108 protein-coding genes (2 of these 108 cut by a window edge) are annotated in these 111,596 nt (G+C 67.1%); 61 read left to right on the top strand and 47 right to left on the bottom strand.

The window, feature by feature from the left end:
• Both ACSC1S_RS03430 and ACSC1S_RS03425 read left to right on the top strand, forming a co-directional pair.
• Positions 1–498 carry the final stretch of a radical SAM protein gene (locus ACSC1S_RS03430; protein ID WP_435363168.1) on the top strand. Its footprint begins 1,224 nt before the window's first position, so 498 of the gene's 1,722 nt are visible here — the last part of the coding sequence; its start codon lies off the left edge, out of view; the stop codon is at positions 496–498.
• 119 nt (positions 499–617) lie between these two features.
• Entirely contained in the window at positions 618–1,019 is a 402-nt protein-coding gene (locus ACSC1S_RS03425) for a TRAM domain-containing protein (protein ID WP_435363167.1), read from the top strand.
• A 234-nt stretch (positions 1,020–1,253) separates the two neighbouring features.
• Here the strand turns inward: ACSC1S_RS03425 and ACSC1S_RS03420 are convergent, their stop codons facing one another.
• The 3 genes from ACSC1S_RS03420 to ACSC1S_RS03410 all read right to left on the bottom strand — a co-directional run bounded on the left by ACSC1S_RS03420 (position 1,254) and on the right by ACSC1S_RS03410 (position 3,331).
• Positions 1,254–1,913 (bottom strand): YkgJ family cysteine cluster protein, encoded by a 660-nt coding sequence (locus ACSC1S_RS03420; RefSeq protein ID WP_435363166.1) that lies wholly within the window; start codon positions 1,911–1,913, stop codon positions 1,254–1,256.
• A gap of 174 nt (positions 1,914–2,087) precedes the next feature.
• Positions 2,088–2,873, bottom strand: a complete 786-nt coding sequence (locus ACSC1S_RS03415; protein WP_435363165.1) for an MBL fold metallo-hydrolase — start codon at positions 2,871–2,873, stop codon at positions 2,088–2,090.
• Between the two features lie 176 nt (positions 2,874–3,049).
• Positions 3,050–3,331, bottom strand: coding sequence for a helix-turn-helix domain-containing protein (locus ACSC1S_RS03410; RefSeq protein ID WP_369684393.1), 282 nt, complete (start codon positions 3,329–3,331; stop codon positions 3,050–3,052).
• A 136-nt stretch (positions 3,332–3,467) separates the two neighbouring features.
• On the opposite strand from ACSC1S_RS03410, the gene ACSC1S_RS03405 reads away from it, so the two are divergent.
• From ACSC1S_RS03405 to ACSC1S_RS03395, 3 genes are all read left to right on the top strand, one after another.
• The gene (locus ACSC1S_RS03405) at positions 3,468–3,869 is read left to right on the top strand and encodes a PPOX class F420-dependent oxidoreductase (RefSeq protein ID WP_435363164.1); all 402 of its coding nucleotides are present in this window, start codon (positions 3,468–3,470) and stop codon (positions 3,867–3,869) included.
• A 238-nt stretch (positions 3,870–4,107) separates the two neighbouring features.
• The gene (locus ACSC1S_RS03400) at positions 4,108–4,821 is read left to right on the top strand and encodes a class I SAM-dependent methyltransferase (RefSeq protein ID WP_435363163.1); all 714 of its coding nucleotides are present in this window, start codon (positions 4,108–4,110) and stop codon (positions 4,819–4,821) included.
• A 53-nt stretch (positions 4,822–4,874) separates the two neighbouring features.
• The gene (locus tag ACSC1S_RS03395) at positions 4,875–5,786 is read left to right on the top strand and encodes a glycosyltransferase family 2 protein (RefSeq protein ID WP_435363162.1); all 912 of its coding nucleotides are present in this window, start codon (positions 4,875–4,877) and stop codon (positions 5,784–5,786) included.
• A gap of 14 nt (positions 5,787–5,800) precedes the next feature.
• On the opposite strand, the gene ACSC1S_RS03390 is transcribed toward ACSC1S_RS03395, so the two are convergent.
• Positions 5,801–6,628 (bottom strand): amidohydrolase family protein, encoded by an 828-nt coding sequence (locus ACSC1S_RS03390; protein ID WP_435363161.1) that lies wholly within the window; start codon positions 6,626–6,628, stop codon positions 5,801–5,803.
• Between the two features lie 224 nt (positions 6,629–6,852).
• Here ACSC1S_RS03390 and thsA point away from each other — a divergent pair, with 224 nt between their 5' ends.
• Complete coding sequence (thsA, locus tag ACSC1S_RS03385; protein ID WP_435364581.1) at positions 6,853–8,397, top strand: thermosome subunit alpha; 1,545 nt, start codon at positions 6,853–6,855, stop codon at positions 8,395–8,397.
• 58 nt (positions 8,398–8,455) lie between these two features.
• On the opposite strand, the gene ACSC1S_RS03380 is transcribed toward thsA, so the two are convergent.
• Together ACSC1S_RS03380 and ACSC1S_RS03375 are read right to left on the bottom strand one after the other, a co-directional pair.
• On the bottom strand, positions 8,456–9,790 hold the full coding sequence (locus tag ACSC1S_RS03380; RefSeq protein ID WP_435363160.1) for an APC family permease: 1,335 nt from the start codon (positions 9,788–9,790) through the stop codon (positions 8,456–8,458).
• Positions 9,791–9,934: 144 nt separating this feature from the next.
• Positions 9,935–10,585, bottom strand: coding sequence for a ribonuclease HI family protein (locus ACSC1S_RS03375; RefSeq protein WP_435363159.1), 651 nt, complete (start codon positions 10,583–10,585; stop codon positions 9,935–9,937).
• A gap of 330 nt (positions 10,586–10,915) precedes the next feature.
• Here ACSC1S_RS03375 and ACSC1S_RS03370 point away from each other — a divergent pair, with 330 nt between their 5' ends.
• On the top strand, positions 10,916–12,280 hold the full coding sequence (locus ACSC1S_RS03370) for a sensor histidine kinase (RefSeq protein ID WP_435363158.1): 1,365 nt from the start codon (positions 10,916–10,918) through the stop codon (positions 12,278–12,280).
• 202 nt (positions 12,281–12,482) lie between these two features.
• Here ACSC1S_RS03370 and ACSC1S_RS03365 read toward each other — a convergent pair whose 3' ends face one another.
• Genes ACSC1S_RS03365 through ACSC1S_RS03355 form a run of 3 tightly spaced genes read right to left on the bottom strand, consistent with a single transcriptional unit; the run spans position 12,483 to position 14,399 of the window.
• Positions 12,483–13,091, bottom strand: coding sequence for a trimeric intracellular cation channel family protein (locus ACSC1S_RS03365; protein WP_435317449.1), 609 nt, complete (start codon positions 13,089–13,091; stop codon positions 12,483–12,485).
• 1 nt (position 13,092) lies between these two features.
• Complete coding sequence (locus ACSC1S_RS03360) at positions 13,093–13,881, bottom strand: SAM hydrolase/SAM-dependent halogenase family protein (RefSeq protein ID WP_435363157.1); 789 nt, start codon at positions 13,879–13,881, stop codon at positions 13,093–13,095.
• Positions 13,878–14,399, bottom strand: a complete 522-nt coding sequence (locus ACSC1S_RS03355) for a nicotinamide-nucleotide adenylyltransferase (protein WP_435363156.1) — start codon at positions 14,397–14,399, stop codon at positions 13,878–13,880. Before ACSC1S_RS03355 ends, ACSC1S_RS03360 begins: the two co-directional genes overlap by 4 nt.
• Before the next feature lie 167 nt (positions 14,400–14,566).
• Between ACSC1S_RS03355 and lonB the strand changes: the two genes are divergently transcribed.
• On the top strand, positions 14,567–16,681 hold the full coding sequence (gene lonB, locus ACSC1S_RS03350) for an ATP-dependent protease LonB (RefSeq protein ID WP_435363155.1): 2,115 nt from the start codon (positions 14,567–14,569) through the stop codon (positions 16,679–16,681).
• Positions 16,682–17,536: a CPBP family intramembrane glutamic endopeptidase gene (locus ACSC1S_RS03345; protein WP_435363154.1), complete on the top strand. Its 855-nt coding sequence runs from the start codon at positions 16,682–16,684 to the stop codon at positions 17,534–17,536.
• A gap of 7 nt (positions 17,537–17,543) precedes the next feature.
• On the opposite strand, the gene ACSC1S_RS03340 is transcribed toward ACSC1S_RS03345, so the two are convergent.
• Both ACSC1S_RS03340 and ACSC1S_RS03335 read right to left on the bottom strand, forming a co-directional pair.
• Positions 17,544–18,008 carry an MGMT family protein gene (locus tag ACSC1S_RS03340; protein WP_435317446.1) on the bottom strand — a complete coding sequence of 155 codons (465 nt, stop codon included), beginning with the start codon at positions 18,006–18,008 and terminating at the stop codon, positions 17,544–17,546.
• 39 nt (positions 18,009–18,047) lie between these two features.
• Entirely contained in the window at positions 18,048–18,785 is a 738-nt protein-coding gene (locus ACSC1S_RS03335; RefSeq protein ID WP_435317445.1) for an esterase/lipase family protein, read from the bottom strand.
• A 139-nt stretch (positions 18,786–18,924) separates the two neighbouring features.
• Here ACSC1S_RS03335 and trpC point away from each other — a divergent pair, with 139 nt between their 5' ends.
• The 4 genes from trpC to ACSC1S_RS03315 are packed head-to-tail and all read left to right on the top strand — an operon-like array spanning position 18,925 to position 22,624.
• On the top strand, positions 18,925–19,677 hold the full coding sequence (gene trpC / locus ACSC1S_RS03330; RefSeq protein ID WP_435364580.1) for an indole-3-glycerol phosphate synthase: 753 nt from the start codon (positions 18,925–18,927) through the stop codon (positions 19,675–19,677).
• A complete protein-coding gene (gene trpB, locus ACSC1S_RS03325) occupies positions 19,674–20,972 on the top strand; it encodes a tryptophan synthase subunit beta (protein WP_435363153.1) in 1,299 nt (432 codons plus the stop codon). The genes trpC and trpB overlap by 4 nt, the downstream gene beginning before the upstream one ends.
• Positions 20,969–21,796, top strand: a complete 828-nt coding sequence (gene trpA / locus ACSC1S_RS03320; protein ID WP_435363152.1) for a tryptophan synthase subunit alpha — start codon at positions 20,969–20,971, stop codon at positions 21,794–21,796. Before trpB ends, trpA begins: the two co-directional genes overlap by 4 nt.
• A 27-nt stretch (positions 21,797–21,823) precedes the next feature.
• A complete protein-coding gene (locus ACSC1S_RS03315; RefSeq protein WP_435363151.1) occupies positions 21,824–22,624 on the top strand; it encodes a 2-amino-3,7-dideoxy-D-threo-hept-6-ulosonate synthase in 801 nt (266 codons plus the stop codon).
• On the opposite strand, the gene ACSC1S_RS03310 is transcribed toward ACSC1S_RS03315, so the two are convergent.
• Positions 22,621–23,079 carry a hypothetical protein gene (locus ACSC1S_RS03310; RefSeq protein WP_435363150.1) on the bottom strand — a complete coding sequence of 153 codons (459 nt, stop codon included), beginning with the start codon at positions 23,077–23,079 and terminating at the stop codon, positions 22,621–22,623. The two genes, ACSC1S_RS03315 and ACSC1S_RS03310, sit on opposite strands and share 4 nt — an antisense overlap.
• Before the next feature lie 123 nt (positions 23,080–23,202).
• Between ACSC1S_RS03310 and ACSC1S_RS03305 the strand changes: the two genes are divergently transcribed.
• Positions 23,203–23,772, top strand: coding sequence for a SprT family zinc-dependent metalloprotease (locus tag ACSC1S_RS03305; RefSeq protein WP_435363149.1), 570 nt, complete (start codon positions 23,203–23,205; stop codon positions 23,770–23,772).
• A 3-nt stretch (positions 23,773–23,775) separates the two neighbouring features.
• Here ACSC1S_RS03305 and ACSC1S_RS03300 read toward each other — a convergent pair whose 3' ends face one another.
• The gene (locus ACSC1S_RS03300; protein WP_435363148.1) at positions 23,776–24,453 is read right to left on the bottom strand and encodes an HAD family hydrolase; all 678 of its coding nucleotides are present in this window, start codon (positions 24,451–24,453) and stop codon (positions 23,776–23,778) included.
• Positions 24,454–24,543: 90 nt separating this feature from the next.
• On the opposite strand from ACSC1S_RS03300, the gene ACSC1S_RS03295 reads away from it, so the two are divergent.
• The 4 genes from ACSC1S_RS03295 to ACSC1S_RS03280 all read left to right on the top strand — a co-directional run bounded on the left by ACSC1S_RS03295 (position 24,544) and on the right by ACSC1S_RS03280 (position 27,626).
• Entirely contained in the window at positions 24,544–25,095 is a 552-nt protein-coding gene (locus tag ACSC1S_RS03295; protein WP_435363147.1) for a hypothetical protein, read from the top strand.
• 73 nt (positions 25,096–25,168) lie between these two features.
• Complete coding sequence (locus ACSC1S_RS03290) at positions 25,169–25,729, top strand: hypothetical protein (protein ID WP_435363146.1); 561 nt, start codon at positions 25,169–25,171, stop codon at positions 25,727–25,729.
• Positions 25,730–25,791: 62 nt separating this feature from the next.
• Positions 25,792–26,355: a hypothetical protein gene (locus tag ACSC1S_RS03285; RefSeq protein ID WP_435363145.1), complete on the top strand. Its 564-nt coding sequence runs from the start codon at positions 25,792–25,794 to the stop codon at positions 26,353–26,355.
• Between the two features lie 53 nt (positions 26,356–26,408).
• Positions 26,409–27,626, top strand: coding sequence for a 3-dehydroquinate synthase II (locus ACSC1S_RS03280; protein ID WP_435363144.1), 1,218 nt, complete (start codon positions 26,409–26,411; stop codon positions 27,624–27,626).
• Positions 27,627–27,651: 25 nt separating this feature from the next.
• Here ACSC1S_RS03280 and ACSC1S_RS03275 read toward each other — a convergent pair whose 3' ends face one another.
• Positions 27,652–28,053 (bottom strand): DUF6677 family protein, encoded by a 402-nt coding sequence (locus ACSC1S_RS03275; protein ID WP_435363143.1) that lies wholly within the window; start codon positions 28,051–28,053, stop codon positions 27,652–27,654.
• A 23-nt stretch (positions 28,054–28,076) separates the two neighbouring features.
• Positions 28,077–28,775 (bottom strand): type I 3-dehydroquinate dehydratase, encoded by a 699-nt coding sequence (locus ACSC1S_RS03270; protein ID WP_435363142.1) that lies wholly within the window; start codon positions 28,773–28,775, stop codon positions 28,077–28,079.
• A 99-nt stretch (positions 28,776–28,874) separates the two neighbouring features.
• Here ACSC1S_RS03270 and ACSC1S_RS03265 point away from each other — a divergent pair, with 99 nt between their 5' ends.
• Entirely contained in the window at positions 28,875–29,381 is a 507-nt protein-coding gene (locus tag ACSC1S_RS03265) for a GNAT family N-acetyltransferase (protein WP_435363141.1), read from the top strand.
• Position 29,382: 1 nt separating this feature from the next.
• Here ACSC1S_RS03265 and ACSC1S_RS03260 read toward each other — a convergent pair whose 3' ends face one another.
• On the bottom strand, positions 29,383–30,336 hold the full coding sequence (locus ACSC1S_RS03260; RefSeq protein ID WP_261650386.1) for a transcription initiation factor IIB: 954 nt from the start codon (positions 30,334–30,336) through the stop codon (positions 29,383–29,385).
• A gap of 231 nt (positions 30,337–30,567) precedes the next feature.
• On the opposite strand from ACSC1S_RS03260, the gene yjjX reads away from it, so the two are divergent.
• A complete protein-coding gene (yjjX, locus tag ACSC1S_RS03255) occupies positions 30,568–31,116 on the top strand; it encodes an inosine/xanthosine triphosphatase (RefSeq protein ID WP_435363140.1) in 549 nt (182 codons plus the stop codon).
• A gap of 11 nt (positions 31,117–31,127) precedes the next feature.
• Here the strand turns inward: yjjX and ACSC1S_RS03250 are convergent, their stop codons facing one another.
• Positions 31,128–32,966: a flippase-like domain-containing protein gene (locus ACSC1S_RS03250; RefSeq protein WP_435363139.1), complete on the bottom strand. Its 1,839-nt coding sequence runs from the start codon at positions 32,964–32,966 to the stop codon at positions 31,128–31,130.
• A 179-nt stretch (positions 32,967–33,145) separates the two neighbouring features.
• Here ACSC1S_RS03250 and ACSC1S_RS03245 point away from each other — a divergent pair, with 179 nt between their 5' ends.
• Together ACSC1S_RS03245 and ACSC1S_RS03240 are read left to right on the top strand one after the other, a co-directional pair.
• Positions 33,146–33,385 carry a DUF7123 family protein gene (locus ACSC1S_RS03245; RefSeq protein WP_261650383.1) on the top strand — a complete coding sequence of 80 codons (240 nt, stop codon included), beginning with the start codon at positions 33,146–33,148 and terminating at the stop codon, positions 33,383–33,385.
• A gap of 216 nt (positions 33,386–33,601) precedes the next feature.
• The gene (locus ACSC1S_RS03240; RefSeq protein WP_435363138.1) at positions 33,602–34,117 is read left to right on the top strand and encodes an HTH domain-containing protein; all 516 of its coding nucleotides are present in this window, start codon (positions 33,602–33,604) and stop codon (positions 34,115–34,117) included.
• A gap of 21 nt (positions 34,118–34,138) precedes the next feature.
• On the opposite strand, the gene ACSC1S_RS03235 is transcribed toward ACSC1S_RS03240, so the two are convergent.
• The 5 genes from ACSC1S_RS03235 to pyk all read right to left on the bottom strand — a co-directional run bounded on the left by ACSC1S_RS03235 (position 34,139) and on the right by pyk (position 38,725).
• Positions 34,139–34,750 (bottom strand): winged helix-turn-helix transcriptional regulator, encoded by a 612-nt coding sequence (locus ACSC1S_RS03235; RefSeq protein WP_435363137.1) that lies wholly within the window; start codon positions 34,748–34,750, stop codon positions 34,139–34,141.
• Positions 34,751–34,793: 43 nt separating this feature from the next.
• The gene (locus tag ACSC1S_RS03230; protein ID WP_435317426.1) at positions 34,794–35,999 is read right to left on the bottom strand and encodes an SPFH domain-containing protein; all 1,206 of its coding nucleotides are present in this window, start codon (positions 35,997–35,999) and stop codon (positions 34,794–34,796) included.
• 64 nt (positions 36,000–36,063) lie between these two features.
• A complete protein-coding gene (locus ACSC1S_RS03225; protein ID WP_435363136.1) occupies positions 36,064–36,615 on the bottom strand; it encodes an NfeD family protein in 552 nt (183 codons plus the stop codon).
• A gap of 80 nt (positions 36,616–36,695) precedes the next feature.
• Positions 36,696–36,932, bottom strand: coding sequence for a DUF7312 domain-containing protein (locus ACSC1S_RS03220; RefSeq protein WP_435363135.1), 237 nt, complete (start codon positions 36,930–36,932; stop codon positions 36,696–36,698).
• A 38-nt stretch (positions 36,933–36,970) separates the two neighbouring features.
• Complete coding sequence (gene pyk, locus ACSC1S_RS03215) at positions 36,971–38,725, bottom strand: pyruvate kinase (RefSeq protein WP_435363134.1); 1,755 nt, start codon at positions 38,723–38,725, stop codon at positions 36,971–36,973.
• Between the two features lie 165 nt (positions 38,726–38,890).
• Between pyk and ACSC1S_RS03210 the strand changes: the two genes are divergently transcribed.
• Entirely contained in the window at positions 38,891–39,178 is a 288-nt protein-coding gene (locus tag ACSC1S_RS03210) for a GYD domain-containing protein (protein ID WP_435317423.1), read from the top strand.
• 22 nt (positions 39,179–39,200) lie between these two features.
• Here ACSC1S_RS03210 and ACSC1S_RS03205 read toward each other — a convergent pair whose 3' ends face one another.
• From ACSC1S_RS03205 to ACSC1S_RS03180, 6 genes are all read right to left on the bottom strand, one after another.
• Entirely contained in the window at positions 39,201–40,079 is an 879-nt protein-coding gene (locus ACSC1S_RS03205; protein WP_435363133.1) for a DUF726 domain-containing protein, read from the bottom strand.
• Positions 40,080–40,171: 92 nt separating this feature from the next.
• The gene (gene metG / locus ACSC1S_RS03200; RefSeq protein ID WP_435363132.1) at positions 40,172–42,253 is read right to left on the bottom strand and encodes a methionine--tRNA ligase; all 2,082 of its coding nucleotides are present in this window, start codon (positions 42,251–42,253) and stop codon (positions 40,172–40,174) included.
• A 718-nt stretch (positions 42,254–42,971) separates the two neighbouring features.
• Positions 42,972–43,673, bottom strand: coding sequence for a LiaF transmembrane domain-containing protein (locus tag ACSC1S_RS03195; protein ID WP_435363131.1), 702 nt, complete (start codon positions 43,671–43,673; stop codon positions 42,972–42,974).
• An 81-nt stretch (positions 43,674–43,754) separates the two neighbouring features.
• Positions 43,755–44,339 (bottom strand): YqaA family protein, encoded by a 585-nt coding sequence (locus ACSC1S_RS03190; protein WP_435364579.1) that lies wholly within the window; start codon positions 44,337–44,339, stop codon positions 43,755–43,757.
• A gap of 20 nt (positions 44,340–44,359) precedes the next feature.
• Complete coding sequence (gene mfnA, locus ACSC1S_RS03185; protein WP_435363130.1) at positions 44,360–45,433, bottom strand: tyrosine decarboxylase MfnA; 1,074 nt, start codon at positions 45,431–45,433, stop codon at positions 44,360–44,362.
• A gap of 329 nt (positions 45,434–45,762) precedes the next feature.
• Positions 45,763–45,939 carry a hypothetical protein gene (locus ACSC1S_RS03180; RefSeq protein ID WP_435363129.1) on the bottom strand — a complete coding sequence of 59 codons (177 nt, stop codon included), beginning with the start codon at positions 45,937–45,939 and terminating at the stop codon, positions 45,763–45,765.
• 203 nt (positions 45,940–46,142) lie between these two features.
• On the opposite strand from ACSC1S_RS03180, the gene ACSC1S_RS03175 reads away from it, so the two are divergent.
• Positions 46,143–47,060, top strand: coding sequence for a site-2 protease family protein (locus ACSC1S_RS03175; RefSeq protein ID WP_435363128.1), 918 nt, complete (start codon positions 46,143–46,145; stop codon positions 47,058–47,060).
• An 11-nt stretch (positions 47,061–47,071) separates the two neighbouring features.
• Here ACSC1S_RS03175 and ACSC1S_RS03170 read toward each other — a convergent pair whose 3' ends face one another.
• Together ACSC1S_RS03170 and ppsA are read right to left on the bottom strand one after the other, a co-directional pair.
• On the bottom strand, positions 47,072–48,136 hold the full coding sequence (locus ACSC1S_RS03170; protein ID WP_435363127.1) for a hypothetical protein: 1,065 nt from the start codon (positions 48,134–48,136) through the stop codon (positions 47,072–47,074).
• Positions 48,137–48,205: 69 nt separating this feature from the next.
• Positions 48,206–50,524 (bottom strand): phosphoenolpyruvate synthase, encoded by a 2,319-nt coding sequence (gene ppsA, locus ACSC1S_RS03165; RefSeq protein WP_435363126.1) that lies wholly within the window; start codon positions 50,522–50,524, stop codon positions 48,206–48,208.
• Positions 50,525–50,681: 157 nt separating this feature from the next.
• On the opposite strand from ppsA, the gene ACSC1S_RS03160 reads away from it, so the two are divergent.
• Positions 50,682–51,344 (top strand): hypothetical protein, encoded by a 663-nt coding sequence (locus ACSC1S_RS03160; protein WP_435363125.1) that lies wholly within the window; start codon positions 50,682–50,684, stop codon positions 51,342–51,344.
• 3 nt (positions 51,345–51,347) lie between these two features.
• On the opposite strand, the gene ACSC1S_RS03155 is transcribed toward ACSC1S_RS03160, so the two are convergent.
• Entirely contained in the window at positions 51,348–52,247 is a 900-nt protein-coding gene (locus tag ACSC1S_RS03155; RefSeq protein WP_435363124.1) for a PhzF family phenazine biosynthesis protein, read from the bottom strand.
• Positions 52,248–52,284: 37 nt separating this feature from the next.
• Positions 52,285–53,703 (bottom strand): alpha/beta hydrolase, encoded by a 1,419-nt coding sequence (locus ACSC1S_RS03150; protein ID WP_435363123.1) that lies wholly within the window; start codon positions 53,701–53,703, stop codon positions 52,285–52,287.
• A gap of 108 nt (positions 53,704–53,811) precedes the next feature.
• On the opposite strand from ACSC1S_RS03150, the gene ACSC1S_RS03145 reads away from it, so the two are divergent.
• From ACSC1S_RS03145 to ACSC1S_RS03135, 3 genes are read left to right on the top strand one after another with little or no spacing between them, the layout of a single operon-like run.
• Positions 53,812–54,231: a GNAT family N-acetyltransferase gene (locus tag ACSC1S_RS03145; protein WP_435317410.1), complete on the top strand. Its 420-nt coding sequence runs from the start codon at positions 53,812–53,814 to the stop codon at positions 54,229–54,231.
• A gap of 56 nt (positions 54,232–54,287) precedes the next feature.
• Entirely contained in the window at positions 54,288–54,980 is a 693-nt protein-coding gene (locus ACSC1S_RS03140) for a phosphoribosyltransferase (RefSeq protein WP_435363122.1), read from the top strand.
• Between the two features lie 32 nt (positions 54,981–55,012).
• On the top strand, positions 55,013–55,615 hold the full coding sequence (locus ACSC1S_RS03135) for an HD domain-containing protein (RefSeq protein WP_435363121.1): 603 nt from the start codon (positions 55,013–55,015) through the stop codon (positions 55,613–55,615).
• On the opposite strand, the gene ACSC1S_RS03130 is transcribed toward ACSC1S_RS03135, so the two are convergent.
• Positions 55,603–57,048: an MATE family efflux transporter gene (locus tag ACSC1S_RS03130; RefSeq protein WP_435363120.1), complete on the bottom strand. Its 1,446-nt coding sequence runs from the start codon at positions 57,046–57,048 to the stop codon at positions 55,603–55,605. The two genes, ACSC1S_RS03135 and ACSC1S_RS03130, sit on opposite strands and share 13 nt — an antisense overlap.
• Before the next feature lie 146 nt (positions 57,049–57,194).
• Here ACSC1S_RS03130 and ACSC1S_RS03125 point away from each other — a divergent pair, with 146 nt between their 5' ends.
• The 6 genes from ACSC1S_RS03125 to ACSC1S_RS03100 all read left to right on the top strand — a co-directional run bounded on the left by ACSC1S_RS03125 (position 57,195) and on the right by ACSC1S_RS03100 (position 61,939).
• Positions 57,195–58,424 carry an outer membrane protein assembly factor BamB family protein gene (locus ACSC1S_RS03125; RefSeq protein ID WP_435363119.1) on the top strand — a complete coding sequence of 410 codons (1,230 nt, stop codon included), beginning with the start codon at positions 57,195–57,197 and terminating at the stop codon, positions 58,422–58,424.
• A 1-nt stretch (position 58,425) separates the two neighbouring features.
• Positions 58,426–58,860 carry a hypothetical protein gene (locus ACSC1S_RS03120; protein ID WP_435363118.1) on the top strand — a complete coding sequence of 145 codons (435 nt, stop codon included), beginning with the start codon at positions 58,426–58,428 and terminating at the stop codon, positions 58,858–58,860.
• A 67-nt stretch (positions 58,861–58,927) separates the two neighbouring features.
• Positions 58,928–60,100, top strand: a complete 1,173-nt coding sequence (locus ACSC1S_RS03115) for an outer membrane protein assembly factor BamB family protein (RefSeq protein ID WP_435363117.1) — start codon at positions 58,928–58,930, stop codon at positions 60,098–60,100.
• Complete coding sequence (locus tag ACSC1S_RS03110; protein WP_435363116.1) at positions 60,093–60,542, top strand: hypothetical protein; 450 nt, start codon at positions 60,093–60,095, stop codon at positions 60,540–60,542. The genes ACSC1S_RS03115 and ACSC1S_RS03110 overlap by 8 nt, the downstream gene beginning before the upstream one ends.
• A gap of 32 nt (positions 60,543–60,574) precedes the next feature.
• Positions 60,575–61,435, top strand: coding sequence for an S-methyl-5'-thioadenosine phosphorylase (gene mtnP, locus ACSC1S_RS03105; RefSeq protein ID WP_435363115.1), 861 nt, complete (start codon positions 60,575–60,577; stop codon positions 61,433–61,435).
• Positions 61,436–61,501: 66 nt separating this feature from the next.
• Positions 61,502–61,939 carry a hypothetical protein gene (locus ACSC1S_RS03100; protein ID WP_435363114.1) on the top strand — a complete coding sequence of 146 codons (438 nt, stop codon included), beginning with the start codon at positions 61,502–61,504 and terminating at the stop codon, positions 61,937–61,939.
• A 21-nt stretch (positions 61,940–61,960) separates the two neighbouring features.
• Here the strand turns inward: ACSC1S_RS03100 and ACSC1S_RS03095 are convergent, their stop codons facing one another.
• The 6 genes from ACSC1S_RS03095 to ACSC1S_RS03070 form a co-directional block, all read right to left on the bottom strand.
• The gene (locus ACSC1S_RS03095) at positions 61,961–62,914 is read right to left on the bottom strand and encodes a hypothetical protein (RefSeq protein WP_435363113.1); all 954 of its coding nucleotides are present in this window, start codon (positions 62,912–62,914) and stop codon (positions 61,961–61,963) included.
• Between the two features lie 402 nt (positions 62,915–63,316).
• Positions 63,317–63,985: a helix-turn-helix domain-containing protein gene (locus tag ACSC1S_RS03090; RefSeq protein ID WP_435363112.1), complete on the bottom strand. Its 669-nt coding sequence runs from the start codon at positions 63,983–63,985 to the stop codon at positions 63,317–63,319.
• A gap of 350 nt (positions 63,986–64,335) precedes the next feature.
• A complete protein-coding gene (locus tag ACSC1S_RS03085; RefSeq protein ID WP_435363111.1) occupies positions 64,336–65,484 on the bottom strand; it encodes a segregation/condensation protein A in 1,149 nt (382 codons plus the stop codon).
• A complete protein-coding gene (smc, locus tag ACSC1S_RS03080; protein ID WP_435363110.1) occupies positions 65,477–69,064 on the bottom strand; it encodes a chromosome segregation protein SMC in 3,588 nt (1,195 codons plus the stop codon). Before smc ends, ACSC1S_RS03085 begins: the two co-directional genes overlap by 8 nt.
• A 39-nt stretch (positions 69,065–69,103) precedes the next feature.
• The gene (locus ACSC1S_RS03075) at positions 69,104–69,445 is read right to left on the bottom strand and encodes a DUF7518 family protein (protein WP_435363109.1); all 342 of its coding nucleotides are present in this window, start codon (positions 69,443–69,445) and stop codon (positions 69,104–69,106) included.
• A gap of 83 nt (positions 69,446–69,528) precedes the next feature.
• Entirely contained in the window at positions 69,529–69,936 is a 408-nt protein-coding gene (locus ACSC1S_RS03070) for a hypothetical protein (RefSeq protein ID WP_435317398.1), read from the bottom strand.
• 434 nt (positions 69,937–70,370) lie between these two features.
• Here ACSC1S_RS03070 and gatB point away from each other — a divergent pair, with 434 nt between their 5' ends.
• The 5 genes from gatB to ACSC1S_RS03045 all read left to right on the top strand — a co-directional run bounded on the left by gatB (position 70,371) and on the right by ACSC1S_RS03045 (position 80,992).
• Complete coding sequence (gene gatB, locus ACSC1S_RS03065; RefSeq protein WP_435363108.1) at positions 70,371–71,855, top strand: Asp-tRNA(Asn)/Glu-tRNA(Gln) amidotransferase subunit GatB; 1,485 nt, start codon at positions 70,371–70,373, stop codon at positions 71,853–71,855.
• A gap of 75 nt (positions 71,856–71,930) precedes the next feature.
• Positions 71,931–73,157, top strand: coding sequence for a hypothetical protein (locus ACSC1S_RS03060; protein ID WP_435363107.1), 1,227 nt, complete (start codon positions 71,931–71,933; stop codon positions 73,155–73,157).
• Between the two features lie 107 nt (positions 73,158–73,264).
• Positions 73,265–74,731 carry a response regulator gene (locus ACSC1S_RS03055; protein WP_435363106.1) on the top strand — a complete coding sequence of 489 codons (1,467 nt, stop codon included), beginning with the start codon at positions 73,265–73,267 and terminating at the stop codon, positions 74,729–74,731.
• 138 nt (positions 74,732–74,869) lie between these two features.
• Positions 74,870–77,365 (top strand): DNA topoisomerase I, encoded by a 2,496-nt coding sequence (locus ACSC1S_RS03050; protein WP_435363105.1) that lies wholly within the window; start codon positions 74,870–74,872, stop codon positions 77,363–77,365.
• A gap of 105 nt (positions 77,366–77,470) precedes the next feature.
• A complete protein-coding gene (locus ACSC1S_RS03045) occupies positions 77,471–80,992 on the top strand; it encodes a S8 family serine peptidase (protein WP_435363104.1) in 3,522 nt (1,173 codons plus the stop codon).
• A 127-nt stretch (positions 80,993–81,119) separates the two neighbouring features.
• Here ACSC1S_RS03045 and ACSC1S_RS03040 read toward each other — a convergent pair whose 3' ends face one another.
• Positions 81,120–83,654 carry an Eco57I restriction-modification methylase domain-containing protein gene (locus ACSC1S_RS03040; protein ID WP_435363103.1) on the bottom strand — a complete coding sequence of 845 codons (2,535 nt, stop codon included), beginning with the start codon at positions 83,652–83,654 and terminating at the stop codon, positions 81,120–81,122.
• Positions 83,655–83,744: 90 nt separating this feature from the next.
• On the opposite strand from ACSC1S_RS03040, the gene ACSC1S_RS03035 reads away from it, so the two are divergent.
• From ACSC1S_RS03035 to aspS, 3 genes are all read left to right on the top strand, one after another.
• Positions 83,745–84,443, top strand: coding sequence for a phosphoglycerol geranylgeranyltransferase (locus ACSC1S_RS03035; protein ID WP_435317389.1), 699 nt, complete (start codon positions 83,745–83,747; stop codon positions 84,441–84,443).
• A gap of 102 nt (positions 84,444–84,545) precedes the next feature.
• Positions 84,546–85,220, top strand: coding sequence for a helix-turn-helix domain-containing protein (locus ACSC1S_RS03030; RefSeq protein WP_435363102.1), 675 nt, complete (start codon positions 84,546–84,548; stop codon positions 85,218–85,220).
• Between the two features lie 68 nt (positions 85,221–85,288).
• Positions 85,289–86,593 carry an aspartate--tRNA(Asn) ligase gene (gene aspS / locus ACSC1S_RS03025; RefSeq protein ID WP_435363101.1) on the top strand — a complete coding sequence of 435 codons (1,305 nt, stop codon included), beginning with the start codon at positions 85,289–85,291 and terminating at the stop codon, positions 86,591–86,593.
• Between the two features lie 108 nt (positions 86,594–86,701).
• On the opposite strand, the gene ACSC1S_RS03020 is transcribed toward aspS, so the two are convergent.
• Positions 86,702–87,088, bottom strand: a complete 387-nt coding sequence (locus tag ACSC1S_RS03020) for a hypothetical protein (RefSeq protein ID WP_435317386.1) — start codon at positions 87,086–87,088, stop codon at positions 86,702–86,704.
• A 100-nt stretch (positions 87,089–87,188) separates the two neighbouring features.
• Here ACSC1S_RS03020 and ACSC1S_RS03015 point away from each other — a divergent pair, with 100 nt between their 5' ends.
• From ACSC1S_RS03015 to ACSC1S_RS03000, 4 genes are all read left to right on the top strand, one after another.
• Positions 87,189–88,019: a pantoate kinase gene (locus ACSC1S_RS03015; protein ID WP_435317385.1), complete on the top strand. Its 831-nt coding sequence runs from the start codon at positions 87,189–87,191 to the stop codon at positions 88,017–88,019.
• Between the two features lie 508 nt (positions 88,020–88,527).
• A complete protein-coding gene (locus ACSC1S_RS03010; protein ID WP_435363100.1) occupies positions 88,528–91,323 on the top strand; it encodes a DUF1508 domain-containing protein in 2,796 nt (931 codons plus the stop codon).
• 42 nt (positions 91,324–91,365) lie between these two features.
• Positions 91,366–92,118 (top strand): 4-phosphopantoate--beta-alanine ligase, encoded by a 753-nt coding sequence (locus ACSC1S_RS03005; protein WP_435363099.1) that lies wholly within the window; start codon positions 91,366–91,368, stop codon positions 92,116–92,118.
• Between the two features lie 59 nt (positions 92,119–92,177).
• A complete protein-coding gene (locus tag ACSC1S_RS03000) occupies positions 92,178–93,476 on the top strand; it encodes an alpha/beta fold hydrolase (protein ID WP_435363098.1) in 1,299 nt (432 codons plus the stop codon).
• A gap of 63 nt (positions 93,477–93,539) precedes the next feature.
• On the opposite strand, the gene ACSC1S_RS02995 is transcribed toward ACSC1S_RS03000, so the two are convergent.
• Positions 93,540–93,917, bottom strand: a complete 378-nt coding sequence (locus ACSC1S_RS02995; protein WP_261650330.1) for a hypothetical protein — start codon at positions 93,915–93,917, stop codon at positions 93,540–93,542.
• A gap of 328 nt (positions 93,918–94,245) precedes the next feature.
• On the opposite strand from ACSC1S_RS02995, the gene ACSC1S_RS02990 reads away from it, so the two are divergent.
• Together ACSC1S_RS02990 and ACSC1S_RS02985 are read left to right on the top strand one after the other, a co-directional pair.
• Positions 94,246–95,022, top strand: coding sequence for a hypothetical protein (locus tag ACSC1S_RS02990; RefSeq protein ID WP_435363097.1), 777 nt, complete (start codon positions 94,246–94,248; stop codon positions 95,020–95,022).
• Positions 95,023–95,601 (top strand): DUF6517 family protein, encoded by a 579-nt coding sequence (locus ACSC1S_RS02985; protein WP_435363096.1) that lies wholly within the window; start codon positions 95,023–95,025, stop codon positions 95,599–95,601.
• Between the two features lies 1 nt (position 95,602).
• Here the strand turns inward: ACSC1S_RS02985 and ACSC1S_RS02980 are convergent, their stop codons facing one another.
• Entirely contained in the window at positions 95,603–95,836 is a 234-nt protein-coding gene (locus ACSC1S_RS02980) for a hypothetical protein (protein ID WP_435363095.1), read from the bottom strand.
• A gap of 86 nt (positions 95,837–95,922) precedes the next feature.
• Between ACSC1S_RS02980 and ACSC1S_RS02975 the strand changes: the two genes are divergently transcribed.
• A complete protein-coding gene (locus ACSC1S_RS02975; RefSeq protein WP_435363094.1) occupies positions 95,923–96,855 on the top strand; it encodes a sulfide-dependent adenosine diphosphate thiazole synthase in 933 nt (310 codons plus the stop codon).
• A gap of 82 nt (positions 96,856–96,937) precedes the next feature.
• Here the strand turns inward: ACSC1S_RS02975 and ACSC1S_RS02970 are convergent, their stop codons facing one another.
• From ACSC1S_RS02970 to dcd, 4 genes are read right to left on the bottom strand one after another with little or no spacing between them, the layout of a single operon-like run.
• Positions 96,938–98,467 carry a SagB/ThcOx family dehydrogenase gene (locus tag ACSC1S_RS02970; protein ID WP_435363093.1) on the bottom strand — a complete coding sequence of 510 codons (1,530 nt, stop codon included), beginning with the start codon at positions 98,465–98,467 and terminating at the stop codon, positions 96,938–96,940.
• Positions 98,468–98,522: 55 nt separating this feature from the next.
• Positions 98,523–99,197 carry a class I SAM-dependent methyltransferase gene (locus ACSC1S_RS02965; protein WP_435363092.1) on the bottom strand — a complete coding sequence of 225 codons (675 nt, stop codon included), beginning with the start codon at positions 99,195–99,197 and terminating at the stop codon, positions 98,523–98,525.
• Complete coding sequence (locus ACSC1S_RS02960) at positions 99,194–100,090, bottom strand: thiamine-phosphate synthase family protein (protein WP_435317369.1); 897 nt, start codon at positions 100,088–100,090, stop codon at positions 99,194–99,196. Before ACSC1S_RS02960 ends, ACSC1S_RS02965 begins: the two co-directional genes overlap by 4 nt.
• Positions 100,087–100,680 (bottom strand): dCTP deaminase, encoded by a 594-nt coding sequence (gene dcd / locus ACSC1S_RS02955; protein WP_261650322.1) that lies wholly within the window; start codon positions 100,678–100,680, stop codon positions 100,087–100,089. The genes ACSC1S_RS02960 and dcd overlap by 4 nt, the downstream gene beginning before the upstream one ends.
• Positions 100,681–100,820: 140 nt before the next feature.
• On the opposite strand from dcd, the gene ACSC1S_RS02950 reads away from it, so the two are divergent.
• From ACSC1S_RS02950 to ACSC1S_RS02895, 12 genes are all read left to right on the top strand, one after another.
• Positions 100,821–101,318: a hypothetical protein gene (locus tag ACSC1S_RS02950; RefSeq protein WP_435363091.1), complete on the top strand. Its 498-nt coding sequence runs from the start codon at positions 100,821–100,823 to the stop codon at positions 101,316–101,318.
• A gap of 35 nt (positions 101,319–101,353) precedes the next feature.
• Positions 101,354–101,692 (top strand): peptidyl-tRNA hydrolase Pth2, encoded by a 339-nt coding sequence (gene pth2, locus ACSC1S_RS02945; protein WP_435317364.1) that lies wholly within the window; start codon positions 101,354–101,356, stop codon positions 101,690–101,692.
• Positions 101,693–101,773: 81 nt separating this feature from the next.
• A complete protein-coding gene (gene truD, locus ACSC1S_RS02940; RefSeq protein ID WP_435363090.1) occupies positions 101,774–103,096 on the top strand; it encodes a tRNA pseudouridine(13) synthase TruD in 1,323 nt (440 codons plus the stop codon).
• A 189-nt stretch (positions 103,097–103,285) separates the two neighbouring features.
• A complete protein-coding gene (locus ACSC1S_RS02935; RefSeq protein ID WP_435317361.1) occupies positions 103,286–104,005 on the top strand; it encodes a DUF2103 domain-containing protein in 720 nt (239 codons plus the stop codon).
• A gap of 113 nt (positions 104,006–104,118) precedes the next feature.
• On the top strand, positions 104,119–104,853 hold the full coding sequence (locus ACSC1S_RS02930; protein WP_435363089.1) for a hypothetical protein: 735 nt from the start codon (positions 104,119–104,121) through the stop codon (positions 104,851–104,853).
• A gap of 105 nt (positions 104,854–104,958) precedes the next feature.
• Positions 104,959–107,184 carry a type II/IV secretion system ATPase subunit gene (locus ACSC1S_RS02925; RefSeq protein WP_435363088.1) on the top strand — a complete coding sequence of 742 codons (2,226 nt, stop codon included), beginning with the start codon at positions 104,959–104,961 and terminating at the stop codon, positions 107,182–107,184.
• Positions 107,185–107,279: 95 nt separating this feature from the next.
• Entirely contained in the window at positions 107,280–109,109 is a 1,830-nt protein-coding gene (locus ACSC1S_RS02920; protein ID WP_435364578.1) for a type II secretion system F family protein, read from the top strand.
• A complete protein-coding gene (locus ACSC1S_RS02915) occupies positions 109,106–109,831 on the top strand; it encodes a DUF7289 family protein (protein ID WP_435363087.1) in 726 nt (241 codons plus the stop codon). The genes ACSC1S_RS02920 and ACSC1S_RS02915 overlap by 4 nt, the downstream gene beginning before the upstream one ends.
• A complete protein-coding gene (locus tag ACSC1S_RS02910) occupies positions 109,828–110,316 on the top strand; it encodes a DUF7266 family protein (RefSeq protein WP_435363086.1) in 489 nt (162 codons plus the stop codon). Before ACSC1S_RS02915 ends, ACSC1S_RS02910 begins: the two co-directional genes overlap by 4 nt.
• Positions 110,316–111,002 carry a DUF7263 family protein gene (locus ACSC1S_RS02905; protein ID WP_435363085.1) on the top strand — a complete coding sequence of 229 codons (687 nt, stop codon included), beginning with the start codon at positions 110,316–110,318 and terminating at the stop codon, positions 111,000–111,002. Before ACSC1S_RS02910 ends, ACSC1S_RS02905 begins: the two co-directional genes overlap by 1 nt.
• Positions 110,995–111,417, top strand: a complete 423-nt coding sequence (locus ACSC1S_RS02900) for a DUF7262 family protein (protein ID WP_435363084.1) — start codon at positions 110,995–110,997, stop codon at positions 111,415–111,417. Before ACSC1S_RS02905 ends, ACSC1S_RS02900 begins: the two co-directional genes overlap by 8 nt.
• A protein-coding gene (locus tag ACSC1S_RS02895) for a DUF7261 family protein (RefSeq protein WP_435363083.1) crosses the window boundary here: on the top strand, positions 111,414–111,596 show its beginning. It continues 360 nt past the right edge of the window; the window shows 183 of its 543 coding nt (coding positions 1–183); its start codon is at positions 111,414–111,416; its stop codon lies beyond the right edge, outside the window. Before ACSC1S_RS02900 ends, ACSC1S_RS02895 begins: the two co-directional genes overlap by 4 nt.

Here is a 111,596-nt window from a genome sequence, read left to right as displayed (position 1 = left end):
AACATCCGGCAGGTGATGACGTTCGCCGGGACCGACATGAACAGCGAGGGGGCACACATCGCCCACGACCACAAGCAGCTGTTCAAGAAGTACAAAACGCAGGTGCGCGAGGAGATAGACAACCCGCTCCTGAAACGGCTCGCGCCACCGGGGACCATCCTCGAAGACGTCCACCTCGAGTACCACGAGGACGGCACGACGTTCGGCCGCCAGCTGGGGACCTATCCCCTACTCGTCGGCCTCCCGGGCGAGTACGACCTCGGCCAGACGGTCGACGTGTCCCTGGTCGGGCACGGCTATCGCTCCGTAACCGGGGTCCCGTACCCCCTCGACCTCAACAGCGCGTCGATGAAGGAACTGACCGCGATTCCGGGTATCGGCAAGGGCACCGCCGGCGACATCATCGTGGACCGCCCCTACGCCGACCCGGCCGAGGTCACGGCCGACGTGGACCTCTCGAAGTACACGACGGCACAGCGACAGTCCGGGGCTGACTGACAGACTCAACCCGGACCGCCGGCTCCATCCAGCACGGGATAGAGTGTCCTTTTCATCTCATGCTTCAGCGGAAATTTGAAGAGAGCGGCCCCTGTCTACTGGGGTGGAGGCTACTCACTGTGGAAATATCTGATAAACTACTGTGTCTGTTCAGTGCCGAGATAGAGGGCGACGAGGATTCGTTCACCGTCGAAGTACCGCGTCAGGAGATCGAGAACGGGTCCGTCGAACCGGGTTCGACGTATCGCGTGGCACTCATCGCCCGCGAGGAAAGCGAGACGACCGAGCCGACCGAAAGCACGGGCACCGCACCGTCGGAGCCCCAGCCCCCGGTGGAAGCCGGCGAAACGCGCTACGTCGAGATCGAGGACATTGGCAAGCAGGGCGACGGCATCGCGCGCGTCGAGCGCGGCTACGTCATCATCGTCCCCGGTGCCGAGGTCGGCGAGCGCGTCAAGGTCGAGATCACCGAGGTGAAGTCGAACTTCGCCGTCGGTGAGATCATCGAAGACACGTTTTGAATCGGTCTCGTCTTCTCACTCGGTTCTCGTTCCGTCCGGCCGTCTAGCGTCTTCTGAGTCGTAGACGAACCCTTCAGGGCTGGTTTTCAGCGGCTGAACGCTGTCTCTGACGCAGATACCCTCGGACAATTCGAGAGTCACGCTCTACTCGGTATCGTCACAGAGGACTGGATGAGAACAAGGATGGACAGCAAAGACGACGACGTTCGACCGGCACCACGACTGGTATCTGACTCACTCGGCACTGGACCCGTTCGGTCGCTTCGGCCCCTCTGAGTCGTGGACGACCACCGGCTCGCCCGCCGCCGCGTCCGGGTCGTAGTTATCTCGCACACCGATTGCTTCTTCCAGTTCTCGGACTGCCCGCTCCTTGAGCGCCGCCGCCAGTTCCTCGGCGTCCTCCCGGGTGATGTCTCGGCCCAGGCCCTCGCACTCGTGGGCCCGCACGATGCCAGACTCGTCTACTGCCTCGCCCATGGGCTGGCTCGTCCCCGAAAGAGCGACGCTGAAGGGGTAGGTCTGGCAGATGAGCGGGCGAGAGCCATGGACCGAACACGCGCCGACCCCGTCGTCGTCCTCGGTGTAGAAGGTGCAGTCGCCACAGGAATCGGTCTGGAGCGCCCATTCGAACGTCTCGCCTGCCATGTTCCCATCCGAAGTCTCGGTCAGGCCGTAGGGCATCGGCCGGGCCACGTCGCGCCAGTCGTACTCCGTGGTCTCCTGCACCTCGCGAACCTCGTCGGGGAAGACGGTCGCGGTGTGAGGGTCGTCGGCTTCCGCGGTGCAGCAGGCCCCACAGCGCGTGCACTCGAAGCCGATGTCCTCGATGGCGTCGGCGAGGTCCGCCACGTCGAGGTCCCTGGCACTCGCGAGTTCTGCTTCGAGTGACTCCATGCGTGACTGGTGGTGAGGGACCAGCGGGAAAAAGCGGTTCGTTCGGCGGGCGGGGCGGGCGGATACTCAGTACGTCGAGCGAGCGCGCCGATGAACACCACCAGCGCCCACAGGAACGGGCTGTGCGGATGCTACCAAACAATTACATAAATACTTTGTCGTGTTTGTGGGCTTCTACACGGTGGTCGCCCGCGTCCCGTCCCAGCCGATACGACCGGCACGCGCCAGCTTCTCCAGGTGGCACTCGACCGTGGCGGCCGCGAGGTCGCGCACGCCGGAGAGGTCCTTGTCGTAGGCCGAATCGAGTATCTCCTCGATGGTCGTGGCCCCGCCGACGACCGCGCCGAGGACCTTCCGCTCGCGGCGGTTCCGGTGCCGGATGAGTCGCTCGCACTGGCCGCGGGGGTCGGTCAGGACCGGGCCGTGGCCCGGGAAGAGCTGGGTGGGGGACATCGCCCAGAGCCGACGAAGGCTCGTCAGGTAGGCACGCAGGTCGGCGTCGTCGCCGCCAACGACGACGCTCCCCTGCGCGATGGCAAGGTCGCCACAGAGGATGGACTCCCCGGCGACGAACGAGACGTGGTCGTTGGCGTGCCCGGGCGTCTCCAGCACGCGAACGTCCGCATCCGGGATGACGGTCCCCTCGCGGAAGGTCCGGTCGGGTTCGACACCGGTCGCGGTCTCGAACCGGGCAGTGTGTCCCTGCCGGGCCCAGACGGTCGCACCCGTCTCCGCGGCGTAGTGCCCGACCGCGCCGACGTGGTCGGAGTGCGTATGGGTAAGGGCGATGTGGCGCACGTCGTGGGTCGAGACGACCTCGTCGAGGCGTTCGTTGACGTTCGCAGGGTCGACGAGCAGGGCGGCGCGCTCGCCGACGACGTAGGCGTTGGTGCGGGCGGTGGGCGCACGGGTCTCCGTGGGGACGGCGATGCGCGTGACGGCAGGCACGACGTCGGTCATGCGATGATAAAGGCGGGTGACAGGTAAAACGACAGGGGGCATACGCTCATCGTCACCGCCGAATCGGTGGTCGTCGTCGACGGTGGTGGTCCCGCGGTAGCACCCGCTCAGAGAAGTGGGGACGGAATCGAGGGACGGTCGGAGGGGGTCGTGGCTGTCGCCCCCGCCGGTCGCGTCTAGACGTTCAGGAAGTAGACCTGCTTGCGTGCGTCCTGGAAGCTGTAGCGCGAGCTTACGAGCCCGGCCTCTTCCAGGCGGTTGAGTGCGTAGCGGACCGTGCGGTCGGGGAGGAGTGATTCCTCGGCCAGCTGGCCCTGCGAGAGGGGCGAGTCGGACTCGAGGACCTTGGCGACGAGCTTCGCGCTCGGGGGAAGCTCGCGGAGGCGTTCGCGGTATTCGGCGTCGGAGAGGGTCTCCTCTGCGTTCTCGGCACGGTCGTCTGCGGTACTCATGCTCATACCAGTTGCACTTGGGAGGTCGGTGTTAAGGGTTGGCTATATGGTGGTTGGTATAGTAAAGATAATATTAAGTGATTATATGCCACGGTAGGGAGCAACACGGTTCCTTTTGGTTCCAGGGCCCGAATCACCCGACATGGAACCGATTCCCGAGCAGTATCACGACCTGTTCGAGAAGGCGACGTTCGCACACTTCGCGACGGTGATGCCCGATGGTACCCCTCAGGTGACACCCGTCTGGGTCGACTACGACACCGAGTCGGACCTCGTGCTAATCAACACCGCGCAGGGCCGCCTGAAGGAGCGCAACGTGCGCGAGAACCCGAAGGTCGGAATCGAGATGACCGACCCCGACGACCCGTACCGTTTCCTCTCTGTCCGGGGCGAGGTCGTCGAGGTCACCGAGGAGGGCGCGGTCGAGCACATCGACAAGATGACCCAGCGCTACATGGGACAGGAGACGTACCCGAACCACGGCGAGGAGGGCGGACCGCGTGTCATCATTCGGATTCGACCGGATCGGGTGACCGGTAACTAGGGTCGCGGTACTGCCCCATCAGACAGTTGCACTCGGGGCAATGGACCAGTGTGAGGCCCAGTCGATCGTGTCTGACGAGGTCCTCCGTCTCGATTTCGGTCGCGCAGTTCTTGCAGGTCGGCATATCATGCTCTATGCCACCATACTACAACAAGTTTCCCGAACTGGCTCGGAACCGGCCGACACCGAGACGAGTCCAATACCGTTTTATCCCACCGGGTGAGTAGCATCGGACAGTGTGAAGGGGCAGGAATGGTACCAGACCGACGAGGTGGCCGAGGAGTACGAAGAGAAGCGGTTCTCTCGAGGCGGTCGCCTCATCGATCGACGCGAGAAAGAGGCCGTGTTGAGCGCAATCGGCCCGGTAGAGGACAAGAACATCCTCGAGATAGCCTGCGGGACGGGCCGGTTCACCGTCATGCTCGCCGAGCGCGGGGCAGATATCATCGGGCTCGACATCTCCGCGGCGATGCTCCAGCAGGGCCGCCGGAAGGCGCGCGCAGCCGGAGTCGATGACCACCTGGAGTTCATGCGCGGCGACGCCGCCCGCCTGCCCTTCCCGGACGACCACTTCGACGTGGTGATGGCGATGCGGTTCTTCCATCTGGCCGACACCCCTGCCTCCTTCCTTTCCGAGATGTGTCGCGTCTCGAAAGAGCAGGTGTTCTTCGACACGTTCAATCGCTTCTCCACGCGGAGCATCTACAACTGGGCGCTCCCGATGGGCTCGCGGCTCTACTCCCGCACCGAGGTCGAGTCCCTGCTCTCGAAGGCCGGACTCCACCTCGCCGGTGAGTCCCACGACTTCGTGCTCCCCTACGGGTTCTACCGGCAGATTCCGGGCGACCTGGCGAGCACCTTCCGCGGCATCGACAAGGAGATCCTCGACGCACCGGGGCTGGAACGCCTCGCCTCGGTTTCCTACTGGAACGCCCACGTCGAAGGAAAGTAGTGCGACTCGATTGATACACTGGTTTTTAAGTATCGGAACCGCAAGCAAAGATTATGCAACTCTCGGTGGTCGTACCGACACTGAACGGCCGAGAGGAACTCCACGCCTCACTGGACGCGCTCGCGGCGCACGTCCCCGACGCCGAGGTCGTGGTGGTCAACGGGCCGTCGGCGGACGGGACGACCGGGATGGTTCGCGAGCGCAGTGACGTGGACGTGCTCGTCGAGATCAGTGAACGGAACATCAACGTCGCCCGCAACGCCGGTATCGAGGTCGCTACCGGCGACGTCATCGCACTCGTCAGCTACGACCTCGTCGTCGAACCGACCTGGTACGACGGGCTGACACAGGCCATCGACGACGGGGCGAGCGTCGTGACAGGGCCGACACACCGAACCGTCAGGGCGGGGATGACGACCGAGGAGAAGGAGGCTGTTTCTATCGCGGGCCACGATGTGACGTACTTCAACGGCGACAACGTCGCGTTCTCGCGGGACGCGCTGTCGGACATGGACGGATTCGACGAGTACCTCCAGACCGGTGGTGCCCGTGACGGAGCCCACCGGCTCGCCCAGCTCCGACACGAGGTGGTGTGGCAGTCCGACATGTGCGTCCGTGGCGAATTCGAGACCGACGGCGGCCACACGGTCCGCGACTGGGAGTGGAAGTACCGGTCGCTCGCGTACCGCATGGTGAAGAACTACGGCGTGCGCCCGACCGTGGCGGGGCGCGCCCTCCGGGACGCGGTCTTCGACGGCGCACGCTCCCTGAAGGGCGTCGTGACCGGCCACGAACGACCGTCGTCCTGGCTCGGCGGCGGGCGCTCCGTGGCGAAAGGGATGGTCCTGGGCGCGAAGGACGGTCTGGCGGCCCGGAAGGCGGACCGGACGCTCCGGCGCAATCCGAACGGCATCTCGACCCGGCAGGACCGGGCGGTGTGTCGCTACGAACTCGCAGAGAAGTAGGTCGGCCGCGACGGTCAGGCTTCGGCCGTGGGGCGAAGCGCCTCGATGACCCGACACGCGTTGTTCGAGAACGCCTTGCGCATCTTGTCCTCCGAGACGTCGAGCGTCAGCAGTTCCATCACGCCGACGTTCGGGTGCGTCCAGGGCGCGCCGCTCCCGAACAGCACCCGGTCGGGATGCTCCAGCAGGGCGCGTTCGAGCTGGTCGCGGAACCGGACGAACGAGGTGTCGACGTAGGTCTCGTCGTAGCGGTCGAGCAGGTCTATCGTGCGGTCCATCATGTCGCGGTCGAGCGGGTAGCCGCCGAGATGGGCGATGACGACCGGGAACCCGCGCCCGAGGACCGTCTCGGCGACGGCATCGGGGCCGAAGCCGTGGCCGGCCCGGACCAGGACGGGGAGACCGACCGCGGCGAGTTCTTCGAGGACGTGTTCGTCGGGCAGCCCGTCGTTCGGCGCGTCGAGGACGAACCCGTTGAACCGGTCGTCGTAGGCGTACTGTTCCACGTCCGCGGGCGAGGTGTGCCACGGTTGCCGCGACGTCGTGAGGTTCCGGAGTCGTGCCGTCGCACTCGCCCCGGGGTCTCGCTGCCCGTTGATGCGGGCGAACGCGATGAACGGCCGGTCGACGCTCAGCCGGGCGACGGTGTTGTTCTGCGTGATGTAGTCACCGTCGTCGGGCTGGGCCTCGGGGAACACGACCGACCGGACGACCCCTGCCTGTTGCATCTCCCGTTCGAGCTTTTCGGGCGAGATCGCGCGGCCGCGGGTCGACGAGAGCTCGTCGCTGGTGAGTTGGGCGTGGACGTCGACGACTCGGAACCGGTGTTCCAACTCCAGCATCTATGCTGATTCATTCGGGTGCTGCTATTTCTTGGTACCGGCCGGGTGGCTCCCCTCGCCGGTATTCACAGTTCGATTATGTCTTTCAGCCGGAAGCGTGAGAAACGCAGCCAAGCGAACCCGTAGCCAAGAAATCTATATATAGGCTCGCAAACAATACTGATACGAGGTTTCCCATCATGCCCCAACAATCTTTCGCACAGCGTAGCATGGGCGGTCAGCCGATGTTCATCCTTGCAGAGGACACCCGACGAACACACGGCCGCGACGCCCAGTCGTCCAACATCATGGCCGGTAAAGCGGTCGCCGAAGCGGTACGGACCACCCTCGGCCCCCGCGGCATGGACAAGATGCTCGTCGACACATCGGGCACGGTCGTCATCACGAACGACGGCGCGACCATCCTGAAGGAGATGGACATCGAGCACCCCGCCGCACAGATGATCGTCGAGGTCGCCCAGTCCCAGGAGGACGAGGTCGGTGACGGCACCACCACCGCGGCCGTTCTCGCCGGGCAACTCCTCGCGAAGGCCGAGGACCTGCTCGAGAGCGACGTACACCCGACGACCATCGTCGAGGGCTACCGTGAGGCATCCCGTATCGCCCTCGAGGCCATCGACGAGATGGTCCTCGACGTCAGCATGGACGAGGAGACCCTCCACCAGGTCGCCGAGTCCAGCATGACCGGCAAGGGCACCGGCGGCCTGACCGCCGACCAGCTCGCCGAGACCGTCGTCGAGGCCATCCGCCACGTCCAGGACGGCACCGACGTCGAGCGTGACGACGTGCGCATTCACACGAAGGTCGGCGCGTCCTCGAACGCGACCGAACTCGTCGAGGGTATCATCCTCGACAAGGAGCCCGCCCACGACGGCATGCCCCGCACGGTCGAGGACGCCAACATCCTCGTCCTCGACATGGACCTCGAGGTTCGCAAGACCGACGTCGACGCCGAGTACCGCATCGACTCCATCGAACAGCTCAACGCCGTGATGGAGGCCGAAGAGGGCGAACTCCGCGGTCTCGCGAAGACCATCGCCGACTCGAAGGTCGACGTCGTGTTCACCACCGACGACATCGACAGGCGCGTCGCATCCTACCTCTCGAACGAGGGCATCCTCGCGTTCGAGAAGCTCTCGAACAAGGACGCCCGGGCCATCGCCCGCGCAGTCGGTGCCAAGCGCCTCGGCTCGCTCGAGGACCTCGACAGCGAGGACTTCGGCCACGCCGACGCCATCCGCGTCGAGGGCTTCGGCGAGGACGAACTCGCGTTCATCGAGGGCGGTGCGGCCGCGAAGTCCGTGACCGTCTTCGTCCGCGGCGGCACCGAGCACGTCGTCGACGAGCTCGAACGCGCCCTCACGGACGCCCTCGACGTGGTCGCGCTCGCGGCCGAGTCCGAGGAGGTCGTCCCCGGTGCAGGCGCGACCGAGATCGCCATCTCCGACGCGGTCCGCCAGGGTGCGGCCGGCATCGAGGGGCGCAAGCAACTCGCCGTCGAGGCGTTCGCCGACGCAGTCGACACCCTCCCGCGCACCCTCGCGGAGAACACCGGCATGGACTCCATCGACGCACTCGTTTCGCTGCGTGCCGCCTACGAGGGCGGTGACGTGATGGGCGTCATCAGCGAAGGCGAGTCGGGTCGCATCGACGACCCGCTGAAGTACGGCGTCATCGACCCCGCCGACGTGAAGCGCGAGGCCGTCGAATCCGCTACCGAGGCCGCGACGATGATCATCCGCATCGACGACATCATCGCCGCGAAGTAAGCTCTCGGACCTCGATTCTATCCCTCGTTTCTGCAGCTTCGAGCGACCGCCATCCGGGTCAGTTCTCGACCGCCGATTCCACGCGGTCCGCGACGGCGTCCGCCTCCGCGAGCAGCGTCTCTCGCTTGAAGTAGAGCACCTCGATGGAGACGACCGCGACCGCCAGGACGACCACGGTGACGAACGTCCCGCGCTCGGCCACCCAGAGGTGATAGAGGATGAGCGGGAACGCGGCCAGGCAGCCGAGGAAGCCCGCTGCCGGTGGGAGCGGGTTCATCTCCTCGTGGTCGCGCTCCGTGAGCGCGAGCGCACAGACCGTCCCGAAGACGACGACGAACGCCAGCGACCCGAAGGAGGTGATGGCGTTCAGGCTCCCGTAAGCGGCGAAGGCGGCGGCTGCCGCGCCCAGGACGAGGACGGTCCGGGTCGGCGCACCAGAAGCGTCGGCGTCACCGAGCTGGTCCGGGGCGAGCCCGTCGTCGAGCATCCCCTTGGTGAAATGCGCCGCCGAGAACAGCGTCCCGTTGATGGCGCTCCCCGTCGAGAAGAGCGCGGCGACCGCGACGAAGGTGAACCCGAGCTGGCCGAGGAACGGTTCGACCGCGCGGGCGACCGCGATCTCCGGATGGGCCTGGATGACGCTCGTCTTCACGAGACTGGTCACGAGGACGGCGACGATGCAGTCGACGAGTATCGCGCCGACGATGGAGACGGACACCGCCCTCGGGAGGTTCTTTTCGACGTTCTCGATGCGCTCCTGGTCGTACAGCAGCAGTTGCCAGCCCTGGAAGGAGACGAACGAGACGGCAACCGCGGTGACGAACCCGGTGGTCGCGACGTTCGAGAAGCCGAACTGGAGGGCGTTCTTCGTGCTCCCGTAGTACAGCCCCCAGAGGCCGATGCCGAGCAGGATGACGACCTTGAGCGTGACCAGCACCTTCTCCGAACTCCCGGTCGCCCGCGCCCCGAGGACGTTCAGCCCGACGAAGAACGCGACCGCGAGCACGGACAGCAGCGGATGGAGCACGCTCTCGCCGAGTCCGAGCGACGGGAGCAGCTTGACACCGAACCCGCCGAAGGCGTAGGCGTACATCGCGATGGAACCGACGTATCCCAGCAGCAGGGTCCAGCCGACCATCCCGGCGTAGTCCGTGTCGTCGAGGTAGGTCTCGAGCTGGGTCACGGACCCGCCGTTGCGGTCGTTGATGCGGTTCAGTTTCAGGTAGGCGTAGGCGGCACACATCGACACCAGGCTGGCCGCGAGGAAAGCCAGCCAGGCGGCCGCGCCCGCGATGCTCGCGACGACGCCGAGCACCGCGAACACGCCGCCGCCGATCATCCCCCCGAGGCCGATAGCCGTGGCTCCGGTGAAGCCGAGACTCTCCTCTGACATACACGGAGAGATGGACCCGCCAGCCACGTGAGACGGCGGCCAAGATACGTGGGACTGTCGGAGTCCTCCCACGGATAGAGCCGTGGGCTGTCCCCTTCCAGCTAGGGAAACGGTCGGTTCAGGTATCGCTCCGTGCCACCACCATCACGGTCCAAGCGCCGCGATGTCCGCACCCACTGTCGCGAGCGCGTCAGCAGGGTTCGGGTCGCTGTCGGCAAGATGCGTGTACCGGTGCTCCGGGATGCGCGACAGTGCCGCCGCGATGGCCTCGCTGTACCGCTCGACACCCGGTTCCGTCGGGTCGTCGCCGCCCCAGACGTCCCGGATGACGGTCATCGAATCGATACGCACCTCGAGATTACGTGGCTCGTACCGGGTCAGCAGTTCGGAGAGCCCGAGCTGGAGGGCGACGTACTCGGCGGTGTTGTTCCCCGAACGGGAGCCGACGGGTCGGCCGAGCCGGGCGAGTTCGTTCTCCGACGCGTCCATGATGACAGCGCCCGCACCCGCGGGGCCGGGATTGCCGCGTGAACTCCCGTCGACGTAGAGGACGAAGCTGTCGTCCGGTGGCTCGGGGACGGGTGGCCGTGTGACCCCCGACGCCAGCAGGTCGTCGAGTGCGCGTCGGAGCTCGGTCCGGGTGGTCGCGGGGTCGAAGAGACCACCGTATCCGGGGACCGCGTCGTCGATGGCATCGATGGCGGCCGTCACATCGTAGCCGACGCCCGCGAGTACCTCGTCGACGAGCGTGGCGAGCGGCGAGAGGTGTTCGACCGGGAGGGGGTCGTCGGTCACGCCACTCTCCCCCTCCGGCTTCGGTCGCGGGTGCTTCCACTCTCGCCCCCGGCTGCTCTCGGTGGCCGGACACACCACTGCATAGGTGCCACTCGGTGGGCGAGCGGGATAATCCCTTCAGGTGGTATGTGCGCATCGGACGACTTCCAGCCGGTACTGGAGTGGGCGAGGATTCTCGATCTGCCGACCGGGTGAGGAACTGCCTGCTGCATACAGAGAGTGCATTCAGCAGCTGGCGGCGCAGGTGAGGAGGATGGGCCTGTTAAGACTCCGACGTACGTTCCCTTCTCCGGGCGCACGCTATATGCTCTCTAGTGTCGTATGTTACTCATGCCATCTGCCGCACCATCACTCACGGCAGTTAGAGCGGTGGTTGAAGGCTTCGGCCCGCCCGGGACTCCACTGACCACATCGGAAGTAGCCGCGAAATTCGACTGTTCCAACCGGGCCGTCTCCGAGCACCTCGAAACCCTCGTCGGCGAGAGATTTCTAGAAACGAAGGAGGTCGGCGCTCACGGACGTGTGTGGTGGCGACCCGTCGACACTCCGACGTCCCACCGGCAGACGCCACGCGGGACTGGTGATACCGTCGAGTCTACCAACACGTCAGCGACGAGCTCCCGTGCGGACAGCGAGACGACCGAGCAGGCACTGCAAGCGTCCGAGGAACGGCTCCACCTCGCGACCGAAATCGGGGGAATCGGTATCTGGGAACTCGACCTACAGACGCTCGACTCGCCCGTCCGTACGGCTCGACACGACGAGATATTCGGCTACGACGGACCGCCCGACGACTGGAGCTTCGAGCGATTCCTCGACCACGTCGTCCCGGCGCATCGCGACCGCATCGAGCGGAGCTTCGAGGAGAGCCTCCGGACGGGACTGTGGACGTTCGAGTGTCCGATCGTCCGGGAGGACGGTCAGCAGCGGTGGATCGCCGCCCGCGGGCGGATGTTCGACGACGATGTGGGTGAACCGCACCGTGCGCTCGGTGTCGTTCAGGACATCACCGACCAGAAGCGCCGCGAGCGAAAACTCGAACGGCAGCGCAAGCGACTCGAACGACAGAACGAGCGGCTGGAGGAGTTCACCAGCACCGTGACACACGACCTGCGGTCGCCGCTGGCGGTCATCGACGGCCGGTTGTATCTGTACCGGGAGACGGCCGAGGACGAACACCTCGACGCCGCCGAGGAAGCGCTCAAGCGGGCGGAGAGACTCGTCGACGACCTGCTCACCGTCGCCCATCAGGGCCGGCTGGTCGAGACGACGCAACCGACCGACGTCGGAGCGGTGTTCGAGCGGGCACGGGAAGGTACGGTTCCAGAGACCGCCGAGTGTGTGTACGAACCGGTGCCGACGATACTCGCAGACAGAGACCGATTGCTCCAGCTGTTCGAGAACGTGCTGCGCAACAGTGTCGAGCACGGTGGGAGCGACGTCACTGTTCGGGTGGGGCCACTCCCGGACGGTGCAGGGTTCTACATCGAGGACGATGGTCCCGGGTTCGCCGAGGTCGACCCCGAACAGGTGTTCGAGTTCGGGTATTCGGGCCGTGAGGATGGGACTGGATTCGGGCTCTCGATCGTCCGGGCGATCGCCGACGCACACGGGTGGGAGATTTCGATAGGATCGGAGGCGAGCGGTGGTGCTCGAGTCCAGATAACGGGCGTCGAGTTCGCGGCGGACTCGTAGCGCGAACGCTCCTCCGGAGAAGCACCGGACTCTCGGTGATGGGGCGTGTCGGTGTCCGTCAGAGGGACGTTCGAGGCCCGATACCTGCGGTGTATTCAACACGAGACTGCGAAGTTCACACGATGCTGGCAGGCGCATCGTCGATTCACTCGCGCCCTCGGTCGACCAGCGTATCCGTCGAAACGACGGCGAATCAGACCACTCACGGGTTCGGCAGCGACCAGTCGTATCGCATCGCCGCAAGCCGCAGCCCCAGCGCGAGTCCGACACTCGCAGCCGTGGCCCACACCTGCGGCCCGCCCAGTTCTCGAACGACCCAGAAGGCGGCCCCGCCGGCCAGCGCGCAGGTCGCGTAGAAGTCCTCGTGGAGGATGCTCGGGACCTCTTGTGCCAGCAGGTCCCGAATCGCGCCGCCGCCAGTTCCCGTGAGCGTCGCCGTGATGACGACGCCGAAGGGCGAGAGCCCGGCCTGGTAGCCGACGATGGCCCCGGTCCCGGCGAATGCAGCTAACCCGATGGCGTCGGGAATCGTGAGCAGCGGCGAGTCCGCGATGTCGCCTGCTTCGAGGTGCGTGAGGACGATGGCGACGCCGACACCTGCCAGTGCCAGGGTCATGTCCAGTTCCGACAGGAGCGCGCCGGGGACCTTACCCACGAGCAGGTCACGGGTGATACCGCCGCCGAGGGCCGTGACGACCCCGAGGACCGACACCCCGAGGTAGTCGAGGTCCTTCTCGACGCCCTTGGACGCGCCGGCGGCCCCGAACGCGATGGTGCCGAGGGCGTTCATCGCGGCGAACGGCGTCAACATCTCAGCACCGCTCCAGGACGACCGCGTCTCGGACTGCGAGCCCGAACGCCTCGTCGCCGCGGCCCTGGTTCACGTCGCACTCCACGAGACCGTGGCTGCCGACGGTGACGAGTGGGTCACCCTCGGGGACCGCGGCGAAGGTCTCGCCGACGGGTGTGCGGTCCCCGTTTACCGTCACTGCGCTCGCACCCGCGAGGAACTCGCCCGGGACGTTCGTGATGGCGTTCCCGAAGTCGTCCACGACGAGGACCTCACCCTCGGCGCGGCCGTTTTCCACGTCGGCCTCGGGGAGCATGCAGTCGACGAGATTCACAGAATCGGTCGGCGTGAGTCGGTCGAGGCTCTCTGCGTTCGCGACACCTGCCTCGTGGAGTGCGGCGGCGGCCGGGGCGAACACGTCGCGGCCGTGGAACGTGGTGCTGTCGGCCTCGGCGTCGTCGATGACGAAGGCCGTCACGTCCTCGCGTTCGAGGGGGTCGCCGGGCGCGAGTCCAGCCAGTTCGCGGGCGACAGGTAGGACCACCCCGTTGTCGGGCGCGACGAGGGCGTGGTCACCGACGCGAAGCACGATGGCGTCGCGGTCGGTGCCGACGCCGGGGTCGACGACGACACAGTGGACTGCCGGCGGAAAATAGGGGAGAAGCTCGCGGAGCCAGAACGCAGTCGCACGAACGTCGTGTCGGGGGAAGTCGTGGGCGATGTCCTCGATGCGGGCGTCGGACCGGGCACAGATGACGCCCGTCATGGCGGCGGGGTAGGGCGACCCGAAGTCGGAGGCGAGCGTTATCATTCCCCGCCGTTGGAGTCGCTCGCGGCCACCTGCTGGAGGCGGCCGATGCCGTCTATCTCGCGGATGACCTCGACGGCCGGGTCCGGGATGAGGCTCTCCCAGTCCTTGCCCTGGATCATCCGTTCGCGGACCTCGGTGCCCTCCAGCACGTCGCGGTTGAACATCGGCGACTGGCGCACCTCGATGCCGGCCTCCTCGAACAGCCGGATGACGAGCGGGTTGTTCGAGTACGCCACGTCGAACGACGGCGACATCGACTGGACGTGGCTCACCCACACCGAGTTGCGGTCTAAGTCCTCGATAGGGACCGAGTACGTCGTCAGGTCGAACTCCTGGAGCGACTTCGTGAGCATCATGATGCGCTCGCCCGCCGTGAACGGGTCGTGGGTGCTGTGGGAGTCCCCCGCGCTCCCGATACCAAGCACGAGTTCGTCGACCTCCTCCGCGATGGTCTTCACCATGCTGTGGTGGCCGTTGTGGTACGGCTGGAACCGCCCGATGTAGAATCCGCGGGTCATACTCAATTGGTCGACCGTGTCATTTATAAGGATGGCGGCATCGGGTGGGTGCCGTTCACGGGCTGTAGGAGCCTTGTATCCCACGAATCCGGTCGTGTGGTACAGAGGTACGAGGGGAGAAAGTATATCAGTCCCTGAGCCTTCGATTCAGGTAGTAACCCGATTCTATGAGCAACGACAGTGACACCACCGACGGAATCCCGGAGACGGTCGAGGAGACCGAGACTGACGGGGATTCCGAGTCGGGCGAGACGGAAATGCCGGGCGTCCCGAAGGACGAGCATCCGGACCCCGTCGTCCCCGACGATTCCCCCTCCGAGGACGGTGATTCCATCGAACGACTGGGTAGCGACGTGGAAGTCGACATCGGTGCCGACATCGACGAAGATGTCGCCGAGGACGACCTCCTCGGTGGCCTCCAGATCGACAGCACCGAAGAGATTGAGGTGCCAGAGCGCCTCGTCGACCAGGTCATCGGCCAGGACGAGGCCCGTGACATCGTCAAGAAAGCTGCCAAGCAGCGCCGGCACGTGATGATGATCGGCTCCCCGGGCACCGGGAAGTCGATGCTGGCGAAGGCGATGTCGCAACTCCTCCCGAAGGAGGACCTGCAGGACATCCTCGTCTACCACAACCCGGACGACGGCAACGAGCCGAAGGTCCGAACTGTTCCCGCGGGCAAGGGCGACCAGATTATCGAGGCGTACAAAGACGAGGCCCGAAAGCGCAACCAGATGCGCTCGTTCCTGATGCTCATCATCATGGCCGTCGTCCTCGTGTACGCGGTCGTCACCCGCAACCTGCTGCTGGGTATCCTCGCAGCCGGTGTCGTCTACCTCGCGTTCCGCTACTCCGGTCGCTCGAGCGACTCGATGATTCCGAACCTCATCGTGAACAACGCGGAACAGCAGACCGCACCGTTCGAGGACGCGACGGGCGCGCACGCCGGTGCGCTGCTGGGCGACGTCCGCCACGACCCGTTCCAGTCCGGTGGGATGGAGACGCCGAGCCACGACCGCGTCGAGCCCGGTGCCATCCACAAGGCGAACAAGGGCGTGCTGTTCATCGACGAGATCAACACCCTCGACATCCGGTCCCAGCAGAAGCTGATGACCGCCATCCAGGAGGGCGAGTTCTCCATCACGGGCCAGTCCGAGCGCTCCTCGGGTGCGATGGTCCAGACCGAGCCCGTCCCCTGTGACTTCATCATGGTCGCCGCGGGGAACCTCGACGCGATGGAGAACATGCACCCCGCACTCCGCAGCCGTATCAAGGGCTACGGGTACGAGGTCTACATGGACGACACCATCGAGGACACGCCCGAGATGCGCCGCAAGTACGCGCGCTTCGTGGCACAGGAGGTCGCCAAGGACGGCCGCCTCCCGTCGTTCACCCGCGACGCCGTCGAGGAGATCATCCTCGAAGCCCGCCGCCGCGCGGGCCGCAAGGGGCACCTGACCCTCGAACTGCGTAACCTCGGTGGCCTGGTGCGTGTCTCCGGTGACATCGCCCGCGCCGAGGACAAGGAGAACACGGACCGCGAGGACGTGCTCCGCGCCAAGCGCCGCAGCCGCTCCATCGAGCAGCAGCTGGCCGACGACTACATCGAGCGCCGCAAGGACTACGAGCTGACCGTCTCCTCCGGGGACGTCGTCGGCCGTGTCAACGGCCTCGCGGTCATGGGCGAGGACTCCGGTATCGTCCTCCCCGTCATGGCCGAGGTCGTCCCGGCACAGGGCCAGGGTAAGGTCATCGCGACCGGGAAGCTCCAGGAGATGGCCGAGGAGGCAGTGCAGAACGTCTCCGCCATCATCAAGAAGTTCTCCGACGAGGACATCTCGGAGAAGGACATCCACATCCAGTTCGTCCAGGCGGGCCAGCAGGGTGTCGACGGTGACTCCGCGTCCATCACGGTCGCGGCCGCGGTCATCTCGGCGCTCGAAGACGTGCCCGTCGACCAGTCGATGGCGATGACCGGCTCGCTGTCGGTCCGTGGCGACGTGCTCCCCGTCGGTGGGGTGACCCACAAGATCGAGGCCGCGGCGAAGGCCGGTCTCGACCGGGTCATCATCCCGAAGGCGAACGAGCAGGACGTGATGATCGAAGACGAGTACAAAGAGCAGATCGAGATCATCCCGGTCAGCCACATCAGCGAGGTCCTCGAGGTGGCCCTCGTCGGCGAGACCGAGAAGGACTCGCTTGTCGACCGCCTGAAGTCCATCACGGGCTCGGCGCTCGAACACAACGTCGGTCGAAGCGGCGGGTCTCCGAGCCCGCAGTAGATGCCGAACTGGGCGGCCTTCGCATCCGTCGCGGTGGTCGTCTGTGGGTTCTTGCTCTTTCTTGCGCACGCCACGAGTTCGACAGTGACGACCTCGGACCCTGCACTCCCCACGGCCGAGGAACTCGATGCCCACGCTCGCGAGCAGTTCGCCGAGCACGAGGGACTGTACGAGGAGTGGGTCGCCGAGCAGGGCGACGGCTGGGCGACCGAGCGCCAGGACCAGTGGCTGGCCGAGAACGCGCCCGACCAGGCACGGCACGAGCTCTCGACCGGCTTGCTGCTGGCGAACGTCGCACTCACGCAGGGGCTGTTTCTCGCGATTCTCGTCGGGGCGGCGGTGCTGGCGAACGTTCCACCGGCCGCGCTCGGACTCGCGGGAATCCACTTCGGGCCGGTCCCACTGGTAGCCGGCATCGGGCTCGGCATCGCGCTCTACGCGGCGAACCAGGTCGGCTCGTCGGTGTCGGCCCGGTTCGGCATCGAGACCGGCGAGGAGCTGCGGGCGCTGCTCGCCCCCGACACGCCGAAGGGCTGGGTCGTCCTGCTCGTCGGCGTCCTCCCGCTGGTCGCGGTGTTCGAGGAGTTCATGTTCCGGGCGGTCCTCGTCGGCGCGCTCGCGGTTGGCTTCGGCGTCTCGCCGTGGCTACTGGCCGTCGTCTCGTCGCTGGCGTTCGCCGTCGGTCACGGCGTGCAGGGGCCGGCGGGCGTCGCCATCACGGGAACCCTGGGGTTCGTGCTTGCGGCGGCGTTCATCCTCACGGGCAGCCTGCTGGCCGTGGTGGTGGCGCACTATCTGGTGAACGCGCTGGAGTTCGTGGTCCACGAGGGACTGGGCGTGGAGTGGGGCTACTGAGCGAGAATCAGAGTTCTTCGACCGAGCGCAGGCGCTGTTCGACCTCCGGCGGGGCGGCGCTCGGGCCGTCCCGGACGCGGTGACACGGGATGAGCAAGGGCGCGGGATTGGCGTCGAGGGCGGTCCGCACGAGGATGAGATCGTCCTCGTCCTCGGCGTCGAGCCCGGGCGTCATGCGGGCGAGCTGTTTCACGTCCAGTTGCTCACCGTACGGGACGTTCTCGCGTAAGGTTTCAAGGACCTCGCGCTGGTCGGTCGGGAGCGTGAGTGCGACCGTCACGTCGTCGAAGTTCACCTTCTGGACCCCATCGAAGTAGGTCTGGATACGGTCGAGTAGTGGGTGGTCCTCCCCCGCGCCGTCGTCGGGCTCTTCGGGGAACGAGACCGAGATAACCCGCCCGCTCGCGACGCCGAGTTGCACGTATCGTTCGAGAAAGGGGTAGTGCCTCGCGTAGATGCCCGCGTCGTCCATACGCGAATAGTCGGGCGAGACCGACTTGAAGGTTCCTCGTCAGTCCAGGTACTGGTACCAGACCTCGAAGACGTCCTCGTCCCAGGCGAGCTGGAGGTGAAGTTCCCAGTGTCGGTTGATGTTCCGGGCCTCGGCGACCGAGTCCATGGAGCCGGCGGGGAGCTTGGCGTACTCGTCCGGGTTGATTATCTCGTCGCTGTCGCTCCAGATGGCGGTGTACTCGACACCCTTCGCGAGGGTGCCGTCGTTCAGGTCGGTGAGGAAGTCGCTGCCGGGGACCATGTCGTAGCCGCCGGGGGTGAGGTACGCGAGGTAGGCGGCGTAGGTCCCCTGGTGCGGCGTCCCGAGGGTGATGAGGTCGTCGACGTGGACGTTCCCGCCGAGCTTCTCGACGCAGTACCGGGAGTCGAGACCACCCATCGAGTGGGCGACGATGTCGACCTCGCTCCCCGTCTCGGCGGCGATCTCCTGCACGCGGTCACAGACGACCTGCGCGTAGTCCTCTGGCGAGTGGACGGTCGTCCCGGGGATGGAGCCGAGGTCGAGGACGTGGACGTTCCCGGGGTCGTAGCCGCGCTCGACGAGGCGATGCTCGGCAAGGTCCCACCAGGGCGTGTCGTGGGTGTCGAAGAACCCGTGGACGAACAGGACCGGGTCGTTGTCCGGGCCGGAATCGGCGGTCGCGGCTGCCGGCCCGACCGCGCCGATAAGCAGCACGAGGGCGAGGGTTACGGAAGCGATTCGTCGTGTCGCTGGAGTCGTGGTGGCTGTTGACATGCGACACCTACCAGATACCGATGGAAATAACTTAAACTTTTAAACTGTATTATTGTGCAAAAATGTTTCCAGCAGCACTATGCGATTCTCTGAGGCGTGCGCAAGGCTTATGTACATATTAGCACATCAATGTACGATGATGAACGCTACTGAGGATATTGCGCCAGCGGTCCAGTCGATTCTGGACGCTGCGGCGCGGCGAGAGACGCCTGACGGGCGCGTCTCGGTGGAATCGCGGTCGCTCGTCGATGGGCTCGCGGCCGCCGCGGCCGACGGGCGGACACCCGTCATCGCGGAGGTGAAGCCGACGAGTCCGACGACAGAGGGTTCGCGGACCGACGACCCGGTCGAGCTGGCGAGACAGATGGTCGCGGGCGGCGCGGCCGCCATCTCGGTTCTCACGGAGCCGGAGCACTTCGGCGGGAGCACGGAGAACCTCGAACGCATCCGCGAGGCGGTCGACGTCCCCGTGCTGCGCAAGGACTTCCTGCTGGAGGAGGCCCACCTCGATGCCGTCGAGGCCGACGCGGTGTTGCTCATCGTGCGATTCCTCGACGACCTCGAAGGGATGATCCAGGCGGCCCGCGACCGCGGCTTCGAGCCGCTGGTCGAGGTCCACACGCTGGCCGAGCTGGAGACCGCCCTCGACGCCGGGGCGACGCTGGTGGGCGTGAACAACCGCGACCTCACGAAACTGGTCGTCGACCTCGACACATTCGAGTCCATCGCGCCCCACGTTCCGGACGACGTGACACTGCTCGCCGAATCCGGAATCACGACGCCCGCGGACGCGCGGCGGATGCGCGACGCTGGCGCGGATGGGCTGCTCGTCGGCAGCGCGATAATGGACGGCGACGTGGAGACGAACACACGCAACCTGGTGAACGCATGAGTACTGACGACGACGACGGGACGACGACCGAGGAACCGACACTCGACCGACCGGGAACGTTCGGCCGCTACGGCGGCCAGTACGTCCCGGAAGCCCTGATGCCTGCGATTCAGGAGCTCGAAGACGCCTACCAGCGCTACGTCCTGGAGAACGAGGACGGCTTCATGGACGAGTTCCGCCGCCGACTTCGCGACTTCGGCGGCCGCCCGACCCCGCTTCAGCGGGCCGACTGCCTCAGCGAGGAGTATGGGATAGAGGTGTACCTCAAGCGCGAGGACCTGCTCCACGGGGGCGCACACAAGCTGAACAACGCGCTCGGGCAGGTGCTGCTCGCGAAGTACATGGGCAAGGAACGCATCATCGCCGAGACCGGCGCGGGCCAGCACGGCACCGCGACGGCCATGGCGGCGGCCCACCTCGACTTCCCGTGCGAGATATACATGGGGACCCGCGACATCGCTCGCCAGCGTCCCAACGTGTTCCGCATGCGCCTGAACGGGGCCGAGGTCAACCCTGTGACCGCCGGGCGTGGCACCCTCAAGGAGGCCATCAACGAGACGATGCGCGACTGGGCGACCAACGTCGAGGACACCCACTACGTCATCGGCTCCGTGGTCGGCCCGCACCCGTTCCCGTCGATGGTGCGAGATTTCCAGGCCGTCATCAGCGAGGAGGCCCGCCGCCAGATACAGGAACAGGCGGGTCGTCTGCCGGATTCGGTCGTCGCCTGCGCGGGCGGCGGCTCGAACACGATGGGCACCTTCGCGAACTTCGTCGACGACGAGGACGTGGACCTGTTCGCCGTCGAGGCGGGCGGGTCCTCGCTGGAGGTCGACGACGAGACGGGCGTCGCCCCGAACTCGGCGTCGCTCTCGACCGGCTCTGAAGGGATTCTCCACGGGGCCCGGACGAAGCTCCTGCAGGACAGGGACGGGAACATCGTCGAGAGCCACAGCATCTCCTCTGGCCTGGACTACGCCGGCGTCGGCCCGGAGCTCGCCTACCTCGTCGACGAGGGACGGGTGACTCCGGTGAACGTCGACGACGACGCGGCACTCGCCTCCTTCCACCACCTGAGCCAGCACGAGGGCATCATCCCCGCACTGGAGTCCGCCCACGCGGTCGCGTTCGCGGCCGAGCACTCGGACCAGCTGGGTGAGGTGACCGTCATCAACGTCTCCGGGCGCGGTGACAAGGACCTCGAAGCGGTCATCGAGGAGACCGAGAAGCGGAACATCCCGGGTGCGCCCGATATGGACGTCTTTACCCAGGTCGGGAAGGAGGGAGACCAATGAGCCGCCTCAGCGACGCCTTCGACGAACCCGCCTTCGTGCCGTACCTCTGCGTGGGCGACCCGAGCGTCGAACGCACCCGAGAGTACGTGAAGGCGCTCGAACGCGGCGGGGCCGACGTGATCGAACTCGGCCTGCCGTTCTCGGAACCCATCGCGGAAGGACCGACCATCCAGGCCTCGGTCGTCCGCGCACTCGAAGCCGGGGTCACCCCCGACGTGTACTTCGACTTCGTCGAGTCGCTCGACGTCGAGGTACCACTGGTCTGTATGACCTACTACAACCTCATCTACCAGTACGGTGAGGACGAAGGCCCCACGCCCTTCGTGAAGCGTGCCGCCGAAGTCGGTATCTCGGGCTTCGTCGTGCCGGACCTCCCGGCCGAGGAGTCCGACCCGCTCCGCGAGGCGTGTGACGAGTACGGGCTCGACCTCATCTTCATCATCGCGCCGACGACCCGCGGCGAGCGCCTCGAACGCATGATGGAACAGACCTCCGGCTACGTGTACGTGCAGGCGCGACTCGGCACGACCGGGGCCAGAGACGACGTGAGCGACCAGACGTCCGATTCTCTCAGTCGCATCTGTCAGTACGATATCCCCAAGGCCGTCGGCTTCGGTGTTTCGACCGGAGACCATGCCAAGCGTATCGTGGCCGGCGGAGCCGACGGCGTCATCGTCGGCAGCGCCCTCGTGGACATCGTCGCGGAGTACGGCGACCCCGAGGGCGACGACGTCCCCCAGCGCCTCGAGGAGAAGGCGAGAGAACTCGCAGAGGGCGTCCGGGCCGGTTACGCGCAAGGAGTACCCGAACCAGAAGGGACATAACGGATTGTTTGCTACACAGTGACATACATGAACACAGACACAGGACTCAAGACACGGTTGGAGCGCATCGGGACAGACGGGAAGTACGTCATCGTCCCGATGGACCACGGAATCACACTCGGCGCTGTACAGGGACTGAAGGACATCGAATCGACCATCGACGCGGTCACGCGTGGCGGCGCGGACGCGGTCCTCACGCAGAAGGGCATCGCCCCCCGCGTCCACGAGCACAAGAACGACGCGGGCTACATCGTCCACCTCAACGCCTCGACGGTCATCGGCCCCGACGCCAACGACAAACGCATGACGGGCACCGTGAAAGAGGCCATCCGGGTCGGTGCCGACGCCGTCTCCTTCCACATCAACGTCGGCTCGAACTACGAACCCGGCCAGATAGAGCAGCTCTCGAAGGTCACCGCCGAGGCCGCCGACTACGGCATGCCGGTCCTCGCGATGGCGTACGCCCGCGGCCCTGACGTCGAGAGTGACGACCCCGAGGCGCTCGGCCACGCGGTCCGCCTCGCCGAAGAGGTCGGCGCGGACATCGTCAAGACGGGCTACTCCGGCGACGGCGACTCCTTCAAGCACGTCACCGAATCGACCCGCCTCCCGGTCGTCATCGCCGGCGGCTCGAAGGGCACCGACCGTGAGACCGTCGAGATGGTCCGCGGCGCGATGGACGGCGGCGCGGCCGGCGTCTCGATGGGCCGCTCCATCTTCCAGCACGAATCCCCGGAGAGCATCGCTCGCGCGGTCTCGGCAATCGTCCACGACGACGTGAGCGTCGACGAAGCGCTGAAGCGCGGCGGTTTCGCGATGGAAGTCTAAGTTTCTGTTCTCGTATTCGTTCCTCGGAGCAGTCGCCAGCCAGCCTGTGCCAGTACCATCCCGACCAGTGCCACGGTTCCGACGAACAGGAGGATGACCGCGATGAGGGCCCTCGGGTCGAACTCGGCGTCCGGGTCGATCTGCGTGACGAGCCAGACACCGGTGAAGAACGCTCCGGCCGGGAGCACGCGCGCCAGGTGCCCGAGGGCATCTTCGATGGTCGCGTCGTCGCCGTCGATGGCCCGGTACAGGTCGACGAGTGCGTGGAGTATCACGACCGCCGGGAGCAGGAACACCGGGACCAGGAGGACGGTGAGGAGCCAGTTCCCCTCGAAGGCGGCCCCGATGAGGCTCCCACTGGAGAGCAGGATGCCCGCGAGGCTCGCGATGAGCAAGAGTGCGAGCGCGGTCTCCACCTGCGCGAACGACGGCAACCTGTCGGTGATGGAGGACATATTCGTATCGACCCGCGAATCGGGCATGAACTTTGTGTCGTCCCGACAGGTACTGCCACGCCGGAACCGTTGGGCGGCTCTGCCGCCGGAACGCTTAGGTCGAATCCGGTCACGGATGCAACCGTGAGCGAGACCGGCACCCCAGACCCCGACACGCCCGCGGACCTCTGTGCCTGGGCGAAGACGTACGCCAGCACGGTCGACATCGACGTCGACCTCGACCGGGTGGACTGGGAGGTGTCGAAGCGGGCGAAGCGGCGCGCGGGCGCGTGTCGCTACCATCCCGGCGACGAGACCTGCACCATCGTCCTCACCTGGCAGGCGTACCGCGCCTTCGGCTGGCGGCAGTTCACCGACACCATCCGGCACGAACTCGTCCACGCCTGGGAGTTCCAGCAGTACGGCGAGTCGGGACACGGCGCGCGCTTCCGGCAGAAGGCCGCGGAACTCGACGCCCCGCGACACTGCGAGACGTTCTCGGAGCCGCGGTACGTGTTGCGCTGCGTGACGAGCGATTGCGACTGGCGGGCGGCCCGGCACCGCGCCTCGAAACCGGTGAAACAACCCGCCGACGGCTACCGATGTGGCGTCTGCCAGTCTCCATACGTGGTCGAACACGTCGACTCGGGGGAGACCTGGCGGGACCACCGGGGGTACCAGCAGGCGAGGAAGGAACTGGGCGACGACTGGTGAGACTCAGAAGACCGTCTCGAACTCGTGGAGCGAGTCGAGCTGGTGGGTCGGGTAGTGGTCGCCATCGTGGCTCGCGGCGTCGTAGGGCACCCACACCGAGCCGATGCCCATGGCGTTCGCCCCGGCCACGTCCGACCGGAGGGAATCGCCGACGTGGATGGTCGCTTCCGGCACCGCATCCAGCGCGCCCAGCGCGCGCTCGAACGGCGCGGGGTGGGGCTTCGGCTCGACGCCGTTGCGGGGGTCGACGAACACCGTCGCGTCGAAGTCGCCCGCGATGCCGAGTGACTCTAATTTCGTGGTCTGGCTCTCCTCGCCGCCGTTCGTGACGAGCCCGACGCTCTCGGCGTGGGTCCGGGCGTGTTCCAGGGCGCGTTCTGCGCCCGGGCAGAACTCGACCGCCGAGTGGTCCACGAGGTCGGCGTGGGCGCTGGCGAGCGCGTCGGCGGGCACGTCCTCGACGCCGGCGCGGTCGGCCGCCGCGGCGAAGATCGAGGCGTAGAACTCGTGTTCGGTCTCGGCCGTCTCCACCTCGCCGACGACCGCACCGAGGTCCGCGGGCTCGCAGTACTGGTCGACGCCGACGGCGTCGAATGTCCGGGAGAGGAGCGTGTCGCGGTCCTGTGTGGAGGCACAGAGGGTCAGGTCGAGGTCGAAGAGAACCGTGGCGGGGGCCGTCATCTGGGCGAGAGTAGCGGGTAGAGGGACAAAGAGCTGTCGAGGGGAACGCTGGAGGCAATCTATTTCACGGCTATCGAAAAATAGTGTGACATGTCCACCCCTGAGAACTCCCCATACGACGATGTCATCACCCTCCGCGACATCGCGGCAGTCTTCACAGGCGAGGGGGCGCTCCGGCAGCTCGCCGTGGTCGCCGGATTGCTCACGGTCGGCGGAGTCGCGTTCGGACTGGTCCCGGTACTGTACGGCGAATTCGGCGACCCCCTGTTCCTCTACCCGCCCGAGTTTGGAAGCCAGATGCGACAGAACCTCACCGCATTGATGGTGTTCAACTACGCACCCCTTCTCGCACCGATGCTCGCCTGTGTCGTGGGCGTCGCCCTTGGTGCCCGCACTGCTGCAAACCGTGGAATGGTGGCCGTGTCCGCTGTGACCGGCGCGTTCGTCGGTTGTCTCCTGTTCGTCCTCGCGAGTTCTGCGCTGGCACACAGCCAGTTCGGTATCGTCGAGAGATTCGTCGGGTTTCGGGACGAGGTCCCACCGTACAACACGACTGCCCATCTGGTAACCGGACTACTCACAGGTATCGTGGGCGCAGTCAGTGCCTTCGGTGGAAGCCTCGCTGGCAGTCTCATGAGATGACGGGACCGGTTCACGGGAGTCCGGGCGGACGTGCTTGTCAAAAGATATATCGTTCGAAGGTGAGGGCTGGACCATGAGCAACCCTGAACAGTCCTCCCCCGACGACCGCATCACGCTCGATGCCATCGAGTCCGCGCTGACAGACGAAGTCGTGGTCCGGCAGTTCGCCGGTGTGACGCTCGCACTACTGACGGCAGGTCTCGCGTTCGGGCTGGTACCCGTTCTCTACGGAGGATTCAGCGACCCGAACATCCTGGACCAACCCTCGCGGTTCGCGGCCACGACACAACAACACCAGAACGGTGTGTCGCGCAGCATCTATGACTTCGGCCCCTACCTCGCGCCGCTGCTGGCCGCGGCCGTCGCGTTCATCGCCGGATTCAGGCGCGAGGGACCGTGGCGAAGAGTGCTCCCGTTCGTGGCGGGCGGCGCGTTCGTCGGCTGTCTCCTGTTCGTCCTCGTGAGTACCGGAATCGGTCACACACAGTTAGCCGTCGCGGAAGGGTCGTGGGGCTTCGAGGAGGCGATCCCACCGTACGACACGGCAGGCGTACTCCTGAACGGCGCACTCGTCGGTATCACTGGGGCGGTAGGTGCGCTCGGTGGCGCACTCGTGGGCGGCATCATGGAGTGAGTCGTCCAGTCGACCAGACGTGACGAGAAAGAGATATATTCCTCGCGGGTGAGTCCTGAACCATGTCCAACCCTGAACAGTCCCCCTACGACGATGTCATCACACTCGGTGACATCGCCGCGGTGCTGACCGACCGGACCCTCCTCCGCCAGTTCGGCGTCGTCGCGCTCGCCCTCTTTGCCCTCGGGGTCGCAGTCGGCTTACTACCCGTCGTCGTCGGCCAGTTCGGAGATTCGACCATGCTGGAACTCGCCGCCTCGGGCGACGAGGTGAGCGCGCAGGCGTACCAGAACGAGCTGGGGCGACTGGCGTACATCTTCGTGCCGTACTTCGCGCCCGTCCTGGCGACCATGGTGGCCTTCGTCGCCGGAGTCCACCGTGAGGGGTCGCGCCGCAAGGCAGTGCCGGCCGTGATGGCTGGTGCACTCGTCGGCTGTGTCCTCTTCTTCCTGGCGAGCACGTGGATTCCCCACAGCCAGTTCGCCGTCGTCGAGAACTCGTTTCCCTTCGACGAGACGGTCCCGCCCTACGACACGGTCGGGGTTCTGCTGAACGGCACGCTCAGCGGTCTCGTCGGTGCCATCGGCGCACTCGTCGCATCTCTCGCCGGCAGCGTCCTGAACTGAGCACAATCGCCACTTCCGCCACGTTAAAGCAACGCCCTGTCCCACTTCGTGGTATGACCACAGAACGCGAAGTCTGGCTGAAAGCCGACGGCTCCGTCGGCGACTGGGAGGCTCGAAAACGACGCATCACCGCGGGACTGGAAGCCGGCGTCGACTGGGTGCTCGTCGACGATACGGACGTGGCGAGGGTCCGCGAACTCGGCGCGGTCAACATCGCTGCCTTCCGAACGGCGGGCGACGTCGACGTCATCACCGACGCCGAGAGCGGCGACGAGGAGGGCGACGAGATAGAGAGCGACGGTGGCCTCGCCGAGCCCGACGCCTACGTCGTCGGCAAGGACGGCGAAGGTGACGGCACCATCGACTTCCCGACCGACTTCTCCGGGTCCGCGGACCTCTCGACGATTCGGCGAGGCAACGCCAGCGGCGGCTACGTCCGCATCCTCGGGAAGGAGTACGAGAAGCTGGCCGAGGAGGTCGCGTCGGTCGCCGACTACACCATCGTCGTCGGTGAGGACTGGACCATCATCCCGCTGGAGAACCTCATCGCCCGCATCGGCGGTGACACGACGCTCATCGCGGGTGTCGAGACCGCCGAAGACGCGAGAACCGCGTTCGAGACGCTCGAACACGGCTCCGACGCCGTCCTGCTGGACAGCGACGACCCCGGCGAGATCCGCGACACCGTCGATGCTCGTGACGCGGCCGACCGTGAGAAGCTGGACATGGGCTGGGCCGAGGTCACCGCCATCGAACAGACCGGCAGTGCAGACCGCGTCTGCATCGACACCGGCTCGCTGCTCGACCACGACGAGGGGATGCTCATCGGCTCGATGGCGCGCGGGCTCGTCTTCGTCCACGCCGAGACGGCCGAATCGCCGTACGTCGCCTCCCGGCCGTTCCGGGTCAACGCCGGTGCGGTCCACGCCTACGTCCGCACTCCGGGCGGGGGGACGAAGTATCTCTCCGAGTTGAAGTCCGGCGACGAGGTGCAGGTCGTCGACACCAACGGGAACACCCGTGAGGTCATCGTCGGCCGCGCGAAGATAGAGAAGCGTCCGATGTTCCGCATCGAACTCGCCATCGACGACGACGAGGGCGAGGACCGCGTCGAGACGCTGCTCCAGAACGCAGAGACCATCAAGGTCCACACCCGCGAGGGCCGCAAGGCCGTCACCGAACTCGAACCCGGCGACGAGGTGCTCCTCTACCACGAGGACAAGGCCCGCCACTTCGGCGAGGCCATCGAGGAGTCTATCATCGAGAAGTAAGTTCTCGCGCCGCGTGCCCCGTCTTTCACTCGTGCTGCACGCGCCGAAGGTCGTCTATCTCCTGGGCGCACCACGGACAGAAGTCGATCTCGCCGTCGAGTTCCTTCTTACAGTTCGGACACCGCGGGCCCCCCTCTTCTGCGCGGAGCGAGCTGCTCGCCAGCAGGTAGGCGTCGGTCATCGCGGCGATCTCGACCACGCTCATCGCCACGCTCTCCGAGAGCGACACCTGATTGGAGACGCGCTGGGTGACCGCGATGATCGAGTCGAACGAGGTGATCGCGGCCTCGGGCAGCGCCAGCGCCGTGACGGTGATGAAGAGACCGACGAACAGCAGCGCCCGCGCCCAGCGGCGGAGATAGGCGTGGCCGAGGCCCGGGAAGACGAACGAGAGCACGACAGCCACGACGACGCGCACGCGAACCATGGAGCCGGGTTATCGATACTACGTCAATAGGTTTCGGGTTTCGTCGACAGCGTCGACACCAGCTCCCGCATCGTCTCGAGGGGGAGTTGCCCGGGTGCCGTGGCGTCTGCCGGGTCGACCGGCGCGTAGCCGATTCGGGACCCGTACGTCGGTGCGACGACCCGTGAGTGACTCCCGACCTCGCCCATGGCCATGGTCGCGACGCACTCCCCCTCGGCCGCGAACTCGCGGGTCACCGCGAGCAGTTCCAGCACGTCCAGGGGTACCTCGGCCGCGATGGCGAGCTTGGCCACGTCACCGTAGTCGCCGGCGGCGTCGAGCGTCTCGGCCATCTCCTCGGCGTCGTAGGCCCCCTCGAAGTCGTGTGCCGAGACCACGATCTTGGCCCCGTGTTCGCGGGCCTGCTCGGCTGCGCGGGCAGCAACAGCATCTGCATCGTCGGTGAAGGCAGCGAGTTCAATGTCGACCGCCTCGACCGCCTCGTGTTCGGCGGCGGTCGCGAGTGCCGCCAGCCGGGCCGGGTCGTCGGCCGCCTCGCCGCCCTCCCAGTCGACGCGGTTCGTCGCCAGAATCGGAAGCTCGCCGTCGTACTCGTCGAGCGCTGCGAGCGGGTCGGCTGCGAGGTCCATCCGGAACTCGACGGCGTCGGCGTGGTCCCGAGCCGCCGGCTCCTCGCGCAGGTCGCTGGTGCTCGCACACAGCACGAAGGAGTCGAAGTCCATGGGGGAGCGTTGCGTGGCGACCGGCAAAAGCCTGCGCGAACCGTCATCCCTTGTCGCGGCACCGAAACGGTGAATCCGCCGTCACCCATCGGAACAGTCGTGTGTCAGTTCCGTCCCGAGACGGCCGCCGACCGGGCCGCAGTCGAAGCGGTCCACCGCGCCGCGTTCCCGACCGACGACGAGGCCGAACTCGTCGCGACCCTGCGTGAGAGCGAGGCGTTCGTGCCCGACCTGTCCATCGTCGCCGAGGACGGCGAGCGGGTCGTCGGCCACGTGCTGTTCACCGAGGTCTCGGTGCCGGGAACCGACGCGGCGCTCACGCTCGCACCCGTCGCGGTTCATCCCGACCGACAGGGCGAGGGCATCGGCAGCGCCCTCGTTCGGCACGGGCTGGCTGCCTGTGCCGCGGTAGGATACGACCTCGTGGTCCTCCACGGCGACCCGGCGTTCTACGCACGGTTCGGCTTCGAACCGGCGACGCCGTACGGCCTCGACCACCCGTTCGAGCTACCGGACGAGGACTTCCAGGTGCGGTGGCTGGGGGACGGGAGAGACGAGAGAATCGGTGGCCGCGTCGCCTACGACGCGGCGTTTCTCGACCTGTAGCTCAGACGAGACCGAGGTTGTCCTCGGCCTCGAGCAGCTCGTGGTAGCGGTTCCGGATGGTGACCTCGGAGATGTCGGCCACGTCACTGACGGCGGCCTGCGTGGTCTTCTCGTTCGTGAGGAGGGAGGCGGCGTACACCGCGGCGGCCGCGAGGCCGACCGGGGACTTCCCGGAGTGGACGCCCTTCTCCTTCGCGTTCTTCAGGAGCGAGCGCGCGCGGTGTTCGGCCTCGTCGGAGAGCTCCAGCCCGGACGCGAAGCGCGGGACGTAGCTCTCGGGGTCGGCGGGCGCGACTTCGAGCCCGAGTTCGCGGACGACGTAGCGGTAGGTGCGTGCGACCTCGTTCTTCTCGACGCGGGAGACCTCGGCGATCTCGTCGAGGCTGCGGGGGACGCCGGCCTGGCGCGCGGCGGCGTAGACGGCAGACGTTGCGACGCCTTCGATGGACCGGCCGGGGAGCAGGTCCTCGTTGAGCGCGCGCCGGTAGATGACCGAGGCGGTCTCGCGGACGTTCTTCGGGAGCCCCAGACCGCTGGCCATGCGGTCGATCTCGCCGAGCGCCTGTTTGAGGTTGCGCTCTTTCGAGTCGCGGGTGCGGAAGCGCTCGTTCCACTTGCGCAGGCGCTGCATCTTCTCACGCTGGCGCGAGCCGAGGGAGTTCCCGTAGGCGTCCTTGTTCCGCCAGTCGATGTTGGTCGAGAGGCCCTTGTCGTGCATGGTGTTGGTCGTCGGGGCACCGACGCGGGACTTCTCGTTCTTCTCCTGGGCGTCGAACGCGCGCCACTCCGGGCCGCGGTCGACCTGGTCCTCTTCGACGACGAGACCACAATCGCCACAGACCGTCTCGGAGCCCTCACTGACGACGTTGCCGCTACATTCGGGGCACTGGAGACTGCTGTCGGTCGTTTCCTCTTCTGTACTGCTTACTCGTGTTCGGGTTCGTGCGTTTGGCATGGGTGCGAAGGCGGGGGCTACCGGGCAGGAGCTGTCCTGGAGAAACCCGGAAGCGCTGGTGCTGTAGATGTGCGATGTGGAGGCAGGTATTAAATGTTGTGGAATTTTTCCCTATATGCCACGAATTCCTATGTGATACGGCCAAACTCGCGATAAAATAGGAAACTTAATGTAGGGTTGTCCGAGCGGCGATGACAACGCACATTTGCCTGCCGCCCATGTCATCGTGCAATGCGAGTCGCCATCGGGAGCCAGAACCCCGTGAAGGTGGCAGCGACCGAGCGCGCCCTCGAAACACTCCCCGGCGTGGCCATCGAGCCCGTCGCCGTGGACTCGGGCGTGCCCGAACAGCCCCGCGGCCTCGACGAGACCATCATGGGCGCAGCGAACCGTGCCCGGCGCGCCTACGAGACGGGCGCGTTCGACCTCGCCGTCGGCATCGAAGGCGGCGTGGCCGACCTCACGCCCGAGCCCCGCTCGGACGATGCCGGCGCCCCCGCGGACCTCCACCTCATCATGTGGGCGGCCGTGTTCGACGGGAACCGTGTCGAGCGCGCCGCCGGCCCGAGCATCCGCCTCCCCGACGGCGTCGCGACGCGCGTCCGCGACGGCGAAGAGCTCGGCCCGGTGATGAACGACGAGTTCGACCGCGACGACGTCGCCCGGAGCGAGGGTGCAGTCGGCGTGTTCACCGGCGGTGCCATCGACCGACAGGACGCCCTGGAGAACGCGGTCGCTGGCGCACTGGGGCCGTTCGTGACGGCACACTACCGGTCCTGAAACCGGTCTCCTTACTCCTGTCCGACCGGCTCCGCCGCCTCCCGGGCGTCGGTGCTCTCCTCGACCGCCTCGGTGAGCGAGACGTTCAGCGACACCATCGAGGTGAGCCCGCCGACGATGGTGACGACGTTCTTGACCGCGTGGTCGACGACCGCCGCAGCGATGGCGAGTTCGACCGAGATTCCGGGAGCCAGCCCGACCGCGAGCGCAGTGAAGGCCCCCTCGTACAGACCGATGCCACCCGGTGAGAGCGGCAGGACCTTCGCGAGGTTCCCCACGCTCACCGCGAAGAAGCCGACCGTGACGAACAGTGCCAGCGGGAGGTCGATACCGACCGCACCCATCACGACCATCGCGGTCACCACGTCCAGCGTCCAGATGAGCAGGCTCGTCGAGCCGACCACCGCGAACGCCTTGCTGTCCTTCGTGACGGACTGGACGTCCGTGACGAATCCCCTGATGACGTTCACGACCATGATGGCGTAGGAGTCGTCGCTGAAGCGCGCGACGAACGGGCTCACGAGGTCACGGTCGGACCGGGCCGAGGCGAAGATGGCGGTGACCGCGGCGACCGCCGCGAGACCGACGCCTGCTGCCACGTACGAGGCGTACTCCGCCGCCGAGCGATACTGGGCGTACTCCTGTGGAATCGCCTTGCCCGCGAGGGCGTTGGCGATGTCGTCCGCGCTCCCCGTCGCGACGAGCGAGAGCATCACCGCGCCGGCGAGCCCGGCGATGGTCAGCAGGTCGAACACCCGCTCGATGGCGAGTGACGCGAAGCCCGACGGATACGGGACGTCCCGTCGCATCTTCATCACGTACGCACGGACGCCGTCACCGAGTCGCGCCGGGAACACGAGGTTCCCCGTCTGGCTGATGAATATCGCGCCGGTCAGGAATCTCGTGTCGCTGTCGTACCCGATGGTTTCGAGGATGTCGCGGTAGCGAAGCCCCCGGATGGGCCACGAGAGCAGGTAGACGAGCGCCGAGGCGAGCACGAGCGTCGGCTCGGCCGCACTCATGTGCTCGAGCACCGTCTCCCACTCCAGATAGTAGAACGCCATCAGCAGGATGGCGACCGTCGAGAGGAGCGTCCCGGCGACGAGGCTGACGCGCCGGTTCACACGCGGCTGGACCGACAGCTCCCACCACGTCCGGAGGATCTGACTCCCCATGCCGAACACGTCGCGAACGAGGTCGACCTTGGTGTCGCCCTTTGGCTCCCAGTCGACGGCGAACTCCTTGACCCGGAAGCCGCGACGCTGGGCCTTCACGAGCATCTCGGTGTCCCAGAACCAGTGGTTGTCCTCGACCTCGTGCTGGAGCGCGAGGAACGCCTCGCGGTCGAACGCCTTGAACCCGCACTGGTGGTCGCGCAGGTCCGAGCGCAGGAACAGCCGGGTGAGGAAGTTGAACCCACGGCTCGGGATGCCGCGTTTGGCAGGTCGGTCCGCCTCGCGGCCCGCCATCCAGCGCGAGCCCGTCGCGAGGTCGTACCCCTCGCTCCGGATGCTCTCGACGAGCTCTTCGAGGTGCTTCATGTCCGTTGCGAGGTCCGTATCGAAGTAGACGAGGGTGTCCCCGTGACTCGCTTCGAACGCCCGTTCGAGCGCGCCACCGCGGCCGAGGCGTTCGTCGGAGTGGAAGTGGCGCACGCGGTCGTCCGCGGCCGCCATCTCGTCCGCGATGTCCGGCGTCCGGTCGTCGCAGCCGTCCTCGGCGACGATGACCTCGAAGGCGTCGGCCGGGAGGAAAGATTCGAGTGTGGCGAGCGTCGTCTCCACCGTGGAGCGGATGGTCTTCTCCTCGTTGTAGGCGGGGAGGACGACGCTCACGTCGACCGTACTCATTGGGAGGAAATGAGCCATCGGCACCTAAGTAGCTTCTGAACGTCCCGATTAACCACCCGTACCAAGAAGCGTTGCAAAACGTTGTGCGGGGGTGTTTGGCCCCCAGTAAATCGCAAGACTGCGGCGGATTAACTCCCTGTACCAAACCCCCTATTAGAACACGTCCCTTCCCTGTAGATATGAGCACGAGTTCCGCCGCCACCCTCGACCTGTCCGACAAGCAGCGCCGCATCCTCACGTACCTCCGCGAGAAGGCCGAGACGAAGACGTACTTCAAGTCCCGGCTCATCGGCGACGACCTCGGCATGACCGCGAAAGAGGTCGGCACCAACATGACCGCCATCCAGCGCGGCGACTTCGACGTCGACGTCGAGAAGTGGGGGTACTCCTCCTCGACGACCTGGAAGGTGTCCGTCTGAGCAGGCTGCCAGCCCCGTCGCCCCCGTACCCGTCATCCCCCCGCTGTCGCTTGCGCCCCGCTGCACCCACGCTGTCATTTCTCCCCCGGATTCCGTCGGCTCAGCGCCGACATGCCGTTTCACACAGTACTATCAGCCGGAAGCTTCGCTGGCAGATGTTGCCATGGAAGGGCTAGTTTAATAATGAACAATGATTAAGGTTCCCCTGGGGGAAGGATGACCACAAACCACCCACTAACCATCGACGTCTATCTGCGTGCCTACGCACCAGTTGCGGCACCGCAGGAGACGGTGCTCGACAGCATCCGCGAACTGCGCGATATGGATATCGTGGACTCGTACGACGTCCACACCTGGCCGAAGGCGGTTCGCGCGGACCGCTCGACCGACACCTCCCGGCGTTACGAGACGTTCCGGGACTGGGCCAGCGCGGCCGACGTCCGTATCGACCAGTCGTTCGTCAGCAGGCGCGACGACAACCTGCTCACCGGCGAGACGACGGAGAAACTCGTCACCCCGTTCGTCTGCCTCGCGGTCCGACAGGGAGACGAGCTGGCGGCGGTACTCCCCTGTACGGTCGCCGAGGGCCAACACGTGAGCGTGCAGGCGTATCTCGACGCGCTCCGTGACGGCGTCGACCCGCTCGACACGCTCGGACTCGGCGAACCGGTCGACACTCCGACGGAGGAACCGCCGGAGCCCGAGACGGAGCTCACGCTCCCGAGCATCTGAGGTCTTTCTTCCCGTTTTCGATCAGCGGTCGAACGTGACCAGCTGGTCCGCCTGACCGGCGAGCCTGGCCGCGTTGGCGTCGAACGAATCCGCGTAGCGAACCACGAGCAACAGCACGGTCTCGGGGCGTTCGACCTGGTAGCCGTCCTCGCGAGAGAGCAGGCCAGCGCCCTCCAGTTCCTTCGCGTACTTGCTCACCGTCGGGCGCGAGACGCCCAGCGCGTCCGCGAGCGCGGACCCGGTCGCGGTCGGGTCGCGCAGGAGTTCGACGAGCATCCCGCGTGGGGTGTCCCGCCGGAGGTAGCCCAGCGCGGTCTTCTGGAACTCGGAGAACTGCCCGGCAGGATACAGTCGCTTGTAGTCGCCGTCACGGTGGACCTCGACCACGTCGCCGTCGACGAGCCGGCGCAGGTGGTGCTGGGTCTCGCCCGTGCCGAGCTTGAGGTCGTCACGGAGCTTCGAGAAGTGGGCACCGGGCGTCGCCGCGAGGTAGCCGGCGATGGCGTCGCGGACGTCGCTCTCGCCGGTGGAGTCGTCGTCAGTAAAGCGGGCGAACGGGCTGGCCGCACCGACCGCGGCGAAGCGCCGCAGGGTGGCGCGTTTCTGCTCGTCGACCTCGCCGCGTTCACCCATTGTTCGTTTCTTTCTATGCTTCCCCAGCCGTAAAACGCCTTCGCTACTTCTCGGTCTCCGTCTCTTTCTCGGGGTCTTCCATCTTCTTCTCGGCGCTGGTGAACGAGTCGGACATGTCGTCGCTCACGTCGTAGTCGCCGCCAGCGATCTCGTTGTCCGCCTCCTCGATGACCTCGTCGGGGTCTTTGATATCGGTCGGGTCGTCGCCCATCTTGACCGCCTCGGCCTGCTTCTCCATCTTCTCGGTGTCGAGCTGGGCCTCCTCGTCGATGGCACCGAGTATCTCCTCGATGTCGTCGAGCCCGAGCATCTCCCGGGTCTCGGTGTCGAAGTCGCGGCTGTCGAGGGCGGTCTCGGTCTGCTTGATGTCGCTGCCGGTCAGGTGCTTCCCGTACCGGCCGAGCATCGAGGAGAGCTCCTGGGGCAGGACGAACGTCGTGGAGTCGGAGGTCCCGATCTCCGCGAGCGTCTCCATCCCCTTGTCGATGACGGCGCGCTCGCCCATCGATTCGGCGGACTTCGCGCGCAGGACCGTCGAGATAGCGTCACCCTGTGCTTCGAGGATCTGGCTCTGCTTCTCACCCTGTGCGCGGATGATGTTCGACTGCTTCTCACCCTGTGCCTGCTCGACGGCACTGCGGCGTTCACCCTGTGCCTCGAGAATCATGGCACGGCGACGGCGCTCGGCGGAGGTCTGTTGCTCCATCGCCTGCTGGACGTCCTTGGAGGGGTTGACCTCGCGGACCTCGACGGACTCGACGCGGACACCCCACTCGTCGGTGGGTTCGTCGAGTTCCTCGCGGATGCGCGCGTTGATCTCCTGGCGCTTGTTGAGCGTGTCGTCGAGCTCCATGTCACCGATGACGGCACGGAGCGTCGTCTGGGAGAGGTTACGGACGGCGTTCTCGTAGTCGTCGACCTCGAGGAACGCCTTCTTCGCGTCCATCACGCGGATGTAGACGATGGCGTCGGCGACGACCGGCGAGTTGTCGCGGGTGATGGCTTCCTGGGGCGGCACGTCGAGCGTCTGGGTACGCATGTCGAAGCTCTGCGTACTCGAGACGAACGGAGGGACCAGGTGGAACCCGGGTTCGAGGAGTCCACGGTACTGACCGAGGACGGTGAGCGTGCGCTTTTCCGTCGGCTGCACGATCTTCACCGCCGAGGCCAGCGCCACGATTATCAGTATCCCGATAATCGCGGCGACGAACCCGAAGGTCGCAGCCCCTTGCAGTGGAATAAGCTCCATAATATAAAGGCAGGAAGCAGGTCACAAAAGCCTTCCTGTTGAGGACTCGATAATACCAGCCGAGTTATGCTGGTTCTGTCTCGCCGTCTTCCCGGTCACGGCGCTCGCGCTCCCGGCGAAGTTCCCGGTCGATATCGTCCTCGGTTGTCGTCGGTGCCACCGTCAGGACGTTGCCACCACCGGGGTCGGTCACGATGACCTCGGTCCCCTCGGGGATCTCGTCGCCCCACTCGCTCCGGGCGGTGTAGTTGGGGTCGAACCCGCCCCGGTCGAGCAGGCGGACGCGCCCGCTGGTCGAGGTGACGGTCTCGGTGACGCGGGCGGTCGCACCGCGGAGGTCGTCCGAGCCGCTGGTCTGGCCGCGGTCGGTCCCCTCGTAGAAGTCGAACTCGCGGTAGACGTAGAACGTGAGCAGGCCGACGGCGAGCACCATCGCCGCCAGGGCGATGGGCGTCCCGAGCGGCGAGAACAGCATCCCGACGAGGCCGGCGATGAACAGCGCGACGCCGATGACGATGAAGTGCGCGCCGGGGACCAGCGCCTCGGCTATCATCAGTCCCGTCCCGGCGAGGAACAGGAGGAGGGGCAACAGGTCGACGTCGAGTAGCGGTGCCATGTGCGTCGGTTAGGCCCCGTCCTGATTAAAATTTTGCAGGCGGCGGTGCGCGGTACGATACGTCGCTGGCGTGTCCGGCGTCATCCGAGGAGGGTCACCAGGTGCACGAAGAACGCGACCATGGCGAGGACGCCGAGGACGACGAACAGCGCATTCTCACCATCGATGGAGCCGGATTCGATGACCTCGTCGGGGTCGTACGGCCCCATCTCGACGGCGCGGGCGTCGTGACGGCCAGTGTCCTCCTCGTCGTCCTCATCGTCCTCCAGGTCTTCGAGGCTGAACCGGTACTGGTCGTCGGCGGAGTCGTCAGTCACGGGAGACAGTACGCGCCCAGGATACTAAACCGGCAGGGTCACCGCCGGGTGTCCTGTCGGCGGTGGATGGCACCGTCGTAGACGACGCCGCGCTCGGCATCGACGGTGATGGTGGTCTCGTCAGCGATAGCGGAGAGGTCCGCACCCGAGATCATCGGGATGCCGACCTCGCGGGCGACCATCGCGGGGTAGCCCGTCATGCCCGGACGGGCGTCGACGATACCGCCGACGCGCGAGACGTCGCCCTGGAACTCGCCATCGAACTCCGGCCCGAGGGTGATGATGGCACCTTCGGGGACATCGGTCAGGTCGCCGTCGTCGACGTTCCTGGTGGGGCCGGTGACGTACCCGGAGACCACGCCACGACCGATGGCGAGGGCTTCCGCGGCGACGTGGACCTTCAGCATGTTCGTCGTCTGGGCCCCCTCCAGTTCGGTCATCATGCCGGAGAGCACGACGACCGTGTCGCCGCTCTCAGCCACGCCCGCGTCGAGGGCGGCCTGCACCGCGTTCTGGATGACGGCGTCCACCCCGTCCTCGTCGAACGGCGCGTACTGGGCGTTCACGCCCCAGGAGAGCGCGAGCTGGCGACGCACCCGGTCGGTCGGGGTCGTCGCGACGACCGGCACACCCGGGCGGTACTTCGCAGTCTTGAGCGCCGTGTAGCCGGACTCGGACGCGGCGACGATCGCGCTCGCGCCGATATCGCGGGCCAGGTAGCGCGCGGACCGCGCGATGGCGTCGGTGCGGGAGTCGCTCGCCGGTGGGACGCGCTGTTCACGCATCTCGGCGTACTCCTCGCTCGATTCGACCTGCCGGATGATGCGGTCCATCGCCTCGACGACGCGAACCGGGTGGTCGCCGATGGCGGTCTCCGCCGAGAGCATGACGGCGTCGGTCCCGTCGAGCACCGCGTTGGCCACGTCGGACGCCTCAGCACGGGTCGGCCGGCGCTCGTGGATCATCGAGTCCAGCATCTCCGTCGCCGTGATGACCGGCGTCCCGGTCTCGCGACAGCGCCGGATGATGCGCTTCTGTATCATCGGGACGTCCTCCATCGGACACTCGACACCGAGGTCACCGCGGGCGACCATGACGCCGTAGGAGGCTTCGATTATCTCCTCCAGGTTCTCGACGGCCCCCGCTCGCTCGATCTTCGAGATGATGGGGATGTCCGCCCCGAACTCTTCGAGCACCTCGTTGACGTGGAGTACGTCGTCGGCGTTCCGGATGAAGCTGGCCGCGACGAAGTCGACCTCCTTCTCGGCGGCGAGTCGGAGGTCCTCTCGGTCCTTCTCGGTCACGACGTCGATGTCGAGGTCGACGCCGGGCATGTTGACGCCCTTGCGGCCGCCCAGCTGCCCGCCCATGTCGATGGTGGCGAACACGTCCGAGCCGTCGACGCGTTCGACGGTCGCCTCGATGCGACCGTCGTCGAGCAGGATGCTGTCGCCGGGCGAGACAGAGGAGATCCCGTGCGAGAGCCCGATGTCGTCGGGGGTCGCCTCGGTCCCCTCGTAGAAGCGGACCGTCGACCCGGATTCGAGTTCGATCGGTTCGTCCAGCGGGGCCGTGCGTACCTCCGGCCCCTGCAGGTCGACCATCGTCGCGACCGGTTTCTCCGTCTCCTCGTCCACCTGTCGGACCTTATCGGCGATCTCGGCGCGTGTCTCCAGGTCACCGTGACTGGAGTTGAGGCGGGCAACCGACATTCCGGCATCCGCCAATGCCCGGATGCGACCGACGGTGTCGGTCGCCGGCCCGAGCGTACAGACGATCTTGGCGTTTCTCATGTGGCCGTCTACGCTGGAGGGCGGCAAAAACCCCAGTGTTTTACTCGATTCCGAGTACCCCACTGTCGCTGACGTGTTTCGGCAGTCTGGGCGACGCGACCGGGACCGCCGACCCTTCCATTGTCATGCCGTATCCTTTCTGGCCATCCGTGTGAACACCCACCAATGGGAATGTACACGTCCCTCGTCCGCGTCCGCGACCGCGACATCAACAACGTCCAGGAGCTCGCCACGCTCTGGGGTGAGATACACACCGAAGTCGAAGAGTACGACGCGACCCTCGAAGACACGTACGCGGTCCTCGGGGACTACGACTTCATCGTCATCTTCGACGCCGACGGCCGCGACGAGGCGTTCAAGGTCGCGCTCGCGATGGAGCGCCACGGGCTGGACATGCAGACGATGGAGGTCATCCCCACCGACGAGTTCGCCGAACTCGTCACCGACATCTGAGTCGCCTGCATCTCTGGCCGCGTTACCACGACGCCACGACTTCTGGAATGCAGCCGTCTCCGGGTTCGTAGTACGAGCCGTGGTCCGGCACCTGCTGGGTGACGTCCAGTTCCTGGTAGTTGTAGGGTGCCGCGAGTCCGTCCTGGATACCCTGCTCGCCGACAGCCGTGTCCCACTCCGCCGTGGAATACGCCCAGTCGAGCACGTCGTCCTCGCGGTTGTAGAAGTTCCCGAAGCTATAGCTCGAATACTCGATGGCGTCGCCGTACTTGTCCTCCGTCGAGACCGTCTGGTCGGGGATGGCCCCACCGACGAGCGACGCGGTCTCGACGGCGTTGTAGTAGCCCCAGGCGTGGAGGTTGGCGAGCGTGCTGGCGACGACCTGCGCGCCCAGCGAGTGCCCGATGAGCCGGATGGGGTCGCCGCCGTTGTTGTTCCAGTTCGCGATCCAGTTCGCCAGCTTCGGCCCGTTCCGCTTGGCGATGTCGACGGCAGTCCACCAGCCGCGGTCGGAGTCCCAGGAGTAGCCGACGTTCGTCTGGGAGACGCCGTTCTGCTCCAGGGCGAGTTCGCAGGTGTACGCGCCGTCGATGTCCTGGTCCTCAGAGTCGTCCTGGTTCCAGCCGTGGACGAAGACGATGATCTCGTCGTGCCAGGATTCGGTGTACTTCGCCCAGTCGCCCTCGCCGTAGTAGTTGTACGTCGTCCCGCTCGACGTGAGGTTCCCGTCGTCGTCGAAGTGCCCGCGGGTCGAGATGAGCGGGTAGTCCGCGGGTGCCTGGTAGTCGCCGTCGCTCCCGCCGGCGGCCGCGATACCCGAGAGCCCGCCCAGCGCGAGGCCAGTGGTCGCGAGTCCCTTGAGTGCGCTACGTCGGCTGAGACCGTCCTTGTCGGATGTCACGACTGCACACACTGACGGGCGACTGATAAATCTAGGCCAATGGAAATAGCTAACGGTGTCAGAGAATGGTGGTCGACCCTGTCCAGACCGCCTTACCGGACCTTCGTGCCCGGCTCGGCGTCGCCGTGGGTCGTCAGCAGGTCGGCCTGGTCGCCAGCCGCGAGCACCATCCCGTTCGACTCGACGCCGAACAGTTCGGCCTTCTCCATGTTCGCGAGCAACACGACCTTCGTGCCCGGCAGCTCGTCGAGGTCGTGGAGCTGCTTGATACCCGCGACGACCTGGCGCGTCTCGAAGCCGATGTCGACCTCGAGCTTCACCAGCTTGTCCGAGTCCTCGATGGGGTCGGCCGATTCGATGCGGCCGACGCGGATGTCGAGTTCCTGGAAGTCGTCGAAACCGATGCGCGAATCCAGCAGGGGTTCGAGTTCGTCGCTCACGCTCGCCTCGTCGCCCTCGCCGGTCTCGTCACTTTCGCTTTCGTCGTCCTCGTCGTCCGCGGCCGCCTCGGCCACGCGCGCTTCGAGCTTCTCGTTCAGCTCCGCCACGCGGTCGTCCTCGACCTTCTCGAACAGCTCGGTCGGCTCGCCGAACTCGGCCGCGGGCGGCTCCAGGGCCGCGTCGACCGTGACCTCGTGGACGTCGCCCTCGCCGGCGAACTGGTTCCAGGCCTGCTCGGCCTTGCCGGGCGTGATGGGCTCGATGAGGAGCGTGACGGCCTTCGCGATCTGGACGCAGTCGCGGATGACCGGCGCGGCCTCCTCGTCGTCGAGCTTCCACGGCTCGTGCTGCTGGATGTACTCGTTCCCGAACTGGGCGAGCTTGACCGCGGCGTCGCCGGCCCGGCGAATCTCGTACTCGTTGATGGCGTCGGTGAAGTCCTCGATGGCCTGCTCGATGCGTTCCTCGACCTCCGCGGAGAGGTCGACGTCGGGCGTACCGCCGAAGTTCCGCTGGGCGAACAGCAGACTCCGGTAGAGGAAGTTCCCGACCGTCCCCACCAGCTCGCCGTTGACGCGCTCCTGGAAGCGGTCCCAGCTGAAGTCGAGGTCCTGCTGGAAGCCGCCCATCGTCGTCAGGTAATATCGCAGGAGGTCTGGGTGGAAGCCCTCGTCGAGGTACTCCTGCGCCCAGATGGCGCGGTTCCGGCTCGTGGAGAGGCCCTTCCCGTTGATGGTGACGAAGCCGGTCGCACAGATGGCGCGGGGGGCGTTGTACTCCGCCACGTGGAGCATCGCCGGCCAGAAGATAGTGTGGTGCTGGATGATGTCGCGGCCGATGACGTGGATGATCTCGCCCTCATCCTGCTTCCAGACCTGCTCCCAGTCGTACTCGTCTGCCCCGACGCGCTCGGAGTACTGCTTCGTACTCGAGATGTACTCGATGGGCGCGTCGACCCACACGTACAGGACCAGGTCTTCAGGATTCTCGCCAGGGTAGTCGATACCCCAGTCGAGGTCGCGGGTGATACACCAGTCCTGCAGCCCACTCTCGATCCACTCGCGGGGCTGGTTCTTCGCGTTGCTCGTCCCCTCCAGCCCGTCGAGGAACTCCGTGAGGTAGTCCGACAGCTCGGAGACCTCGAAGAACTTGTGCGGGCGCTCGCGGTACTCCGCCGGGTTACCCGTGACCGAGGAGACCGGGTCCTCGATCTCGCCAGGTTCGAGGTGGCGACCACAGCCCTCGTCGCACTCGTCACCGCGAGCCTGCTCGCCACAGTACGGGCAGGTGCCCTCGACGTAGCGGTCCGGCAGCGGCTGGTCCTCGGTCGGGTCCCAGGCCACCTTGATCTCCTTCTCGTAGACGTAGCCCTCCTCCTCCAGCTTGCGGACGATGGACTGGGTCAACTCGGTGTTCGTCTCGTCGTGGGTGTGCCCGTAGTTGTCGAACTCGATGTTGAACCGCGGGAACGTCTCCTCGTACTGCTCGTGGTACGAGAGCGAGAACTCCTCGGGCGAGACGCCCTCCTTCTCGGCGTTCACCGCGATGGGTGTCCCGTGCATGTCCGAGCCACAGACGTACGCCGTCTGCTGGCCCAGCTTGCCAAGGGCGCGGTTGAACGTGTCTGCACTCGTGTAGCCTCGCAGGTGGCCGACGTGCAGGTCGCCGTTGGCGTACGGCAACCCACACGTCACCACCGCGGTGTTCTCCGTGGGAAAGTCGTCGTTGCTCATGGTATCGTCTGCTATCGTGCGGGCCTAAAACCCGCTGATTCCGGTCTACTCTGTGGGCGATTCGCGACGGGATTCGACAGCGCCCAGCTTTCAGACCGCGTAGAGAAGTCGTATGACCGACCCGCACTCCGGCCCACCCGCCAGGCATGGCTCACGCCATGCGCATACGGCGGTTCTCGGGGACGTGACGGGTCGTAGCTGTCACTATTCGGTGTTGGTCGTGAGTCGGATAAAAAGGTGTCGTGGTGTGTGTCGTGGTAGCGTGATTCCGGCTCTGGCGCGCGCTGACGAGTGTGCCGAACGGCAGTGAGGCCACGGGTCAGTGCCGCGCGAGGGATGAGAAGCGCAGTGGAGCGGAGCGGAACGAGCATCGCAGTCGGCTGGGGAGGGCGAGGTGCAGTCATGGACGCCAGCGATAGTCGTGTCGTCGGATGACCACAATGGGAACCAAAAACGACGAAACGTTGCCAGCGTCGACTAGCAGCGAACTCTCGCTAGCGTATATGACCGCAACCGCCCCGCTCCGCAGCCACACCCTCCCCAGCCGACTCCCTCCACTACGTTCCGGTCGTCCCTCGCGCGACATGAACTCGCGCCCTCGCTGGCTCACGGGTCGTTCCTCCCCGTTCGCTGTCGAGGCGACTGCGTCGCCTCGCTCGTCACGCTCGCCAGCACGCGCCAGACGGAAAATCGAGAACTTACGAAAAAACGCCGAAACTCAGTTCACTTCGATGCCACCGAATCCGACCAGGCCGGTGACGATGAGGTCGACGTCGTCGCCGCGGGCGGGCCGGCCGGTCACGTCACCACCCTCTCGAATCACCCGCGGGCGGGCGTCCTCGGCCGCGCCGAAGACCGGCAGGACCTCCATGCGGACCGTCCAGTCCTCGGGGACGTGGAGTTCGACGCCGCCGAACATCGCGAACACGTCGACCTGGGCGGTGCCGACGGGCTCGGTGTCGCGCAGGTCGAGTTCGGAGCCGCCGAACAGGGTGGTCACGTCGGCCTGGGCGAACCGGGAGCCGGTCGCGCGCTTGGTGACGCCGCCGAACATCGCGAAGATGTCGAGGGTCTCCGCGTCGGTCGAGACCGTCCGGGTCCGGAGCTGCCGGCCGAAGACGACGGTGAGGCCGACGAGGATGACCAGGACGGGCCAGTACGTCTCGACGATGGCGTCGGTCAGGATGTCGAGCGCCGCGAGCTGGATGGCTCCGGCGACCAGTATCAGCACTGCGGGGCCGACGAGGTTCGCGGCGCGGCTCTGGACGATTGCCCAGACCCCGAGCAGGACGAACACGCTGGGAACGAACAGCCAGAGCTGGGCCGTGTCGTATGTTTCGGTGGTCCCGAGCAGGAGCAGGAGGCCGAAGAGAACGATGACACCACCGCTGACGAGTCGGCTGTTGAGTCTGAGGTTCATGTGTGAGAATACGCTAGCTGAGACGATATATCGAGACGCTGCTTCTCGGGGGTCGAGAACCGTGCGAATCGCCGGCTCAGCTCACAGCAGCGCGAACGCGCCACTGAAGAACAGGACGGTGACCAGCAACCGCCCGACGCTGCCGACGAACGTCGCGGCCGCGAACTTCAGGTAGTCCTCTTCGAGCACGGCGAAGGCGTAGATGGAGAGCGTGTCGGGGAAGAAGGGCACCGACAGCGCCATCGCGAGTCCGGCGTACCCGTACTTGCGTGCGAGTTCGACCGTCTGCTTCTCCGACCACTCGATGACGTCGAAGCGCGAGCGTTTCAGGAACCGGACGACGGGGCCGGCTTCCTTGGCTTCCTGACCGATGTGGAACGCGAACACGCTGCCGCCGGCCTTGCCGATGCCGCTGGCGACCATGATGAGGCCGAGTTCGACGGTGCGCGGGACCCCGAGCTGGAGTTTCGGCGCGAGGACGATCTCGCTGGGCAGGGGCAACACGAACGCGATGAGGAACGAGTAGACCGCGATGATGCCGAGGCCGACCCAGCCGGTCGCGGTTTCGACTGCCGCTTCCAGCCAGTGGTAGTCGAACCACGGGGCGAGAACGACGGCGTCGGAGAGCGCAAGGGAACCAGTCGTGAGTACGGCTGTCACTGACAGAGCCTCACCGCCGCCGAAACCTAAGTGTTGATGTTCACGGTGGGTCGGAGTCGGTCGATATCCTGCAGGAACGCCGACAACATCTCGCGGGTGACGTGGGGCATCATGACGACGCGCATCTCGTCTGAACCGGTGGTAGAGACCCGCCAGCCCTCCTCGCGGAGCGCTTCGAACAGGTCGGAGGAGACGTCCGCGGTGACGATGGGGAGGTCAGGCTCGACCACGTCGAAGCCGCGCTCGCGCAGCGCGTCGACGAGGAAGTCGGCGTTCGCGACCGACGTCTCGTACTGCTCGCGGTAGCCGTCGGGCCAGAGTTCCTGCATGGCCGCCGCGGCACTGGCGACGCCCGCGCCGGAGCGGGTCCCCGTGAGCGTCGCCTGTTTCGCGGATTCGAGGTAGGGCGTGTCGACGGCGAGCGCGTCGAACAGTTCGTCCTCGCGGGCGAGCAGGCCACCGGCCGGAATCGCGGCCTGGCCCATCTTGTGCGGGTCGATGGTCAGGGTGTCGACGCCGGCGTGGCCGAAGTGCCAGTCGTGGTCGGTGAAGGGAAGCAAGAACCCGCCCCAGGCCGCGTCGACGTGCAACAGTGCGTCGTGACGGTGGGCGATGTTCGCGAGTTCCGGAATCGGGTCGACGCGGCCGTACTCGGTCGAACCTGCGACGCCGACGATTCCAGCCGTGTCCTCGTCACAGAAGCGCTTGACAGCGCCCAGATCGACCGTGTAGTCGTCGGTCAACGGCGCGATCCGCAACTCGATGGCCAGCACGTCGGCGGCCTTCTGGAACGAGAAGTGCGCGCTCTCGGGGACGACGACGTTCGGGTCGCTCGACACCGAGCGGTTCCGGGCCATCCGGACCGCCTGGATGTTGGCCTCCGTCCCGCCGCTGGCGATGTAGCCCGCGGGGTCGTCGAGGCCGACGATGTCACCGAGCATGGCGACCGCGTCGTCTTCGAGGTCGGCGACCGTCTGGTACGTCGCGGGGTCGCCGGGGTTCGTGGCGAGGAAGCGCTCTGCGGCCTCGCGGGCGACCGGGTGCGGTGGTGTACACATCGAGGAGAGAACCCGGTCGAAGTCCTGGGGCTGGCCGCGCATACCCATACGGTGCGTCCTGTGGAATTTAGGGATTGCGTTCTGGGGAGGAGCGAGGGTCGTGCCAGTGCGGTCACGGCGAGCGCGGTGGCGGTGGCACTGTTCGGCCCGCTCGTTCTCTGAGGCCGGTCCCCGCGGCCAGACTGCGGCTACTCGTCCTCGCTCGACTGGTACGTCACGTCGACCAGCGACAGCCCGTCCCGGACCGTCACCTCCACGAAGCCGTCGATGGCCGTCCCACCCTCGGGGTCGGTGTGGCTCCCGACGTAGGCGGTCGCGTTCGTCCCCTCTGACCCGACGTTGTGGATGGACGCGGTCTGGTTGGGCGAGAGCTATTCGTCCGTCTCGTCGCTTTCGTGAGTGAAGATGGTGAAGGTGATCATCTCGTCCTCTCCGACTATCTGGAACACCACCTCACCTTCGATGGGGACGGTTCCCGACGGTCGAGGCTTTTCGCCGACGGAGAAATTCGACCCCCTGAGAGGACGTTCTTTAAGGTATATCGTCATCGTCTCACCCGGTTCGAGCGGCTCCGTCAGTTCCCCGTAGTTACTGTGCTGCGTCGATACGCCATCCCGTAACAACGCGATCGAGACGTCGGAGCCTGCGGGGATGGTATCACCGCCGGTATGTTCGACCGTCAGTGGCGCACGTCGGTCGGAATGCTCGTGCCCGATAGATTCATGCCAGACTCGTGTGAACCTATCCCGAAATGACGCGTCTCGACGACCTCCAGTCGCGGTTCGACGCCGTCGAATCGGCACTGAACGACCGGCTCCCCGGCCCGCTGAAAGTCGGCTTCCTGACGCTGTACGTCTACACAGAGCGCGGCGAGCCATGGGTCGACGCCGTCGCCGACCGCGGCCCCTGGAAGCGCTGGCACGACATCGGCGTGCTGGCACTGCTCGCGACGGGGCTGGCGAGCCTCCTCGCGGTCGCCTGGGTCGCTGTCGCCGCGGCGACGGGCAGCGTCGAATCCACCGCCGCGAACGACCCCGGGAACATGGTGGCGGTCCCCGGCCTGAACGACTTCATGCCGCTGGCGGCCGCGGGCTACATCGTCCTCGCCCTCCTGGTCGCGACCCTCGCCCACGAGGGCGGCCACGCCGTCGCGACTCGCCTCGACGACGTGCCCATCGAGGAGATGGGCGTCGCGCTCCTGTTCGGCGTGATCCCGCTCGCGGCGTACGTCCTCCCCGGCGACGCGCTCGACGACGCGCCCGCCAGGACCCGCCTCCGTGTGTTCGCGGCGGGCGTGGCGAACAACCTCGCGCTGACGGTCCTCGCCGTGGTCGGCTTCCTCCTCGTCGGCCCCGCCCTCGCCGTCGACGCCTACATGACCTACTTCGGCTGGCTGTACACGAGCGCCGCCGCGCCGACTGCTGCTGCGGTGGCCAGCATCGGCGTCGTCGGCAACCTGCTGTTCTGGACCGGCTTCCTCAACGCCAACCTCGCCCTGCTCAACGCCCTCCCGGTGTGGCCACTCGACGGCGGCAAGGTCCTGAAAATCGTCGTCGACTCGACTGCCAGTCGACTCGGCGTCGGCGGAAGCCGACACGTCCTGGTCGGCGCGGGCGCGCTCACGGCGAGCGCGGTGGTCCTCGCGCTGTTCGGACCGCTCCTCTTCTGAGTCGACGCTCCCTACTCGTCGTCACTCGTCAGGAAGTCCACGTCGACGAGCGACATCCCGTTCCTGACCGTCACCTCGACGAACCCGTCGATGACCGTCCCGCCCTCGGGGTCCTCGTGGCCCCCGACGTAGGCGGTGGCCTGTTCGTCGGAGCCGACGTTGTGGACCGACGCGGTCTGGCCGGTTGCGAGGTCGCCGTCGAGCGTCGCATACGTGACCGTCACGTCACCGTCTTCTTGCTGTACGACGAGTGTGATTTCCGTCCCCTCAGGCAGCACGTCACCGCCGACGTGCTTCACCTTGAGCGCGTCCCCCTGAATCGTGTATTCGAGGTCCGCGATGGTCATCTCGTCGCGGTGCTGGCTGACCCAGTTCGGTTCGGTGACCGTCGGCGAGGCGGGCGTGACGGTGTACGTGACCGTCACGGTCCGCGCCTCCTCGCCGGAGCCGACCGTCGCGGTCGCCTCGAGCGACTGCACGAGACCGTCAGTTCCGACCACGATGGTCGAGGTGACGGTCGCCCCATCACCCAACCCGAGCGGGTCCGCGGAGACGTCGTCGGCCTGCAACAGCGTGACAGTCTTGCCGTCGCGTTGCACCTCCGACGCCTCGTACGAGACCGTCGAGAGGAACGTCTGGAGGACCTCGCTTCCGGTCAACTCGCTGTAGGCGATATCGGCGTCGTAGCCGCTGTAGGTCGCCTCACCGGTGAACTCGTCGCGTTCGTACGCGAGGGTCCCGTCGCTGAACAGGGCTCGCCGGGCGGTCTGGTCGCCGTAGGTCGACCGCTCCGCGATGGTGAACGCACCGTCGGTCCCGACGGTGACCTGCTTCGACTGGCTCATGCTCCCGTCGGTAGCCGAGTAGTCGAGTTCGAGCGACAGTTCGTACCCGATGCCCGCGAGGACCTCCTCGTGCGCTGCGAGCAGTTCGGTCGGGTCGGTGATGCCGTCGGCGGCGACGCCCGGCGCGAAGTCCGGTGTGCTGGCCCCTGTGGAATCGACGGCCCCGAGGCCGCCGACGCAACCGGCGAGGACGACGACTGCGACGACAGCCACGCTGGCGATAGCTCTCATGCTCCAGAGAATGGACAGGTTCGGTGATAAGGACGAATCCCGATAACCTGAGGGGAGTTACCGAACCCCTCAGCGGACCGATTCGAGGATGAGCTTCTGCTCGACCCGCTTGACCTCGTGCTGGACGTCACGGACCGCGTCGATGTTCGCCGAGATGGACGAGACGCCCTCGTTGACGAGGAACTGGACCATCTGGGGCTTCGAGCCGGCCTGCCCGCAGATGGACGTGGCCACGTCGTGTTCGCGACACGTCTCGATGGTCTGGCCGATGAGTTCGAGCACGGACGGGTGGAGCTCGTCGAACCGGTCGGCGACGTTGCCGTTGTTCCGGTCGACCGCGAGTGTGTACTGGGTGAGGTCGTTCGTGCCGAAGGAGGCGAAGTCGATGCCGGCCTCGGCCATCTGCTCGACGCCGAGCGCCGACGCTGGCGTCTCTATCATCACGCCCCAGCGACGCTTGTTCGGGTCGACGCCGACCTCCTGCATGAGGTTGCGCGCCTGAATCACGTCCTCGGCGTCGTTGACGAGCGGGAACATGATCTCGACGTTGTCGTAGCCCATCGAGAACAGGCGACGGAACGCCTCCAGCTCGTGCTTGAACAGCTCGGGCTTGTCGAGGCTGCGGCGGATACCGCGGTAGCCGAGCATCGGGTTGTGCTCCTTGGGCTCGCTGTCGCCGCCTTCGAGCTGGCGGAACTCGTCGGTCGGTGCGTCGAGCGTGCGGACGCGAACCGGCCGCGGGAAGAACTCCTCGGCGACGCGCTGGACGCCCTCGACGATCTCGTCGACGTACGCCTTCTCGCCGTGGTCCTCGATGTACTTCTCGGGCGTCTTGTTCGTCGAGAGGATCATGTGCTCCATGCGGAGCAGGCCGACGCCGTCGGCCCCCGTGGCTGCCGCGCGCTCGGCGGCCTCCGGGATGGAGACGTTGACCTTGACCTCCGTCGCCGTCATCGGCTTGACGGGGGCCTGCGGGCGGACCTCTTCGACGGGTTCGCGCTCCTCCTCGTCGGGCTCGACGCGACCCTCGCGGATGGTACCCTTGTCGCCGTCGATGGTGATGAGCTGGCCGTCGTCGAGCGTCGAGGTGGCGTTGCCCGCGCCGACCACGGCGGGGACACCGAGTTCGCGCGAGACGATGGCTGCGTGGCTGGTCATGCCACCCTCGTCGGTGACGATACCGGCGGCGCGCTTCATCGCGGGCACCATGTCCGGCGTCGTCATCTCGGTGACGATGATGTCGCCCTCGCCGACCTTGTCGAGCTGGTCCAGTTTCTTGACGATGCGGGCCTTCCCGGACGCGACGCCCGGGCTGGAGCCGAGACCCTGCACCAGAATCTGCTGTTTCTCGACGCCGACAGTGCCGCTGCCGTCGGTGCTGGTACTGGCCTCCTCGGCCATCTCGGCGTCGACGCGCGTCTCGTCTGCCTCACCGATGTCGCCCTCGGCGATGGTCGTGATGGGCCGGGACTGCAGCATGAACACCTCGTCCTCGACGATGGCCCACTCGACGTCCTGGGGCGTGTCGTAGTGGTCCTCGACGGTCTCGCCGAGTTCACGGAGCTTCGAGAGCTCCTCGTCGGAGAGGACGCGAGCGTTGCGCCGGTCCGCATCGACGTCGACCTCGACGGTCTCGCCGGTGTCGGGGTCCTTTATCATCTGGATCTTCTTGTCCGCGACCGTCACCTCGAGCACCTCGTCGCTCTCGCGGTCGAGGACGTAGTTGTCGGGCGAGACAGTCCCGGAGACCACGGCTTCGCCGAGGCCCCACGCGGACTCGATGATCATCTTCGGTTCGCCCGTCGACGGGTGGCTGGTGAACATCACGCCGGACTTCTCGGCGTCGACCATCAGCTGGACGACGACCGCGATGTTCACGTCGGCGTGCTCGAACCCTTGCTGCTGGCGGTAGTAGATGGCGCGCTGCGTGAACAGCGACGCCCAGCACTCCCGCACGCGTTCGAGGAGTTCGTCCTCGGTCACGTTGAGGAACGTCTCCTGCTGTCCCGCGAAGGAGGCGTCCGGGAGGTCCTCGGCGGTCGCGGACGACCGAACGGCGACGAACGCTTCGCCGTCGTCGACGTCGCGATACGCCGCGAGGATCTCCTCGCGGAGCTCGTCGGGGAACGGCGTGCCGAGGATGAGTTCACTCGCGCGCTTTTCGGCCGCTGCGAGGGCCTTCGAGTCGTCGACGTCGACGTCGACGGCCTCGAACAGCTCTTCGTCGATACCTGCTTCTTCGATGAATTTGCGGTACGTGCCCGCGGTCACGACGAACCCGGGTGGTACAGGGAGCCCTGCGGCGGTCAGCTCGCCGAGGGATGCGCCTTTACCGCCGACGGCTTCAAGATCGCTGGCCCGTATGTCGTCCAGCCAGAGTACTGCCATCTCTATTCGGAGGCAATCCCGGCGCGACCATGAAGATTCCGGACGCCGTCTATGGATTCTCACTCGGCCCTGAGTGAACGATTCGGGCGGTCGGCAAGTGTTGCCCATGTGGATGATAGCCGCAGCGGTTATAGTCAGGGACTGTGACCCTTCGGACATGAATACCAAGCAGACGGTTACACTCGTCGCGTACTACCGCACCCTGGCGTTCCTCTCCTTCGTCGTGGGTATCGGTATCGCGGGGGTGGGTCTCTACCTCGGACTCGGCGAGACGATCCAGATTCTCCTGCAGGACTTCCCGAAGAATTTCGACGCCGCCATCGCCGCGGCCAGCCCGGTGACCTCGGTCGCACTCGGCGTCCTCGGTGTCGTCGTCTGGCAGTTCGGCAAGTCCTTCGCGATGGTGAAGACGATGGGGAAGGCAATCGAGACCGGAGGCGGCGGCCAGCAGGACGACCAGCAGGTCAAAAGCGAGGTCCTCGACGTGGTGAACGACCAGCTGTCGAGTCTCGAGTCCGACCTGCGCTCGGAGATCAAATCGAATGCCAGCACGGGCGGCACCAGCGGGACCACAGCGACCACTTCGACCAGCACTGCCGGGTCCTCATCCAGCCGGTCCTCGTCCAGCCGGTCCTCGGGCACGGGCAGTTCGCGGAGTAGCTCGCGGTCAGGGTCGGGCTCCGGGTCGAACTCGGGTTCCTCGACCGGCTCCGGCTCGCGCACTGGAAGTTCGAGCAGTAGTTCCGACGACAGCAACGGGTCCGGCGGCGGTCGTGGCAACCCGGCCAGCGACGGCGGGACCGACGACCCCCTGCAGTAGGACCTACACCTCCAGAATCTCGTCTTCTTCTGCGTCCGGGACGACCAGCGACCCGTCGAGGACCGTGACGCTTCTTCCACCGACCGCGACCGGGTCGACTCGCGCCCGGACCCGTCCGGGCCGGTCGACGTAGTGGCCCTGTTCGACCACGACCTCCTCCGGGAACTCGTCGGCGAACGCGCCGTAGTGGTCGAGGTACGCCGTCACCGCGCCGGCACCCGTGCCACACACCGGGTCCTCCGGCACTCCCGCGCCGGGGGCGAACATCCGGGCGTGGAGGGTCGCGTCCGCGCCGATCGCGTCGAAGGTGAACGGGTACACGCCGAGCGCGTCGAACTCGTCGGTCAGTGCCTCGACCGCGGCGAGGTCCGGGTCCGCGTTCCCGAGGTGTTCGAGGAAGTTCACGGGCACCAGCAGGTAGCGGACGCCGGTCGAGGCGACTGCAAGCGGCAGGTCGGCACCCACGTCCTTCAGGGAAGCCACGTCGACACCCAGCGCCTCGGCCACGCGCTCGTACGTCGGTTCGACCTCCCTGACGTGTGGCGTGTCCTGCGTGAGCCAGACCGTGCCGTCGGCGTCGATGGCGACGTCGAGGACGCCCACGTTCGTCTCGACGGTGTACTCGCCCGCGTCGATGGCTCCGTCCTCGTGGAGGTGGCCGAACGCCCCGACCGTCGCGTGCCCGCAGAGGTCGACCTCCTGGGTCGGCGTGAAGTACCGGAGCCGGTAATCGGCCTCGTCGCTGGGCAGCACGAACGCGGTCTCGGAGACGGCGAGTTCCCGCGCGACCTGTTGCATCTGCTCGTCGGTCAGCCCCGCGGCGTCGGGCAGGACGCCCGCCGGGTTGCCAGCCAGTGGCTCGTCGGTGAAGGCGTCGACCTGCAGCGCACGATAGGTATCCATGCGCCTCACGAGGAACGGTCAGGCCAAGAAAGTGGCGTCAGTCGTCCGTGACGAAGGCGGCCACCTCGGTCACCAGTCCTCTCCCGACGTGGTTCTGGGTGAAGTACTCGCTCGGGTTCGCCGGCCCCTCACCCGGCATGAGCAGGTGGTTCAGGGCGGCGAAGGACCTGAACGAGACGCTCTCTTGCGTGAGCGCGCCAGTCCAGGCGTCCAGTTCGCTGGGCGGAACCTGGTAGTCGCGCGCACCCTGTGCGAGCAGCGTGGGCACCGAGAGCGCCTGGGCCGCCGCGACGTGGTCGTACTGCGTCAGGCTACGCCAGAACGTCCCCGGGAAGCCCATCAGCGAGTCGTCGTCGGAGAACTCGCCCGCCGCGATGCGGTCTGCGGCCCGGTCGAACTGCTCGATCTGCTCGCGCTCGGCCTCGGAGACGGTCTCGTCGAGGTCCGCGAGGTAGCGCACCTGTTCCGGAATCAACCGCCACAGCGGCGTGTGCGGGGCGGCGAGCATGACGACGCGCGACACGTCGGACCGGGCGGCGATGCGCGGGGCCGCCAGCCCGCCGAGGCTGTGCCCGACCACGGTCACGTCCGCGATTCGGTCCTCGCCCGCGAGCCGGTCGATGGCCGTGACGGCGTCGTCGACGGTCACGGTGTCGATGGTCGCGTCGATCCGCGCAACCTCGCAGGCGAAGGTCCGCTTGTCGTACCGCAGGACCGCGATTCCCTGCGAGGCCAGTCCCCAGGCGAGGTCCTTGAACACCTTGTTTGGACCGACGCTCTGGTCGCGGTCGTTCGGGCCAGACCCGTGGACCAGGACGACGCCGGGTACCTGCCCGGAGCCGGTCGGCAGCGAGAGCGTCGCGCCGAGGTCACAGGCCGGTGATGGGAGCGCGAGTTCGGATTCGGTGAAACTGGACTCGTCCGCGTACTCGGGCACGCTCCACGGGGCGGACGGCTGGTTCAGCCGCAGGCCGACCACGCCGCCCGCGTCGTCGAAGGCCCAGTTGACCAGCAGGACGCCGCTCTGGAACGTCGCGCGCACCACGACGAGGTGGACCCCGTTCTGTTCCGAGTAGTCGGCGCTCGCAATGCCGGTGAACTCGCCCTTGCCCGTGGTCTGTGTCGTCCACGCCTGCCGGAGCACGTCGACGGAGACCTGCTCGGCCGCCTGGCCGACGAACTCGTCGGTGAGGCTGTCGTACGCGCCGTTGCCGAGGTCGAGGGTGAGTGCCCGGGCGCGGGCCGTGAGTTCCTCGGGTGAGCGCGGTTCGGTGGTCGGCTGCCGGGTGGTCGTTTCGGTGTCGATCGCGGTCGGGGTGGCCGTCGCTGTCGCCGTGTCGGGCTCCGGTGTGGTCGTCGCCTGCGTCCCCCCACCGCCGGAACAGCCGGCGAGAGCGACCGTCCCGGTCGCCGCGAGGACTCGGAGGATGCGTCTGCGAGGGAGGGCGTCGCGCATACGTGGTCGTACCGCCCGAAGTGTCATAAACTGGTTCTTTCCGGACTGGAGCCAGAGTCGCCCCGGGAACTCGACACGGGTATCAGGCGTCCCCGGTGACTCTCCTGTATGGACTACGAACTCCGCGAGACCCTCCCGACGCCCGAGGAGTACGTCGCCCTGCGCGAGGCCGCGGGCATGTCACCACGAAGTCTGAACGCGGCCCGGCGTGGCCTCCCGAACACCACCTACGGCGTGACGGTCGTCCCCGACAGCGACGTGACCGGCGAAGAGGAGGTCGTCGGCATGGGCCGCATCGTCGGCGACGGGGGATTGGTCTTCCAGCTGGTCGACATCGCCGTCCACCCGGCCCACCAGGGTCGCGGCCTCGGGACGAAGATCGTCGACGCCCTGATGACCTACCTCGGCCAGCACGCACCCCCGACGGCGTACGTCAATCTCCTCGCAGACGTCGAGGGGTTCTACGAGCACTGGGGGTTCGAGCCGACCGCCCCGGCGTCGCGGGGTATGTTCACGCGCATCGAGTGAGAACGCCCGAATCGGACCTGTAAACCGTTAAGTAGCGACGCGCGGGAGTGGCGGGTATGAGCGACCTCCCGGACGATTTCAACTGCACCATCACCAACTGGGAGTACATCTACGGCCTGTGTCGAGACGTCAGCAAGGACGTCAAGCAGGACGAGTTCGAGCCCGACGTCATCGTGGCGCTGGCCCGCGGGGGCTGGTTCGCCGGACGATGCATCTGTGACTTCCTCGGGCTCAACGACCTGACGAGCCTGAAGATGGAACACTACGTCGGCACCGCCCAGAAGGCCGACGAACCCCAGGTCCGCTACCCGATGCCGGAAGGGAGCGTCGAGGACAAGGACGTCCTCATCATCGACGACATCGCCGACACCGGCGGCTCCATCAAGCGCGCCGAGGAGTACGTCGAGGAGCGCAACGCGGGCGAGGTCCGCACCGCGACCCTCCAGTTGCTCCAGACCAGCGAGTTCGAACCGGACTACATCGGCGAGCGTCTCGAGGAGTGGGCGTGGATGGTGTACCCGTGGAACTTCATCGAGGACATGATAGACATCATCGGCGGCGTCATGGACCGGAACGACCAGTCGGTCTACACCAAGGAGGACATCCGCCACTCCCTCGCCGAACAGCACGACCTCCAGCGCATCGAGATGGAGATCGCCCAGCCCAACCGCCTCGACGAGGTCATGGCCGAGATGACCCGCCGCGACGTTGTCGACGCCACCGACGGTGGCTGGGAACTCGTCGACTGATTCCATCGCTTCGACTCGTTTTCACTGGTTCGATGACCGACGACGACCCCGCCCTGGCCCCGCTGCTGGCCGCCCTCGCGCTCAAGGACGAGCGGCGCACCGGCTGGCAGCTCCGGGGAATCGCGGACCCGGAGTCGGTCGCCGCACACTCCTGGGGCGTTGCCTACCTCACGCTGCTGTTCGCCGAGCAGGCCGGCGTGGACCCGAACCGGGCGCTCCGACTCGCGGTCGTCCACGACGTTGCCGAGGCCGAGACCGGCGACTGGGCGACCAGAGCCGACGAGACCGCGGACACCTACGACCCCGCGGAAAAGGAGGCAGCCGAGGCAGCCGCCGCGACGGACCTCCTCGCGGACTTCGACCACGCCCACGACGCCTGGGCCGAGTACGAGGCCCGGGAGACGCCCGAGGCGCGGTTCGTGAAGGACATGGACCTCGTGGACATGTGCCTGCAGGCCGTCGTCTACGAGCGCGAGGGGCGCTACCAGCCCGGTGCGTCCGGCGAGTTTCGGGAGTACGACCACCTCGACGAGTTCTTCGCGACCGCAGAGCCGAGACTCAGCACCGAGTTGGGGCACGAGCTGTTCGACGCGGCGAAGGAGGAGTACGAGCGGGTTCGCGGTCAGTCGTCCTGACTCGCCACCCCAGCCGACTCGGGTTCACCCCGCACACCCTCCTCCCGGTCGACGATGGCCGACTTCCAGGTCCCCCGCGTGAAGTAGAGGATGGCGGCGATGGCCCCGACCACGTCACCGATGGCGACCGCAGTCCAGATGCCGGTCGTGCCCCACCCGAGCGTGAACACGAGGTAGTACGTCACCGGTACCCGGGCAATCCAGAGCGCGAGGGCCGAGAACACCAGCGCGGTGGTGGTCTTGCCCGCACCGCGGAACGCGCCGAGGAACACGGGGAACAGCCCCATGGCGACGAACGAGACCGCGACGATGCGGAGGTACTCGCTCCCGTAGCGCAGCGTCTCGGCGGCCTGTGCGGTGTCGGCACTCATCATCGGCCGCAGGATGGTCGTCGGGAACGCCCAGACGATGAGGGCGACGACGAGCAACACGCCGGCGGCGAGCTTCGCGGCGATCCACACCGCGCGCTCGGCGCGCTCCGGTTTGCCCGCGCCGAGGTTCTGGCCGACGATGGTGTTCGTGGCCTGGCCGAGGCCCATCGCCGGGAGGAACACCAGCGAGATGAGTCGGTTGCCCAGCCCGTAGGCGGCGATGACCGCGGGCGGGAACGTCGTGACCATCGCGGTGAGGGTGATGAACGCGAGCGACGCCATCGACTGCTCGGCCGCGCTCGGGACGCCGAGCCGGACGATGTCACGGATGGTCGGGAGGTGGGGGACGAGGTGCTCGCGCAGGACCGTCGGGCCGACCGTCGTGGTGAACAGGATGTAGAACCCGAGCACCGTCGCGACGCCGCGGGCGAACACCGTCGCGATTGCGGCACCTTCGATACCCATGGCGGGGAACGGGCCGACCCCGAAGATGAGCAGGGGGTCGAGCACGACGTTGACGACCACGGAGACGACCATGATGCGCATCGGCGTCCGGGTGTTGCCGTACCCCCGCAGCAGCGAGGTGAACACGAAGAAGCCGAAGAGGAACGGCGACCCGAGGAAGAACAGGCGCATGTAGTCCGCGGCGAGCGGGATGACGAACTCGGCCGTCTCCGGGTCGGCCGGGAACACGCCCAGCATCGCGTCCGTCAGCAGGTAGCCCAGCAGGCCGATGACGACGGAGAAGATGCCGACGAAGACGATGGTCTGGCCGGCGACGAGCCCGGCGGAGCCGTCACTGTTCGCGCCGGTGTACTGCGCGACGAGGATGGCCCCGGCCGCGGTGAACCCCCCGCCCACCGAGATGAGGAAGAAGATGAGCGGGAACGCCATCGACAGCGCGCCGACCGCGTTCGAGGAGTACGCCCCGAGCCACGCCGTGTCGGCGAGGTTGTACGCGACCTGCAGCAGCTGGATGGCCACCATCGGCCACGCGAGTCGGACCATCGGGCCGAGCAGCTCACCCTCGGTGATCTCGTTCTGTACCTGCGGTTCAGCCATTACGAATCGAAACGGTTCCCAGACGTATCAATACGTCTAGGGGCCGGTAGCACGTGGCATGGGGGTGGATTCGTGGGGGTGGATTCGTGGGCGGGGAACACGTCGGCACGCATTTACACAGGGGCACCTCAATCCAAAAGTAAGATATGTCCGATGATTGGTTGTCCCGTCGTGAGATTCTCCTCGTCGGCGGAGGCGCGGCCCTCGCCGGGCATACATTCGACCCGTCCTTCTTCGCCGGGGGCGCGGACGCGACGCCCGGGAGCGCCAGCGCGCCGTGGCCGACTGCCGGTGGCTCACACCGACGGGACGGCTACACCGACGCGACGCTCGGCGACCAGTTCGAGACGGTCTGGACCCAGCGGGTGGGCGGTGGGAGCATCCGCCGCTCCCTCGTCGTTGGCAACGATGTGGTCGTGACCGCGGACTACGACGAACTCGTCGCAGTCGACGCCCGAACCGGTGCCCAGCGATGGACGACGGGCGGCCCGAAGCGCTCGATGTACACGGACGGGACGACGGGCGGCCCGAGCCGCTCGATGTACACGGACCGGACGCCAGCGCTCTCACTCGTGGACGGAACAGTCGTCGCCGTCGACGGGAACACGCTCTTCGGCGTCGAGAGCGCGAGCGGCACCGTCGAGTGGGTCCGCCGAGGCATCGGGTTCGGCGGGATTCCCGTCGGTGACGTGTTGTTGTCGCTGACTGCCCGCGACGGCCTCGGCGCGTACGACGCGCCTACCGGGCTGGAACACTGGCACATCCCGTTCTCGGACCCGAACCTGTCACCGGTGGTGTGTGGCGACGACGGCCGCGTCGTCTGTCTGATCTCGGGTGGCGACGTGGCCGTGGTCGACGTGGCCAGCGAGACCGTCACGGCGCGAACGACCGGCGTGTTCGAAGACGGCTGGAAGAGCAGCCACGCCTACCGGGACGGCATGGCCTTCTTGCTCACCAAGAAGTCCGGGCACGACCCACTCGTCGCGTTCGATACCGACAGCGGTGAGGTTCGGTGGCGTCGGCCCGACTGGGAGAGCGCCAAGGGGACCGGGTCCTCGCTGGCGGTCGACGGCGAAACGGTGTACCTCCCCGGGCACGGGGAGCGCAGCCGGCAGGTGCTCGCACTCGATGCCGCGGATGGGTCGGAGCGGTGGGTACAGGAACTCGATACGTCGGCCCCGTCCATCAGACCGGTCTGTACTGACGACCGCCTCTTCGTCCACACCGGCGAGAATCTGGTCATTCTCGATACCGAAACTGGACGGATTCGCAACCGAATCGCACTTTCAGCGGCCGGTTCCGGCTCTCTCGCCGTGGCACACGGTCGACTGTACGTCACCGCCGGGAACACCCTCCGGGCGATGGAGGTGTTGTGAGATGGGGCTGCTCGGCCGCCTCTGGCGAACGCTCCTCTTCGGGTTCCTCATCTCGATTCTGGGTATTCCCGTGGTCTACGTACTCGACGGCCACCTTCGCTTGCTCGGAGGCGTGCCATGGACGAACCTCGCCGTCTTCCCCCTCGCGGTCTACGCGGCTGGCGACGACACCGACGGCTGGCGCGTCCTCCGGTTCCTGTTCGCTACCACCACCGTCTTCCTCGTACTGGCGTCCACCGCTGGCCAGCTCAGCGCGACGCTCACTGGTCCCGTCGTGGCACTGGTCCCGGTGCTCTGTAACCTGTTCGCCGCAGCCCTCGTCGGCTACGTGCTGGTCTACCGCGGCGGTGTGACGGGACGAGGCGACACGCTCGCGAACCTCGCAGGCAGGGTAGTCGGCTACGTCCGGTACGACCGACCGCAGGACGAATCCTGAGCGGGCTCACCCATCCCTACGACGCGGCTCCGAGGGATATTTACCGCCTCGAAAACGTGTTCGATATATGTCTGGTCCCCTCCAGCACCTCTCCCGCCGCGAGGTCCTCCTCCTCGGTTCGGCCGCGCTCCTCGGCGGGCAGGCCATACGACCCTCGCTGTTCAGGGATGGGTTCGACACCGGCCCGTCAGTCTCGCTCGACGAGTGGCACCTGGCCGGTCGGAGTCCGAGCCGGCAGAACTACGCAGCCGTCGCTGGCGGCGACGACCTCTCGGTCGCCTGGGAAGTTCCGTTCGACGCAGAGACGGGGTACAGCCTCGCCGTCGCCGACGAAACGGTGTTCGTCCCGACCGAGAACGACCTCCGGGCGCTCGCTACCGCTGACGGCCGACCGCGCTGGCAGTTCGACCCGGATGCGGAACTCGCCCCTGGCATCGCCGTCGTCGACGGCCGTGTCTGCTGCCCGACCGAGTCGGACTTCCACGTCCTCGGAGACGACGGACAGCGGGCGTGGTGGCTCCCCGACATCGACGACCGCTCGCTCTTCTGGCCGCTCGACCCGACGTACCTGCCCGTCGGGACCGTCCTGTTCCTGTCCGGTGACGACGGCCTCGAAGCGCGTGACGTCGGGAGTGGACTTCCCCACTGGCAGACGACGCAGTACGCGAAACCGGTCGCCTACGGCGACGGGAGACTGTTCTGTACCGACGCGCGGTTCGAGACGGTTCGCCACAGCGCCCACGACCCGACCGACGGCTCGCGGCTCTGGCGGACGCCCGAGTACGAGTACTTCCATCGCGGCAGCGTCGCACTCCCCGACACGTTCCTCGCGTACGGCGGCTCCGGCGAAACCGGGCGACTCCAGGCGTTCGACCCGGACGACGGGAGCCTGCGCTGGGAGGTCGAGACCGATTCGCCCGTCGTCGACGCCGCTGTAACCGTCGGGCTCGCAGTCCTCACCGGGCTAGATGGAGACCTCCACGCGTTCGACCTCCAGACCGGCGACCGACTGTGGCACCGCGACGAACGGGGGGACGTGGATGGCGCGGTCCGCACCGAGAACCGACTCTACGTCCACCGGCCCGCAGGCGTCGACGTGCTCGACCCGGAGACCGGCGAGACGAGGGGACGCATCGCTCTCGACGGTGGCGAGGCCCGCACGCTCGCCCTCGGGGCGGGCCGCCTGTTCGCGCTCACGCGTTCGCGGCTCTACGCGCTGGAGGTGAGCGAGGATGCCTGAACAGACAGGCGACGCCATCACGGCCGATGCGACCCTCCTCGGCCGAATCGGACGGTCCATCCCGATGCTCGTCCCGGCGTGGCTCGCGACCTACCCGGCCGGGTGGCTGCTCGACCAGCAGGAGGTCGTGCCGTTCGCGGTGCTCCTCCGGGTGGCCCTCCTCCTCGCCGTCGCCTTCTACGCCGCGAACCCCGACAACGCCCCGAACGCAGCCATCGTGTTCGCGGTCGTCTCCGCGGCGGTCTTCTACGTCGCACAGGTGCTGTTCGCGCCTGCAGTCCCGGCGGTCCGCGGGATGCCAGTGTACCTGCTCGGGCCGACCCTGAACGTGGCCGGGGCGTACCTGCTGGGGTACTTCGTCGCGTACCGCGACGGCCTCGCGGCACTCCGGGAGTGGCCCACGCCCGGCCAGGACGCGACCGCCCGCCGTGACGACTCGTAGCGGTTTTACGCGCGCCACGAGTTCGTGAACCCATGACCATCGGCGTCATCGGTGGCAGTGGCATCTACGACGCCCTGCCCCTCGAGAACGTAGCAACGAAGAGTGTCGAGACGCCCTTCGGCGAGCCTTCCGACGACATCACGCTCGGCGAACTCGCCGGGAAGGAGGTCGCCTTCCTCCCCCGGCACGGGCCCGACCACCAGCACAATCCGACGAACGCCCGGTACAAGGCGAACATCTACGCGCTGAAGTCGGTCGGCGTCGACCGCGTCATCGCGACGAACGCGGTCGGCAGCCTGCGCGAGGACCTCCCGCCGCGCACGCTGGTCGTCCCGACGCAGATCTTCGACCGGACCAGCCACCGCGACCACACCTTCTTCGGCGACGGCATGGTCGTCCACATGGGCTTTGCGGACCCGTACGACCCCGCGATGGTCGAGCACCTCGCCGACGCGGCCGAGCGCGCCGAGACGGATGCAGAAACCCACGAGGGCGGTACCTACGTCTGCATCGAGGGCCCGCAGTACTCCACCCGCGCCGAGTCCGAGTTCTACCGCGAGCAGGGCTGGGAGATCGTCGGCATGACCGCCATCCCGGAGGCCAAGCTCGCCCGCGAGGCCGAGATGAGCTACGCCACCGTCGCCGGCGTCACCGACTACGACGTCTGGAAGGCGGACAACGAGGTCACCCTCGACGAGGTGCTGGAGAACGCTGCCGCGAACCAGGAGTCCATCAACGCGGTCGTCGAGGAGGCCGTGCGCTCGATGCCCGAGGACTTCGAGTCCGACGCCTGGTCCGCCCTCGAGGGCACCATCAACACGCCCAGCGAGGCCATCCCGGCCGAGACCCGCGAGCGCGTCGACCTGCTCGCCGGCCAGTACCTCGACGACTGACTCTGGCGACTCCCCCGACCCCGACCACCGGACGTTTTTTGCTGGTCGGTCCCCCTCGTCTGCGTGATGGACGACGAGACCCTCGTCGCGCAGACGGCCGACCAACTCGACTGCGACGAGGACGCGGCCCGCGAGTTCCTCGACACGCTCGACCACGCGGTCGGGTCGGTCTGTCCCCTCTGTGGCGAGGGCTACATCGTCGAGGCCGACGACGACCGCTGGTTCCCCTCTCGCGGCCGGCAGTCCCGAGAGCTCAACCTCGGCGTGATGCGCCTCTCGCTCTCGAAGGCGAGAGAACTCGACGAGGACGACGTGGCCGGGCTCGACAACCCCTACTTCTGCACCTCCGGGAACACCAGTGAGACGTGCATCCTCGCGGGCCAGTTCGAGGAGGTGGTCGGCGTGCGGACGCTTCGCGGCGTCGAGGAGACCGAGCGTCGGCACGAGCGACGCCGGGAGTACGTCGAGGACAGGCTGGCGAGGCTGCGTGCGCGGCTCCGGTAACGACGAGCACGACGCGCGGCGCTACGAGAGCCGGTCGAGCAGCGCCGCTATCGGCTGGTCGACCTCGTCGGCGAGCCACCACAGCCGCTGGCGCGTCGCCTCGTCGGTCGGTACCGCGTCGGGCCGGGAACTGGCGATGGCGACGTAGGCCGCTGCAGCCCCTCTGCGAACCGCCCGGTCATCCGCCGCGAGCGCGGGCGCGACCGTCTCGAGTGCGGTCGGGATGCAGCCCGGACAGGCGCTCCCGAGTCGACCGATGGCGAGCAACGCGGCCTCGCGCTGGCTCGGCGGTGCGTTCTGGGCGATGTCCGCGAGCACCTCGTCGACCTCGTCGTCGACGACGCCCGGCTGGTCGACGCCGACCGTCGCGAGCAGGTCGACCGCGGCGACCTGTAATGCGGGCACGGGCTTGCCAGCGTTGGCGATCGTCTGCTCGACCGCCGGGACGACCTCGTCCGGATGCCGGACCGCGATATCGGCGAGCGCACCGGTCGCGAAGACGCGGACGTCCCAGTCGCCCGGGTCGACCAGCGCCGTCCAGAGGTCTTCGACAGCCGAGAGGACGTTACTCGGGCGCTCGGCCGCGAGGAGCGCGAACACGTTCGCGATAGTCGCCCTGACGTACGGGTCGTCGTCATCCAGACGCGGGGCCGTGGTCTCGACCCAGGCGCTGAACGTTGCCGGGTCGGCATCGACGAGTGCGACCAGCGCGTCGGCGGCACGACGGCGTGAACTCGCGTCTCCGTCGTCGAGTCGAGACAGCAACCGGTCGACCGCGGGCTCGACCGCGTCCGGATGTGACGGTGCGAGGTGGAACAGGGCGTCGGCTGCCGCCGTCCGGCTGTCGGCCTCGTCGCTCGCCAGCAACTCCCTGAGTTCGTCGGCAGCACCCGCGGCAGCGTCGGGGTCGGACCGCGCCAGCTCGCAAAGTTCCTCTGCGCGGTCCGCGTCACCCGACCCACTCAGCAATCCCATTGGAACCTCTGTGGTCGTGCGGGTACAAGAATCCCTGCGGCTATCGGATGGAGTGTCTGTAGAACGGTGAACGCCCGGCCGGGCCGACGTGCAAGCGATTTGCGGTGACGCCTGACGGATGTGATGATGGGCTTCGACTGACGGTGGATGCGGTGTGGGGCCAGTCAGCCCGGCTGGCGTTCGAGTGATGCGGGACCAGCCTGCGAATGGTCGGTCCCGCACCCCCAGACTGCCGCCCCCTTCCCCCTCCGAATTCCGGGACGACAGTCAACTCTACATTGTCCGTAAGACGTCTTGGCCGTGGTGCTTGCTATCTAAACCGGTATATGGTACCACACCGCGTGACCCGGCGTCTGCTCGCCGGAATTGTGCCTCGAAAAGTGCCAGACAGCGACGGGTTTCTCAGGGATGTTCCGCGATGGCATCGACCTGGTCGACCAGCGCCTGCCGCAGGACCTTCTCCGTCGCACGGCGGATCCGCTCGGACGCCGCCTGGTTCGAGATGTCGAACTGCTCGGCGATGTCGTCGAGCGTCGACTGCCGCGGGATGGAGAAGTATCCCGTCTTGACGGCGTGCATCAGCGCCTCCCGTTGCTCCGGGGTCAGCCCGTACTCGTCTGCTGCGCTGTCGGTCCCCTCCTCGACGTGGGTCAGTCGGTGCAGGTCGAGGTGGACGTCTCGCTCCTGGCACATCGAGTGGAACTTGCTCACGCTCGCGTCGTCCGGGAACCGGACGGTGAAGCGCCAGCCGTTGCCGCCGCGCGCCCGGAGTATCGTTCCGTCCGTCTCGACGAAACACGCGAGCAGGTCGTGGATACCCTCGTTCCACGTGATGCGGTACAACCGTCGTTCGCCGATGCGCTCGACGAAGTCGTACGTCTTGGCGTACTCACACGCCTCCAGTCCCCGCTCGAACTCGTCCGGGTTCCCCGTGACCCAGACGTACGGGAACACGTCGTCGGACGCTGGCACGATCGGTTCGACCTCGATGGTCAGCTCTGTTCCCCCTTCGGCGGTTGCTCCGAGTGCGAAGTCCTCGGTGCCCACCGTGAAATCGGCTATGACCCCCATGGGTCACGAATACGTTCGTGAAGGATATGACCGTTCCGTACATCCATCTGATATGTATATGAACATGTTTTAAGCGACGTAGATGACGGCTACGTATGCCGGAAGACAACTATCATCAATTTCACACTACTGGGTTCTTCATGGGTTGCTAACCTCCAGATAGCACGCCGGTGTCACGAAAAACGGACGGTAGTCGTCCCGAGACCGGGTGAGAGATCGGTGTGGGACGAGCCTACCTACGACCACGGTCAGCCTACCAGTATTGCCTTACCAGTTCGGGTTGGAGACGATGCTACTCGTGAGAGAGTGAAGAGACCCACATCCGGTGGCGGAGTCGGGCCGCCACTGGGTCAGTCCGCGACGGCTTCCTCGGAGCCCCTGGCTGCGGTTGGGTCCTGGACCCAGAGGTCGCCGAACAGTTCGTCCTGCTGGAGGCGGACCTGCCCACGGTGGGCGAGGAACAACAGCGCAAGGAAGGTCTGTACCCGCGAGCCACCGACCATGTCGATCTCCGCGTACAGCACCTCGGCCCGGCCAGCGTCGTAGTGTTCGTGCAGGGCGGTGCGCACGTCGGCGATTATCTCCTCGATGTCCTCCGAGTGAGTCGTCCCCGTCACCTCGTCCTCGGTCGGTTCGTCGTCCACGCGGAAGTCGTCGCCCGAGTGGTAGTCGAGCGTCTGCGTGCCGCGCTGGAACCCGCGCGGGGAGTCGCTGGTGTCGTACTCGCGCTGGCGCTTCCACCACGAGCCGCGCTCGGCCTCGCGCAGGTCGTGGACCAGTTCGTCCAGCGTCTCCGGCGTCCCGCGGACCTGCTTGCGGTCGAGCCGACGCTCCATCTCGGCTTCGAGCCCCGCGACCGGGTCGAAGTCCGGGTCCGGCGGCTCCTCGGGTGCCTCGTCCGCGAACGGCTGCTCCCACGGCGCGAGTTCCTCTTCCTCCTCCTCGTCGCTCCCGTGGATGAGCTCGTCGCCCTTCATCCGGAGCAGGACGCTCGCGTAGAACAGCGCGCGCCCGGACGTCCGGAGGTCTGCGTCCTCGAGCGCATCGAGGAACTCGTCGGTGACGCGGACGATGTCGATGTCCCACGCGTCGATGTCGCCCCGTTTCGCTAACTGGACCAGCAGTTCGACTGGTTCGACCGCGTCGTCCTCGGTGTCCTCCATCACGTCGTCGTCCGGGAGGACCTCCTCCATGGCGGTCTCGTCCTCGTCGGACGCATCCGGGTCGTCCTCCGCCAGCACCTCGTCGAGGTCGTCCTCGTCGCCCGCGTAGAACTCGTCCGGGTTGGCCGAGTCTTCGGCTGCCTCGGAATCGGCGTCGTCGATGCCGAACGGATCCTCGTCCTCGCCGGGCGGCGTCCGGTCCTCGTGCCCGGCGATGTTCAGGAGGTTCTCTGGCTCGTCTTCAGGAGCATCACGTTCCTCAGCTCGCGGGTCGCTTTGCTCCCCACTCGACTTTTCCGAGGAACCTCCGCTTCGCTTCGGTTCCTCGCTAGTCATCCGCCGGCACCTCCTCCTCGACGTCACCGCCCTCGGACAGGTCGATGCCCGTCACCGCCGAGACGTTGTTCTGCTGCATCGTCACGCCGATGGCGCGCTCGGACCGGTCGAGCATCGCGGTGCGGTGCGAGACGACGACGAACTGCGCCCGTCCTGCTAACTCGTCGACCATCTGGCCGACGCGCTCGGCGTTGACCGCGTCGAGGAACGCGTCGACCTCGTCCAGCGCGTAGAACGGTGCCGGGTTGTGGCGCTGGATGGCGAAGATGAACGCCAGCGCCGTGAGCGACTTCTCGCCGCCCGACATCGCGTCGAGGCGCTGGATGGGCTTGTCGCCCGGCTGGGCCTTCATCGTCAGGCCACCCTCGAACGGGTCGTCCTCGTCTTCGAGGTGGAGGTGGCCCGAGCCGGCCGAGAGCTGGGAGAATATCTCCTGGAAGTTCTCGTCGATGGCTTCGAACGACGCCATGAACGTCTCCTTCTTCTGGGCCTCGTAGGACTCGATGCGCTCCGTGATGCCGTCGCGCTCCTCGGCGAGGGTGTCCCGCCCCTCGACCAGCGTGTCGAGCGCGGACTTGACCTCGTCGTAATCGTCGATGGCCTTCATGTTCACCGGCTCCATCGCGTTCATGTCGCCGTCGAAGCACTCGACCATCCGGACGACCTCGTCGTGGTCCGGCACCTCCTCGGGGTCGTAGTCGCCGACCTCCTCTTCGAGGTTCTCGATCTCCCACTCGAGCTGCTCGCGCGTGTCCGAGAGCGAGTCGAGTTTGCTCGTGACCGCGTCGACCTGTGACTTGACCGAGTCGCGCGCCTTCTCGGCTTCCTTCAGGTCCTCGCGGAGCCCCTCGCGTTCCTCCTTGAGTTCGGAGAGCTCGTTCTCGAGTTCGAGCACCTTCCGGCGCTTGCCCTCGAGTTCCTCCTCTTTCTCCTCGATCGTCTCCTCGAGGTCCGCGATGCGCTCTTCGTGTTCGGCCTTCTTGTTCTGGGCCGCCTCGATGTCGTCGTGCAGGCCCTCGATGGCCTCCTCGGCGTACTGCTTCTCGAGCTGGAGTTCGTTCAGTCGGCCGTCGAGGTCGTCCATCCGGTCTTCGAGGTCGTCGATCTCCGCCTCGACCGACTCCATCTCGGCGGTGAGTTCGGGGATGCGCGAGTCCGCGAGTTCGGATTCGAGTTCCTCGATGTCGGCCTCTATCTCCGCGATGGCCTCCTTGCGCTCGGTGATACCCGACTCTATCTCCTGCATCTCGTCGTCGACCGACTCGCGCTCCTCGGCGAGCTCCTGCTTTCGGTCTTCGAGGTCCGCGATGCGTGATTCGAGACGGTCTTTCTCGGTCTCCTTCGATTCGATGTCGCTCTCGATGGAGCGCACCTCGTCGGCCGCGTTGCTCTTGCGGTCGCGGGCGTCGTCCAGCCGGGACTCGATACTTCTGACGTCCTCACGGATGGACTGGCGCTCGTCTTCGAGCTGGGAGATACGCTCGGCGACACGTTTGAGCTGGCCCTCGCCGGAGGCGTCGAAGGAATACCGGGAACCCTTCGAGGAGCCACCGGTCATCGCGCCGGACTTCTCGACGAGGTCGCCGTCGAGCGTGACCAGCCGATAGTCGCCCTGCATGTCACGGGCCGTGTCGAGGTCCTCGACGACCAGCGTGTCGCCGACGACGTGACTGAAGATGCCCGCGTACTGCGAGTCGAAGTCGATGAGGTTGTACGCGAAGTCGACCACACCCGGCGCGTTCGGCGCGCTCGGGAGCGACCGGTTCCGCATCTTGTTCATCGGCAGCATCGTCGCCCGCCCCGCGTTCCGGGACTTGAGGTGCTCGATACAGCGCTGGCCGATGACGTCGTCGCTGACGACCACGTTGGCCATCCGGCCGCCGGCTGCGGTCTCACACGCGGTCGCGTACTGCGGGTCGACGCTGCCCAGCTGGGCGACCGCGCCGTGGACCCCGTCGATACCGGAGTTCAACACCGTGGTGACCGAGCGGCCGAACGAGGAGTCGCCGGACTGGCCGGCGTTGGCTTCCAGCTCCGCGTACTCCTGCTGTTTGGCCTGGAGTTCGTCCTCGACCTCGTCGAGGTCCTGCTGGCGCTCCTGTTTCTCGGCCTTGAGGTCGTCGACGACGCCCTCGATGTTGAGCACGTTCCGGCGCGCCTTCTCTAACTCGTCCTCGAGGTCGGTGATGTCGGCCTCGATGGCCGGAATCTCGGCTTCGGTCTCCTCGACCTCCGTCTCTATCTCGCTCGCCTCGTTCGACCGGCGGCGGGCCTCGTCGAGCAGCCGGTCCTTCTCGCGCTGGAGCTCGTTCTTCGCGTCTTTCTCCTCGTCCAGCGCCTCTTTTCGCTCCTGGAGGTCGGCCTTGAGTTCGTCGTACTCGGTGTCTATCTCGTCTATCTCGGCCTGCAGGTCCGCGAGTTCGGCCTGCTTCGTCTGTACGTCGGCCTTCAGCGAGGACTTCTGGACCTTCGTGTTGCGAATCTCGGATTCGACGTCGTCGACCTCCTCCTGCTTGCGGTCTATCTGGACGAAGGCGTCCCGGCGCTTGTTCTCGGCCTCCGCGATGGCCTCCTCGCTCGCCGATATCTTGTCCTCGAGCCGGGAGATGTCGCCCTTGAGGCTCTCGATGTCGCGCTTGATAGCGAGCTGTTCGTCCTCGCCCTTGCGCTCGATTTCGGCGTTGAGGTCCTCCAGGTCCTCCTGCAGGCGGACGACCTTGCCCTGTTTCTCGTCGAGGTCTCGCTGGAGGTCGTCGACCTCGGCCTGTTTGGTCTCGAGTCTGTCCTCCGTGCTCGCGAGGTCCTCGCGCTTGTCCTCCAGTTCGGCCGCCTTCAGGTAGCCCTCGTAGCGCTCGCGCTCACGTCTGAGCCGGCGGTAGCGCAGGGCCTGCTGGCGTTCGTCCTCGAGCTGGGTGAGCCGCTGGCGCTTCTCGGAGATGCGCAGCTCCGCCTCGTTGATGCGCTCTTCGACGGTCTCCAGTTCCTCCATCGCGTCGGCCTTCTTCGCGTCGAACTCCGCGACGCCCGCGATCTCGTCGATGATCTGCCGGCGCGCGTACGGCGTCATGTTGATTATCTCGGTGACGTCGCCCTGCATGACGACGTTGTACCCTTCCGGGGTCACACCGGCCTGCGCGAGCAGGTCCTGGATGTCCGAGAGGTTGACCGAGCGCCCGTTGAGATAGTAGTAGGAGTAGTAGTTGTCCTCGGTCTGCTTGACGCGTCGCTTGATTCGTATCTCGTCGACGTCCCCGACGTCATCGGAGCCGGCGGCGTTGACGACCTGTGTTCGGTCGAGCTTCCCGTCCGAATTGTCGAGGATGACCTCGACGCTGGCCTCGCGTGGCCCCGCCGAGTCGCCGCCATCGTCGTGGCCGGGGTTGTAGATGAGGTCGGTCAGCTTCTCGGCGCGGATACCGCGGGTGCGGGCCAGGCCGAGCGCGAAGAGAACGGCGTCGATGATGTTCGACTTCCCGGAGCCGTTGGGGCCGGTGACGACGGTGAAATCCTCGTAGAAGGGAATCCGTGTCTTCCGGCCGAAGCTCTTGAAGTTGTCGAGAACGAGCTCTTTTATGTGCATGGTAGGGGGGTTGGGCCCGGACTGGCCGGAAACCGCGCGTTATGCGACGATGATGTCGTCGCCGAGTCCGGACTCGTCGCTTTCGTCGTCGGTTTCTTCCTCGGCACTCTTAGCGCCTTCGCCTTCGCGATTAGCCATCGCAGCGGCGGCGTCCACCTCGGCCTGGGCCGCCTGGCTGGTCCCCGGTTCGGGGGTCAGCATCTCGGTCGATTCCTCGTCCTCGGAGACGTCGGGAGCGACGCCGCGAGGGTCTGCTTCCAGTTCGGCTTCGAGAATGCGGACGCGTTCTTTGGTCTCGACGAGTTCCTCCGTGAGACCGCGAACGGTCGATTCGAGTTCGTTGACGGTGGCCTCGAGGTCTTCCACCCGGTTCTTCGGCATACCTACATCGCGTGCGGCCGGAACCATAAACCTGCGTCAGACACCTGCACGCTTCCTGACATTGTGCCAACGTGACCTGTGGGTCAGAGTGCCGTCTCGTACCACGCCGACATCTCGTCGCCGTACCCGACTCGTGCCCGCGCCTGGATGTTCTCGGGGACGCTCGGGTACGACGCCACGCCGGTGAACAACAGCTGGAGTGTCAGGCGCTTCCGCTCGCCGGAGAGCCGCACCGTGCGCGATTCGCGCGCCGCCGTCTCGTCGACAGAAACCTCGCCCTCGACGGTCAACTCGGTCGGTTCCGTCCGGTCGACGTACACCTCCACCGCGAGATTCACGTTCCCGCCGTCGGGCTGGGCCCCGATGCTCGTCACCAGCAGGTCCTCGGGCCCCTGGGTCGACGGCTGGTCGTCGCCGAACTCCAGACACCCCGAGAGCGCCGCGCACGTTCCGAGGCCCGACGCCCGACGGAGGAATCGACGACGGTTCATTAGGTACTGACAATTCGATGAGACGGGTGAAAAACCCGCGGCTCGGTTCGAGATTCGAGTCGAATCGCGAGTGGTCAACGATGGCGATGAAGAACCCTCTCAGCCGGCCGGCGCGCGCGGTCGGCGGTCCCGAGCGAAGCGACGGTCGCCGACGAAAGCGTGCGAGGGACGACCGGAGTGGAGTGAAGTGAAACGGAACGAAACGGAAGGAGTCGGCTGGGGAGGGTGAGGTGCGGTTGCGGTGTGGCGGTGCTGTGCGGGGAGGGGGCGGGGCGGTTGCGGTCATGGCCACCAGCGCGAGTGACCTGCTCGTCGTCACTACCACTCCCGAACTCATCGACCACGCCAGCCACACCCACACCCGAGCAGAACCGACCATCCCACCACAACGGAACCCGTCACGCTTTAACCACCCCACACCGAATCCACGGCCAATGACTGCGCAGGCTGTGCAGCCGGACGAACTCGCGGCCGTCATCGGGCTGGAGGTCCACGTCCAGCTGGAGACGGCGACGAAGATCTTCTGTGGCTGTCCGACGGAACCGACGGAAGAACCGAACACGAACGTCTGTCCCGTCTGCCTCGGTCTGCCCGGGTCCCTGCCCGTCCTGAACGAGGGCGCGGTCGAGGCCGCCGTGAAGGTCGGCAAGGCCATCGACGCGGACATCCCCGAGGAGACCCGGTTCCACCGGAAGAACTACTACTACCCCGACCTGCCGAAGAACTTCCAGATCACCCAGTACGACGAGCCTATCTGCAAGGACGGCACGCTGGAGATCTCCGTCGAGGGCGAACGCAAGTCCATCCGCATCCGTCGCGCCCACCTCGAGGAGGACCCCGGGAGCCTCCAGCACGTCGGCGGCGACATCGACAGCGCGGAGTACACCAAGGTGAACTACAACCGCGCCGGCACGCCCCTGATGGAGATCGTCACGGAGCCGGACTTCCGCAGCCCCGCCGAGGCCCGGACCTTCCTCGCGAAGCTCACCGAGGTCCTCGAATACCTCGGCGTGTTCGACAGCCAGCGTGACGGCAGCCTGCGCGTCGACGCGAACCTCTCCATCGTCCCGGCCGACGAGATCGCCGAGGACGGCAGCATCTCCGAGGAAGTGCTCGAAGACGCGAACCGGACCGAGGTCAAGAACATCTCCAGCCACAAGGGCGCCGAGAAGGCGCTGGCCTACGAGCGCAACCGCCAGAAGAACCTGGTCCAGCGCGGCAAGGCCGTCGCCCAGGAGACCCGCCACTTCAACGAGACCCACGGCACCACGGTTTCCATGCGCTCGAAGGAGGAGGAGAAGGATTACCGCTACTTCGAGGAGGCCGACCTCCCGCCGCTGCAGGTCTCACACTGGAAGGAGGAGATTCCGATTCCGGAACTCCCCGACGCCCGCCGCAAGCGCTTCCAGGAGGAGTACGACCTCGACCTCGAATCCGCCTCGAAGCTCACGAGCACGAAGCAGGTCGCGGACTTCTACGAGGACGTCGCCGAGCAGTTCGACCCCGACCTCGCCGCGACGTGGGTCGCCGACAACCTGCTGGGCGAACTCAACTACCGCGACATGGAGATTACCGATGTGGCCCACCGCCTCGACGAGTTCACCCGGCTGGTCGAACTCGTCGCCGAGGACGAGATTACCACGAAGAACGCCGAGGAGATAGTCCTCAGAGGAATGCTCGACGACGGCGATGCACCGGACGACATCGTCGACCGCGAAGGGCTCGGCAAGACCGGCGAGGACGAGGTCGCGACCGCGGTGCAGGAGGCCATCGACGAGAACCCCGACGCCGTCGAGGACTACTACGACGGCGAAGGCGGCGCACTCAACTTCCTCGTCGGCCAGGTCATGCAGAAGACGCAGGGCTCTGCTGACCCCGGAACCGTGAACGAGAAGCTGCGGGCCGTGCTGGACGAGTAAGGCTGTCTCTCGGGTTTTCGTCGCGTTATTTTATCGAGCCGTAACACTTACACGAACCTCCGCGAGTGTGGTCGTATGCGCGCTCGTGTCGGGCAAGTAATACGACGGTTGGCACTCGTCACGTTCGTCTTCTTCGTCGTCTCCCTCCCGGTTCTCTATGGCATCGGGGTGGTTCTCACCCCGACACAGCAGGGGACGGACTACTATCCACCCCCGATGACGATCGAATCGTTCGAAGACGATATCCGGACACTTCACCTGGACAAATATTCACTCACGGAGCGGTTCATGTACCGGTTCGACCTGGGAATCGACGCCCTACTTTCGCCTCTCTGGCTGGCGGTCGGCGGTGTCGGATTGTTGTTCGCGTTCATAATCCTCGCTCGAAAGCCGACCGTGCCGTGGCCGAGTTCCGTCCCCCGCACTCAATACGTTTCTTCGGACTTTCGCAGGCGAGTGACAGCACCGCTATCGAAACTCCCTGACGGGGTGGAGCCAGTCCTCCGTGGATACGGTACTGTGCTGTCAACGGGTTGGTTGCTACTGCTGACCGTCCTCACGCTGGCGGTCCTCGTCGGACCTGCACCCGCTGGTGCAGATGCACCGGAGATTTCTCCCGACGACCCACCAGCAGAACTCGCTGCGGATGCTATCGGGAACATCGGCGCCAGACCACACGTCGTGACGTTCCACCTGCACACGAGTAACGTCTCGCGGTTCGAGGACGATACCCAGACTGTGGGTTACCGCCTCACAGTTGAACCCGAAACAGAGATGAGACTACTCGAGATGTGGCCGCAGTATCCATATAACAACACTGTCGACGACCCCCACATAGACTTCTTAGCGACTCGCTACGCGTACTGGGGAGAGTGGAAAGACGGGTCCTGGAGACGGGCAGACGATAGACCAGTCGGACGGTTGGGTTGGTCACTCTCCGACCGTTTCGACGACCTAGAAAACGCTGCCAGAACCGCAGATGCCAGCGTAATCTCCCAGACAGCGTCCTCGAAAACTATCGAGTACACGGACCGGAGCGTCAACTGGGTATTCGGAGTCAGTGCGCAGGATAACTATTCGGTGCGGACGCTCGTTACCGTCGCAACCGACGATGAGTCCCATCTGGAACGGGTCGTCGCCGAACGAACTAACGGGTCAGCGATGACGCGATTCGAGTACCGGTTCACCAAGGTCGACACCGCCACCGTCGAAACCCCCGACCACGTCCCCGCGACCGCCGAACGACTCGTCTGGCGAGCCGAACACGGCCTCGACAGGATGGCGTCGTGGGTGGGCCTCTGACCCCGTCTTCCTCGCAACCCGACCAGTAGCCCACCCTGACTGTCCCCCTCGCCAACTGCTTTCGGTTGGCCGACACGTTAATCACAGTACACACGAATTGCAGAGCCATGCCGACCGGCAGGCAGAGCCCCATCAGGGTCCTCCACGTCGACGACGACGAGGGGTTTCTGTCACTGACCAGACGGACACTCACCCGCGAGTTCGACCGGCTGACGGTCGAGTCGACGACCGACCCGGACGCCGCGATTTGCGAACTCGACAGTGCGGACTGCGTCGTTAGCGACTACCGTATGCCAGCGATGGACGGCCTCGCCCTGTTCGAGGCAGTCCGCGAACGCGACCCCGACCTCCCGTTCGTCCTGTTCACCGGGAAGGGGTCGGAGGACGTCGCGAGCGAGGCGCTGTCGACGGGTATCACGGATTACGTCCGCAAGGACGCCAGTTCGGACCAGTTCGAACTCCTCGCGAACCGCATCGAGCAGGCCGTCGCGACCGCCGAGCGCGAGCGCGAACTCCGCGAGGAGCGCGAACGCTTCGCGGCGCTGTTCGACAACATCCCGGAGCCGACCGTCGCCTACGAACTCCGGGACGGTGACGAACCGTACGTCACCGGCGTGAACCCGGCGTTCGAGCGGGTGTTCGGGTATCCTGCCGAGGAGATTCGTGACGAGCCACTCGACGAGTTCATCGTTCCCCCAGACCGCGTCGACGAGGCTGCCGACCTGAACGCGACGGTCGCCAGGGGCGAACCGCTCGACGCGGAGGTCCACCGACTGACCGCCGACGGCGAGCGGCAGTTCCTCCTGCGCGACGTACCGAACGAACACGAGAACGGGACGCAGTACGGCTACGCCATCTACACCGACATCACCGACCAGCGCGAACGAGAGCAGGCGCTGGAGACGAGCCGGGCGCAACTCGAACGTCAGAACGAGCGACTGGAGGCGTTCGCGGGCGTCGTGAGTCACGACCTGCGGAACCCGCTGTCGGTGGCGACGAGCCACGCCGACCTGCTCGCCGAGACGGGCGAAGTGGACCGGATCGAGCACGTCCAGGAGGCCCTGGGGCGGATGGACGAACTCGTCCAGGACCTGCTCGCGCTCGCCCAGCACGGGACCGCGGTCCAGCAACTCGGCCTGCACGACCTCGAATCGCTCGCGGTCAGGGGCTGGAGTTCGGTCGAGACACGCAAGGCGACGCTGACCGTCGAGTGCGAGGGTGCCATCCGGGCGGACGACGGGCGGGTACAGCAGTTGCTGGAGAACCTCTTTCGTAATTCGGTCGAACACGGGGCGACGGACGACGGCGCACTCACCGTCCGCGTCGGTTTCTGCGACGAGGACGGCTTCTTCGTCGCCGACGACGGCGAGGGTATCCCGGCCGACCGTCGCGACGAGGTGTTCGACCACGGCGTCTCGACAGTCCCCGACGGCTCCGGGTTCGGGCTCGCCATCGTGGAGTCCATCGCGGACGCCCACGACTGGACGGTCGCGGTCACCGAGAGCGAGTCCGGCGGGGCGCGCGTCGAGGTTCACGGTGTCGACGTGATTCGGTCGGCCTGTCGGGAGAACTGACACCTCTCGCGCCCGTACTCACCCGCGCGCAGCCGCGCCTTGCCCCCATGCTGTCTATCGATTTTCGGCCCCGAAACCTTTAGAACGACCTCCGACCTATCCACCGCCAATGACCGACCGAAGGGCCGGGGGTGACCCATGGAGCTGATAATCACAGAGAAGGACAACGCGGCACGACGCATCGCCGACATCCTGAGCGGTGAGTCCGCCAGCGCCGAGCGCGAGAACGGTGTCAACGTCTACAAGTGGGGTGGCAAGCGCTGCGTGGGGCTGTCTGGCCACGTCGTCGGCGTGGACTTCCCACCGGAGTACAACGACTGGCGCGACGTGGAGCCACACGAACTCATCGACGCGAGCATCCAGAAGACGCCGACGAAGGAGAACATCGTCGCGACGCTGCGACTGCTCTCGCGCAAGGCCGACCGCGTCACCATCGCGACTGACTACGACCGCGAGGGTGAACTCATCGGGAAGGAGGCGTACGAACTCGTCCGCGAGGTGAACGACGACGTGCCCATCGACCGGGTGCGCTTCTCCTCCATCACCCAGCGCGAGGTGACCGAGGCGTTCGACAACCCGGACGACCTCGACTTCGACCTCGCGGCGGCGGGCGAGGCCCGCCAGATCATCGACCTCGTGTGGGGGGCCGCGCTGACCCGGTATCTCTCGCTCGCCGCCCGCCAGCTCGGAGACGACTTCATCTCGGTCGGGCGCGTGCAGTCGCCGACGCTCAAGCTCATCGTCGACCGCGAGCGCGAGATCGAGGCGTTCGACCCCGAGGACTACTGGGAGCTGTTCGCCGACCTCCAGAAGGACGACGAGGAGTTCGAGGCGCAGTACTACTACCTCGACGAGGACGACAACGAGGCCGAGCGCATCTGGGACGAGGAGACCGCCGAGTCGGTGTACGCGGCGCTCCAGGACGCGAGCGCGGCGACCGTCTCGGACGTGGACCGGCGCACCCGGACCGACACGCCCCCGGCCCCGTTCAACACCACGCAGTTCATCCGGGCGGCGAGTTCGCTGGGCTACTCCGCCAAGCGCGCCATGAGCATCGCGGAGGACCTCTACACGGCCGGGTTCATCACCTATCCGAGAACGGACAACACGGTGTACCCGGACGACCTCGACCCCGAGGAACTGCTCGACGACTTCGTCGGGCACTCCGAACTGGGCGAGTCCGCCGAGGACCTGCTCGACCTCGAGGACATCGAGCCGACCCGCGGCGAGAACGAGACGACCGACCACCCGCCCATCCACCCGACCGGGGAGATTCCGGTGCGGGGAAGCGACGTTGACGACGACGAGTGGGAGGTGTACGAACTCGTGGTCCGGCGCTTCTACGCGACGTGTGCCGAGCCCGCGAAGTGGGAGCACCTCAAGGTCGTCGCCGACATCGGCGAGCACACCCTCAAGGCGAACGGCAAGCGCCTCGTCGACGCCGGCTACCACGCCGTCTACCCGTACTACAACACCTCCGAGAACCACGTCCCCGACGTGACCGTCGGCGAGGACCTGGCCATCGGCGAGGTGCGGTTCGAGGCGAAACAGACCCAGCCGCCCCGCCGGTACGGGCAGTCCCGCCTCATCGAGACGATGGAGAAGATGGGCATCGGGACGAAGGCGACCCGCCACGAGACCCTGGAGAAGCTGTACGACCGGGGCTACGTCGAGAGCGACCCGCCGCGCCCGACCCAGCTCGCGAAGGCCGTGGTCGAGGCCGCCGAGAACTACGCCGACCACATCGTCAGCGAGGAGATGACGGCCCAGCTGGAGAAGGACATGGACCGCATCGCGGCGGGCGACGCCTCCCTCGAGGACGTGACCGGCGAGTCCCGCGAGATGCTCGAACAGGTGTTCGCCGCGCTGCGTGACTCCCGCGAGGAGATCGGCGACCACCTCCAGAAAAGCCTCAAGGCCGACAAGCAACTCGGTCCTTGCCCCGAGTCCGGCCACCAGCTGCTGGTCCGGCGCTCCCGGCGCGGCTCGTACTTCGTCGGCTGTGACGGCTACCCCGACTGCGAGTTCACGCTCCCGCTCCCCTCGACGGGCAAGCCGCTCATCATGGACGAGACCTGCGAGGAGCACGAGATGCACGAGGTGAAGATGCTCGCGGGCCGCCAGACGTTCGTCCACGGCTGCCCGATGTGCAAGGCCGACGCCGCGGGCGAGGGGCCCGCCGTGGGCCCGTGTCCCGACTGCGGAGAGGAACACGAGGGCGAACTGCGCGTGAAGACCCTCCGCAACGGCTCCCGGCTCGTCGGCTGCTCGCGCTACCCCGACTGCGACTACTCGGTTCCCCTGCCCCGGCGCGGGAGCGTCGTGGTCATCGAGGACGAGGTGTGTGACGAACACGACGCGTTCTCCATCCACGTCGAGTACGAGGATTCGGACCGCGACCCGTGGGAGCTGGGCTGTCCCATCTGCAACTACCGCGAGTACCAGGCCAGAGAGAGCGACTCGGGGACCGACCTCGAAGCCCTGGAGGGCATCGGCACGAAGACCGCCGAGAAGCTCAAGGAGGCCGGCATCGAGAGCGTCGACGACCTGAAGGAGGCCGACCCCGACGAGGTCGCAGGCTCCGTCCAGGGCATCAGCGCCGACCGCGTCCGGAGCTGGCAGGCGAAGGCCTGAACAGGTAGTTCTTCTTCCACCTCTCGCCCGGCCGGTTGCTGGCGACGTGCCAGCAAACCCTAAGAACACTTATGATTCTATTCGCCGTCTCTCTGGCCGTTACCCATGGGAACCACTGGCACCCCAACCACAGCGGTCGTACTGCTCGTAGCCGTCCTCGTGACCGCGCCGGTCGTGGGTGCCGTCGGAACGGCAGGGCCGATTTCACTCGACGCGCCTCCGGCCGTCTCCATCGACCCCGGGCCGGCGGTCGGCACAGCACCGGCCGTCCCCGCCGAAAGGCGAACCGAGGAGAACCGGACCGTCATGACCTACGACGTGCCGCCGCCGGAGACGGTCCCGACGAGCGAACTCGACTTCCCCATCGAGAAGGGCCACAGTACGGTCATCCCGTTCCACACCGGTCCAGTCAAACTCGAACCCGGCGTCGACCCCGCGGTCTACGAGGTCGACGCGTCCCTCGTCCCTGTGGTCGTGCAGTTCCACGACACGCCGAGTGACTCCCTCCTCGACGAACACGGGTACGAGTACGAAGAGACCCTGACCTACCGGACCGCGGTCGCCCGGCTCCCGCGTGAGGCCATCGAATCCTTCGGGAACCAGAAGGTCGTCCGGGCGGTCGTGCCGTTACGCCCCGAGTGGAAGCGCTCGACCGTGCTCCCCGTCGCCGCAGAGGCGACCGCCACCGTGACCGTGGTCGCCTTCGCGGAATCGGCGCTGTTCGACGAGTACGAACTGCGGCAAGTCGGTGACGACACCTACCGGGGGACGGTCTCCGGCCGCGCCATCGACGACCTCGTACGGAGCCCGGCGGTCAGCTGGGTCGAACCGTACCACGAACCCCAGGTCGGTGTCGGCCAGGGCGGACTCGGGGTGAACGCGGACGCGGTCTCACGGCTCTACCGCGGTGGCGGCATCAGCGTCGGCGTCGTCGACACCGGTATCGCGTACAACCACCCGCACTTCGCGAACACGACCATCGTCGGCTCGTACGACAGCCGCGACGACGACCAGACGCCCGAAGCGGACAACTGGAACTGGTCGAAGAACGACCACGGTATCCACGTCGCCGGCACCATCGCGGGCCAGAGCGTCTCGAACGGTGTCGAGGTCGTCGGCGTCGCGCCGGACGCGACCCTCATCGTCGCCCGCGGGCTCGGCTTCGCGAACGTCAAGCGGACCGCAAACGACGGCGCAGACATCGTCTCGAACTCGTGGGGGTCGAACGTGTCGGGGTTCTACACCAACACCGCCGGCGAGGTCGACGAGTGGGCCCGGGACAACGACGACGTGTTGCTCACCTTCTGTTTCGGAAACAACGGCCAGATGGGCCCCTACGCCTGGAGTCCCGGTCTCGCGAAGAACGTGCTGACGGTCGGCGCGGTGACCGACGGCTCCGACGGCCAGAACGTCTCCTGGGGGTCCATCCTGGACGTCAACGACGTCTCGACCCTGAACGACAACCTGCTCCCGCGCGACGGCCGCCGGAAGCCGGACGTGCTCGCACCGGGCACGCGCATCTACGCTCCGAGCGAGAACGGGACCTACAACTCGAAGTCCGGCTGCAGCATGGCCACGCCGCACGTCTCCGGCGTCGCCGCGCTCGTGCAGGAGGCCACCGCGCCCGACCTCACGTCGAACCAGCTGAAGGCGTTGCTCGTCGCGACCACCGGCCCCGCCGCCAACCCGAACACCCTGCCCGCCGGCCACGGCCTCGTCGACACCGCGAACGCCATCTACCAGAACCAGTACGAGTCGCTCCAGCAGCCCTTCGCCGGCGACATCGCCGAGGACGAGTCGGACTGGCGCGGCTTCACCGTCGGCGCGGACGCCGAGCAGGTCGTCGTCTCGCTGTCGTGGCTGGACCCGAAGGGACCGAACCGGGCGAACGATACGCTCGTGAACGACCTCGACCTGTACGTCGGGCCCAGCAGCGACCCGATGCGCTACCGTGCCGACGGCGCGAACGACAACGTCGAGAAACTCGTCATCGAGGACCCCGAAGCAGGCATCTGGCGCGTCACCGTCACCGGCTTCGAGGTGGCCGACGACGCGACCCAGCGCTACGACGGCGTCGTTCGCGTGGTCACCGCCGAACCCGGTCTCGACCTCACCGTCAACACGTTCCAGCGGATCCGGTACTGGGAACAGCCCAACCGGACCATCCGCGCCAGCCTCGCGGGGACCGGCGCACCGACGACCGGTGTCTGGCTCCGCCCGAACTACAACAACGGCCCGCTGAACCTCTGCGACGACGGCCAGCCGTTCGGTGCCCACGTGTACGGGACGCTCTCGAACGAGGAGACCGAGTTCTGGTCGACCTGTTTCGAGGTTCCGAGACGCAGCGCCACCTACGGCATCGACATCGAGGTCGGCTCGACCAACGGCCCGCTCGGGTCGTTCAGCGAGCGCGTCACCCTCGAGGTCGTCACCGACATGCTCGCGCCCACCTCCCGCGTGGTCGGGTACTCGTCTGGCGCGCTCACCGACACGCTCCGCATCAACGCGACCGACACCATCGCTCACGCGACCGTCGACCCCTCCGGCGTCGAGACTGTCTCGTGGCGCGTCGTTGACCGGTCGGGCGTCGACGACCCAACCCCCGTGTACGAGGGGAACGGGAGCTACCTCCGAGGGGACATCTGGGAACTCGAGGACCTGCCCAACGGCAGCTACACCGTCGAGTACTGGGCGGTCGACCGCGCGGGCAACGCGGAGTCCCCCCACAGCCTCGCCGTCACCGTCGACAACCTCCCGCCGACGCCCGTCATCACGGTGACCGACACGCCCCGCGTCCTCGGGCTGACCGGCACTACCGGGACCATCAGCTTCGACCCCGAGACGGTCATCGTCCCCGTCGGTGCCCAGGTGACCTTCTCTGGCGCTCAGAGCACGGACAACATCCAGGTCGGGCGGCACGACTGGAACTTCGAAGACCTCGGCTTCCACCGCCTCGGAGCAACGACGGCCTCGCACACGTTCACGCAGCTCGGCTACGCGAACGTCACGCTCCGGGCGGTCGACGTGAACGGGAACAGCGCGACCACCACGAGACGGGTGTACGTCGCCCCGGCCGACGAGGTCATCACCGACGACGGACAGGAGCTCACGCCCATCACCGGCACCTCGACCAGTATCATCGACCCGGGCGTCATCGGCCCGGTGTTCGGCGACGTCCGGCTCGCGGGTGCGACGCTCCAGACGCCGTCGGTCGCCACCGGCGAGCCCGCGTTCGTCACCGTCGACCTGGAGAACACCGGCTCGGCACAGAGCCCGGCCACGCTCGCCCTGTTCGTCGATGGACAGCTGACCGACCAGCGACCGGTGCTCGTCGCGGGCGGGACCACGGAGACCGTCCCGCTGAGGTACACGCCGACCGCGCCGGGACAGTACGGCCTCGTGGTCGCATTGCTGGACGATTCGGGAGAGATCCAGGCCGCGCTCGAGGTCGGCACGGTGCAGGTGTCCGGCGCGACGACGACTGGAGAGGGCTCGACGACCGCCAACACGTCCAGCTCGGGGGCGGACGGGACGACGGCTGCCGAGGGCGAGACCCCCGGATTCGGCGCGCTCCTCGCTGTGGTCGCCCTGCTGGCGACGGTCGCACTCCGGCTGCGGCGCGAGTGAGAGGGTGCGCGCAACCGGACAGGGCTAGCCGTCGTCGCGGAGTCCATCGTCTCCGGGGGCGTAGTCGTCGTGTGTCGCATGGCCCCGACCACAGAGCAACGAGGAAAATCGGTTCTCCAGTGACTAGTCAATCGTCTGTGACCGCGGACTCCACGATTTCGATCTCCTCCTCGGTCAGCCCGTACAGCTCGTAGACGAGTTGGTCTATCAGGTCCCCCGTCTTGGCTATCTTCTCGTCCAGTTCCTCGGCGCGCTCGTTCGCCGCCAGGTACGCCTCGAACTCGTCGGCGATGGCGGCCGGGTCGGGCACCCGAATCGCGAGCAGCCGGTCGGCGAGCGAGTTGGTCTTGCTGGCCTGGCGGCGGAACCCGGCGGTCCCGTCGCCTCGCGCGACCGCGGCTGGGACGACGGCTTCCACGAGCGCCGCGAGCCGGTCGTCGCAGTCGAGTCGGACCGCCGGTCGCAGGTCGGTCTCGACGAACCCCCAGCGGTCGGTCTCGGTGGTCGAGAACTCGGCTCCCGATTCCGCGAGACGGTACCGGGCAGTCGCCTGGAGTTCGACACCGGCGTCGGTGCGTTCCACGGCGACGCTGCCGATGCGGAGCCCGTCGTGGGTTCTCGTACTGGCTCCCAGTGGTCCCGTCGCGATGGGGACCGCACCGAGGGCGGCCAGGTCACGGCCGGCACTGTCGGCCGAGTCAGGCTCGTGGTCGAGCGCCAGTTCGGGCTGGACCGTCCGCCGGTCCAGCCGGGCGTCGTGAGCCTCCCTGGCGAGCGATTCGAGCCGGTCCAGGGCGTCGGGCGCGGGGTCGGCGGGGAGCGGAATCTCGCCGAAGAACATCGGTTTGCACCGGAGGTAGCCGCCGCTGACGTGGCTGCCGCCGTACACCTGCCTGAAGTACCAGTCGACAGGGGTCGCGTTCACGAGCGCGAGCAGAGCCCACACCGAGTACGGGGAGTCCTCACGAGGGCGGACCACGTAGCACGAGTTCAGGGCGTAGCGGCCGCGGTCGTCGTAGCCCGCCTCGGGCCCTTCGCTCACGTCCGGGACGAGCAGTTTCTCGCCCTCGAACAGCGCCGGTTCTCGGAGGTCGGCGTACTCGCCGTGCTCGTGGTCGACGAGGCCAGCGTCGTATCTGATGTGGCGGCCGCCCCACTCGACCAGGTACGGCGTGACCGCGTCGCCGCCGACGACCGGCTCGGTGTCGGGACCGGGCTCGTCGACGAGCAGTTTCTCGCGGACGTTGCCCGTGTGGATACCCTCCGTCATGGTCGCGTGGTCGCCGAAACGTTCCCCGACTGCGGAGAGCCGCGCGACGAGGTCGGCGGCATCGGCCGAGAGGTCGGTCGGGACGACCCGGTCGCCGAGGCGGTCCACGACGGTGCGCGGGACCGACACGCGCTCGGCGGCCGCGATGGTCGACTGGTCGGTCGGGTGGGCGACGGTGACGGCCTCGGTCGGGCCCGCGTCGGCCGCGAAGCGCAGGACGAGCGGGTAGACGTTGGCGTCGGGGAACACGCCCAGCGAGGACAGGTCGACGAGTTCGGTGAGGCGGTGCCGGTCCAGCAGGTCGTCGCGCAGGGGCCGGCCGTATCGCGTCGTCGTCCACTTGTTCGGGACGACGAGGCCGACGGTTTCGGCGAGGTCGCCCGCGCGCTCGACGAAGGGGATGTAGAGGTCGAACGCGCCGGTGACGGTCCGGTAGGTCGAGCGGAGATACGCCTTCAGGTCGGCGTCGATGTGCCGGCTCCGGACGTAGGGCGGGTTGCCGATGGCGGCGTCGAAGCGGCCGTGGCCGCCGGTCGACTGGTCGGCCGCCAGCACGTTCGGGAAGGCCGCGGGCCAGTCAAGAGGGTCGGAACCTGCCTGGAACTCGGCGTGCTCACCGGTCGGCCCCGCCCCGACCAGCGAGTCGCCGACGACGAGGTGCTCGCGGAGGCCGGCGAGTGCGTCCGGGCTGGCGTCGGTCGCGAGCCAGCAGACGAGGGTCGCGAGGTCGACCGCGCGGGCGTCGAGGTCGACCCCGTACACCGCGTTCGCGACGAGCGCGTCGGCGAGTTCGTCGGGGTCGCGCCCGGTTTCGGCCGCAATCCGGTCCCGGAGCGCGGAGACCGCGCCCACGAGGAAGCGGCCACAGCCCATCGCGGGGTCGAGAATCGCGAGGTCGGCCAGGTCGCGCTCGCCCGCGACCACCGAATCGGCCAGCGGGGCGACCGTCTCGTCGACGACGTACTCGACGACCGGCAAGGGTGTGTAGTACGCGCCAGCAGCCTTGCGCCGCTCCGCGAGGACGGTCTCGTGGACCGTCCCGACGTGTCGCGGGTCGAGGCTGGCGAAGTCTCTCGGGTCGTCGGTATCGCCGACGGTCCGGAGCGTTCGAATGGCCTCGGCGAGGGCGTCACCGTCGGGCCACGCGGCCAGCGGGAGCGGGTCGGTCTGGACCCGTGCCTCGATGGCTGCCCAGGCCGCGTCGAGGCGCTCCGCCAGTCCCGCCTCCGGCTCCCAGTCGACCGGCTCCGGGAGTCGGTCCCGGGCATCGGCGAAACAGCAGACGAGGACCCGCGCGAGGGCCGTGTCGCCAGTGTCCCCAGCCGGCAGTCGGTCCCGTGCCGCGAGGGCGTCCGCTCGTAATCGCGCGACGGGACCGGGCGCGGGAACCATGTCTCTGGTGCATCAACGGCGGCTGACGATGTTAAACTCCGGGTCGCGGTTTTCGAAGGGATTTTAGCCGGTCACGAGGTTCGTCCCCGTATGAGCCGACCGTGGGAGGACTGGAATCACATCCTCAAACTCGACCCCGACAAGGAGCTGCCCGACGGGATCACCTACGAGGACGTGTGCGCGACGGGCACCGACGCCATCGAGATCGGTGGAACACTCGGGATGACCGAAGAGAAGGTCGCAGAGGTCATCGACGCCTGCGCCGAGTACGACGTCCCGCTGTACCAGGAACCGAGCATGCCGAACGTCGTCGTCGACTCCGACGACCTCGACGGCTACCTCGTCCCGACGGTGTTCAACGCCGGCGACGTGTTCTGGGTGACGGGCGCACACAAGGAGTGGCTCCGCATCGACGACTTCGACTGGGACAAGACGACGACCGAGGCCTACATCGTGCTCAACGACGAGGCGAGCGTCGCCGAGTACACCGAGGCGGAGTGTGACCTCCGCGCGGACGACGTGGCCGCCTACGCCGAGATCGCAGAGCGCATGTTCGGCCAAGAGATCATCTACATCGAGTACTCGGGCACCTTCGGCGACACCGAGAAGGTCGCCGCGGCGGCGGACGCGCTCGAGGACGCGACCCTCTTCTACGGCGGCGGCATCCACGACTACGAGTCCGCCAACACGATGGCCCAGCACGCCGACGTCGTCGTCGTCGGCGACCTCGTCCACGACGAAGGTGTCGAAGCGGTCGAGGCGACGGTCCGCGGCGCGAACGACGCCTGAGCCGTTTTCTGTTCGATATCGAAGCAACACGGGATAGACCACTGATAAATGCCTTCGCTAGCGGCACATTGGTACTAAGAGTCAGTGTGTCCAAGCGGACGTATGAGCGTCCGGGCCGAATTCGCGATTGGAACGGACGGAGGAGTTCTCGCTGAAACACTCCAGTCGTTCCCAGGTGTAAAGCTCGAGATCGGACAGGTAGCCAAGACGCGGGCAGGGACCCTGAAATGCGACCTCTGGGTGACCGGCGTCGAGACCGAGGTGTTCATCCAGGAACTCGGGGCTGATTCGACCGTCCGGTCGGCGAACCGGCTGAGCGAGGACGGCTCGTGGACGCTCCTGTCTGCCCAGGTCGTCGGCGAGGATATTCGGTCGCTGTACGCGGCGTTGATCGAACTCGATGGCCAGTTGCTCTCGGCGACCTGCGAAGCGAACCAGTGGCTCGCCAGCTTCCGGTTCCCCGACCGGGACGCGCTTGGGCGCTTCGAGGAACAGCTTCGCACCGCCGAGACGGCCGTCGCCGTCGAATCCATCGACAGCGGGGGTACCAGACGCGGTGAGTCCGACCCGAACGGTGCCGAACCCCTCTCGGACGAACAGCAAGAGGCACTGCAGGTCGCGCTCCGGGCCGGGTACTTCACCGTCCCCCGCCGGGCGAACCTCGGCGACGTGGCGGACGAACTCGGGATCTCGGGGCAGGCCACCTCCGAGCGCCTGCGCCGTGGGCTGGTCCAGCTCGTCGAGGCGCAGGTCGGCGAGCAGCCCCAGAAGCACTGAAAACCTTTTCGGAGGCGTGCTGGCACGAAACGAAGTCATTTAAGATACAGCCTCCGGAATCACGCGGTATGGAGAACAGAACGTACACCGCGGACGTGGAACCCGGAACGACGGCGACCGTCGCCGGCTGGGTCCACGAAACCCGCGACCTCGGTGGTATCGCGTTCGTCATCGTCCGAGACAAGACAGGCAAGCTCCAGGTCAAGCTGGAGAAAGACGAGATGGACGAGGAACTCGTCGAGACCGGCCTCGACGCCGCCCGCGAGTCCGTCGTCAAGGTCACCGGCTCGGTCAAGGAGGAGCCCCGCGCCCCGACCGGCTTCGAGCTCGTCCCCGAGTCCTTCGAGGTCGTCGCACCGGCCGACCCGCAGCTCCCGCTCGACCCCTCCGGCAAGGTCGACGCCGAGCTTCCGACCCGTCTGGACAACCGCACCCTCGACCTCCGCAAGCCCGACGTGAAGGCCATCTTCGAGATTCGCTCGGAGGTCCTGCGCGCGGTCCGCGAGCACTTCCGCACCGTCGGCTGCACGGAGATCAACACGCCGAAGATCGTCGCCACGGGTACCGAGGGCGGCACCGAGCTCTTCCCCATCTCGTACTTCGGTGAGGAGGCGTTCATGAACCAGTCGCCGCAGCTGTTCAAGCAGCTCATGGCTGGCTCCGGCCTGGAGAAGGTCTTCGAGATCGGCCCCATCTTCCGCGCCGAGGAACACAACACGCCGCGCCACCTGAACGAGGCGACCTCCATCGACTTCGAGGGCGCGTTCCACGACCACCACGACGCGATGGACGTGGTCGAGGGCGTCGTCAAGGCCGCCTACGAGGCCGTCTCGGAGAACTGCCAGAAGGAGCTCGAACTCCTCGACCTCGAGGACGAGTTCGACCTGCCCGAGGGTGACTTCCCGCGTCTCACCTACGAGGAGGCCATCGAGCGCGTCAACGCGACCGGCGAACTCGACGAGATGCTCGTCTACGGTGACGACCTCTCGACCGAGGCCGAGCGCGCGCTCGGCGAGGACGTCGGCGAGCACTACTTCATCACGAACTGGCCCAGCGAGATCAAGCCGTTCTACATCAAGGACCTCGACGACGACCCCGAGACCTCGACCGGCTTCGACCTCATGCACCCGCGCATGGAGCTCGTCTCCGGCGGCCAGCGCGAGCACCGCTACGAGCAGCTCGTCGCCGGCTTCGAACAGCAGGGTCTCAACCCAGACGAGTTCGAGTACTACACGAAGATGTTCAAGTACGGCATGCCGCCGCACGCCGGGTGGGGCCTCGGTGGCGAGCGTCTGGTCATGACGATGCTCGGGCTCGACAACATCCGGGAGGCTGTGCTGTTCCCGCGAGACCGTCAGCGGCTGTCGCCCTAGGCGACGCCGCGACCCTGTCGAGCGAGACGAACGCAGTGAGTCTCGCCGGACCGACAGCGCCTGAGGCCGTAAGCGTTCGAGAAGAGACTACCCGATTTTTTCGACGATCTACAGCAGGTAGACGGCCACGGTAGCCGCGGCCATACCGACCGTACTCGACCCGATGAGCGTCTTCACCTGCCTGACGGCGTCGGCCTGGTCGACACCCTCGTCGGGGGTGACCCAGTTGTCGCTGTTGTACGCCATCGAGGCGAGTGCAAGCGTGAGGATGCCGCCGGTGAGGAGGACGACGAGACCGCCGACGAGTGCTTCGACGCCGGCCAGCAGGCCGCCGAAGACGGCGACGAGTGCCGCAGTGACGACCGCCGTGACCACGACCGTCGTCACTGCCCCGCCGGGGCCGCCCTCGGTCCCAACCACCAGCCGGGAGCCGCCCGCGAGAACGCCCGCGAGGAGGGCGGCCACGGCGATGCCCGTCAGCTGTGAAATGACCATATCGAGCCCTCTCGGTGGTCCAATTTCAATCGTGCGGTCCCCGACCACGGCGAACACGAGATGATAACGATTTAACGCCCGCGTCGCAGACTCTCGGGGTATGACCGACGAGGCGCGTGCGTTCGTCCCGGGACACATCACCGGGTTCTTCAGCGCGCATCCGAACGCGGACGACCCGACGAAGGCGGGGTCACGAGGGGGTGGCCTCACCCTCACGGACGGCGTCGAGGTGACGGTTCGACCGAGTACAGAGCCCGCGGTGACGTTGAACGGCGAGCCCATCGAGGTGGACTCGGTCGAGACCGTGTTGCGGACGCTCGATGCGGGGGCGACCGTCGAGGCCGAGACGCCGCTCCCGCTGGGTGCCGGGTTCGGTGTCTCCGGCGCGATGGCGCTCGGCACCGCCCTGGCGACGAACCAGGTGTTCAGCCGGAAGCTCTCGGAGAACGAACTGGTGACCATCGCCCACGGCGCGGAGGTGCAGGCGGGGACCGGCCTCGGCGACGTGGTCGCGCAGGCTCGCGGTGGCATCCCCATCCGGCTCGAACCGGGTGGCCCACAGCACAACCTGCTCGACGGCATCCCCGCGAGAGCGCGGGTCGAGTACCTGAACATCGGCCAGCTCTCGACCGCCGAGGTGCTCTCTGGCGACACCGACCAGCTCTCGGAAGCGGGCAAGAAGGCGCTCTCGCGCGTGGTGAAGGAGCCGACGCTGGCGAGTTTCATCTTCGCTTCGCGCCGGTTCGCCCGCGAGGCCGAGTTGCTCACGCCGGAGGTGACGACCGTCATCGAGGACGTCATCGAGGCGGGCGGGCAGGCGTCGATGGCGATGCTCGGCGAGACGGTGTTCGCGCTCGGCACCGGCCTGACGGACGCCGGCTACGACGCGTCGGTGTGTGCGACCCATCCCGCCGGCGCGATGCTGAAGTGAGGTTTTCAGTCTGCTGAAAGCGTATTCCGGCCGGTAGGCACCGTGCTGTCATGTACTCACCGAACAGGGGGACACCCTGTACCCGGTCGACGCAGCGTCGGGCAAACCCCTGGCCCGGCTTCCCGGCGTCCACTCGCTCGCGGTCGAAGGACTCGACGAGACCGTACTGGTCGCCGATGGGTCGGGGGGCGTTCGGGCGCTCCCGGCGATGCCCTGAGGCGGGCTACAGTCGGTCCTGTGGGCCTCACTGGTGCGTCCTGCGGAGGGCGCGCACGTGCGTCAGAAACGCCCGCGAACCCCCACCGATTTCTTGTTCGAGAACAGGGACGACGGGGGCACCAGAGAGTGACAACAAAAAACCATAAGAAATGTTTTTATTCGAAAACGCCAGACGAGTCGGCCACAACAGTTAATACATAGACTGGGTTGTACGTTTTATTTTCCTAAAATTAGGCGTGAGTGCCGTTGAAGCATTTATTATAAATGGGGGATAGATTCGCGTGTGGGCATGTCGACGCATACCGAAGTGAGGAACAAGCTGTTCGGATTGTACGAACAATACGTGGGTGAACCGGAGTCCGAACGAGAAGTCTATGGCTACTGGATATTCATCGCAGGCTATCTCGTCGGAATCGGGGGAATCATCTTCTACCTGCTCGGCCCGGCGATGATGCCGGGCGAGCAGTTCGGGCTCCAGGAGGTGACCTGGTCCATCGCAGCCCTCGGGCTCTCGCTCGGGCTGTTCGGAATCGTGTTGCTGTTACCAGTACGCAGGCGAGCGATACAGGCGTCCGTGGTCGGGCTCGGCGTCGCACTCGTGGGTGTGGCACTGTTCACGACCGTCTACCCCCAGGCATGGGGGCCGGACGTCGCCACCGACAGGAGCCCGATGGTCATCGCGACGTACCTGACCGGTAACGCGGTGCTGGCCGGTGTGACGGCACTGGTCCCGGTGCTGACGGGTCGCAAGGGCTTCCTGGTCGAGGAGGAAGGGTACGGCGACCAGCCCCCCGTGATGGTGGGCGAGGCGATGCGGGGCGCACTGTTCGCCGTGTTCCGCAACGAGCGTGACGACTGGACCTGGCGCATCATCCAGCAGGACGCACTGGCGAGCAGCGAGGCGACGGCGACGACCCGTCCCGACGCCGAGGCGACGATCGACGGCGTGAAGACACAGATAGACGAGGCCGGACTCCTCGAGATCACCACAGCCGCGTTCCGCCTGTACGAGAACGACAACGGCGAGTGGCGCTGGGTGCTGATGCGGGACGACGGGAGCGTCGTCGCCGAGGGTACCGACCTCTACGAGGACCGCGACATGACCGAGGAATCGGTCAGCTTCGTCAAGGAAGCCGGCGCGGGTGCCGACATCCTCGACATCGACGGGGCCGCGTTCAACTACACCGAGCGCGACAACCGCTGGACGTGGGAACTGCTCGACGCCGACCGCAACGACCTCGCGGAAGGGGTCGGCGACTTCCCGGACCACGACAACGCCGAGAGCGCCGCGATGCGCATGGCCGAGGAGTTCGGCGACGCACGCGCGCTCGCCGTGGAATCCATCGGTGTCGAACTCTCCGACAACGACGGGACGTGGGACTGGCGGTTCGTCGACGGCGACGACGACCTGCTGGCGACCAGCACGGCCGACTTCGACACGCGCCGCAAGGCCGAGTCAGCCGTCGAGGAGGTCCTGCCAGCGGTCGGCGACTCCTCCGTGACCGTCGCTGGGACGCCGACCTACGAACTGCACGAGACGGACGAGGGCTGGCGCTGGCGGCTGGTCGACGCGACCGAGAGCGTCGTCGCCCGGAGCCACCATACCTTCGACGACCGCGCCGCGAGCGAGCGCTCGACCGGCGAGGTCGCCCGGAACGTCGCCAGCGCGGACCTCGTCGATATCGACGGGGCCGAGTACGAGGTGTACCCCGACGGCGAGGACTGGCACTGGCGGCTCGTCACCGAGGACCGGACCGTCCTTGCGGACTCGACGTTCGACCACATGTCCGAGGACGCGGCCAGCGAGGCCATCGACCGGGTGCGCGAACAGGCCGCAGAGGCCGACCTCATCGAGTTCGAGAACGCCGCCTTCCAGGTGTACGAGGCCGACGACGGCGAGTGGCGCTGGCGGCTCATCGACGAGGACGGCGGCGTGATGGCCGACTCCGGCGCGGAGCACGACTCCCGCTCGGAGGCGACCGAGGCCATGATGACGCTGAAGCAGAAGGCACCCGACGCCGAGATGCTGGAGATCGACACCGCCGCGTTCGAACTGTTCCGCAACGACGACGACATGTGGGGCTGGCGGCTCATCGACGAGGCCGGCCACATGGTCGCCGAGGGGCCGAAGCTCCACGACTCCCGTGGCGGCGCACGGACCTACCTCTCGCAGCTGAAGGACAACCTCGACGCCGACGTGCGGACGATGGACGACGCCATCTTCCAGGCGTACACCGACGACGGCGACTGGCTGTGGCGGTTCGTCCTCGTCGACGGCAGCGTGGCCGCCGACGGCGAATCCGCACACGCCACCCGCGACGACCTGAAGCAGACGGTCGGGCGTATCCGCGATGTCGCCTCGGAAGCTGACTCCTACGCCATCGGGCAGTTCGTCGTCCAGCTCGTCGGCGAGGACGACGACTGGCGCTGGCGGCTCCTCGACCGCGACCGCGACACGGTCGCCGAGAGTGCCCGCGCCTACGAGACCGAACAGGCCGTCAAGGACGTCGTCATGACCATCCAGAACGACGCGGCAGACGCCCCCGTGTTCTCCATCGAGTCGGCGGTCATCTGGCTCACCCGGGAGGACCGCGGCTGGCGCTGGACCCTCAGTACCGAGGACCGCGAGGTGCTCGCGCAGGGGACGAACTACTTCGGCCGCAAGAGCGACCTGGAGGCCCACGTCGAGGACCTCCGCCGGCTCGCACCGCAGGCCGGCCGCGTCGACTTCGGGGACGCCTCCTACGAGCTGTTCCGCGAGGGCGACAACTGGTTCTGGCGGCTGCTCGACTCGTCCCAGCAGGTCGTCTCGACCGGCGCGGGCGCGTTCGACAGTCGAGACGAAGCACGCGAGACCGTCGAGAGCGTGCGCGACCTCGTCAGCGCGGCGAGCGTCATCGAGATCGACGACGCCGCCTTCGAACTGCACATGCAGGACGGCGGCTGGATCTGGCGGCTCGTGGACGAGGGCGGCGAGTCCCTCGCCGAGAGCATCGAACCCCACGAGAGCCGGACCGAGGCCCGCGAGCAGATGAACCTCGTGAAGGAGCACGCCCCCGAGGGCTGGGTCTCGTTCACCGAGTAACGGTTCCGGAGGTATTTTTTCGTCCGTGTCGTATCGCGCCGTATGAGTGACCACGTCGAGGTACCCGAGAGTCACCCGCGGTACCTGTCGTTGCTGACGCGGCACCGCATCGAGGCGGGTGTCGACAAGGGCATCACGAGCAAGCAGGGCCTCATCGCGGAGGGGCGCGGCGAGGCGTTCGACTACCTGCTCGGTGAGGAGACCATCCCGAGCGCCGACGCAGCCGAGCGCGCAGCCGCCGCGCATCTCCTGCTGGCCCGGCACCCGGTGCTGTCGGTCAACGGGAACGTCGCCGCGCTCTGCCCGAAGGAGATGGTCGAACTGGCCGAGGCGACGGGCGCAGATATCGAGGTGAACCTGTTCAACCGTACTCCCGAGCGCATGCAGGCCATCGCCGACCACCTGCGCGAGCACGGTGCCGAGGACGTAAAGGGCCTGACGGCGGACGCCCGCATCCCCGGCCTCGAACACGAGCGCGGGAAGGTGGATGCCGACGGCATCTACGACGCCGACGTGGTGCTGGTCCCCCTCGAAGACGGCGACCGAGCCGAGGCGCTGGCGGAGATGGGCAAGACCGAGATCGTCATCGATCTCAACCCCGGCTCTCGGTCGCCCCGGATGGCCGCGGTGCCCATCATCGACAACATCATGCGGGCGATTCCGAACATCACCCAGCACGCCCGCGAGCTGGCGGATGCGAGCGAGGAAGAATTACGAGATATCGTGGAGTCGTTCGACAGAGAGGCGGCACTAGAAGAGGCGGAGGCGGCGATTCGGAACGGCAGTTTCGACTGAACTGGCGCAGTCCCGCCCTCAAGCTATTTGTCTGGGCTCCAACGAGTTCCACACGACACATGGTCCCTAGAGCCGACGCCGAGGCGACGACGCGAGCGTTCGCGACACGGTTCGTCGAGCAGTCGTTCACCGATGCAGCCGACCTGCTCACCGAGGACGGCCGAGAGGCGGTGGTCGAGGCTGCCCCCGATGAGTTCGCACAGGGTGACCCCGACGCCGAGGATGTCCTCGAACAGTACTGGTGGGGGCTGTTCAGCCAGTACGGCGCGTTCGAGGGCGTGCGCGAGGTGCGCGTCGATGGTACCGATGCGACCGTCGGGTTCGCGTTCGAGAATGGTACGGAGACGGCGATTCTCGAATTGGACAAAGAGGACGACGGCATCGCGGGCTTCTCGTTCTCGCCCGAGTACGAGGTCCCAGCATACGTCGACGAGAGCGCGTTCGCTGAACGCGACGTGACCGTCGATGCCGGGGACGTAGCCCTCGGTGGCACTCTGGCTGTTCCCGAGGGGGCCGGCCCGTTTCCCGGTGTCCTGCTCGTCCACGGCGCGGGTATCCACGACCCGGACGGGACCGCCGGGAACTCGAAGCTTCTCAAAGACCTCGCGTGGGGCCTCGCCAGCGAAGGCATCGCCACGCTCCGGTACGAGAAGCGACTCGCCGAGCACGAGGTTGACGACGAGGACTACACGCTCGATGCGGTCGTCACGGACGACGCGGTCGCCGCGCTCGCGGAACTCGCTTCGGCCGACGAGGTCGACGACGACGCCCTGTTCGTCGCGGGGCACAGCCAGGGCGGGATGTGTGCCCCGCGAATCGCCGCCCGACACGGGGGTGTCGCCGGTATCGTGAACCTCGACGGGCCCGCCGACCCGCCGCTCGACCCGGAGGACGCCGACATCATCCGGTACGAGTTCGAGCGAGACGGCGACCTCGACGAGGAACAGCAGGCCCAGCTCGAAGCCGACCGTGAGACGCTCCGGCGCATCCAGACGGGCGACTTCGAGGACGACGAGACGCTTCACGGTCGACCGGGAACCTGGCACCGGAGCGTGAACGACTGCGACCCGGCCGGCACTGCCAGCGACCTCGGCCGACCCGTGTTCGTGCTGAAGACGTGCCGGGCCGACGAGGAGACACAGTCAGAACTCGTCGAATTCATGCACAAGGGCTTCCGGGAGTGGCAGGCCGCGACCCTGCCCGATGGCAGCCGGGTCGAGCTGTACGAGAGTCTCGACCACTATTTCCAGGCCGGACCGACGCCGACGACGATGGATTCGCTCTACTTCGGGGGGAACGTCGAGGCCGAGGTCGTCGCGGACCTCGTGGCGTGGATTCGAGAGACGCAACCGCAGTAAGAGGGACGGCGAGGAACCGGCGTGTGCCGGCGACCAGCCGGGAGATGATGGTGGAGACCGACCTCAGCAGCCGCCACCGCACCAGTCGGGACGGTCGATGAGTTCGCCGTCGAAGTACGCGTCGATGCCGTGGTTGTACTCGTTGATGGTCAGGTCGTCGGGACTGCTCGCGCCGTCGTTCCACTTGAAGACGTCGTAACCCTCGGCGAGCCAGCCTGTCGAGACGTAGCTCTCCAGGCGCTTGCCATTCTGGTCCCAGAGGTCGCTAGCCTCGACGTTCTCGGTGGCCCGTGCGGACGGGGCAGGCATCCAGCATCGGAACGCGCCGCCACTACCGTCGGTCTCGACCCTGATGCGATGGTCGTACCCGGCCTCCACTCTTGTCGTGAGGAGTCCGGCACCAGCAAGGGCACTGACGGCCATGCCCGACTTCTTGAGCACACTTCGCCTCGATTGGTGAGTACCATCAGATTGCATCCGGTGTCGAGGTTCCGGGGAGCGAGTAGTAAATATATCTTTTCCAACACACAAAGAACAGTCCGAAGGGGAGAGAACAGCAATCCTGAAGTACGCCCTGTGTCCCCTTTTGGGTCTTCCGGGCTGGCACACCGACCTGGACCCACCCGAAATATTACTTATTTCTGCCATAGTTCGGCCACGCGTCGCCTCGTAGCTGTTCCAGTGAGTTTCTGCTGGGCGTGGTCGTTCCCAGTGTGCTACCCAACGAGTGACGCCCAACGTTCTTGTCCTCCGGGTGCCAACAGTTCTCATGGTCCGATACACGGCTGGCAACGACCACGGCGCGGCAGTGCTCTCGCGCGCCGGATACGCGGTGGATTCGGGTGATGGGCCGACCCTCGGCACCCCACAGTCCGACAGCACGCAGTTCTTCCGAACCGACCGACCGGTGGTCGTCGAATCACTCGCACCCGAGGAGGTCACCGCGGAGACGCTCGTCCCGCGGTTCGCGAACGCGCTCGCCCGGGAACAGAACGTCCTGTTCGTCGTCCCGAGCGAACCCACGGTCGGGGCGGCACTGCACGTCCTCGACGCACCCTACTGCGTCGCGGCAGAGACCGACACCCGCTGTCGAACCTTCTTCAACGGCCCCGACCGCGTCCCGCTGTCGAACGGGCGCTACGCGCTGGCGCAGGCGGGCGAGTACGTCTGGCGGGAGCTCGACCCCGAAGAGTCCGAACTGGAGGGGAGAACCGGCTCCGACCGTAAGGAGGTCGTGCTGACGGGCGACGGCGAGGAGATTGCGCTGTTCACCGACGTCGACGGGCTCTCGTGTCCCTCGCCCTCGGCGTTCCCGTTCTCGTACGGGCGCGGCCACGACAAGCAGTTCCACGTTCACGACCGCGACGGCCGCGAGGTCGGGCGCTTCACCAGCATCCAGGCGATGCGCACGCACGGGTACGAACCCGTGCCGATGCCGCTGGTGCCCGAACACCTGTTCGAGCGCGGGTCGCTCGCTGGCTCGTGGGCTGTCGTCGCCGAGGACACGTTCCGCGTCCACACCACCGACGGGACCCACGCGGTGTAGATGGCGGTGACACTGCCGGAGTCACGGCTGGACGAGGAGTGGCGACTCGTCGAGCAGGTGACCGAGACCGTGTTCAAACTGCCGACCGCGGAGGTCGTCGGGGACACCCACCTGTACGAGGACGGGCACCTCCGTGACACGGTGCGGGAGGCTACCGACGGGACGCACGACCTGCCGTGGCGCTTCTTCTTCTCGACCGACCTGACGTTCCGGCCGCCGCTCGCGCCCGGGTTCGGGACCGCGTCGGTGTTCCCGACCGTGGTCTCCTCGGCACGCCGGGAGTTCGCCGGAGACCTGCGCGAGCGCGGATTCACGGAGGTCGACCGCCAGCGAAGCGAACGGATGCGGCTGTCGAGCGGGAGCCGTGCTCGGCTCAACCGGTACACCGCGCACTATCCGCTGACGGAGACGGCCGTCGTCGTCGAGGGCTGGCTGGCGGTGTGGACCGCCGGCGGGTCGTTCGCGCTGGCGGGCGGCGCGTACCCGGTCGACGGGCTGGACGAACTGGTGCCGTCGGTCGTGCTCTCGCCGGGAAGCTACCGGAACGACCTGCTCGACATGATCAAGACGGTGGGGTAGGTCACAGCCAGCCGAGGTGCCAGTCGCCCGGTTTCACGTACAGTCCGAGTGCGACCAGTGGGAGCAACAGCACCAGCGTCCCGAGGAAGACGGCCACCAGAACAAGGGCGAACGTCTCGCCGTGCGGGCCGATGGCGGCGACTCGGCGGGCGAACAGGCCGACGGCGACGAGACACACCGCCATCGCCACGCCGACCAGCACGAGCCGCCATCGAACGAGTCGGTCACTGACCATGCCGATTTCTCGCTGGTCTGTCGCTTCTTTCTTTCGCTCGTGGGACCGAAACAGGTATTAATCACTTGGTGGTAACACTAGGTGGTATGCGAGACTTCGACCAGTTCAGCGACGTCGGCGAAGCGGACGTGACACGAGCAATCGGCCAGGAGTGGAGCGAGGAGTTCCTCGACTTCTCGGACAGCGAGGTCATCATCGTCGGCGGCGGACCCTCCGGCCTGATGGCCGCGAAGGAACTCGCCGAGCGCGATGTCAAGGTGATGGTCGTCGAGAAGAACAACTACCTCGGCGGTGGCTTCTGGCTCGGCGGTTTCCTGATGAACAAGGTGACGGTGCGCGACCCCGCCCAGCGCATCCTCGACGACCTCGACGTGCCCAACCACGAGGCCCGCGACACCGAGGGCCTGTTCGTGGCGAACGGCCCGCACGCCTGCTCCTCGCTCATCAAGGCGGCCTGTGACGCCGGCGCGAAGATGCAGAACATGACCGAGTTCACGGACATCGTCGTCCGCGAAGACCACCGCGTCTCCGGCATCGTGATGAACTACACGCCGGTCCACGCGCTCCCCCGCGAGATAACCTGCGTCGACCCGGTCGCCGTCGAGGCCGACCTCGTCATCGACTCGACGGGCCACGACGCGATGGCCATCAACAAGCTCGACGAGCGCGGCGTGCTCGATGCACCGGGCATCGAGGCCGCCAAGGAGCGCGGGAAGGTGATGGACCAGACCGGCGACGACAGCTACGGCGCACCCGGCCACGACTCACCCGGCCACGACTCGATGTGGGTCGGCCGCAGCGAGGACGAAGTGGTGGAGCACACCGGGCTCGTCCACGACGGCCTCGTCGCCAGCGGGATGGCGGTCGCGACGGCCTACGGCCTGCCGCGGATGGGTCCGACCTTCGGTGCCATGCTCGTCTCCGGCAAGAAGGCCGCCCAGGTCGCCCTCGACGAACTCGACGTGGACGCCGAGCCGGTGTCGCTCTCCAATACGACGCCCGCGCCGGCCGACGACTGAGCCCTGAGACCCCCCGCTGACGACTCACTCAGCTTCTTCATAACCACCACGTGGCCCAAACCGGGCCACCTCTCCGCTGTCCCTACCGGTCCGGTTTCCCGAACGCGAACAGCGTCATCGGTGTCTGGTTCTGCGCCCGCGGCGAGAGGTGCTGGGTCACCAGGTCGTCGTAGAACGTGAATCCGCGCCCGCCGAGGGTACGATGGGCGTACGTCGCGAGGTAGAGCCGCCCGAGTGCGATGCCACCCTCCAGCTGGGCGAGCCGGTAGCCGCGGTTTCCGAACTGCTCGACCACGGCATCCACGTCAGCCATGGTGAACACGTTCACCGCCGCGTCGCCGACGACCTCCTGGCCGAGCGCGAGGTAGGTCGCACTGTCCCTGGCGGTGTCGCCGACGCGTTCCAGGGTGTTCTCGTCGGGGTGGTACTGGTACGCGCCCTGTGGAATCCCCTCGACAGCGTGGACGAGGACGTAATAATCGAGGAGGGAGTCCGGTGCATCGCCGCCGAAGCAATCGGTCGGGACGCCGCGAAGCGCCCGGTCCAGCACCGTCGCGAGCTTGCGGTCGCTGATCGGCTCGTGGCTGTACTCGCGGAGGGAGCCGCGTCGCTCGATGGTGTTCCCGACCGGGCGGGCGGAGGCGGTCTCGGAATCCACCGGGTCGAGATCGACCACCTCGCCATCACCCGGGTCATGGGTTCCCAGGTCGGCCGCATCGAGCCCCTCGAACCCGTCACGCCACGCCTCGGCAGCCGCCCCGTCCGCCAGGGTCGACTGTGCCCACGCGTCGTGCAGGATTGGGAACTCGACCGGGTCGGAGTCGATCTCGATGGCCGGGTCGATGTGGTCGACCGACCCGGGTGCGGGTGCCGAATCGCCCTCGCCGATAGCCACGAGTTCGAGCGGGGCCTCCCACTCAGGGTCGATACCCAGCAACTCGGCGACCGGCTCGTCCGCGAAGCCCGCGACGACCTCAGCCCGATGGCCCGCGCCGTGGGCGACCGCGAGCAGGTTCGCAAGGACGGTCCCCGAATCCCAGAAGGCGTGGCGATAGGTCCGGTCGCGGTACTTCCACGAATTGCGCCACCAGGTCGACGTGGCGACCAGCGTCACCGGCGCGTTCGCGACGCCCCGTTGCCCACCACTGGCGGCAGCGAGGACGCCCCGGTAGTCGCCCTCGCGGACGACGTGGAACTCGTCGGACTCGGGGTCGTAGTGGTACACCCCGGCGTCGGCAGTGTCGAGCGGTCCGGTCACGGCGTAGAGGTCGATGTGGTAGAGCTTGCCCGTGCAGGAGGCGGCGCGGAAGGACGCCTGTTCGCCGCGGAGTTCCAGCGTCTTCGTCACACCCGCGGCGTAGTGACAGAGCATCGGGAGATCGATGCTCCCCGAAGGGCCATCAACACGGTCTGGCGACGGGCGGTTCGTCGCGAGCGCCGACAACACCGGTGTCTCCGGCGGCGTCTGGACGTCACCGAGCGACACGCGCGGCAGGTCGGTGTACACCTTCGAGGGGGAAGGCTTGTTGTCGAAGTCCATCGACCAGTCCGTGTCGCGGACGCTCTGCGGGGAGTGCTTCGAGTGTTCGTGGTAGTCGCGGGCGTCGACCATGTCGGTCGGTTCACCGGAGCGCGGCAAAGAAGTTGGGCCGGTGTGGGACAGCCAGTCAGACCCGTCCGCCGGTCACCCGGACGATTCCGAGGACGTGCTCCTCGTGGTGGGTGGCTCGCGCCCGCGAGCGAAGCGCCTCGCGGGCGTCGGTCACCCGCTCCAAGAGCTTGTCGTGCATCGACTCCTTGTAGCGGAACTTGAACGTCGGTGGGGTCGAGAGCACCGTCAGTCCGCGAAAGAGGGCGTTGATGGGTTTCGCGATTGCTCGCTCGGAGAGTGCCGCATCCACGAGGACGACGGTCCCGCCCGCACCGACCATGTCGCACCACTGCTCGACCTCGCCGGCGGGGTCGGACAGCATCCCCGAGACGAACGTCGAGAGGACCGCATCGATGTCGCCGCAGAAGGGTGCCTGGGTGGCGTCGCCGTGGACGAGATGGACGTTGTCCCAGCCCTCGCGGTCGACGAGTCGTCGTGCCCGGTCGAGCATGCCGCGAGTGTAGTCCAATCCCACGACCGTCCCCTCGGGGCCGACGCGCTCGCGGAGGTAGGGGAGGTTCGCGCCGGTGCCACAGCCCATCTCGACGACGGTATCCCCCCGTTCGAGGTCGAGCGCCGCCGCTGCCCGGTCGCGCAGGCCGCCGATGCCCGGCGTGTACCGCGCCAGCCAGTCGTACAGCCGGGCCCACCGGCCGTAGAACGCCTGAGCCGCGGCCGCACCGCCGGTCATACCAGTTCGCGAACGGTCTCGGCCACGGCGACGGCGTCGTCACCGAGGATGTAGATGATGGGTTCGATGCCGTAGCTCCCGGTCTGGTAGAGAACGGTCGCCGTCGGGTCGTCGGCGAGCGCAGCCGCGACCGAGGCGTCGACGCCGTCCTCGCTCTCGAACTCGGCGGTCTCGTAGCCAAGCTCCTCGAGCCGGGCGAGCAACTCGGCGTCATATCGGATGTTCGCTGCCGCGTTCACCTCCGCGCCGGCCTCTCGGGCGGCGAGCAGGACGGAGGCGACGTACTCGCTCACGCCGAACTCCGGCTCACTCGGGACCGTCGCACGACCCTTGATGTCGACGATACGACCCGGGACACCCGCCACATCGTCGATACTGGTGGCATCGGGTGTGCAGGCGACGAGGTTCGACCCGACGTTCGGGATGAGGCCCGCGAACCCGCTGGCGTTCTCCAGCACGCGGAGCCCGCGCCGGAGCGACGAGAGAACCCGCTCTGCGGTCCGGAACTCGCTGTCGGCGTCGTGGATGTCGAACTCGGAGCCGTACTCCGCGAGTTCGGGCATCTCGCGCTGGTGGATGGTCGCGAGCAGGTCGCCACGCTCCAGCTTGCGGATGAGGACCTCCGTCTCGACGAGGCCCTGGACGGGCGTCATCGTCCCGTCGGCGAGGCCCTCACCGACGCGCTCGACGAGTTCCTGGACGCGCTCGTCCTCGAGGAACTCCTCGCGCTGACCCACGTCGCCGTGGGCGTACTTCGAGACCGCGGACTGGCTGATACCCAGCGCCTCGGCGACCTCGCTCTGTGTGAACCCGCGGTCGCGCAGGTCGGCGGCGAGCATGGACCGGAACGTCGGGAGGAACTCCTCGACGACGATCTCTTCGATGAACCTCATTCTTTCTGTGTCCCACTAAACTCGTGGTCACCTTGAATCTTCGAGGCCTGCGGGCCGGCCTGGTCCTGGTACTTCGACCCCCGCTCGGAGCCGTAGGGACGCTTCGACGGGGAGGTCATCTCCGTGAACACGAGCTGGGAGATGCGCATGCCGGGCGTGAGGGTGACCGGGGCGGTCCCCAGGTTCGAGAGTTCGAGGGTTATCTGCCCGCGATACCCCGGGTCGATGAAGCCCGCAGTCGCGTGGACCACGACCGCGAGGCGACCGAGCGAGGACCGCCCCTCGACCTGCGCCACGAGGTCTGGGGGAACCTCGACGCGTTCTTTCGTCGTCCCGAGCACGAAGTCGCCGGGGTGGAGGATGAACTCCTCGTCGTCCTCGACCACCGTCTTCGAGACGTAGTCGTCGACCTCCTGCTCCGAGTTGGGGTGGATGCAGGGGATGTTCGTGCGCCGGAACTCCAGGAACTCCCGCCCGAGGCGCACGTCGACGCTCGCGGGCTGTACCTGCAGGTCGATGTCGTCCAGTGGCTCGATGACGAGGTCGCCGGCCTCCAGGCGGCGGAGGATATCGCCGTCCGACAGTATCATGGCCAGAGAATGCCCGTGGGTCAGGTAAAAGCTCCCGGTCCGGGCCGGGGCCACCGCCAGCGAACAGCATCCGACGCCGCACGACTCAGCACTCGATACGCTACGAACGATTAAGCGCGTGAGCGGACGAGGTACTGGTGATGCGACGACGACGCCTCGTGCAGGCAGTGGCCGCTGGCCTGACGGCGAGCGTCGCTGGCTGTTCCGACCTCGAAGCCGACCTCCGCGGACAGACCGAGACGTCGAACGGTGGCGTCGCCATGGAACCGGACGACGACGACCCGCCGCGCGCCGTCCTTCCGAAGCCGCCGGGCGACCTCGACATCACCGAACTCAGGAGTACCGGCACCAGCGTCGGTGCGAACGCCGGCCAGCTGGCGACCTACGAGGGCGAGGACGCCAGATTCAAGGTCGGCGTCTTCCGGATGGAGAACGACTCACAGGCGACCAAGCTGGCGGACCGGATCACCGACCAGGGGCGCTTCTACGGGTTCGAGATCGCGGCCCGCCACGGCGTGTTCATCATCGGCGGTGGTGCCGAGGCTGGAACGCGCGAGGGACTCGTCTCCTTACTCATCCGGTCCGAGGCGCTCTCGCGCTCGTACATCGCAGAACACGACCTCATGGCCGCCGAATAGCCACCGTTTTATCCGGACCGGCCGACGCTACGGCCATGAAACAGGCCATCGTCGCGCGGACCGACATCGGCATGGGGAAAGGCAAGCTCGCCGCACAGGTCGCCCACGCGTCGCTGTCGGCCTACGAGGACGCCGGCCGGAAGGCCCGGAACGAGTGGAAGGGCTCCGGCCAGAAGAAGGTCGTCCTCAAGGCCAGCGGCGAGCGCGAACTGTTCGAGCTCGCCGACAAGGCCGAACGCGAGGGCATCCCGCACGCCATCATCCGCGACGCCGGCCACACGCAACTCGACCCCGGGACCGTCACCGCACTGGCGGTGGGCCCGGCCGACGACGACCTCGTCGACCGCGTGACCGGCGACCTCTCGCTGTACTGAGTTGCGAGCGCCGAACGAAACCCCTTATTCCCGGCCAAGCGAACGTCCCCACGTGACGCGATTCATCGCGGGTGGTGCCTGATGCGGGACGCCCACCCACGCGAACGAGCGGTCGGCATGGAGTACTACGTGAGCGACGCCGACGGGGTCGGCGGCCACCTGCGCGACCGCGACAGTGACTTCCGGGTTCGCGAGGTCGAGGCGTTCGACGCCGAGCCGGTGGATTCGGCGACGAGCGACTACCCGTACCTCGTGGTGCGGGCGACGCTCCGCGGCTGGGACACGAACGACTTCGCGCGCCAGCTCGCGAACGACCTCGAGATGAGCCGCGGGCGGGTCTCGTGGGCCGGCACGAAGGACAAACACGCCGTGACGACGCAGCTGTTCACGCTGCAGGACGTCGACCCGGCCGACCTGCCCGACCTGAACGGGGTCGACCTGGAGGTCGTCGGCCGCGCCGGGCGGGCGCTCATGTTCGGTGACCTCGTCGGCAACGAGTTCGAGATAACCGTCTCGGACGCCGACGCCCCCGAGAACGCCGCGACGATCACCGAGGAACTCCGAGCGTTCGGCGACGGCGACGTGGCGGTTCCGAACTTCTTCGGCCAGCAGCGCTTCGGCAGCAAGCGGCCGGTGACCCACGAGGTCGGGCTGGCTATCGCTCGCGACGACTGGAAGGGTGCCGTGATGGCGTACCTCGGGAATCCCGAGGACGAAGAGCCGGAAGGGACACAGGAGGCGCGCCAGCTGGTCGACGAGACCGAGGACTGGCAGGCGGCGCTCGACGCGTTCCCGCATCGCCTGCGCTACGAGCGCTCGATGCTCCACGTGCTCGTCGACAACGGTGGGAGCGACCCGGCGGACTTCCGCGAGGCCCTCGAAGTGCTCCCCGAGAACCTGCAGTCGCTGTTCGTCCACGCCGCGCAGTCGTACGCGTACAACCTGATGCTGAGCAAGCGCCTCGAACGCGGTATCCCGTTCACGAAGCCGGTGGCTGGCGACGTGGTCTGCTTCTCGGACCGTGACGCGCCGGCGGACCTCCCGCTTCCGGACACGGACCGGCTCCAGCGCGTGACCGAGAAGCGCGTGGACACCATCGCGCGGCACTGCGAGCGCGGCCGGGCGTTCGTGACCGCGCCGCTGGTCGGGACGGAGACAGAGCTCGGCGACGGCGAACCGGGTGAGATAGAGCGCGAGGTCCTCGATGACCTCGGCCTCGAATCGGGCGACTTCGACCTTCCGGGCGAGTTCTACAGCGCCGGGACGCGACGAGCCATCCTGGTCGGCACGGACCTGACGGTCGAGGAGGACCCACTGACGTTCTCGTTCACGCTGCCGAAGGGCTCGTACGCGACCGTGGTGCTACGAGAGTACCTCAAGGCGGACCCGCTGGATCTGAGCTGAGCGTCGAGTTCGAGCGTTCGAAGGGGCAAACAGGCGACGCGTCGCTGGCCGACGGGCGCTGCGTCGCACAACCGCGGGACGCCCGCCGGTGCTGGTCAGGACACACCCGCGCTGGCCGCCCGATCGTATTTCAACCCCTGGACCAGGAGAACCGCACGGCTTTTCCCCGGCTACTCGATAGCTACGTCCATGCAATGCGGGCAGTGTGCCACCGCGCTCGAGAAACCCGGAGACTACTGTCTCACCTGTCACACTGCCAACTGCGACGCGGTCGTCGCCGACTGCGCTCGCGACCGGACCACGCTGACGTTCCTGGACGGCGAGGACGTGGTCGGCGAGACCACCGTGACGACCATGCCCGAAGACGGCGAGGAGACAGGGGTCGTCGAGTTGCGCAACTACGCCGGGAAGGTCGCCGACGAGATCCGCCGGAAGCGCCCCGAGACGGTGTACGCTGCCGGGGACCGACCAGTCATCCGCGAGGCCCGCGCGCAGCTCCATCACGAGTTCTACCGCGTCAGCGGCGACGACCCCGTCTCGGCGGTGCTGGACCGCCTCGGCGAGCCCGCCCTCGAGGTCGTCGACCTCGCCCCTCGCGAGAAGATCGGCGGGTCGCACTCCACGCTCATCGGTGGGCGAACCGGCCAGCGAACCATTCGGACCGTCGCCGAACATCCCCACGTGAAGAAGGTCATCCCCGGACCCATCGAGGCCGGCGGCTCCAGTTCGCAGGCGAGCGTCGGCGCGAAGGTCACCCGTGCGGACGTGAACGGGAACGTCCGGCTGTTGATTCGGGACGGCTCCAGCGTGCAGGAGAACCGGGTCGTGACGACCGCGGGCGACCGCGAGATGGGCGAGCGCGTGCGTGACGACCTGAACGCGGCGCTGGCAGAAGCGGAGCTACAGTGACGCACACTTCCTGACCGGTCCTCGCTGATACTACCGAACCGGACGGTAGTGCCCCTACGCCCCGGTTCGAGACGACCTATCTCACCATACGTCCAATCATTACTCCAAGGAACATGGCAGCTCTACCGAGACGGCAGTATCTGGCGGCGGTCGGAAGCGGGCTCGTGGCGCTCTCCGTCGGCGTCGTCGGCGGGACCGTCGGCCGACGCACGGCAGACCGGGGCCCCCGGTCGGAGACGAGTCGGGTCGGGACCGGCACGCCCGACCCACTCCTGTTCAACACGACGGGGATGGTCAGGCTGGACTTCGAGCGCGACGCGGATGGGAACGTCGAGTTCGACGACCCCATCTCCGGCACCAGCTTCGAGACCACCGGCGACGAGGTCGAGTTCGACGACCCGTTCACCCGGTGTCGCGAACGCCCCAGCGAGCAGTTCTTCGAACTCGAACGGGTCGGTCGTCCGGGCAGCGACCTCGACTACCTCGAACTCCAGCGCGACGGCGACGCCATCGAGTTCCGCCTCGCCCTCGCCGGTGAGGCCATCGAGGCGGAGTTCGACGACGACCGCTACGAACTGACCGTCGACGGTGACCCGATCACGTTCGAGGACGACGGCGGCAACGACGTGGAGTACCGCGGCGAGTTCTTCGACTTCGAGACGAAAGGACGCGAGGTCGAGGTCCGCGGGTCGCTCCGACTCGACTACGACGGCGTCGACGACCTGGAGCTGCGTGACGTCGGTATCGACTTCCGCTCCGATGCGAACCAGTTCCGGAGCTCCTCGACCGAACTCGGGCTCGACTTCGAACGCGAGACCGGTGAGTTCGAAGCTGGCCGGTTCGTCTGAGCCGAACCGCGAGGGACAGATTCGACCGTTCCCTGCGCGCTCCCCCCAGTATTTTCCTATGCAACAAACAAGATTTTAAGTAGCATTTGTCTGCAAATATATTGCATGACCGACGCGCCGACGCTCGAACTCCCCGACCAGTCGGGTGGGTCGGCGTCGCACGACGACAGTGGGACCGTCCCTCCGCCGATTCCGCCGGGGGACGCCGACGCCTGGTACGCCCCCGACGTTCGCGCCCAGTACTCGCTCGACCCGGAGACCGTCGCGACGATTCGCGAGACCGACACTGGCTTCCAGTACGGCGTTCGCGAGCCATCGCTGTCCGGGGCGGACGAGGCGGAACTCGACCGGATACGGGCCCACTTCGACGGCGCGAACCTGCGCCTCCCCCGGACCCGGGAGGGAACCGCCGCCCGGATGCGGACCGGCTTCCGTGAGAAGTACGAGCGTGTCCTCGACCACCTGCTGACCGGGACCGCACAGACCGAGCGCCGACTGCGCTACCACGCTCGCCGGGACGTGGGCTGTCTCGGCAACCTCACCCCGCTGGCGATGGACGACCGTATCGAGGTCGCCGACCCGAGCGGCGAGCGACTCGCGGTCCACACGACCGACTACGCGCCGGCGACGACCGACCTGCCGTCGTCGGTCGACCACCTGGACCGGTTCGCGAGCGAGCGCCTCGCGACCCACACCGTGGCCTTCCGGGGCTTCGAGATTCCCGTGGTGCTCTACCGCGAGAACCTCATCGGGTCGGACGTGTTCGCGACGAAATACGCCGTCCTCGAACCCGGCCTGTTGCCGGGCGACGAGTCCCTCATCGAGGACTGCAAGGACCGCATCTGGGAGACCAACGTTTCGGAGGTCGTCGAGGACAGCGCGACCGTGGTCCGTGCGCAGGCCGAACGCTTCCTCTCGCGGCAGCTCACGGCCGCGAACGCGACGGCCTGGCTCGACGCGACCAGCCACCGGGTGCGAGACGCCCTCGCGGACGCCGGGGTCGGCGTCCCGCCGGTGGACGGGCGGTACGACGAGGCCCGCCTGGCCGACCTCGTCTACTACGTGATGCGTGACTACGTCGGCCAGGGGCAACTGACGATTCCCGTCCGGGACCCCCACCTCGAAGACATCGAGGCGAACCGGGTCGGCGAGCGCGTGAAGGTCGTCCCGCGAACCGACCTCGGCCACGACGGCCGGGTCCCGACGAACCTCGTCTTCGAGGAGGAGTCCGCGTTCGTGAACGTCGTCACGCAGCTCGCGGCCGCCGATGGCGTCGAACTCAACGCGTCGAACCCGTCCGCGAAGGTGAACCTGCGACCGAGAGAGGTCGACGAGGACGTGACCATCAGGTGTGCGGTCGCGCTCCCGGTCATCTCCGAGGACGGGCCCCACATCTCCATCCGCAAGCAGGCACCCGACGCCCTGACGCCCATCGACCTCGTGTCCGGCGGGTCGATGACCGTCGACCTCGTCACCCTGCTCTGGATGCTGTACGAACACCACGGCATCGTACTCTTCGCCGGGCCGACCGGCGTGGGGAAGACGACGCTGATGAACGCGCACATGCCGTTCGTCGCCTACGACGACCGCCCCATCAGCATCGACGAAGGGTCGCGCGAAGTCAGGCTACCGCACGAGACGGGCGTCTCGCTGACCACGCGCGACCACGAGGACGAGTTCAAGGCGGTCACGATGGCCGACCTGATGACAGAGGCGAACTACCTGAATCCCGACGTCGAGGTCATCGCGGAGATCAACACGCCAGCCTCGTTCGCCACCTTCGCCGAGAGCCTCGCGACCGGCCACGGCCTGCTGGGGACCGTCCACGCCCAGAGCGTCGAGAAGCTGGTCAACCGCGTCGTCGAGCAGGGCCTTCCGCCCTATCTCCTCCGGGAACTCGACCTCGTCGTCTTCCCGAAGCACGTCGACGGCGACCGCTACGTCGGCGAGGCCATCGAGTTCGTCACCAAGGAGCAGTACGAGGACTGCCACGGTCGCTGTGGCGTGGTCGAGAAGACCGGCACCGCGGTGTACTGGAACAGCGTGTTCGAGCGGACTGTCGAGGGCGGCTTCGAGTTCGGCTACAGCCATCCCGACCTGCACGACGCGGCGACCGAACGGACCGACATCTGCACGTTCGACGCACTGGCCGAGCGAACCGACCGCCCCGTCACCGACGTGGCGGACGAGTTCCACCGGAAACACCGGTACGTCCAGTACCTCGTCCAGGCGGGCATCGACGACTTCGACGAACTGTTCGGGTTCCTCTGTGACCTCCGGACGGACGAGGCGGCGACGGTCGAGCGGATCCGCGCCCGGAGGGAGGCGTGAGTCGGTCGACCCTCTCGAACTCGCAGGGTGCAGACGCGAGTGGTCCGGTCCTCACGGGCGACCGCGACCACCTCCTCGACCGGCTCTGTTACGCGTTGTTCTCCCGCCACGCCGACCGGCGACGCCACGACGCCGACCGGAAACAGTATCGGGCGACCGCCATCGACGTGCCGTTCGACCTCTACGTCTCCCGAGTGTACGCCGGGTCGTGGCTGGTCGGTCTCGCGTGTGCCGCGTTCGGCGGCTGGCTGACGCTGGCCCTCGGTGACCGCGTCATGACGACGGTGTTCGACTTCCTCGCCGCGGGGGTTCCGGTGCTCGCGCCCGGAACGGTCCCGTCGCTCCCGCCACTCGCACAGGCGCTGGCGGTCGCCCTCGTCCTCGGTGGCGGTGGCAAGTGGGCGACCCGCCTGTTCGGCGGTCGATACCTCAAGTGGGTCGCCGCGGCCCGCCGCAGCGACATCGACCGGACCCTCCCGGGTGCGGTCCGGTACCTCCGCGCGCTCTCGACCGGCAGCGACGACCAGCGCGACATGCTCCGCAAGGTCGCCGACAACCGGGAGGCCTACGGCGAGACGGCAGTCGCCGCCCGGACGGTCCTGAACAAGGCGGCGCTGACAGGCAGTCTCGACGCCGGGTTGCGAATCGTCGCCCGCGACACGCCCTCGCGCGACGCCCTGGCTCCGTTCCTGCTGAAGTTCCGCGAGCACGCCGACCAGGGGGCCGCGGAGCTGACGAGCTACCTGCAGATGGAGGCGCGGATGCTCGGCCATCGCCAGACCCGGGACCGCGACCGGGCCGAGGGGTTCCTCGAACTGCTCGCCGAGCTGTTCATCGTCCTGCTCGTCCTGCCCGCGCTGCTCGTCATCGTCCTGACCGTGATGAGCGTGCTGACGCCGGGACTGAACCAGCCGACACCCACGCCCGTCGGACCGGTGACCGCGCGCCAGCTCATCGTCTACGGCTCGGCCGTGTTCGTCCTCGTCGTGGGCTGGTGTGCGGCCAGTCTGGTCGGCCACCTCCGTCCCCCGAACGGCGTCCCGAGCTACCGGCGGCCGGCCGGGGTCCTCCAGACGCTCGCGACCGCCACCGCGAACCCGGCCAGTGCCGCGGTCGTGTGGGCGCTCCCCGCCCTGCTGTTCGCACTCGTCGTCTTCGTATTGGGCGAGCGTCCCGTCTCGGCCGTGCTCCTCGGCTACGTCGCCTACGCGGTTCCCGTCGGGGTGGTCGCGATGCGCCGTGCCAGCGTCGACGACGCCAAGGACCGGGAGATCAAGGACTTCGTCCACGCTATCTCGGGCCACATCGCCCTCGGGCGACCCTTCGCGGAGGCCGTCTCCCTCGTCGCCCGCGACGTGGACCTCGGCGCACTCGACGCCGACGTGGCAGACCTCGCGTTCAACGCCACGCTCACGACGCGAACCGGAGACCTCCGGGCGCAGGCGCTGGCGCGGTTCGTCGACCGGGTGGGCACACCGCTGGCCGAACAGACCATGGGCCTCGTGACGGGCGCGCTCGACGCTGGCAGCGACGTCGAGACCGTCTTCGACACGCTCCAGACCGAGGTCGGCCGGCTCTACCACGAGAAGAAGGCGTTGCAGAACGCGATGCTGGTGTACGTCGCGGTCGGCTGGACGGTCGCCCTGCTCATCGTCGGCATCATGATCGCCGTCAACACGTACGTGCTGGACAGCTTCGCCCAGCTCTCGGCCGTCTCGACGCCGGGGACGGGGTTCGCCCTCGACCCGAACGCGGTCCAGGTCGACCGCGAGCACTTCCGGTTCTACGTCGTCACCCAGGCGACGATGCTCGCCAGCGGCTGGTTCGCCGGGATGGCGAACCGCGGCTGGTACGACGCGTTGCTCCACTCCGGCTCGCTGGTGCTCGTCGCCCACGTCGTCTTCCGCGGGGTGGGGATGGTATGATGCCAGCGACAGACTCGACGCGAGCCATGTCCTCCGTCATCGGTGTCGCCCTCTTACTCGGCATCACCGTCCTCGCCCTCGGCGCGCTGACCGCGAGCATCGGGCTGGCCGTCGAGAACGGGGCGGCCGCCGCGGACGCCAGCCGCGTCAGCGATGGGCTCGACAGCGCGCTCAGGCCGGTCGAGGTGACCGGGAGCCACGTCGGCCGCATCCAGGCCACCGACGGAACCCTCCGTACCGTTCCTCGTACTGTCCGGCTGCTGAACGACTCCGCGACGGTGGCCACCGTCGAGGCGGACGCCCTGGTGTACGAATCCGGCAGCCACCGCGTCGCCTTCCTGGCGGGTGCCATCGTCCGCGGCGACGGCCCGGGTGCGCGCATGGCGCGTGACCCACCGGTCGTCGCCAGTGCCGGCGGCGACGTACTCGTCGTCGGCGTCGCGAGGCTCGACGAATCGGCCGCGATGAGCCTCGCCGGCCACCCGGTGTCCCTCCGGACGAACGTCTCGCACGACCGCCGGAAACTCCGCGCCGACGAGTACCGGCTGGCCGTCGAGACGACCACACCTGCGGCCTGGCGCGACTACTTCGAGGACCTCGGCGCGACGGTGACGAGCCGCGACCTCGACGGCGACGGGACCGAGAGCGTCGTCGCGACCTTCGCCGGCGAGCGAACGGTGTATCTCGTGGTCCACGACCTCTCGCTGGAGGTGGGCGAATGAGGGACGTGCTCGACGGCACCGGGGGCCCTGGAACCGACCGTGGCCTCTCGCCCGTCGTCGGGAAGGTGATGGAGACCAGCGTCGTCCTGCTCTACCTCGGCCTGCTCACGACGACGCTCTATGCAGGAATCGTCCCGGACTACCGGGCGGCGACCGGCGACGAGGTCGCCGACCGGACGCTCTCGGCGACGGTCCAGCGCGTGGAAGCGGCGGTTCCGCCGAACGCGTCCCACGTGGCCGTCAGACGAACCGTCGACCTGCCCCGGACGATTCGTGGCGACCCGTACGAGATTCGAGCCGAGGGGAACCGACTCGTCCTGTCGCACCCGGACCACCGCGTCACCAGCGAGGCCGTGCTGGCGCTCCCGGAACACGTGGCCAGCGTCGAAGGGAACTGGTCGAGTTCGACAGCAGCGGTCCTGGTCGTCGCGCAGGACCCAGATTCCGACGGGGTCATCGTGCGACTCGAAGGGGGTGAGCGCTGATGCGGCCCGTGAGCGACCGCGCGCAGGCGAACCTGGTCGCGCTGGCCGTGGCCCTCCTCGCACTCACCGCGGTCCTCGGCGTGGCGCTCGTCGTCGCCGACGGCGCGCTCTCGGGTGCGGACCGGGAGGCCGGCGAGCGCCGTGTCGCGGTCTCGCTGTCGGACCGACTGGTCGCCGCCGATGGGCCGGTCGCCGCCCGGGCGAACGTCCTCGACGCGGCCGCTCTCGACGCACTGGATTCGGCCACCCTCGACCGCCAGTTCCCCGTCGCCGACGGCCACGACGTTCGCATCCGCCTCGGCGACCGCACGCTCGTCGAGACCGGCGACGTGACCGACGGGACCACCATGCGCCGAATCGTGCTCGTCGAACGCGAGACCACCGCGACACTGACGCCGAACCTCACCGCGGACGGCTCGGTGACGCTCCCGCGCCGGACCGACGACGTGACGCTTCAGGTTGCGCCCCCGACCGGGGTGGCGGTCACGACGGTCCGTGCGAACGGGCGCGTGGTCCTCCACGACCCGGCCGGGATTCGCGGGACGGTCACCGTCCCCGTCTCTCGCTTCGAGACGACGACGCTGGCGTTCGACGCGTCCGGGCCGCTGCCGACCGGAAGCGTCGACGTGACCTACTACCCGACCCAGACCACGAAGGCCGTGCTGGTGGTGACCGTCGATGCGTGAGCGCGGCCCTGGAGACCGCGCCCAGCTCTCCTTGCCGGCGGTCGAGGCCGGCATCGGCGTCCTGCTCGTCCTCGGCGTCGTGACCATGTTCGCCCTGCCCCTCGCGGATGCGGACACCCGGCAGGCCCAGCTTGACGCCTACGCCGGCGACACCGCGAGCGTCCTCGCCGGTGAACCGCCTCGCCACGACGGCGCGACCCGCCTCGCCGAGGTCGCGGCCTCCCCGGAATCGTTCGACCGCGAGAAGGCCGCACTCGACCGCCGGGTGGACAGGATCCTCCCCGCGAACCTCCTCTACCGGGTTGAGACACCCCACGGGTCAGTCGGCTACCGGCCGCCGGCGGGCGTCCCGGTCGGTGTCGCGACGGTCCCGACCGGCAACGGCGACGTGACGATCCGAGTGTGGTACGTATGAGAGGGACCGGAGTCGACGGCGGACGAGGCCAGCTCGTCCTCGCCGCCGCGGGCGTACTCGCCATCGCCCTGCTCCCGCTCGCACTCGCCTACCTGCAACTCGGGGCGCACCCGGACGTCGTGGCAACCGGCCAGACCGGAACGCCAGTTCACGACGGCGTGGCCGTGCTGGAACGCGCG

It is taken from the genome of Haloarchaeobius pelagicus (assembly GCF_051207375.1).
Taxonomy (GTDB): Archaea; Halobacteriota; Halobacteria; order Halobacteriales; family Natrialbaceae; genus Haloarchaeobius.
This window is presented reverse-complemented; position numbering and strand designations above follow the sequence as displayed.

Bases quoted from the DNA above. Each gene is read 5' to 3' on its own strand.
- ACSC1S_RS03420 (WP_435363166.1), bottom strand. From the start codon at position 1,913: ATGGAGTCACTCGAAGCAGAACTCGCGAGTGCCAGGGACCTCGACGTG.
- ACSC1S_RS03415 (WP_435363165.1), bottom strand. From the start codon at position 2,873: ATGACCGACGTCGTGCCTGCCGTCACGCGCATCGCCGTCCCCACGGAG.
- ACSC1S_RS03410 (WP_369684393.1), bottom strand. From the start codon at position 3,331: ATGAGCATGAGTACCGCAGACGACCGTGCCGAGAACGCAGAGGAGACC.
- ACSC1S_RS03405 (WP_435363164.1), top strand. From the start codon at position 3,468: ATGGAACCGATTCCCGAGCAGTATCACGACCTGTTCGAGAAGGCGACG.
- ACSC1S_RS03395 (WP_435363162.1), top strand. From the start codon at position 4,875: ATGCAACTCTCGGTGGTCGTACCGACACTGAACGGCCGAGAGGAACTC.
- ACSC1S_RS03390 (WP_435363161.1), bottom strand. From the start codon at position 6,628: ATGCTGGAGTTGGAACACCGGTTCCGAGTCGTCGACGTCCACGCCCAA.
- thsA (WP_435364581.1), top strand. From the start codon at position 6,853: ATGTTCATCCTTGCAGAGGACACCCGACGAACACACGGCCGCGACGCC.
- ACSC1S_RS03380 (WP_435363160.1), bottom strand. From the start codon at position 9,790: ATGTCAGAGGAGAGTCTCGGCTTCACCGGAGCCACGGCTATCGGCCTC.
- ACSC1S_RS03370 (WP_435363158.1), top strand. From the start codon at position 10,916: ATGCCATCTGCCGCACCATCACTCACGGCAGTTAGAGCGGTGGTTGAA.
- ACSC1S_RS03365 (WP_435317449.1), bottom strand. From the start codon at position 13,091: ATGTTGACGCCGTTCGCCGCGATGAACGCCCTCGGCACCATCGCGTTC.
- ACSC1S_RS03360 (WP_435363157.1), bottom strand. From the start codon at position 13,881: ATGATAACGCTCGCCTCCGACTTCGGGTCGCCCTACCCCGCCGCCATG.
- ACSC1S_RS03355 (WP_435363156.1), bottom strand. From the start codon at position 14,399: ATGACCCGCGGATTCTACATCGGGCGGTTCCAGCCGTACCACAACGGC.
- lonB (WP_435363155.1), top strand. From the start codon at position 14,567: ATGAGCAACGACAGTGACACCACCGACGGAATCCCGGAGACGGTCGAG.
- ACSC1S_RS03345 (WP_435363154.1), top strand. From the start codon at position 16,682: ATGCCGAACTGGGCGGCCTTCGCATCCGTCGCGGTGGTCGTCTGTGGG.
- ACSC1S_RS03340 (WP_435317446.1), bottom strand. From the start codon at position 18,008: ATGGACGACGCGGGCATCTACGCGAGGCACTACCCCTTTCTCGAACGA.
- ACSC1S_RS03335 (WP_435317445.1), bottom strand. From the start codon at position 18,785: ATGTCAACAGCCACCACGACTCCAGCGACACGACGAATCGCTTCCGTA.
- trpC (WP_435364580.1), top strand. From the start codon at position 18,925: ATGAACGCTACTGAGGATATTGCGCCAGCGGTCCAGTCGATTCTGGAC.
- trpB (WP_435363153.1), top strand. From the start codon at position 19,674: ATGAGTACTGACGACGACGACGGGACGACGACCGAGGAACCGACACTC.
- trpA (WP_435363152.1), top strand. From the start codon at position 20,969: ATGAGCCGCCTCAGCGACGCCTTCGACGAACCCGCCTTCGTGCCGTAC.
- ACSC1S_RS03315 (WP_435363151.1), top strand. From the start codon at position 21,824: ATGAACACAGACACAGGACTCAAGACACGGTTGGAGCGCATCGGGACA.
- ACSC1S_RS03310 (WP_435363150.1), bottom strand. From the start codon at position 23,079: ATGTCCTCCATCACCGACAGGTTGCCGTCGTTCGCGCAGGTGGAGACC.
- ACSC1S_RS03300 (WP_435363148.1), bottom strand. From the start codon at position 24,453: ATGACGGCCCCCGCCACGGTTCTCTTCGACCTCGACCTGACCCTCTGT.
- ACSC1S_RS03295 (WP_435363147.1), top strand. From the start codon at position 24,544: ATGTCCACCCCTGAGAACTCCCCATACGACGATGTCATCACCCTCCGC.
- ACSC1S_RS03290 (WP_435363146.1), top strand. From the start codon at position 25,169: ATGAGCAACCCTGAACAGTCCTCCCCCGACGACCGCATCACGCTCGAT.
- ACSC1S_RS03285 (WP_435363145.1), top strand. From the start codon at position 25,792: ATGTCCAACCCTGAACAGTCCCCCTACGACGATGTCATCACACTCGGT.
- ACSC1S_RS03280 (WP_435363144.1), top strand. From the start codon at position 26,409: ATGACCACAGAACGCGAAGTCTGGCTGAAAGCCGACGGCTCCGTCGGC.
- ACSC1S_RS03275 (WP_435363143.1), bottom strand. From the start codon at position 28,053: ATGGTTCGCGTGCGCGTCGTCGTGGCTGTCGTGCTCTCGTTCGTCTTC.
- ACSC1S_RS03270 (WP_435363142.1), bottom strand. From the start codon at position 28,775: ATGGACTTCGACTCCTTCGTGCTGTGTGCGAGCACCAGCGACCTGCGC.
- ACSC1S_RS03260 (WP_261650386.1), bottom strand. From the start codon at position 30,336: ATGCCAAACGCACGAACCCGAACACGAGTAAGCAGTACAGAAGAGGAA.
- yjjX (WP_435363140.1), top strand. From the start codon at position 30,568: ATGCGAGTCGCCATCGGGAGCCAGAACCCCGTGAAGGTGGCAGCGACC.
- ACSC1S_RS03250 (WP_435363139.1), bottom strand. From the start codon at position 32,966: ATGAGTACGGTCGACGTGAGCGTCGTCCTCCCCGCCTACAACGAGGAG.
- ACSC1S_RS03245 (WP_261650383.1), top strand. From the start codon at position 33,146: ATGAGCACGAGTTCCGCCGCCACCCTCGACCTGTCCGACAAGCAGCGC.
- ACSC1S_RS03240 (WP_435363138.1), top strand. From the start codon at position 33,602: ATGACCACAAACCACCCACTAACCATCGACGTCTATCTGCGTGCCTAC.
- ACSC1S_RS03235 (WP_435363137.1), bottom strand. From the start codon at position 34,750: ATGGGTGAACGCGGCGAGGTCGACGAGCAGAAACGCGCCACCCTGCGG.
- ACSC1S_RS03230 (WP_435317426.1), bottom strand. From the start codon at position 35,999: ATGGAGCTTATTCCACTGCAAGGGGCTGCGACCTTCGGGTTCGTCGCC.
- ACSC1S_RS03225 (WP_435363136.1), bottom strand. From the start codon at position 36,615: ATGGCACCGCTACTCGACGTCGACCTGTTGCCCCTCCTCCTGTTCCTC.
- pyk (WP_435363134.1), bottom strand. From the start codon at position 38,725: ATGAGAAACGCCAAGATCGTCTGTACGCTCGGGCCGGCGACCGACACC.
- ACSC1S_RS03210 (WP_435317423.1), top strand. From the start codon at position 38,891: ATGGGAATGTACACGTCCCTCGTCCGCGTCCGCGACCGCGACATCAAC.
- metG (WP_435363132.1), bottom strand. From the start codon at position 42,253: ATGAGCAACGACGACTTTCCCACGGAGAACACCGCGGTGGTGACGTGT.
- ACSC1S_RS03195 (WP_435363131.1), bottom strand. From the start codon at position 43,673: ATGAACCTCAGACTCAACAGCCGACTCGTCAGCGGTGGTGTCATCGTT.
- mfnA (WP_435363130.1), bottom strand. From the start codon at position 45,433: ATGCGCGGCCAGCCCCAGGACTTCGACCGGGTTCTCTCCTCGATGTGT.
- ACSC1S_RS03180 (WP_435363129.1), bottom strand. From the start codon at position 45,939: ATGACGATATACCTTAAAGAACGTCCTCTCAGGGGGTCGAATTTCTCC.
- ACSC1S_RS03175 (WP_435363128.1), top strand. From the start codon at position 46,143: ATGACGCGTCTCGACGACCTCCAGTCGCGGTTCGACGCCGTCGAATCG.
- ACSC1S_RS03170 (WP_435363127.1), bottom strand. From the start codon at position 48,136: ATGAGAGCTATCGCCAGCGTGGCTGTCGTCGCAGTCGTCGTCCTCGCC.
- ppsA (WP_435363126.1), bottom strand. From the start codon at position 50,524: ATGGCAGTACTCTGGCTGGACGACATACGGGCCAGCGATCTTGAAGCC.
- ACSC1S_RS03160 (WP_435363125.1), top strand. From the start codon at position 50,682: ATGAATACCAAGCAGACGGTTACACTCGTCGCGTACTACCGCACCCTG.
- ACSC1S_RS03155 (WP_435363124.1), bottom strand. From the start codon at position 52,247: ATGGATACCTATCGTGCGCTGCAGGTCGACGCCTTCACCGACGAGCCA.
- ACSC1S_RS03150 (WP_435363123.1), bottom strand. From the start codon at position 53,703: ATGCGCGACGCCCTCCCTCGCAGACGCATCCTCCGAGTCCTCGCGGCG.
- ACSC1S_RS03145 (WP_435317410.1), top strand. From the start codon at position 53,812: ATGGACTACGAACTCCGCGAGACCCTCCCGACGCCCGAGGAGTACGTC.
- ACSC1S_RS03140 (WP_435363122.1), top strand. From the start codon at position 54,288: ATGAGCGACCTCCCGGACGATTTCAACTGCACCATCACCAACTGGGAG.
- ACSC1S_RS03135 (WP_435363121.1), top strand. From the start codon at position 55,013: ATGACCGACGACGACCCCGCCCTGGCCCCGCTGCTGGCCGCCCTCGCG.
- ACSC1S_RS03130 (WP_435363120.1), bottom strand. From the start codon at position 57,048: ATGGCTGAACCGCAGGTACAGAACGAGATCACCGAGGGTGAGCTGCTC.
- ACSC1S_RS03125 (WP_435363119.1), top strand. From the start codon at position 57,195: ATGTCCGATGATTGGTTGTCCCGTCGTGAGATTCTCCTCGTCGGCGGA.
- ACSC1S_RS03120 (WP_435363118.1), top strand. From the start codon at position 58,426: ATGGGGCTGCTCGGCCGCCTCTGGCGAACGCTCCTCTTCGGGTTCCTC.
- ACSC1S_RS03115 (WP_435363117.1), top strand. From the start codon at position 58,928: ATGTCTGGTCCCCTCCAGCACCTCTCCCGCCGCGAGGTCCTCCTCCTC.
- ACSC1S_RS03110 (WP_435363116.1), top strand. From the start codon at position 60,093: ATGCCTGAACAGACAGGCGACGCCATCACGGCCGATGCGACCCTCCTC.
- mtnP (WP_435363115.1), top strand. From the start codon at position 60,575: ATGACCATCGGCGTCATCGGTGGCAGTGGCATCTACGACGCCCTGCCC.
- ACSC1S_RS03100 (WP_435363114.1), top strand. From the start codon at position 61,502: ATGGACGACGAGACCCTCGTCGCGCAGACGGCCGACCAACTCGACTGC.
- ACSC1S_RS03095 (WP_435363113.1), bottom strand. From the start codon at position 62,914: ATGGGATTGCTGAGTGGGTCGGGTGACGCGGACCGCGCAGAGGAACTT.
- ACSC1S_RS03090 (WP_435363112.1), bottom strand. From the start codon at position 63,985: ATGGGGGTCATAGCCGATTTCACGGTGGGCACCGAGGACTTCGCACTC.
- ACSC1S_RS03085 (WP_435363111.1), bottom strand. From the start codon at position 65,484: ATGACTAGCGAGGAACCGAAGCGAAGCGGAGGTTCCTCGGAAAAGTCG.
- smc (WP_435363110.1), bottom strand. From the start codon at position 69,064: ATGCACATAAAAGAGCTCGTTCTCGACAACTTCAAGAGCTTCGGCCGG.
- ACSC1S_RS03075 (WP_435363109.1), bottom strand. From the start codon at position 69,445: ATGCCGAAGAACCGGGTGGAAGACCTCGAGGCCACCGTCAACGAACTC.
- ACSC1S_RS03070 (WP_435317398.1), bottom strand. From the start codon at position 69,936: ATGAACCGTCGTCGATTCCTCCGTCGGGCGTCGGGCCTCGGAACGTGC.
- gatB (WP_435363108.1), top strand. From the start codon at position 70,371: ATGACTGCGCAGGCTGTGCAGCCGGACGAACTCGCGGCCGTCATCGGG.
- ACSC1S_RS03060 (WP_435363107.1), top strand. From the start codon at position 71,931: ATGCGCGCTCGTGTCGGGCAAGTAATACGACGGTTGGCACTCGTCACG.
- ACSC1S_RS03055 (WP_435363106.1), top strand. From the start codon at position 73,265: ATGCCGACCGGCAGGCAGAGCCCCATCAGGGTCCTCCACGTCGACGAC.
- ACSC1S_RS03050 (WP_435363105.1), top strand. From the start codon at position 74,870: ATGGAGCTGATAATCACAGAGAAGGACAACGCGGCACGACGCATCGCC.
- ACSC1S_RS03045 (WP_435363104.1), top strand. From the start codon at position 77,471: ATGGGAACCACTGGCACCCCAACCACAGCGGTCGTACTGCTCGTAGCC.
- ACSC1S_RS03040 (WP_435363103.1), bottom strand. From the start codon at position 83,654: ATGGTTCCCGCGCCCGGTCCCGTCGCGCGATTACGAGCGGACGCCCTC.
- ACSC1S_RS03035 (WP_435317389.1), top strand. From the start codon at position 83,745: ATGAGCCGACCGTGGGAGGACTGGAATCACATCCTCAAACTCGACCCC.
- ACSC1S_RS03030 (WP_435363102.1), top strand. From the start codon at position 84,546: ATGAGCGTCCGGGCCGAATTCGCGATTGGAACGGACGGAGGAGTTCTC.
- aspS (WP_435363101.1), top strand. From the start codon at position 85,289: ATGGAGAACAGAACGTACACCGCGGACGTGGAACCCGGAACGACGGCG.
- ACSC1S_RS03020 (WP_435317386.1), bottom strand. From the start codon at position 87,088: ATGGTCATTTCACAGCTGACGGGCATCGCCGTGGCCGCCCTCCTCGCG.
- ACSC1S_RS03015 (WP_435317385.1), top strand. From the start codon at position 87,189: ATGACCGACGAGGCGCGTGCGTTCGTCCCGGGACACATCACCGGGTTC.
- ACSC1S_RS03010 (WP_435363100.1), top strand. From the start codon at position 88,528: ATGTCGACGCATACCGAAGTGAGGAACAAGCTGTTCGGATTGTACGAA.
- ACSC1S_RS03005 (WP_435363099.1), top strand. From the start codon at position 91,366: ATGAGTGACCACGTCGAGGTACCCGAGAGTCACCCGCGGTACCTGTCG.
- ACSC1S_RS03000 (WP_435363098.1), top strand. From the start codon at position 92,178: ATGGTCCCTAGAGCCGACGCCGAGGCGACGACGCGAGCGTTCGCGACA.
- ACSC1S_RS02990 (WP_435363097.1), top strand. From the start codon at position 94,246: ATGGTCCGATACACGGCTGGCAACGACCACGGCGCGGCAGTGCTCTCG.
- ACSC1S_RS02985 (WP_435363096.1), top strand. From the start codon at position 95,023: ATGGCGGTGACACTGCCGGAGTCACGGCTGGACGAGGAGTGGCGACTC.
- ACSC1S_RS02980 (WP_435363095.1), bottom strand. From the start codon at position 95,836: ATGGTCAGTGACCGACTCGTTCGATGGCGGCTCGTGCTGGTCGGCGTG.
- ACSC1S_RS02975 (WP_435363094.1), top strand. From the start codon at position 95,923: ATGCGAGACTTCGACCAGTTCAGCGACGTCGGCGAAGCGGACGTGACA.
- ACSC1S_RS02970 (WP_435363093.1), bottom strand. From the start codon at position 98,467: ATGGTCGACGCCCGCGACTACCACGAACACTCGAAGCACTCCCCGCAG.
- ACSC1S_RS02965 (WP_435363092.1), bottom strand. From the start codon at position 99,197: ATGACCGGCGGTGCGGCCGCGGCTCAGGCGTTCTACGGCCGGTGGGCC.
- ACSC1S_RS02960 (WP_435317369.1), bottom strand. From the start codon at position 100,090: ATGAGGTTCATCGAAGAGATCGTCGTCGAGGAGTTCCTCCCGACGTTC.
- dcd (WP_261650322.1), bottom strand. From the start codon at position 100,680: ATGATACTGTCGGACGGCGATATCCTCCGCCGCCTGGAGGCCGGCGAC.
- ACSC1S_RS02950 (WP_435363091.1), top strand. From the start codon at position 100,821: ATGCGACGACGACGCCTCGTGCAGGCAGTGGCCGCTGGCCTGACGGCG.
- pth2 (WP_435317364.1), top strand. From the start codon at position 101,354: ATGAAACAGGCCATCGTCGCGCGGACCGACATCGGCATGGGGAAAGGC.
- truD (WP_435363090.1), top strand. From the start codon at position 101,774: ATGCGGGACGCCCACCCACGCGAACGAGCGGTCGGCATGGAGTACTAC.
- ACSC1S_RS02935 (WP_435317361.1), top strand. From the start codon at position 103,286: ATGCAATGCGGGCAGTGTGCCACCGCGCTCGAGAAACCCGGAGACTAC.
- ACSC1S_RS02930 (WP_435363089.1), top strand. From the start codon at position 104,119: ATGGCAGCTCTACCGAGACGGCAGTATCTGGCGGCGGTCGGAAGCGGG.
- ACSC1S_RS02925 (WP_435363088.1), top strand. From the start codon at position 104,959: ATGACCGACGCGCCGACGCTCGAACTCCCCGACCAGTCGGGTGGGTCG.
- ACSC1S_RS02915 (WP_435363087.1), top strand. From the start codon at position 109,106: ATGATGCCAGCGACAGACTCGACGCGAGCCATGTCCTCCGTCATCGGT.
- ACSC1S_RS02910 (WP_435363086.1), top strand. From the start codon at position 109,828: ATGAGGGACGTGCTCGACGGCACCGGGGGCCCTGGAACCGACCGTGGC.
- ACSC1S_RS02905 (WP_435363085.1), top strand. From the start codon at position 110,316: ATGCGGCCCGTGAGCGACCGCGCGCAGGCGAACCTGGTCGCGCTGGCC.
- ACSC1S_RS02900 (WP_435363084.1), top strand. From the start codon at position 110,995: ATGCGTGAGCGCGGCCCTGGAGACCGCGCCCAGCTCTCCTTGCCGGCG.